General features: G+C 34.8%; 112 protein-coding genes, 1 tRNA gene and 1 other RNA gene (1 of these 114 running past the window's edge). 86 read left to right on the top strand and 28 right to left on the bottom strand.

The genetic code is table 11. The features are described from left to right. A protein-coding gene (gene lepB, locus ACMAWV_RS00570) for a signal peptidase I (protein ID WP_103218486.1) crosses the window boundary here: on the top strand, window positions 1-612 show its 3' portion. The gene continues 114 nt to the left of window position 1, outside the view; 612 of the gene's 726 nt are visible here — the last part of the coding sequence; its start codon lies beyond the left edge, outside the window; it ends in the stop codon at window positions 610-612. Here lepB and ACMAWV_RS00565 read toward each other — a convergent pair. After that, window positions 596-2,926 carry an endonuclease MutS2 gene (locus ACMAWV_RS00565; RefSeq protein ID WP_412470441.1) on the bottom strand — a complete coding sequence of 777 codons (2,331 nt, stop codon included), beginning with the start codon at window positions 2,924-2,926 and terminating at the stop codon, window positions 596-598. The two genes, lepB and ACMAWV_RS00565, sit on opposite strands and share 17 nt — an antisense overlap. Between ACMAWV_RS00565 and ACMAWV_RS00560 the strand changes: the two genes are divergently transcribed. The 15 genes from ACMAWV_RS00560 (at window position 2,925) to ACMAWV_RS00490 (ending at window position 19,766) form a co-directional block, all read left to right on the top strand. Beyond that, complete coding sequence (locus tag ACMAWV_RS00560) at window positions 2,925-4,226, top strand: hypothetical protein (protein ID WP_412470440.1); 1,302 nt, start codon at window positions 2,925-2,927, stop codon at window positions 4,224-4,226. The two genes, ACMAWV_RS00565 and ACMAWV_RS00560, sit on opposite strands and share 2 nt — an antisense overlap. 40 nt (window positions 4,227-4,266) lie before the next feature. Continuing rightward, the gene (locus tag ACMAWV_RS00555; protein WP_392993805.1) at window positions 4,267-5,046 is read left to right on the top strand and encodes a hypothetical protein; all 780 of its coding nucleotides are present in this window, start codon (window positions 4,267-4,269) and stop codon (window positions 5,044-5,046) included. Beyond that, window positions 5,047-6,219, top strand: a complete 1,173-nt coding sequence (locus tag ACMAWV_RS00550) for a class I SAM-dependent rRNA methyltransferase (protein WP_412470439.1) — start codon at window positions 5,047-5,049, stop codon at window positions 6,217-6,219. Further along, complete coding sequence (locus ACMAWV_RS00545; RefSeq protein WP_103218481.1) at window positions 6,212-7,159, top strand: AAA family ATPase; 948 nt, start codon at window positions 6,212-6,214, stop codon at window positions 7,157-7,159. The genes ACMAWV_RS00550 and ACMAWV_RS00545 overlap by 8 nt, the downstream gene beginning before the upstream one ends. A gap of 1 nt (window position 7,160) precedes the next feature. Next, window positions 7,161-8,006, top strand: coding sequence for a DUF58 domain-containing protein (locus tag ACMAWV_RS00540; RefSeq protein ID WP_103218480.1), 846 nt, complete (start codon window positions 7,161-7,163; stop codon window positions 8,004-8,006). After that, entirely contained in the window at window positions 8,006-8,788 is a 783-nt protein-coding gene (locus ACMAWV_RS00535; protein ID WP_412470438.1) for a hypothetical protein, read from the top strand. The genes ACMAWV_RS00540 and ACMAWV_RS00535 overlap by 1 nt, the downstream gene beginning before the upstream one ends. Next, window positions 8,778-9,767, top strand: coding sequence for a VWA domain-containing protein (locus ACMAWV_RS00530; RefSeq protein ID WP_412470437.1), 990 nt, complete (start codon window positions 8,778-8,780; stop codon window positions 9,765-9,767). The genes ACMAWV_RS00535 and ACMAWV_RS00530 overlap by 11 nt, the downstream gene beginning before the upstream one ends. Before the next feature lie 107 nt (window positions 9,768-9,874). Then, window positions 9,875-11,575: a vWA domain-containing protein gene (locus ACMAWV_RS00525; protein ID WP_412475812.1), complete on the top strand. Its 1,701-nt coding sequence runs from the start codon at window positions 9,875-9,877 to the stop codon at window positions 11,573-11,575. Further along, window positions 11,575-13,233, top strand: a complete 1,659-nt coding sequence (locus ACMAWV_RS00520; RefSeq protein WP_412470436.1) for a BatD family protein — start codon at window positions 11,575-11,577, stop codon at window positions 13,231-13,233. The genes ACMAWV_RS00525 and ACMAWV_RS00520 overlap by 1 nt, the downstream gene beginning before the upstream one ends. Beyond that, window positions 13,220-14,140: a bifunctional riboflavin kinase/FAD synthetase gene (locus tag ACMAWV_RS00515; RefSeq protein ID WP_412470435.1), complete on the top strand. Its 921-nt coding sequence runs from the start codon at window positions 13,220-13,222 to the stop codon at window positions 14,138-14,140. The genes ACMAWV_RS00520 and ACMAWV_RS00515 overlap by 14 nt, the downstream gene beginning before the upstream one ends. Continuing rightward, window positions 14,133-14,813 carry a hypothetical protein gene (locus tag ACMAWV_RS00510; protein WP_412470434.1) on the top strand — a complete coding sequence of 227 codons (681 nt, stop codon included), beginning with the start codon at window positions 14,133-14,135 and terminating at the stop codon, window positions 14,811-14,813. The genes ACMAWV_RS00515 and ACMAWV_RS00510 overlap by 8 nt, the downstream gene beginning before the upstream one ends. A 75-nt stretch (window positions 14,814-14,888) precedes the next feature. Next, entirely contained in the window at window positions 14,889-16,565 is a 1,677-nt protein-coding gene (locus tag ACMAWV_RS00505) for a GspE/PulE family protein (protein WP_199177555.1), read from the top strand. A gap of 21 nt (window positions 16,566-16,586) precedes the next feature. Continuing rightward, window positions 16,587-17,726 (top strand): type IV pilus twitching motility protein PilT, encoded by a 1,140-nt coding sequence (locus ACMAWV_RS00500; protein WP_392993792.1) that lies wholly within the window; start codon window positions 16,587-16,589, stop codon window positions 17,724-17,726. A gap of 8 nt (window positions 17,727-17,734) precedes the next feature. Further along, the gene (locus tag ACMAWV_RS00495) at window positions 17,735-18,949 is read left to right on the top strand and encodes a type II secretion system F family protein (protein WP_103218472.1); all 1,215 of its coding nucleotides are present in this window, start codon (window positions 17,735-17,737) and stop codon (window positions 18,947-18,949) included. 205 nt (window positions 18,950-19,154) lie between these two features. Continuing rightward, window positions 19,155-19,766 carry a type IV pilin protein gene (locus ACMAWV_RS00490; protein ID WP_412463554.1) on the top strand — a complete coding sequence of 204 codons (612 nt, stop codon included), beginning with the start codon at window positions 19,155-19,157 and terminating at the stop codon, window positions 19,764-19,766. A gap of 33 nt (window positions 19,767-19,799) precedes the next feature. Here the strand turns inward: ACMAWV_RS00490 and ACMAWV_RS00485 are convergent, their stop codons facing one another. Next, entirely contained in the window at window positions 19,800-20,462 is a 663-nt protein-coding gene (locus ACMAWV_RS00485) for a hypothetical protein (RefSeq protein ID WP_412470433.1), read from the bottom strand. A gap of 46 nt (window positions 20,463-20,508) precedes the next feature. On the opposite strand from ACMAWV_RS00485, the gene ACMAWV_RS00480 reads away from it, so the two are divergent. The 20 genes from ACMAWV_RS00480 (at window position 20,509) to lon (ACMAWV_RS00385) (ending at window position 44,928) form a co-directional block, all read left to right on the top strand. After that, window positions 20,509-21,366, top strand: coding sequence for an ABC transporter ATP-binding protein (locus tag ACMAWV_RS00480; protein WP_412470432.1), 858 nt, complete (start codon window positions 20,509-20,511; stop codon window positions 21,364-21,366). Beyond that, window positions 21,363-22,130 (top strand): ABC transporter permease, encoded by a 768-nt coding sequence (locus ACMAWV_RS00475; protein WP_412470431.1) that lies wholly within the window; start codon window positions 21,363-21,365, stop codon window positions 22,128-22,130. Before ACMAWV_RS00480 ends, ACMAWV_RS00475 begins: the two co-directional genes overlap by 4 nt. Further along, complete coding sequence (locus ACMAWV_RS00470; protein WP_412470430.1) at window positions 22,130-22,903, top strand: prepilin peptidase; 774 nt, start codon at window positions 22,130-22,132, stop codon at window positions 22,901-22,903. Before ACMAWV_RS00475 ends, ACMAWV_RS00470 begins: the two co-directional genes overlap by 1 nt. A 63-nt stretch (window positions 22,904-22,966) precedes the next feature. Continuing rightward, entirely contained in the window at window positions 22,967-24,136 is a 1,170-nt protein-coding gene (gene pilM, locus ACMAWV_RS00465) for a type IV pilus assembly protein PilM (RefSeq protein ID WP_392993784.1), read from the top strand. Continuing rightward, a complete protein-coding gene (locus tag ACMAWV_RS00460; protein WP_103218465.1) occupies window positions 24,133-24,765 on the top strand; it encodes a PilN domain-containing protein in 633 nt (210 codons plus the stop codon). The genes pilM and ACMAWV_RS00460 overlap by 4 nt, the downstream gene beginning before the upstream one ends. Further along, a complete protein-coding gene (pilO, locus tag ACMAWV_RS00455) occupies window positions 24,765-25,421 on the top strand; it encodes a type 4a pilus biogenesis protein PilO (RefSeq protein ID WP_103218464.1) in 657 nt (218 codons plus the stop codon). Before ACMAWV_RS00460 ends, pilO begins: the two co-directional genes overlap by 1 nt. Next, window positions 25,418-25,852 (top strand): hypothetical protein, encoded by a 435-nt coding sequence (locus ACMAWV_RS00450; protein ID WP_103218463.1) that lies wholly within the window; start codon window positions 25,418-25,420, stop codon window positions 25,850-25,852. The genes pilO and ACMAWV_RS00450 overlap by 4 nt, the downstream gene beginning before the upstream one ends. A gap of 72 nt (window positions 25,853-25,924) precedes the next feature. Beyond that, on the top strand, window positions 25,925-27,721 hold the full coding sequence (gene pilQ, locus ACMAWV_RS00445) for a type IV pilus secretin PilQ (RefSeq protein ID WP_103218462.1): 1,797 nt from the start codon (window positions 25,925-25,927) through the stop codon (window positions 27,719-27,721). Next, window positions 27,722-28,582, top strand: coding sequence for a tetratricopeptide repeat protein (locus tag ACMAWV_RS00440; RefSeq protein WP_412475813.1), 861 nt, complete (start codon window positions 27,722-27,724; stop codon window positions 28,580-28,582). Further along, on the top strand, window positions 28,575-29,009 hold the full coding sequence (locus ACMAWV_RS00435) for a type II 3-dehydroquinate dehydratase (RefSeq protein WP_103218460.1): 435 nt from the start codon (window positions 28,575-28,577) through the stop codon (window positions 29,007-29,009). The genes ACMAWV_RS00440 and ACMAWV_RS00435 overlap by 8 nt, the downstream gene beginning before the upstream one ends. 9 nt (window positions 29,010-29,018) lie before the next feature. Further along, window positions 29,019-29,591: an elongation factor P gene (gene efp / locus ACMAWV_RS00430; RefSeq protein WP_103218459.1), complete on the top strand. Its 573-nt coding sequence runs from the start codon at window positions 29,019-29,021 to the stop codon at window positions 29,589-29,591. Window positions 29,592-29,741: 150 nt separating this feature from the next. Continuing rightward, the gene (locus ACMAWV_RS00425) at window positions 29,742-30,629 is read left to right on the top strand and encodes a hypothetical protein (RefSeq protein ID WP_412470428.1); all 888 of its coding nucleotides are present in this window, start codon (window positions 29,742-29,744) and stop codon (window positions 30,627-30,629) included. Then, window positions 30,626-34,570: a translocation/assembly module TamB domain-containing protein gene (locus ACMAWV_RS00420; protein WP_412470427.1), complete on the top strand. Its 3,945-nt coding sequence runs from the start codon at window positions 30,626-30,628 to the stop codon at window positions 34,568-34,570. The genes ACMAWV_RS00425 and ACMAWV_RS00420 overlap by 4 nt, the downstream gene beginning before the upstream one ends. Next, window positions 34,558-37,410: an outer membrane protein assembly factor gene (locus ACMAWV_RS00415; protein ID WP_412470426.1), complete on the top strand. Its 2,853-nt coding sequence runs from the start codon at window positions 34,558-34,560 to the stop codon at window positions 37,408-37,410. The genes ACMAWV_RS00420 and ACMAWV_RS00415 overlap by 13 nt, the downstream gene beginning before the upstream one ends. Before the next feature lie 236 nt (window positions 37,411-37,646). Beyond that, the gene (rplM, locus tag ACMAWV_RS00410) at window positions 37,647-38,084 is read left to right on the top strand and encodes a 50S ribosomal protein L13 (protein ID WP_103218455.1); all 438 of its coding nucleotides are present in this window, start codon (window positions 37,647-37,649) and stop codon (window positions 38,082-38,084) included. Window positions 38,085-38,099: 15 nt separating this feature from the next. Next, on the top strand, window positions 38,100-38,501 hold the full coding sequence (gene rpsI, locus ACMAWV_RS00405; RefSeq protein WP_103218454.1) for a 30S ribosomal protein S9: 402 nt from the start codon (window positions 38,100-38,102) through the stop codon (window positions 38,499-38,501). A gap of 102 nt (window positions 38,502-38,603) precedes the next feature. Then, a complete protein-coding gene (locus ACMAWV_RS00400) occupies window positions 38,604-41,153 on the top strand; it encodes a hypothetical protein (RefSeq protein ID WP_412470425.1) in 2,550 nt (849 codons plus the stop codon). A gap of 117 nt (window positions 41,154-41,270) precedes the next feature. Beyond that, a complete protein-coding gene (locus ACMAWV_RS00395; protein WP_392993765.1) occupies window positions 41,271-41,873 on the top strand; it encodes a hypothetical protein in 603 nt (200 codons plus the stop codon). A 73-nt stretch (window positions 41,874-41,946) separates the two neighbouring features. Then, window positions 41,947-42,429 carry a hypothetical protein gene (locus ACMAWV_RS00390; protein WP_103218451.1) on the top strand — a complete coding sequence of 161 codons (483 nt, stop codon included), beginning with the start codon at window positions 41,947-41,949 and terminating at the stop codon, window positions 42,427-42,429. A 12-nt stretch (window positions 42,430-42,441) separates the two neighbouring features. Further along, window positions 42,442-44,928 carry an endopeptidase La gene (gene lon, locus ACMAWV_RS00385; RefSeq protein ID WP_412463562.1) on the top strand — a complete coding sequence of 829 codons (2,487 nt, stop codon included), beginning with the start codon at window positions 42,442-42,444 and terminating at the stop codon, window positions 44,926-44,928. A 65-nt stretch (window positions 44,929-44,993) separates the two neighbouring features. Here lon (ACMAWV_RS00385) and rpoZ read toward each other — a convergent pair whose 3' ends face one another. Then, window positions 44,994-45,206 (bottom strand): DNA-directed RNA polymerase subunit omega, encoded by a 213-nt coding sequence (gene rpoZ / locus ACMAWV_RS00380; protein ID WP_103218449.1) that lies wholly within the window; start codon window positions 45,204-45,206, stop codon window positions 44,994-44,996. A gap of 179 nt (window positions 45,207-45,385) precedes the next feature. Between rpoZ and ACMAWV_RS00375 the strand changes: the two genes are divergently transcribed. Both ACMAWV_RS00375 and ACMAWV_RS00370 read left to right on the top strand, forming a co-directional pair. Further along, on the top strand, window positions 45,386-45,625 hold the full coding sequence (locus tag ACMAWV_RS00375) for a hypothetical protein (RefSeq protein ID WP_103218448.1): 240 nt from the start codon (window positions 45,386-45,388) through the stop codon (window positions 45,623-45,625). After that, on the top strand, window positions 45,625-45,858 hold the full coding sequence (locus tag ACMAWV_RS00370; RefSeq protein ID WP_392993760.1) for a hypothetical protein: 234 nt from the start codon (window positions 45,625-45,627) through the stop codon (window positions 45,856-45,858). Before ACMAWV_RS00375 ends, ACMAWV_RS00370 begins: the two co-directional genes overlap by 1 nt. Here ACMAWV_RS00370 and ACMAWV_RS00365 read toward each other — a convergent pair. The 5 genes from ACMAWV_RS00365 to ACMAWV_RS00345 form a co-directional block, all read right to left on the bottom strand. Beyond that, the gene (locus ACMAWV_RS00365) at window positions 45,851-46,249 is read right to left on the bottom strand and encodes a hypothetical protein (protein ID WP_103218446.1); all 399 of its coding nucleotides are present in this window, start codon (window positions 46,247-46,249) and stop codon (window positions 45,851-45,853) included. The two genes, ACMAWV_RS00370 and ACMAWV_RS00365, sit on opposite strands and share 8 nt — an antisense overlap. A 138-nt stretch (window positions 46,250-46,387) precedes the next feature. Then, complete coding sequence (locus ACMAWV_RS00360; RefSeq protein WP_158246905.1) at window positions 46,388-48,112, bottom strand: ABC transporter substrate-binding protein; 1,725 nt, start codon at window positions 48,110-48,112, stop codon at window positions 46,388-46,390. Then, complete coding sequence (locus tag ACMAWV_RS00355) at window positions 48,090-48,647, bottom strand: regulatory protein RecX (RefSeq protein WP_103218444.1); 558 nt, start codon at window positions 48,645-48,647, stop codon at window positions 48,090-48,092. Before ACMAWV_RS00355 ends, ACMAWV_RS00360 begins: the two co-directional genes overlap by 23 nt. A gap of 69 nt (window positions 48,648-48,716) precedes the next feature. Continuing rightward, a complete protein-coding gene (recA, locus tag ACMAWV_RS00350) occupies window positions 48,717-49,829 on the bottom strand; it encodes a recombinase RecA (protein WP_103218443.1) in 1,113 nt (370 codons plus the stop codon). A gap of 172 nt (window positions 49,830-50,001) precedes the next feature. Next, complete coding sequence (locus ACMAWV_RS00345; protein ID WP_412470424.1) at window positions 50,002-50,520, bottom strand: phosphatidylglycerophosphatase A; 519 nt, start codon at window positions 50,518-50,520, stop codon at window positions 50,002-50,004. 43 nt (window positions 50,521-50,563) lie between these two features. Here ACMAWV_RS00345 and ACMAWV_RS00340 point away from each other — a divergent pair, with 43 nt between their 5' ends. Continuing rightward, window positions 50,564-51,793: a TIGR04552 family protein gene (locus tag ACMAWV_RS00340; protein WP_103218441.1), complete on the top strand. Its 1,230-nt coding sequence runs from the start codon at window positions 50,564-50,566 to the stop codon at window positions 51,791-51,793. Here the strand turns inward: ACMAWV_RS00340 and ACMAWV_RS00335 are convergent. From ACMAWV_RS00335 to ACMAWV_RS00310, 6 genes are read right to left on the bottom strand one after another with little or no spacing between them, the layout of a single operon-like run. Next, window positions 51,779-52,660, bottom strand: a complete 882-nt coding sequence (locus ACMAWV_RS00335) for an alpha/beta fold hydrolase (protein ID WP_158246904.1) — start codon at window positions 52,658-52,660, stop codon at window positions 51,779-51,781. The two genes, ACMAWV_RS00340 and ACMAWV_RS00335, sit on opposite strands and share 15 nt — an antisense overlap. Further along, on the bottom strand, window positions 52,641-53,078 hold the full coding sequence (locus tag ACMAWV_RS00330; protein ID WP_392993753.1) for a hypothetical protein: 438 nt from the start codon (window positions 53,076-53,078) through the stop codon (window positions 52,641-52,643). The genes ACMAWV_RS00335 and ACMAWV_RS00330 overlap by 20 nt, the downstream gene beginning before the upstream one ends. A 37-nt stretch (window positions 53,079-53,115) precedes the next feature. After that, window positions 53,116-55,194 carry an ATP-dependent DNA helicase RecG gene (locus ACMAWV_RS00325; RefSeq protein WP_412470423.1) on the bottom strand — a complete coding sequence of 693 codons (2,079 nt, stop codon included), beginning with the start codon at window positions 55,192-55,194 and terminating at the stop codon, window positions 53,116-53,118. Continuing rightward, a complete protein-coding gene (greA, locus tag ACMAWV_RS00320) occupies window positions 55,181-55,651 on the bottom strand; it encodes a transcription elongation factor GreA (protein WP_392993748.1) in 471 nt (156 codons plus the stop codon). The genes ACMAWV_RS00325 and greA overlap by 14 nt, the downstream gene beginning before the upstream one ends. An 11-nt stretch (window positions 55,652-55,662) precedes the next feature. Next, window positions 55,663-55,959, bottom strand: a complete 297-nt coding sequence (locus tag ACMAWV_RS00315) for a hypothetical protein (RefSeq protein ID WP_412463565.1) — start codon at window positions 55,957-55,959, stop codon at window positions 55,663-55,665. After that, the gene (locus ACMAWV_RS00310; RefSeq protein ID WP_103218435.1) at window positions 55,959-56,450 is read right to left on the bottom strand and encodes a hypothetical protein; all 492 of its coding nucleotides are present in this window, start codon (window positions 56,448-56,450) and stop codon (window positions 55,959-55,961) included. Before ACMAWV_RS00310 ends, ACMAWV_RS00315 begins: the two co-directional genes overlap by 1 nt. Before the next feature lie 90 nt (window positions 56,451-56,540). Here ACMAWV_RS00310 and ACMAWV_RS00305 point away from each other — a divergent pair, with 90 nt between their 5' ends. Beyond that, entirely contained in the window at window positions 56,541-58,256 is a 1,716-nt protein-coding gene (locus ACMAWV_RS00305; RefSeq protein WP_103218434.1) for an ABC1 kinase family protein, read from the top strand. Here ACMAWV_RS00305 and ACMAWV_RS00300 read toward each other — a convergent pair. Beyond that, the gene (locus tag ACMAWV_RS00300; protein ID WP_412470422.1) at window positions 58,253-59,254 is read right to left on the bottom strand and encodes a GNAT family N-acetyltransferase; all 1,002 of its coding nucleotides are present in this window, start codon (window positions 59,252-59,254) and stop codon (window positions 58,253-58,255) included. The genes ACMAWV_RS00305 and ACMAWV_RS00300 overlap by 4 nt on opposite strands. A gap of 242 nt (window positions 59,255-59,496) precedes the next feature. On the opposite strand from ACMAWV_RS00300, the gene ACMAWV_RS00295 reads away from it, so the two are divergent. The 3 genes from ACMAWV_RS00295 to ACMAWV_RS00285 all read left to right on the top strand — a co-directional run bounded on the left by ACMAWV_RS00295 (window position 59,497) and on the right by ACMAWV_RS00285 (window position 62,509). Next, window positions 59,497-60,345: a flagellin gene (locus ACMAWV_RS00295; protein ID WP_021267425.1), complete on the top strand. Its 849-nt coding sequence runs from the start codon at window positions 59,497-59,499 to the stop codon at window positions 60,343-60,345. A 257-nt stretch (window positions 60,346-60,602) separates the two neighbouring features. Further along, window positions 60,603-61,436, top strand: a complete 834-nt coding sequence (locus tag ACMAWV_RS00290) for a flagellin (protein ID WP_103218432.1) — start codon at window positions 60,603-60,605, stop codon at window positions 61,434-61,436. A 92-nt stretch (window positions 61,437-61,528) separates the two neighbouring features. Next, entirely contained in the window at window positions 61,529-62,509 is a 981-nt protein-coding gene (locus tag ACMAWV_RS00285; protein ID WP_103218431.1) for an SDR family oxidoreductase, read from the top strand. Window positions 62,510-62,515: 6 nt separating this feature from the next. Here ACMAWV_RS00285 and ACMAWV_RS00280 read toward each other — a convergent pair whose 3' ends face one another. Together ACMAWV_RS00280 and ssrS are read right to left on the bottom strand one after the other, a co-directional pair. Continuing rightward, window positions 62,516-63,046, bottom strand: a complete 531-nt coding sequence (locus ACMAWV_RS00280; RefSeq protein WP_103218430.1) for a hypothetical protein — start codon at window positions 63,044-63,046, stop codon at window positions 62,516-62,518. A gap of 70 nt (window positions 63,047-63,116) precedes the next feature. Next, window positions 63,117-63,289, bottom strand: a non-coding RNA gene (ssrS, locus tag ACMAWV_RS00275) — 6S RNA. Window positions 63,290-63,523: 234 nt separating this feature from the next. Between ssrS and ACMAWV_RS00270 the strand changes: the two genes are divergently transcribed. The 16 genes from ACMAWV_RS00270 to ACMAWV_RS00195 all read left to right on the top strand — a co-directional run bounded on the left by ACMAWV_RS00270 (window position 63,524) and on the right by ACMAWV_RS00195 (window position 77,330). Further along, the gene (locus ACMAWV_RS00270) at window positions 63,524-63,712 is read left to right on the top strand and encodes a Flp family type IVb pilin (RefSeq protein ID WP_021267549.1); all 189 of its coding nucleotides are present in this window, start codon (window positions 63,524-63,526) and stop codon (window positions 63,710-63,712) included. A 326-nt stretch (window positions 63,713-64,038) separates the two neighbouring features. Beyond that, window positions 64,039-64,545 carry a prepilin peptidase gene (locus ACMAWV_RS00265; RefSeq protein ID WP_103218429.1) on the top strand — a complete coding sequence of 169 codons (507 nt, stop codon included), beginning with the start codon at window positions 64,039-64,041 and terminating at the stop codon, window positions 64,543-64,545. Then, a complete protein-coding gene (locus tag ACMAWV_RS00260) occupies window positions 64,515-64,829 on the top strand; it encodes a hypothetical protein (protein ID WP_103218428.1) in 315 nt (104 codons plus the stop codon). The genes ACMAWV_RS00265 and ACMAWV_RS00260 overlap by 31 nt, the downstream gene beginning before the upstream one ends. Further along, entirely contained in the window at window positions 64,816-65,343 is a 528-nt protein-coding gene (locus ACMAWV_RS00255) for a hypothetical protein (protein ID WP_103218427.1), read from the top strand. The genes ACMAWV_RS00260 and ACMAWV_RS00255 overlap by 14 nt, the downstream gene beginning before the upstream one ends. A gap of 1 nt (window position 65,344) precedes the next feature. Beyond that, on the top strand, window positions 65,345-65,854 hold the full coding sequence (locus tag ACMAWV_RS00250) for a hypothetical protein (RefSeq protein WP_146037871.1): 510 nt from the start codon (window positions 65,345-65,347) through the stop codon (window positions 65,852-65,854). 83 nt (window positions 65,855-65,937) lie between these two features. Beyond that, the gene (gene cpaB, locus ACMAWV_RS00245) at window positions 65,938-66,753 is read left to right on the top strand and encodes a Flp pilus assembly protein CpaB (protein ID WP_103218425.1); all 816 of its coding nucleotides are present in this window, start codon (window positions 65,938-65,940) and stop codon (window positions 66,751-66,753) included. After that, window positions 66,753-68,276 (top strand): pilus assembly protein N-terminal domain-containing protein, encoded by a 1,524-nt coding sequence (locus ACMAWV_RS00240; protein WP_103218424.1) that lies wholly within the window; start codon window positions 66,753-66,755, stop codon window positions 68,274-68,276. Before cpaB ends, ACMAWV_RS00240 begins: the two co-directional genes overlap by 1 nt. Continuing rightward, entirely contained in the window at window positions 68,276-70,531 is a 2,256-nt protein-coding gene (locus ACMAWV_RS00235) for an ATPase, T2SS/T4P/T4SS family (protein ID WP_103218423.1), read from the top strand. Before ACMAWV_RS00240 ends, ACMAWV_RS00235 begins: the two co-directional genes overlap by 1 nt. Before the next feature lie 15 nt (window positions 70,532-70,546). Then, entirely contained in the window at window positions 70,547-71,437 is an 891-nt protein-coding gene (locus tag ACMAWV_RS00230) for a type II secretion system F family protein (RefSeq protein WP_103218422.1), read from the top strand. An 88-nt stretch (window positions 71,438-71,525) separates the two neighbouring features. After that, entirely contained in the window at window positions 71,526-73,157 is a 1,632-nt protein-coding gene (locus ACMAWV_RS00225; protein WP_103218421.1) for an RHS repeat domain-containing protein, read from the top strand. Window positions 73,158-73,169: 12 nt separating this feature from the next. Then, entirely contained in the window at window positions 73,170-73,367 is a 198-nt protein-coding gene (locus ACMAWV_RS00220; RefSeq protein WP_103218420.1) for a hypothetical protein, read from the top strand. Between the two features lie 188 nt (window positions 73,368-73,555). Continuing rightward, entirely contained in the window at window positions 73,556-73,741 is a 186-nt protein-coding gene (locus tag ACMAWV_RS00215; RefSeq protein WP_103218419.1) for a hypothetical protein, read from the top strand. A 99-nt stretch (window positions 73,742-73,840) separates the two neighbouring features. Next, complete coding sequence (locus ACMAWV_RS00210; RefSeq protein WP_412470421.1) at window positions 73,841-75,205, top strand: aldehyde dehydrogenase family protein; 1,365 nt, start codon at window positions 73,841-73,843, stop codon at window positions 75,203-75,205. Window positions 75,206-75,272: 67 nt separating this feature from the next. Next, on the top strand, window positions 75,273-75,890 hold the full coding sequence (locus ACMAWV_RS00205) for a hypothetical protein (RefSeq protein WP_146037870.1): 618 nt from the start codon (window positions 75,273-75,275) through the stop codon (window positions 75,888-75,890). A 26-nt stretch (window positions 75,891-75,916) separates the two neighbouring features. Further along, on the top strand, window positions 75,917-76,981 hold the full coding sequence (locus ACMAWV_RS00200; protein WP_412470420.1) for a PQQ-dependent sugar dehydrogenase: 1,065 nt from the start codon (window positions 75,917-75,919) through the stop codon (window positions 76,979-76,981). 136 nt (window positions 76,982-77,117) lie between these two features. Next, the gene (locus ACMAWV_RS00195; protein ID WP_103218416.1) at window positions 77,118-77,330 is read left to right on the top strand and encodes a hypothetical protein; all 213 of its coding nucleotides are present in this window, start codon (window positions 77,118-77,120) and stop codon (window positions 77,328-77,330) included. 1 nt (window position 77,331) lies between these two features. Here the strand turns inward: ACMAWV_RS00195 and ACMAWV_RS00190 are convergent, their stop codons facing one another. From ACMAWV_RS00190 to lon (ACMAWV_RS00180), 3 genes are all read right to left on the bottom strand, one after another. Further along, entirely contained in the window at window positions 77,332-77,688 is a 357-nt protein-coding gene (locus ACMAWV_RS00190) for a hypothetical protein (protein WP_103218415.1), read from the bottom strand. A gap of 4 nt (window positions 77,689-77,692) precedes the next feature. Further along, window positions 77,693-78,088 carry a response regulator gene (locus ACMAWV_RS00185; RefSeq protein WP_158246902.1) on the bottom strand — a complete coding sequence of 132 codons (396 nt, stop codon included), beginning with the start codon at window positions 78,086-78,088 and terminating at the stop codon, window positions 77,693-77,695. A gap of 62 nt (window positions 78,089-78,150) precedes the next feature. Next, a complete protein-coding gene (gene lon / locus ACMAWV_RS00180) occupies window positions 78,151-80,574 on the bottom strand; it encodes an endopeptidase La (protein WP_103218413.1) in 2,424 nt (807 codons plus the stop codon). A 206-nt stretch (window positions 80,575-80,780) separates the two neighbouring features. Between lon (ACMAWV_RS00180) and glmU the strand changes: the two genes are divergently transcribed. From glmU to ACMAWV_RS00145, 7 genes are all read left to right on the top strand, one after another. Next, the gene (gene glmU / locus ACMAWV_RS00175) at window positions 80,781-82,169 is read left to right on the top strand and encodes a bifunctional UDP-N-acetylglucosamine diphosphorylase/glucosamine-1-phosphate N-acetyltransferase GlmU (protein WP_412470419.1); all 1,389 of its coding nucleotides are present in this window, start codon (window positions 80,781-80,783) and stop codon (window positions 82,167-82,169) included. 79 nt (window positions 82,170-82,248) lie between these two features. After that, on the top strand, window positions 82,249-84,078 hold the full coding sequence (glmS, locus tag ACMAWV_RS00170) for a glutamine--fructose-6-phosphate transaminase (isomerizing) (protein ID WP_412470418.1): 1,830 nt from the start codon (window positions 82,249-82,251) through the stop codon (window positions 84,076-84,078). 26 nt (window positions 84,079-84,104) lie between these two features. Beyond that, a complete protein-coding gene (locus ACMAWV_RS00165) occupies window positions 84,105-86,336 on the top strand; it encodes an ATP-dependent helicase (protein ID WP_103218410.1) in 2,232 nt (743 codons plus the stop codon). Window positions 86,337-86,354: 18 nt separating this feature from the next. Continuing rightward, the gene (locus ACMAWV_RS00160; RefSeq protein WP_412470417.1) at window positions 86,355-88,592 is read left to right on the top strand and encodes a hypothetical protein; all 2,238 of its coding nucleotides are present in this window, start codon (window positions 86,355-86,357) and stop codon (window positions 88,590-88,592) included. After that, the gene (locus ACMAWV_RS00155) at window positions 88,585-89,493 is read left to right on the top strand and encodes a hypothetical protein (RefSeq protein WP_412463572.1); all 909 of its coding nucleotides are present in this window, start codon (window positions 88,585-88,587) and stop codon (window positions 89,491-89,493) included. Before ACMAWV_RS00160 ends, ACMAWV_RS00155 begins: the two co-directional genes overlap by 8 nt. Then, a complete protein-coding gene (locus ACMAWV_RS00150) occupies window positions 89,474-89,917 on the top strand; it encodes a cyclic nucleotide-binding domain-containing protein (RefSeq protein ID WP_158246901.1) in 444 nt (147 codons plus the stop codon). Before ACMAWV_RS00155 ends, ACMAWV_RS00150 begins: the two co-directional genes overlap by 20 nt. Then, complete coding sequence (locus ACMAWV_RS00145; protein ID WP_103218406.1) at window positions 89,910-90,287, top strand: hypothetical protein; 378 nt, start codon at window positions 89,910-89,912, stop codon at window positions 90,285-90,287. Before ACMAWV_RS00150 ends, ACMAWV_RS00145 begins: the two co-directional genes overlap by 8 nt. Here ACMAWV_RS00145 and ACMAWV_RS00140 read toward each other — a convergent pair. Both ACMAWV_RS00140 and ACMAWV_RS00135 read right to left on the bottom strand, forming a co-directional pair. Continuing rightward, window positions 90,282-90,713, bottom strand: coding sequence for a FliG C-terminal domain-containing protein (locus ACMAWV_RS00140; RefSeq protein WP_103218405.1), 432 nt, complete (start codon window positions 90,711-90,713; stop codon window positions 90,282-90,284). The two genes, ACMAWV_RS00145 and ACMAWV_RS00140, sit on opposite strands and share 6 nt — an antisense overlap. Before the next feature lie 18 nt (window positions 90,714-90,731). Then, window positions 90,732-91,157 carry a hypothetical protein gene (locus ACMAWV_RS00135; RefSeq protein ID WP_103218404.1) on the bottom strand — a complete coding sequence of 142 codons (426 nt, stop codon included), beginning with the start codon at window positions 91,155-91,157 and terminating at the stop codon, window positions 90,732-90,734. A gap of 82 nt (window positions 91,158-91,239) precedes the next feature. On the opposite strand from ACMAWV_RS00135, the gene ACMAWV_RS00130 reads away from it, so the two are divergent. Further along, on the top strand, window positions 91,240-92,421 hold the full coding sequence (locus tag ACMAWV_RS00130; protein ID WP_392993708.1) for a thiolase family protein: 1,182 nt from the start codon (window positions 91,240-91,242) through the stop codon (window positions 92,419-92,421). Next, the gene (locus ACMAWV_RS00125; RefSeq protein ID WP_412470416.1) at window positions 92,422-93,747 is read left to right on the top strand and encodes a hypothetical protein; all 1,326 of its coding nucleotides are present in this window, start codon (window positions 92,422-92,424) and stop codon (window positions 93,745-93,747) included. A 361-nt stretch (window positions 93,748-94,108) separates the two neighbouring features. Here the strand turns inward: ACMAWV_RS00125 and ACMAWV_RS00120 are convergent, their stop codons facing one another. After that, window positions 94,109-94,654 carry a hypothetical protein gene (locus ACMAWV_RS00120; protein WP_103218401.1) on the bottom strand — a complete coding sequence of 182 codons (546 nt, stop codon included), beginning with the start codon at window positions 94,652-94,654 and terminating at the stop codon, window positions 94,109-94,111. 90 nt (window positions 94,655-94,744) lie between these two features. Between ACMAWV_RS00120 and ACMAWV_RS00115 the strand changes: the two genes are divergently transcribed. The 8 genes from ACMAWV_RS00115 to ACMAWV_RS00080 all read left to right on the top strand — a co-directional run bounded on the left by ACMAWV_RS00115 (window position 94,745) and on the right by ACMAWV_RS00080 (window position 102,550). Further along, a complete protein-coding gene (locus ACMAWV_RS00115; protein ID WP_412470529.1) occupies window positions 94,745-95,614 on the top strand; it encodes a HEAT repeat domain-containing protein in 870 nt (289 codons plus the stop codon). A 111-nt stretch (window positions 95,615-95,725) separates the two neighbouring features. Further along, window positions 95,726-96,229, top strand: a complete 504-nt coding sequence (locus tag ACMAWV_RS00110; protein ID WP_021267552.1) for a ubiquinol-cytochrome c reductase iron-sulfur subunit — start codon at window positions 95,726-95,728, stop codon at window positions 96,227-96,229. A 29-nt stretch (window positions 96,230-96,258) separates the two neighbouring features. After that, window positions 96,259-97,041, top strand: a complete 783-nt coding sequence (locus tag ACMAWV_RS00105; protein WP_103218399.1) for a cytochrome b N-terminal domain-containing protein — start codon at window positions 96,259-96,261, stop codon at window positions 97,039-97,041. A gap of 31 nt (window positions 97,042-97,072) precedes the next feature. Then, on the top strand, window positions 97,073-98,149 hold the full coding sequence (locus ACMAWV_RS00100) for a hypothetical protein (RefSeq protein ID WP_199177554.1): 1,077 nt from the start codon (window positions 97,073-97,075) through the stop codon (window positions 98,147-98,149). 61 nt (window positions 98,150-98,210) lie between these two features. Continuing rightward, window positions 98,211-101,042, top strand: a complete 2,832-nt coding sequence (locus tag ACMAWV_RS00095) for a c-type cytochrome (RefSeq protein ID WP_412470528.1) — start codon at window positions 98,211-98,213, stop codon at window positions 101,040-101,042. Window positions 101,043-101,055: 13 nt separating this feature from the next. Next, window positions 101,056-101,694: a cytochrome c oxidase subunit 3 gene (locus tag ACMAWV_RS00090; RefSeq protein ID WP_199177553.1), complete on the top strand. Its 639-nt coding sequence runs from the start codon at window positions 101,056-101,058 to the stop codon at window positions 101,692-101,694. Window positions 101,695-101,799: 105 nt separating this feature from the next. Next, window positions 101,800-102,036, top strand: a complete 237-nt coding sequence (locus tag ACMAWV_RS00085) for a hypothetical protein (protein ID WP_103218397.1) — start codon at window positions 101,800-101,802, stop codon at window positions 102,034-102,036. Further along, on the top strand, window positions 102,017-102,550 hold the full coding sequence (locus ACMAWV_RS00080; RefSeq protein WP_103218396.1) for a DUF420 domain-containing protein: 534 nt from the start codon (window positions 102,017-102,019) through the stop codon (window positions 102,548-102,550). The genes ACMAWV_RS00085 and ACMAWV_RS00080 overlap by 20 nt, the downstream gene beginning before the upstream one ends. Here ACMAWV_RS00080 and ACMAWV_RS00075 read toward each other — a convergent pair. From ACMAWV_RS00075 to ACMAWV_RS00065, 3 genes are read right to left on the bottom strand one after another with little or no spacing between them, the layout of a single operon-like run. Beyond that, the gene (locus ACMAWV_RS00075; RefSeq protein ID WP_412470527.1) at window positions 102,547-103,326 is read right to left on the bottom strand and encodes an acyltransferase; all 780 of its coding nucleotides are present in this window, start codon (window positions 103,324-103,326) and stop codon (window positions 102,547-102,549) included. The two genes, ACMAWV_RS00080 and ACMAWV_RS00075, sit on opposite strands and share 4 nt — an antisense overlap. 6 nt (window positions 103,327-103,332) lie before the next feature. After that, the gene (locus tag ACMAWV_RS00070) at window positions 103,333-104,475 is read right to left on the bottom strand and encodes an aminotransferase class V-fold PLP-dependent enzyme (protein ID WP_392993694.1); all 1,143 of its coding nucleotides are present in this window, start codon (window positions 104,473-104,475) and stop codon (window positions 103,333-103,335) included. Between the two features lies 1 nt (window position 104,476). After that, entirely contained in the window at window positions 104,477-105,571 is a 1,095-nt protein-coding gene (locus tag ACMAWV_RS00065; RefSeq protein ID WP_103218393.1) for a tryptophan 2,3-dioxygenase family protein, read from the bottom strand. A 99-nt stretch (window positions 105,572-105,670) separates the two neighbouring features. On the opposite strand from ACMAWV_RS00065, the gene ACMAWV_RS00060 reads away from it, so the two are divergent. The 9 genes from ACMAWV_RS00060 to ACMAWV_RS00020 all read left to right on the top strand — a co-directional run bounded on the left by ACMAWV_RS00060 (window position 105,671) and on the right by ACMAWV_RS00020 (window position 113,720). Beyond that, on the top strand, window positions 105,671-106,633 hold the full coding sequence (locus ACMAWV_RS00060; RefSeq protein ID WP_392993688.1) for a COX15/CtaA family protein: 963 nt from the start codon (window positions 105,671-105,673) through the stop codon (window positions 106,631-106,633). Next, window positions 106,633-108,384: a heme o synthase gene (gene cyoE, locus ACMAWV_RS00055; protein WP_412470526.1), complete on the top strand. Its 1,752-nt coding sequence runs from the start codon at window positions 106,633-106,635 to the stop codon at window positions 108,382-108,384. Before ACMAWV_RS00060 ends, cyoE begins: the two co-directional genes overlap by 1 nt. A 77-nt stretch (window positions 108,385-108,461) precedes the next feature. Further along, window positions 108,462-109,268, top strand: a complete 807-nt coding sequence (locus tag ACMAWV_RS00050) for a cytochrome c oxidase subunit II (protein WP_103218390.1) — start codon at window positions 108,462-108,464, stop codon at window positions 109,266-109,268. 29 nt (window positions 109,269-109,297) lie between these two features. Continuing rightward, complete coding sequence (locus ACMAWV_RS00045) at window positions 109,298-111,037, top strand: cytochrome c oxidase subunit I (protein ID WP_103218389.1); 1,740 nt, start codon at window positions 109,298-109,300, stop codon at window positions 111,035-111,037. 5 nt (window positions 111,038-111,042) lie between these two features. Next, on the top strand, window positions 111,043-111,624 hold the full coding sequence (locus ACMAWV_RS00040) for a cytochrome c oxidase subunit 3 (protein WP_103218388.1): 582 nt from the start codon (window positions 111,043-111,045) through the stop codon (window positions 111,622-111,624). A 10-nt stretch (window positions 111,625-111,634) separates the two neighbouring features. Then, on the top strand, window positions 111,635-112,513 hold the full coding sequence (locus tag ACMAWV_RS00035; RefSeq protein WP_103218387.1) for a c-type cytochrome: 879 nt from the start codon (window positions 111,635-111,637) through the stop codon (window positions 112,511-112,513). Window positions 112,514-112,532: 19 nt separating this feature from the next. Beyond that, complete coding sequence (locus ACMAWV_RS00030; RefSeq protein WP_412470525.1) at window positions 112,533-113,219, top strand: SCO family protein; 687 nt, start codon at window positions 112,533-112,535, stop codon at window positions 113,217-113,219. A gap of 22 nt (window positions 113,220-113,241) precedes the next feature. After that, complete coding sequence (locus ACMAWV_RS00025) at window positions 113,242-113,526, top strand: cytochrome C oxidase subunit IV family protein (protein ID WP_158246900.1); 285 nt, start codon at window positions 113,242-113,244, stop codon at window positions 113,524-113,526. A 20-nt stretch (window positions 113,527-113,546) separates the two neighbouring features. Continuing rightward, on the top strand, window positions 113,547-113,720 hold the full coding sequence (locus ACMAWV_RS00020; protein ID WP_158246899.1) for a hypothetical protein: 174 nt from the start codon (window positions 113,547-113,549) through the stop codon (window positions 113,718-113,720). 176 nt (window positions 113,721-113,896) lie between these two features. Here the strand turns inward: ACMAWV_RS00020 and ACMAWV_RS00015 are convergent, their stop codons facing one another. Continuing rightward, the gene (locus ACMAWV_RS00015) at window positions 113,897-114,049 is read right to left on the bottom strand and encodes a hypothetical protein (RefSeq protein ID WP_412470524.1); all 153 of its coding nucleotides are present in this window, start codon (window positions 114,047-114,049) and stop codon (window positions 113,897-113,899) included. A 354-nt stretch (window positions 114,050-114,403) separates the two neighbouring features. Continuing rightward, window positions 114,404-114,979, bottom strand: coding sequence for a peptidylprolyl isomerase (locus ACMAWV_RS00010; protein ID WP_392993681.1), 576 nt, complete (start codon window positions 114,977-114,979; stop codon window positions 114,404-114,406). Window positions 114,980-115,157: 178 nt separating this feature from the next. Here ACMAWV_RS00010 and ACMAWV_RS00005 point away from each other — a divergent pair. Next, window positions 115,158-115,233 (top strand) — tRNA-Ala (locus ACMAWV_RS00005). Window positions 115,234-115,343 lie beyond the last annotated feature (110 nt).

The raw sequence follows: 115,343 nt of genomic DNA, 5'->3' as shown, positions 1-115,343 counted from the left end.
GAGCCATATCGAATTCCCTCTGGTTCAATGATCCCGACACTAGAAATAGGTGATTTTATTTTAGTTGAAAAATTCAGCTATGGCCTAAAGTTACCCTTTTCTGATATTGCCCTAGGTGGGGTTAATTCAAACCCTGTATATCTACTTAGAACTAATGATGTCCAACGTGGAGACATCATTGTTTTTAAATATCCAAACGATCCAAAAATTAATTATATTAAAAGAGTCGTTGGACTACCTGGTGAAACTATTGAGATTAAAAACAAGAAGATTTATATCAATGGTAAACCAATAAACGAAAAATTAATTGCAACAAGATTCAACGATAATTACGATTATCTTGAAACTAAGATGAATGAGAAAACATTTGTTGTTAAAAAAGATATGGATAATATCTATAAGCTAAACTATCCCGCAACAAAAATACCAAAAGACCATTATTTCGTAATGGGAGATAATCGCGACAACTCTTCTGATTCTAGAGCATGGGGATTCGTACCATTTGAAAATATTAGAGGACGCGCCTTCTTCGTTTGGTTCTCAATGATGCAAGATAGCTATACTGGTCAAATGAATATAAAATCAGAGCGTATTTTTAAGTCGATTGAGTAAGATCGATTCTTGTTGCACCATCATTTCCTTCATCTGGTGACCAATTTAGATCTCTCTGTCTTCTAAGCTCATTTCTCAGCCATTTCTTTAATGTACCATCGCCATGGCCATGTACAATGATTAAATAGGGAATATGTCCCATTCTTAGATCATCAATGCATGAAAAAACTTTCTGCTGGAATTCGCTTAAACGCATCCCACGACAATTAACCTCTGTAGTGTAGTTAATGGTCTTAAAGACATTAATTTCAACTTTTTTTGCTTTTTGTGGCTTCTTATTGTTGATACCTTGTTGATCAAAAAGGGAAGCCTTTGGAACAGAAATTTTCTTTCCATTAACCTCAACAACACAATTCTTACCTTTTATTTCAGAAACAATACATGTCGAATTCAGACGGTCGCAAAAATAGCGAGAACCAACTTTTATCTCAGTCGCAATTTGTCTTTCTTCTTTTGGCTTTTCATTTCTATTTGGTTTAAGTCTTTCATATTGCTTGTTTAAGGTAGAAATTTCATTACTTAAGCTTTTAGTCTTAACATCATTAAGACCTTTTATGATCTTTTTAATTTCTTTTTCATATTGATCATAAGCTCTCTGTTTCTCTAAGAAGAGAATACCTTCTTGAGATTTTTTTTGATTCTTAAGTTCATGATTAAGCTGAATATTTTCTTTAAGTGTTTTGCTGATTTTTTCTTGTTTCTTAGATAGATCTTGAAGAAGCCTTTCATAAGTAACGTATTTAGTATCAAGCATTTTTTTAGCATCATCTAAAATAAATTCAGGAATATTGTGTTTCTTACTAAGTCGCTTAAATATCTCTAGTGCCATTGATGAACCAGGTGTTCCAATGATTAGTTTGTATGTAGGAGTATTATTATCAAAATCATAACCTACATGGGCCGAGATAAATTCTTCACTTTCTTGGATTTTGGTTTTAAGTAATTGGTGGTGTGTCGAAATAAGAACATCACATCCAAGTTCTTTTGTAACATAATTAATAATTGAATAAGCAAGTGATGATGCCTCATCTGAAGATGTCGAATTAAAAATCTCATCTGCAGCAATAAGTGAATCATTTTGAATATTTTCTAGCATTGATAAGATTACCTGAACTTCTCCCGCAAATGAGCTTAGTCCCATTTCTAAATCTTGGTAATCGCTGTCAAAGTAGAATACATCACTTTTATATTGTAGCTTTGCTTTTTGCGCAGGAATGAATAACCCAAGTTTTAGGAATAAATGGGCAATAACAATACTTTTGATGGATACTGTCTTACCACCTGTATTGGGACCAGAGATAATAATACCTCTTTTCTCACTATCAACTTCGATTGTGTTTCTGACACAATTATCAATTAGTGGATGATAAAAATCGACCAAGTTTGTTGAACCATCAAAACTAACTTCTGGATAACAAAAACTTTTCGCGTGTGAATAACTAGCTAATGTATATGTATAATCTAATTCTATAAAAAATGAATACACATCATGCATTGTTGAAAGATCGTTATTCACTAGGTCACAAAAATTCTTACATATTTGTGATATGGCATAGTCAATTTTAGAGTTTATTTCGATAAGGTCATTAGACATCTTTCTCGTTGCAACTGGTTCAACAAAAAGTGTGTTACCTGTTGAAGACCTTGCAACGATACTACCTAGATCACTTCTATAAGAGTCACTTCTGATTGGAATGACAAATCTTTCATTAATAATATCAAAAGTATCCATTTGAAGACGCTTGGAAATGTCTTCATCCTTAAGAATAAAATTGATTGTTTCTCGAATTCTTTTTTCTAATCCTAATTGTTCTTGGATAAGTGGTGCGATAATAGGGTGTCTTTCAAGATGAACACTGCCGTCTGCATCGACAAACTTTCTAAATGGATTGATAAATTTCTGCTTTAGCCTTTGAGTTTTATTCACTAACTCATCTAGATAAATTCGATAGTGGCTAAAATTAAGAACTCTTTTGGTTGAAAAAAGGTTTTCAATTATATTTGCCAAAAAGTTAAGCTGATCTAATGTCGCAACGCCACCTTTAGAGATGTAATTTAGGGCATTGTGATTTTCTTCACTATCTCTCAAATTACTAAAAAAATAGTCTCCTAAACTACCTGACTCATCAATTTTCTTAATAATCTCATTTAAGTCAAAAAAATGCTCACTTAATTGTTCAGATTCGAATATCTTTGGATTATGTTCTATAATATTTTTATTAACTTGAAATCTTGCGTGGGTGATTATTTCAGAAGCTATCTTGCTCCAGTCAATATTACTCAGTGTTTGTGACAAAATTGTTGGATTATTCATGAATTTAAATTTCTCAGAGCTAGGGCGAAATGTCGATAGAATTAATGATCAATTAATTGAAAATGGCGCTTCAACAAATCCTCGAATACAAAAAATCTTCTCATCGGGAAAGCTCGTATTATTACAGCTTAGACTTAGAGGAAAGAATCTTTGCATTACAATTGGAAGAGGAGGAGAGCATTGTGGTATTTGGGACTCAATTCAATCGATTCCTTCAGAATATCGAATTACACGTGATCAGTTTCTAGAATTTCTAAGATCTAATATTCGAAATAGTCGACTTATTGAAATTGAAACTGATACCAAAGATAAGTGCTTAAATTTCAAGTTTTACGATAAGAGTAACCTTTTGCTTTTCTGGAAAGGACGACAACTATTCTTTAGTTATGTTTATATAAACGAGGGGAAGAAGTTTCACTTTTCTCCATGGCAATCGAATAAGAAGCAAGTTTTTGATTTTGAAAATTATTTCGACATCTTCAATGAATTAGGAAGAAAACAACTTGATACAAAAGATGTTAAGGAAAAAAAGCTTATTCTAGCTGAAGAAGATGTTTTTAATAAAAAAGCAGAGACAACTTATAATAAAAAATTGTTGCGTAAGAAAAATTTTATTCAAAAAGACCTTGAAAACTGTAAGGTTAGACATGAGCTTGAGAAGAAATTAATTAACGATGAATTAGATTTAAATGAACACGTTTTCAAATATAAATCACTCAAAGCTAAGTTTGATTTTGGCCTTAGTTACTATCAAAAGAAGAATATTCTTTTCACGAAGATTAAGAAGTTGCGAAAAGGTGAGGAATTTCTTGAAAAACGTCTTGCTGATGTTATTAAAGAAATTGAATCCAAGAAGGAAGTATTTGTTCGAGAAAAAGTGAATGTACCAGTTTGGAAGAAAGTAGCACCCAAAAATACTGAAGTTAATAAGTCGGATGATCATTCAATTTTTAAATGGAATGAAATATCAATTGCTGTTGGACTAAATACTAGGGGAAATGATTATATCCGAAGTAAATGGTCTAGTAAGGGTGATATTTGGTTTCATATAGATGGAGATAAGAGTGCTCACGTTATTGTTAAGAATTTAGAAGGCTTTGATTTTGAAAAATATAGTGTAGTTGCTTCAATTCTAGCTGATTACAGTGAGTTTAGTGCTGATCAAATACCTGTTATATTTACTCAGGTAGAGAATTTAAAAGGTGTTAAGGGCTCTGCAGGTAAAGTTATTTATAAGAAGGAAAAGCATTTGATTTTACCTAAAGTCAATTGGAAGGAAATAATTTCAACTAGTTGGTAAAGGTCTGTGTCCCTTTTAAAATAAGTTAAAAGGACATATTATGCTAAAATTTAACTTATCCCTAATTGTTGTTTTATTACTTTCTGTCACATCTGTATTTTCTAACAATAGTAGTATTTTTAATGATCACAAATTAAGAACCTACACTCCATTAGAAGGGGAGATTCAAGATTTATTTTTCGATATTCGAGAACCTAATCTTGAAAAGTATGTAAGAGCAAATACGGCCCTTGAGCCTGATGATGTTTACTATCGTGTTTATTGGGTATATCCAAACAATATTAGAATTAGAGTTGAAGGGTTACCTGAAAAAGGTTTTGATTTATTAAAGCAGACTTTGATTGCAAAAGTTAAACCTTACGTAGAATTAGTTTTAGCGAAAAATCTAACGACTCCTTTAGAAATGAGTGCATTTAAGAAGGATCCTAAAAATAATAGTCGATTCATACGAGTTAAGGATCAAGCAGAATTATTAGATTTGAGTATTGAATTGTATTCAAGTGGACAAATTAAAGAGATTGAATCAAGTAGTCCACAGTTGCATACAAAAACTTCTTTTTCATATTCAAAAAAATCATGGGCAAAAGGGAAAAGTGTTATTTCGCAGATATCAATTTCTGAAGGAAGAGGTGCTTCTTCAATTCTCAAAGAAATTGAAATTGAATATGAGAAATTTGGTACTTTCGGATTACCAAGTAATATCGAAGCAGTATCGTATGCCATAACTGGCGATAAAAAGGTTGAGCTAGGTAAGTTAGATTTGAAGATTCAAAATTATCAAATTAATACTGGGCAAGCCAAAAAGATTATAGGCCTATAAATGAGACAAATAGAAATTAATAAAAAAGTTAGACTTTACTTTGAAAGTAAAGTTATCCATTTATCTGAAATTGATATTGAGGATTCTCTACGCTCTTTTCGTCCGGGGGAATGGTGTAGTTTCAATCATTTGAAAAATAAGTATATTGGCTTTGTGAATCCAAACTCGACAAGAAAAAAGAATGTCGTTGTCTTGAATTCAACTTTAGGGCCATGGGATTACATCTCTAAAACAATTGAAAAGGCGATTCGTTATCGAAATGAAATTGGTTATGGTAAAAATGCTAGGTTAATTTATGGAGATGAGGATGGACTGCCTGGACTTATTCTCGATGGATATCAGAACTGTGCAATTCTACAAATCAATACAGCTGGAATGGATGGCTTTCGTAACGAGATAAAATCACATATCCAAAGCTTAGTAGATAAAGAAGTGATTCTTCTTGATAATAAGAAATATAGAGATATAGAAGAGCTTCCTGTTTTTGAAAGTGATGAATTACCAGATGTTATAAAAATTGAAGAAACAGAATTTCAATATCAAATCAAGAAAGATCTAATGCAGAAGGTTGGTTATTATTACGACCACCGAGAAAATAGAAGAAAATTTGAAGATCTAATTAAAAGAACAGGACAGAATTATAAGACTGGTTTAGACCTCTTTACCTATGTGGGATCATGGGGATTACACCTTCTCAGAGCTGGTGTTGAAAGTGTTGAGTTTGTTGACCAAGCTAATATGAGTGAAGTTGTACATAATCATCTTGAAATTAATAATTTCAGTGGCAGAGGAAACTTTACTCGTAATGATGTATTTAAATTCTTAGATGAAAAAGTGAGTGAAGGGAAAAGTTACGATGTAATTGTCTGTGACCCTCCTGCTTTTAGTAAGAGTTATAAAGACAAAAAGGCTGCTATAAGTGGCTATGAAAAATTATATACAAAAATATTCAAAATGATAAACAAGGGTGGAATTCTTGCTGCTGCATCTTGTACTCAAAATATTTCAATGAATGAACTAGATCAATGTGTAGCTCGTAGTGCGCAGAAGAATAATTTATCAATCCGCTTAATTGACACAGGAATACAAGGACTAGATCATCCAATTAGCAAGTTAGAATCAAAATCAAATTACATAAAATATTTAGCATATAAGGTGGAAAGAAATGACTGATAGTTCAAGACAGAAGGTTAATAGTGTTTTAGATAGGGCCAAACGTATTGTTTATGGTCAAGATGAAATGCTTGATAGTATCATTGCGGCTTTAGTCTGCGAAGGACATCTCTTAATTGAGGGGATGCCTGGACTGGGTAAAACTTTATCTGTTTCTACAATGAGTAAGCTATGTGACTTAACTTTCAAAAGAGTTCAGTTTACGCCTGACCTACTTCCCTCTGACTTAGTTGGAACGATGGTCTACTCTCAACAAAAGGAAGAGTTTTCTACAAAGTTTGGTCCAATCTTTACACAACTTTTACTTGCGGATGAGATCAATCGATCTCCTGCCAAGGTACAATCAGCTTTACTTGAGGCCATGGCCGAAAAACAAGTTACAATTGGTGACTCTACTCATAAGTTATCGAGCCCATTTGTTGTACTAGCAACACAAAACCCAATTGAGCAGGAAGGAACTTATCCGCTTCCAGAAGCGCAGTTAGACCGTTTTATGATGAAAGTTAGTGTAAATTATCCTGACTTCGAAGCTGAAAAATCTATTTTAGATTTAGAAAATGTAAAGCAAGACCTAGGCTCTTTTCTTTCAACCGACGATATCCTATCGATTCGCCAAGAGATCGATAAAGTATACGTCGATGATAAGATGAAAGATTTAATTATTAAAATTGTTAGAGCAACCAGACCTGGAGATAAGCATTTTTCTCCTGATTTTAAAGGACTTGTACAAGCAGGAGCTTCTCCGCGTGCAGCAATCTGGCTACAGAAACTAGGTCGTTTTAATGCCTTTATGGCCCAACGTGATTTCGTTACACCAGATGATGTAATGAAAGTCGTTGCCTCAGTGTTAGGACATAGAATTATTTTAACTTATGAAGCATCCATTGATGGAATTAATCCGAGAGACTTAGCAGTTAAGATTGCTCAGAAAATGATTTAATATGAAGACACTTGAAGTACATCAAATTGTTCAAAATATGAAAAATAGTTTGTTCAAACGATCAAACTCATTTTCTATTGGTATGCTTAAATCTCACTTCAGAGGAACGGGATTAAAGTTTAAGGAACATCAGGTGTATGTTCATGGTGATGATGTTCGTTTTATTGACTGGAAGATGGTCGCAAAAACAAATACTCCATATATTAAGACTTTTGAAGAAGAGAGAAATGTTGAGATTACAATCCTTTTAGATTGTAGTCCCGGTATGGTTATCGGACACAACGGAAAGTCTAAGCTTGCAGCAGCTTTTGAAATTATATCGTTACTTTATTTACTCTCAGAAAAAACACATGACTATATAGAAACAATTATTTGTTTGAATGATCGAGTCTTAAGAGTTCAAAAAAAGAGAGGAGAGGCAGGGCTCGTTGCGTTTGTTGACGCCTTGAGGAAAACGAATGTTATTAATCAAGCAGGAGAGATTGATGTTGAATATCTGGTTTCTCAAAAAGAAAGAAATTTCGCTAAATTTGATGCCGAACTAGTTCGTGAATTTTATAAGAAAAGAGAAGTCGTTATTCTAAGTGACTTTTATGAATTCTTATCTCCAGAAACCCTAAAGAGATTAACTGCACGTAAACATGTTCATGCTTTTCGTTTGCTCTGTCCCCTCGATACTTCTAATGAGTTTCGATTCTCTATTGTTGGACGTATCGCTGGTAAAGGTAGTGGTAAGGTTGATACGAGATTAAAAGGAAAGGCGGAAGTTTTAGATTTTGGATTTCGTTTGAAAGATATAAATGTAGGGGATCGCTATTTAGAAGACTTTGTTAAGGAGATGTTGTAGTGAAAGCACGTTTCTTTTATGCATTCTTTTCAATTTTATTAATTTGTATGTCATTTAGCTCCTTAGCTTTAGACACCAAAATTGAGATAAGTATTGATAGTGAGAATAATGTTTGGAGTGTTGGTGAAATTAAAGACTTTAAGCTAACTATTTATCCAATAAATGACATAGTAGATGAAGATATAAAGGCTCATTTATTATCACGTGATTTTGCTGATATTATTAAAATATCAAAAGTTAATAAGCAGTATTTCTTAGCTGCTAATCCAGAATATTATATTATTGAAGCCAGTGGTGTACTTATTGCTACACCAAAAGATTCGTTTCCAAAAATCTGGGATTATCGAGGAATGGCCCTAGGGGTTACATTTTCAGACATTGGTTTTCAAGATACTACAATTAAACAACAGGATTTTTTTGTATTTAACAAAAAGCTAAACGAAAATAAATCGATTTTAGATTATTCAATTTATCTTCTTATCGTTCTTATGCTTCTTGGATTGGCTATATATGGTTATCTACAATTTTCAAAAAAAAGAAGAGTGCATCAAAATTGGCAAAAAAGAGTTTTAACTTTTAAAAGTGCTGATACACGTGAAAAGCATGAACTTATATATAGTGAGAAGGATTCTTTTTTTGAATTATTTGAAAACCGTGAAGCCTTTAAAAATTATTTGAATAAAGTAAATGAAGTTCAATATAAAAGAGCTTGGACACCTGAAGATGATGTAGCAATTGTAGCTCTCCATGAAAAAGCAAAGGAGAATATCGTTGTTAAGTAACTATATCTTTCATAATAAGTACTTATTCATCTTTGGAGTTATTGGCTTTCTTTTTTGGTGCGCTGATTTTTTTGCCATTTTTAAAAAAGGTGAACTTATCTTACCTCCTAAATATAGCTTAAAGAAAAAGCCGTCATTTCTAAGAGGGTTGCTGTTTCTAATGGCCATTGGTGCTTGGGCATTAATAAGCTTTTCATTAATGGGCCCAAAAACTCCAATGGGTAAAAGCAATGTGAAGAAAGAGATTAATGACATTTATTTTGTAGTCGACGTCTCTAGATCTATGTTGGCAGAGGACTTTCCGCCAAACCGCTTGGAAGCGGCAAAAGGGCAAATAAGAAAGTTCATTGAACTATCTCCTGTTGATCGCATCGGTATTATTATGTTTGGAGATAAAGTTTTTACACTAATTCCTGTGACTACTGATTTGAAATTAGTCGAACAATCGGTAGAACAAATTAATATTGGTTTTCTAGGCTCAGGCACAAATATTGGGGATGCCTTAGGGCTTGCACTAGCACGATCTGAAACCAGTGTTGCTGAAAACAAATCTATAATTTTACTAACTGATGGTAGTGCCAATGCCGGATTAATGTCACCGATGCAGGCAGCAGAAAAAGCTAAAGAGCTTGGCATTAAAATATACACAATTGGTATTGGTGGTGATCCTGATGCTAAACTACCAGTTGGTCGTGATGCATTTGGTAGAATGAGATATCAAAATATGCCTGGTCAAAGTATGGACTTTGAAACTTTGCAAAAAATAGCTGAGATGTCTGGTGGAAAAGATTTTGTTGCCTCTGATAATGAATCTTTGAATGAGGTACTTTCTGAAATTAATAAATTGGAAAGAAAGGGCCTTGAAATTAAAGGGCGAATTATTTATCAAGAGGACTATTACAAGTTCTTACTTGCTGGCGTTTTACTTTTGATATTAATTGAAAGTACTCGTAGATTATATTTAAGGGAAGTAGCATAATGGATTTCGTTAATACAAAGCTATTGATTATATCTATTATAGTAGTCGCTATATTTATATTTTTTCTTACCTTATTAAGAAAGAAATTTTTCAAGATTGTTAAACAAGTGTGGAATTTTGATTCGCGTTTTATTTCTAAGCTATCTATGTTCTTATATGCGTTAGCATTTTTAGGTTTTGCCTTATCTTTAGGTGATTTAAGAGGGCCGGAGGAACTTGTTGAATCTAATATACCTAATCAACGTACACTTATTCTAATTGATAACTCGCAAAGTATGTTAGTTGAAGATATCAGACCTAATCGAATAGCTAAAGCTGCAATTATTGCTAAACATCTTGTGAAAAATGCATATGGGCACCAGATTGCATTAAGTGTCTTTTCTGACATACAAAGAAAAATTGTACCCTTTACTGATGATGTTGATATTTTAGAGTCACGTCTAGGAAGTATGCTGAGCGCAACACCAGAAGGTGGATCTAATGTGAGTCTTGCTCTTAAAGAAGCTTTTCAGTTTTTTAAAACGAGTGAAGGTTTTTCTAAAGGAAATATCCTCTTAATCACTGATGGTGAAGAGCATGGAAGTGTTGATGTTGAAATACCAGACGAAATCAGCCTTGCTATTATTGGCGTAGGAACTGAAGAAGGTGGAAAAATTCCAATGCGTGGAAAACGTGGAAACTTCTTCGGATATAAAAAGTTTAATGGTGTTGAAATTATATCAAAAATGAATAAGCAATTTTTTGAAGATTTAGTCGGTAAGTCAAAATATGCAAAAGTATGGTTTGTTGAATCATATAGTTTACCGACGCAAGAAATATTGGCTTTCTTTAAGGATGTACATTTAAATTCTTTTACAAAAGGAACTTTGAGGTCTAGGCCGGTTTTAGGATATTGGCTTATTGTTTCAAGTATCTTGTTGTATGTGTTTTCTGTATTACTTGGGCGCTTTAGAACTTTTAAACCAGCTGTCTTAGTTTTACTTATGTGTCTTTTTATTTTGCCTGAAGTTAATACTTTTGCTCAGGACGATGAAGAAACTCCAGTTGATCCCTTACAGCAGGAACTTGTAGATAAAATGAGGGCCGGTAATATTTCTAAAGAAGAGAAGTTGAAACTGGCCGAGCTTTTTCTTAGGCAAAAAGAGGGGCAAAAGCAAGCTGCAGAAATTTATAATGAAACATTAAAGAATTATGAAGATGAAGCACCGGCAGATCTATTTAATTATGCAACTGCACTTTTGAAAGATAATCAATTCGTAGACTCTATTAATTTGTATAAGTACATATTGGAGAAGAACTCAAACAATAAAGAATTAGAGCAAGTCATTAAGGAGCAAATTAAGTTTGCCCTACAAAAGCAAAAACAAGACAAGCAGAAGAAGAAAGAAGAAGAAAAAAAGAAGCAACAAGAAAAGAAAGATAAAGAAAATAAGGATAATCAGGAAAATAACGAGAATAAAGATAATAATGATGACCAACAGAAAAAAGAAGGTCAACAAGACAATAAAGATCAAAAAGACAAGGGTCAAAAAGGAAAGGACTCTAAAAACAATAAGGACAATAAGAAATCAGACTCTTCAGATAAAAATAAAGATAAACAACAGTCTGAAGGTGATCAAAATAAAAATGAGAAGAAGAAACAAAAAACTCAGCAGCAACAATGGAAAGAACTTGAAGATCAAGCTAAGAAAAAGAAGCGTATGAGAAAGGCAAATGGTGTCTTCAAACAAATCATGAATGATGACTCTCAGTTGCAAAAGAAACTTTTTGATTCAACCTCAGATGGTAATAATCGTAAGGATTGGTAATGTTTAAGTATATAGTTTTATTTTTGTTAACATTTTCTTCGCTAGCACAAACGATAACAGCTAAGATAAGTTCATCAGAAGTATCGTTAGAAGACTCTTTTAAGTTGATAATAAATTTTGAATATCAAGGAGAGACTGAACCATATGTTAATTTCAAATTGAATAATGCTGAAATCGTATCTGATAATACGAACGATGCAAGCCGTCTTATGATAAAGGGTTACTTTGCTGGCGGTAAGATGGTTCAAAAGAAAGTTTATAACTATGTTTATGAGCTGAGGGCCATTAAAACAGGTTCTGCAGTTATTAGAGATATTAAAGTTGATTTCGGTGCCCAAGTTGTGAAACACAGATCATTAACTGTTAGAGTTCTTAGTCAAAGAGCAAGATTGCAAGATTATTTTGTACGTGCTGAAGTTGATAAGACACAGGCATATGTAGGTGAAAAGATCGACTTGGTTTATTACATTTACTTTAAAGGGCAGATTTCAAATCCTGAATTTGTAAAATTCCCTGTTCAAAAGAACTTTTTAAAAAGATTTGAATTACCAAGATCTTCGGTTGAAAGTGTAAGTATTCAGGGAGAAATTTATAAACGAGCCGCTTTGTATAAAAGTGTACTATATCCTGAAAAAGCAGGTGACTTATCGATAGATCCAGTTGAAATACGTTTTCAACATCCCGATTATACAAGTAGACGTGGGAATGCCTTTGGTATGTCCTTTACCTTTAGTACTGGTTCCGAAAAAACTAAAGTGTTAAGGAGTGATCGAGTTAAGATTAAGGCATTGCCTATACCTGTTGAAAATATGCCTAAATCATTTACTGGTCTAGTTGGTAAACATACTTTCAACCTAAGCCTGAATAAAAGTAAGATTGTCGTAAATGACGTACTTGAGGCACGTTTAGAAATTCGTGGTGATGGCGCTTTAGAGAAGTTTGATGCTCCTCGCTTGATAACATCAGATGCGTTTGAAGTTTTCGAAACAAGAGCAGAAATGATTGAACAAACAGCTTTAGTTAAAAATAAAGTTTTTGATTATACGTTTCTAGCGAAGAGGGCAGAGTTCGTATCGGAAAGGAAAATAGAACTATCTACATTTAACCCGCTAACAGGGAATTTTGAAACGACAGAATTAACAATTGATCCATTGATTATCATAGGTTCCGGTTCTGCGGCTTCAAATATAGCTTCTGATGAGACTAAAGACGTTGTTAAGAAAGTTCAGCAGACAGCTCCTGCCGAAGTGAAGACTGTTGTTTCTGGAAATATTATGGCCCCTGTTTTTACGAATTCTAAGAAAAAGAATTTGTGGGACATTATTAATTACTCTTTAATCGGGATCGCCGCTTTTGTAATTGCACTAACAGCATTTCCTTACATTCGCTTCTTTGATAGAGACCCATTTAAGAATCTTAAAAGAGAATTTAACTATTCTAATATTTTTCACCATATCACGACATTTACACCAGATGTGCATGGTGATAGTTTAAATGATCGTATTAAGGGGATGAGAGTCTCTCCTGAGGCACGAAAGTACTTTAATGACTTGGTTGATAATGCTGGAAAAAATGAATACAAGGGAGCCAAGTTACCTCTTAAGTATAAAAAAGAATATTGGCAAGAATTAGCTAGAGCAAATAATGAAAATAATTAAAAGTTTAAAAGATATTGAATGTGATAACTTTGCTATAACCATAGGAAATTTTGATGGTGTACATCGAGGACATCAAAGAATTATTAAGCAAATTTATAGTGAGTGTAGCGAAGCTAATTTAAAGCTCGTTGTTATCACTTTCACTCCACATCCTGTAGAAATTCTTAACCCTAAAGAACACTATCTTATCAATAGTTATGAGGAAAGAAGAGAACTTCTATCTGAATTAAGTATTGATTATCTTCTTGAAATTGAATTTAATCGAGATCTTTCAATGAAAGAACCAGATGATTTTTTAAACGAATATATTTTCAATCACGTTGAACCACAAAGAATATACTTAGGACATGATTTTGCCTTTGGTGCTCAGAAAAAAGGGAACCATGAGTTTGTTAAGAAATTTTGTGCTGATAAAGTAACAGATGTTAATGTTCTATGCTCTTACGATGTAGAAGGGGATAAAGTATCAAGTACGATCGTACGAGATGCACTATCTATCGGTGATGTTGAAAGCGTTGCTAAATATTTAGGGCGCGAATACTTTATTCGCGGACGAGTAATCAAAGGAGCAGGTCGAGGTCGTCAGATTGGAATTCCAACTGCGAATTTAGCACTTGATCGCTATCGTCGCTACCCTAAAAATGGTGTTTATATAACTAAAACGAAATTTGGTGAATCAACTTGGTTTTCTGTGACAAATATTGGCCACAATCCTACATTTACTAACGGTAATAACGTTTTTGTGGAAACACATATTTTAGATTTCGATAATGATATCTATGGAAATGAATTAGAAGTTTCTTTTGTAAAGAGGCTAAGAGATGAAAAAAAATTCTCTTCAGTTAATGAGCTTATTGAACAAATAAAGCTTGATGTAGAAAAGACTCGAGAATATTTTAATGCTTAAGCTTGGTTTACTGGGAAAAGATATTCAACACTCAAAGTCACCACAAATCTATGATGAATTATATAGTGGTCAGGTAGAATATAGTCTTTTAGATGTCTCTTCTGAAGATAAGATTCCTTGCCTTAAAGATATATTTAAAACGTTACAAGGCCTTTCGATTACAGCACCATACAAGAAACACTTTTTAAATGATGTAATTCTAGAAGAGAGTGTTCGAAAAATAGGGGCGATAAATTGTATTAAATTTGATGGTACACAATTTTATGGCACAAATACGGACTTCTTAGCGGCCAAGGAGATCATATTAAATAATGCATATCATAAGAAAGATATCGTCATGCTTGGTGATGGCGCTATGACGGATATGTTTAAGGTCTTATTTGAAGAGCTAAATATTAGCTATCATCAATTTTCTAGGCGAAAAGATGGTGACCTTAATGCAGTTAAATACGAACAATATGTAGAACTAGATAATCTATTGATTATCAACTGTTGTGCTCGTCAATTTCAATTTAATTTATCGTTATCAACTAAGTCTATTTTCTGGGATATGAACTATTCCCATCCATTTCATCACTCTTTTCTGAGCAATAAACTCACTTATATAGATGGAAGTGAACTTCTTTACCTACAAGCCGTAGCAGCAAAAAAATTTTGGAACTTTACGTTATAATAGTAAATAAATAGTAAATAGTTAGTGTATCTAAGTATTCAATATTTAAAGAAACTAATCTTAGGATAACGTAAGGTGATAAGAAAAGAATTTCTAGAAGTCATTTCAAAAACGGGTATGGTACCAAGAAAAGATTTGGTGCCTTTGGCCGCAAATAAAAACCCAGGTGTTGTTTCAGAACTCGATTTGTTAAAGTTTAATTTCTTCGATGATATTAAATTTGCAAAAGCAATTGCAGAGTTAAGTGGGCTTACATATGTTGATCTCTCTGAAACTCGTGTTCCTGGCTCTACACTTCAGTTGGTAAAAAAAGGTGTCGCAACAAAATTTCGAATCGTACCTTTAAAAAGACAGTCCGGTACTTTATCTTTAGCAATCTTTGATCCCTCTCTTGTGGAAATTAGAGCAGAGATTCAAAAAGAAATTCAATCAAACGTTGAGTTTGTTCTTACTTCATTATCAGCTTGGAAAACTTTATATCAAAATATTCAAGCCTCTATTGATGAAATACTTGAGACGGTTAGAGAAGTTAGAACTGATCAAGCTACTGGTGACGATAATGTTAAAGAAGAAGATATCGGAGAAGATATTATTTCTTACGTAAATAAGGTACTCGCTGAAGCGTATATTAAAAAGGTTTCAGATATTCATGTTGAACCTTATGAAAATAATTTTAGAATTAGGTTTCGTTTAGATGGATCCTTACATGAATATGCAGCACCTCCAAAATCGATGCTTTTACCACTTGTCTCTAGAATGAAAATTCTTTCACAGTTAGATATTTCTGAAAGAAGAATCCCACAAGATGGGCGTATTAAGCTTGAAATTGATGGTAATCCAATTGACTACCGTGTTTCAACACTTCCAACATTGTTTGGAGAAAAGGTTGTAATGCGACTGCTAGATCAATCAAATCTACAGCTTGATATGACTAAGTTAGGTTTTGAAAAGAAACAGCTAGAAGTTTTCTTAGAAGGGATTAAGCAGCCATATGGAATGTGTCTTGTAACTGGACCAACAGGGTCTGGAAAAACGACGACTCTTTATTCAGCACTATCAGAACTTAATAATATAGAAAAAAATATTTCCACTGCAGAAGATCCTTGTGAATTCAACTTGGAAGGTATCAATCAGGTTAACGTTAGAAAAGATATTGGTTTAGACTTTGCAAGGGCCCTTAAGGCCTTTCTTAGACAAGACCCTGATATCATCATGGTTGGGGAGATTAGAGATCAAGAAGTTGGAGAGATTGCTATTGAGGCCGCTCTTACTGGCCACATGGTTCTTTCTACGCTTCACACCAATGATGCGCCTTCAACGGTAACTCGATTGTTAAATATGGGAATTGAACCATTTCTTGTAACTGGTGCGTTGAATGTTGTTGTTGCACAAAGGTTATGTAGAAAGATTTGTGAAAATTGTAAGACTATAGATGAAAGCGTAACTGTTGATCAGATTGTTGCATGTGGAGTTACTCCTAATTCTGCAAAGAACTTAAAAGTCTATCATGGTACAGGTTGTGAGTTTTGTGATGGGTCTGGATATAAGGGCCGTGTCGCAATCTATGAAGTTCTAGAAATGACTCCTGCTGCAAGGGACCTCGTTTTAAAGCATTGTTCTTCTGATGATTTGAAAAAACAGGCTATCGCTGACGGTATGAAAACTCTAAGAATGTCTGCATTAACCAAGGTTGCAGAGGGTGTCACAACTCTAGCGGAAGCAATTAAAAACTCAAGTGTTGATAAATTATAAAAATATAAATGGGTGATATAGATGAGTAGCGATAATACGCAAACAAAAACTAAAACCGAAACAAAAACAGGTGCTATCACGAGTGCGGAGTCTTTGAAGATTCAACAGTTATTTAAGCTGATGGTTGATAATGGTGGATCCGATTTACACTTAACTCCTGGTACAGCTCCTGCAATGAGAGTCAACGGGGATATTGTAAGAGTTAAACTACCGGCCCTTGATGCATCCTCAAGTAAGTCACTTATCTATCAAATTCTTTCTGAAGAACAGAGAAATGAGTTTGAAAAGAATTTAGAGCTAGATCTTGCATTTGGGATAAAAGGCCTTGCACGTTTTAGAGCAAATATTTTTTATTCTAAAGGTGGAGTTGCGGCAGTATTTCGTTTGATTCCAAGTGCTGTTCCTGACTTTAAAGCACTTAACTTACCAAATGTTTTAATGGAAATGACTGATGTTTCAAATGGTTTATTTCTAGTTACTGGGCCTACTGGTTCTGGTAAGTCGACGACTCTTGCAGCTCTTATAAATCGATTAAATGAAATGGAGCCTGCGCATATTGTGACACTGGAAGATCCTGTTGAATTCGTCCATCCTCACAAAACGAGTATTGTAAACCAACGTGAAATTGGACGAGATACTCATTCATTTGAAAATGCTTTAAAAGGTCTCTTAAGACAAGATCCGGATATTGTTCTTGTCGGGGAGATGAGAGACGTTGAGACAATTGAAGCCGCTCTAACGATTGCGGAAACAGGACACTTGGTTTTTGGAACACTACACACTAACTCATGTGTGCAAACAATTAACCGTCTCGTTAACGTATTCCCTTCAGATCAACAGGATCAAGTTAGAACGCTACTTTCATTTGTTTTACAAGGTGTTGTTTCACAACAGCTTTTACCTAAGACATATGAACCAGGACGTGTCGCTTGTTTAGAAATTCTAAGACCTACACCGGCAATTAGAAATCTAATTCGTGAAGATAAGATGCATCAAATTTATTCTCAGATGCAGATTGGTCAAGATAAGACTGGTATGACGACAATGAATCAGTCAATTAAAAAACATGTTGATTCAGGGGCAATTGATGCAGAGACAGCAATGTCGTATTCAACGAATCCGGAAGAACTTGGGCCGCAACTAGGTCTTAAGGAGAGATAGAGTAAGATATGCCAATTTATAAATGGGAAGGACTAGATAAAAACGGAAAGAAGACCAACGGTCAAATACAGGCCAATGATGAGAAGGACGCTAAGAAAAGACTTCGCGCCCAAGGAAATCGTGTACGTAAAATTATTCCACCTTCGATCTTAGAATTTGATATTAACACATGGTTAATTGAAAAAGGTATTGGTTCTGCTTTCGGTGCAGCCGAGCTTATGAACTTTACAAAGCAATTGTCTATTATGATCAATGCAGGTGTACCTATTATTTTGGCGCTTGAGATTATTTATAAATCAGAGAAAAATCCTTCTTTAAAGAATGCTGTTAAAAATATTGCGACTGATGTTTCAGAAGGTAATACGCTAGCCGAAAGTATGCGTAAGCAACAAGGCTTTGATAACCTTTACTGTAACCTTGTTAAGGCCGGAGAGGTTGGAGGGATTCTAGATGAGATTCTTTCTAAACTAACAGAGCACTTAGAAAAGCAAGAGAAGATTAAAAAACAAATTAAATCAGCTATGAGTTATCCATTAATTGTTTCAGGTATTGGTGCTTTAGTAGTTTGGGGACTAATTACTTATGTTGTGCCTCAGTTTACTGGAATGCTTGCGGACACTGGACAAGAGCTCCCTTGGATTACTCAATTTGTAATTGATACTTCAGAATTTTTTGGTGAATACTCTGGCAAGATGATCCTAGGTGGAATAGCTTTATTAATTTTTCTAACTTACTTCATAAAAACACCTCAAGGAAAAATTGTATTTGATAAGTTTTCAATGAGTGTACCAGGCTTTGGTATTGTTATTATTAAGGGGAGTTTAGCTCAGTTTTCAAGAACTCTTTCAACACTGCTTGGTTCAGGTGTAGCACTCATCGATGCCTTAGAAATTTGTGTTGAAACAATTGATAATAGTGTTATCTCTGGTGATATCAAAGAAGTAAGAAAGAAAGTTATTGAAGGTAAAACTCTTACTGAACCATTAACTAAGATTGACTACTTTCCAGAAATGGTTGCTCAGATGATTAAGGTTGGTGAGTCAACAGGGGCAATTGATCAAATGCTGGCAAAGATCTCTGTTGTTTTTGAAGATGAAGTTAATGATGCAATTACTGCAGCAACAAAAATGCTAGAACCTTTAGTTCTTGTCGTTCTTGGTGGAATTATTGGTGGTGTTCTTATAGCAATTTACTTACCAATGTTCATGTCAGCGGGGGCATAAATACTTAAATTGACAAAGATTAGAGGCAAAAAAGTAGTTAAAATTATTTATTGTTTTAAGATAAGGCATTGATATTATTGGGATTTAATTTTTAACTTAAATATGCCGTAAAGTAGTTATAGGGCTGGTTAAATCTTAATTTTAGCTAAGTTCTTAAAGTTATTTAAATTAATCTATCTAAATTAGATTAACGAGGAGAAAAGACATGAAATTTACGAACGAGTTGAAAAACTCAAAAGGGTTTACCCTAGTTGAGTTGATGGTCGTTGTTGCCATCATCGGGATTCTATCTGCGGTAGCAATTCCAAACTTTAAAAAGTATCAAGCGAAAACGAAAACTTCTGAAGCGAAACTTCAGCTAGCTTCAATTTACTCAGCGATGACAGCTATCCAAACTGATTATGATGCCTTCGGTACATGTTTAGGTGATGCTGGTTATGTATCTCCAAATGGTGCATGGGATTCATCTACTCCAACTAGTGGAAGTAACTATTATTCAATCGGATTTAGTGCTGCTAACTCGACACCAAACCAAATTGTTAGAGATAACGGCGGAACTTGTCAGAATATCGAATTTGGGGCACCTGCATTTAAGAAGGTTGGTGGACAGAGAACAACTGTTGCTAACATTTCTACGATCGCTGTTTCAAACATGGGGAATGGTTCACAAACTGCTCCAGGTGTTGATGCTCAAGGTGGTTACTTTGTAGCTGGAGCAATCGGCTATATTGATACAGATAACATTACAACTGCTAAAGCTAGTAAATGGGCAATTGACCAAGACAAAGTACTTAGAGAGATTAATAAAGGTTACTAATCTTTAATTTAATAATCTTGAAAATAGAAGGCCTCATTGATTTGAGGCCTTTTTTATTTCTTCTATTTTCTTAATTAAAACTTCTCGTTCTTTTATATCTTTAGTTCTATTCAATTGTAATTGAAGGAGTTGGAGGTGAGACTGTTTAGACTTACGTTTATTCTTAGCCTCTTCAATTAATCTTGGGAGAATTACAAAGTTTAGAGCATAAGGTGTCTTTTGAATCTTTTGATACATTAATAGGGAATTGTCGTAATCTTTGAGTTGAAAGTGATAGTTAAAGGCGGCATTGTACATAAGTCTGTAATCGTTAGGAAAAACCTCTAAACCTCTATTGAATATTATCTCCGCTCCCAAAATATCATCTTTAATGATTGATAAGTAGATACCACCATGAAGATAATTTTCGTAAAACTCTCTATCTAAATCAGCAATTAGTTTAAACCTATAATATAGCCATGACTTCTCTTGATTCTTTACGTGTTCAATATCTGCGTCAAGAAGCGTTTTTGTCCAATAGTAGCTTGAAATAAAACGGTAGTTTCCAAATGAAACAATTTTTATAAAATCACTATTTAAAGTAGTAAATAACTCAGGATTAACTGGTTTTTTAAATGAGAGATTATAGTTAATTCCTATTAAAAGTATGAATAGGATCAAAGGAATCAATTTATTTGTAAGTTGTGTTTTCTTCATGAGCATATCTGATTATACTAATATTAAAAAAAATAAAAAGGCTTCTATGTTAATTTGTGAAAATATATCAAAATCATTTAAGAAAGATTTTTGGAATAAAGATTTTTTAGCATTACAAGATGTAACTTTTGAACTGAATGCTGGACGAATCGTTGGTTTTCTTGGTGCTAATGGTGCAGGAAAAACAACTCTAATCAAAATTATTCTTGGATTCATTAAGCCGAACTCTGGTTCGGTTAAAATCTTGAATATTGATTGGACTGAAGATGAGGTAAGAAAGTTAATTGGTTATATGCCAGAGCGACCATACTATTATCAGAATTTAACAGGTTATGAGTTCTTAACCTATTGTGGAGAACTACAAGAAATTGAGAACGAAGAGATTGAGAAAAATATTGAAAAATGGGCGACTAAGTTAGAGATTAAATTCGCTTTAGACAGGAAGATTAAAGGCTATTCTAAAGGGATGTTACAACGACTAGGTTTTGTCTCAGTACTTTTACATAATCCAAGACTTATTATATTAGATGAGCCACTTTCAGGCTTAGATCCAATCGGACGTAAAGAATTTAAAGACGTTATTAAAGAGGTTAATGAAGAGGGTGTTGGTGTATTCTTTTCTTCACATATTGTGAATGATGTCGAAGAAGTTTGCCACGATGTTGTTGTTCTAGAGAGTGGCAAGATCATTTATAACGGGCCGATTAAAGAATTAGTATCACAAAATACAAGTAATAAATTTATCATTAAGTACAATGATGGAGATAAGGATCATGAATTAGTGGTAGATGAAGATCTGAAAGATCAAAAAATCTTAGAATTAATTGAAGCTGGATCAAATGTTTTAAAACTAAATAGAGAAAGCTCGTCGTTAGAAGAAATAGTGTATCGGTTAAACAAATGAAGAATATATTAACAATCGCAAAGTTTACATTTAAAGATATTGTTAAGAGTAGAGTGCTCTATCTTACTTTTTGGATTGCTCTTTTTATCTTAACTTTAAGTTATATAACTTCAGAATTCTCTTATGGAAACGTTTTAAGAATTTCAATAGACTTTGGTTTAGGGGGAGCTTCATTGGCAGCAAATATTCTTGCAATTTTTGTTGGTGTAAATGTTTTGTCAGATGAAATTGAATCGCGAACTATATATATAACCTTGTCTCGACCTATTTCGAGAGTTAAGTTTTTACTTGGTAAAATCTTAGGAGTCTCGTCTATTCTTGTTTTAAGCTCATTTGTAATATTTGGAACTTCGTTAATAGTTTACTTATTACGTGGTGGTGCTCTTGATGGAGTTATAATTAATTCACTATTCCTAGGAATATTAGAGTCAACTTTACTTTTCTTGATTGTGCTTTTCTTTAGTTTAATAACTTCACGTGCACTAAGTGTTATCAATACTGTCGTTATTTATTTTGTTGGACATGCAATAACTCATATTTCAAGTTTATCTTTTGTAAAGGATAGAGAAGGACTTGAACTAATACTGCGAATATATAAAGCAGTACTCCCAGATTTAAACTTATTAAATTATAAGCCATTCGTATTTAATTCAAATCTTGTGTCAAATCAAAATATCATGAATAGTTATTTATATGGGCTTGCTTATATTTTAGTGCTTTCTTTTATAAATGCATACGTATTCAAAAATAAAGAGCTTAGCTAATGATATTACTATTTAAAATATATGCGTTTATCTTTGGAGCAATGATAGGAAGTTTTCTAAATGTTCTCATTTTGAGACTACCTACTAATGAAAAGTTTTTTATCGATCGGTCACGTTGTCCAAAATGTGGCTTTCAACTTAAGTGGTTTCACAATATTCCAATTTTAAGCTTCATTGGCTTAAGAGGGAAGTGTGCTAACTGTAAGACGAATATTAGTTTTCAATATCCAGTTATCGAGTTACTTACGGCAACTATATCGTTATTTCTATTTGGAGGCGAAATAAGTCTTCATGGATTAACTTCTTATTTATTCTTTTTTACTGTTGCTTGTTGCCTCCTTGTTCATTTTGTCATTGATGTACGTCATCAAATATTACCAGATGTAATTAATGTATATTTGGGAATAATCTTTTTTATCCATGTCGTATTTTTTTATAATTGGAAGCACTGGGTTCTAGGTGGATTAATTGGATTTTTAGTACCTTACTTAATTACTTACCTATTTTATAAAATTAAAGGTGTCATCGGCCTGGGTGGAGGTGATATAAAGCTGTTTGGTGTTCTCGGAATTTATCTTGGTCCATTAGGAATTATTCATAATATGCTCTTTTCATGTATACTAGGAAGTTTGCTAATGATGCCTTTATTACTTTTCAAAGTTATTAAAAGAGACCAGGCAATAGCATTTGGGCCATTTATTATTATTGTGGCCGTTATTCAAATCTACTTTCCAAGTACCTTTAAAATGATGCTGGGCGCATTGTTGTTTTAAATAACTTCTTGAAATGACTGGACTGTGCAGAGTATAATAAAATAATACTTTGATAGGTCACGGATGAAGAAGAATATTGATATACAGGATGTTATATTTAAAATTAGGGAAGCTTTAGGTTTAGTTCCTAAAGAACTTATTGGTGTTGACATTGGTCAAAGCTCAGTAAAAGTCTCTAAAATAGTTACCAAGAATGATACTTATAAATTAGTTAAGTATGCATCTGTTCCACTTCCGGAAGCTGCAATCATAGAAGATGAAATTCAAGATGAAGAAGCTCTAAAAGAAGCTTTAAAAGAAGCTTTTAAAGAAGCGAAAGTCACAGAGCCCTATATTTGCCTTGGTCTATCTGGGCCTAATACAGTAATTAAAAAATTACAATTGGCCGGTGGAGATGATGAAGAACTTGAAGATCAAGTAATTTGGGAAGCAGAGCAATACCTCCCATTTCCGGTTGAGGACTGTAATATCGATTGGTATGTCATCGGTGAAAACATGGGTGGTGGTCTTGATGTTATTGTTTGTGCGGTAAAGAAAGATGTCCTTGAATCATTCAAAACAATAATTGAATCCTTAGGTAAGATCGTAAAAGTCGTTGATTTGTGCTCTATTGCGATTACTAATATCTACGAGCTAGCTTCTGAAGAGGATTTATCATCAGATATTGATGATGAGTCAGAAGATGAAATATTTGAAAATACTTCAAGTACAGATATAAATAAAATTCTAATTCCATCGACATTGCTAATTGATATTGGTTCTCAGGCAACTGTTTTTATCGTCCTTAAAAAAGGTATTCCAGTCTTTGTTAAAGAAATCATTATTGGTGGCGCGAGTATTACAGAAGAGATTCAGAGACAATTAGGGGTAACATTTCAAGAAGCGGAAGACTTAAAGAAGATGTCATCTGGTGAAGGTGTTCCTGATGATGTGTTAATGATTATTAATGAGATTAATGGAACTCTTGTTAACGAACTAAAAAAAGCTCATGACTTTTATATTAATGCAACTTCTGATGATTCTTTAAAGAATATTACAGTAACTGGCGGTTCAGTGCGATTACCTAATTTACTTGAGGAAATCCGATCATCTTTTGGTGTTGATGTTAATGTATTGAATCCATTTAATGAAATCGAATTTAATGAAAATGATTTCGATGATGATGAATTAAATGATATGGCCCACGAAGGTGTTGTTTCATTTGGATTGGCCCTTAGGGAGTTTCCAAAATGATAGAAATAAACTTATTAGAAAAAAAGAAACCTTTAGAGCTACCAGTAATTCTTGGTGTTGATTTTAATAAGGTAAATAAGAAATCGCTTCTTATTGGTTATGCTGTTTATTACGGACTTACATCTGTTCTAATTCCAGGTTTTAAAAATAAAAATCAAGATGTACGTGATGAGATTGTTCAGCAAAAGGCAGTCTTTAACAGACTAAAAAAAGAAGTTGATTCATTTGGTTCTTTAACTGAAGTTATGGATGCTTTTACAAAAAGAATTGAAGAGTTAAAAAGTAGAGAAGCACTTGTAGCGCAAGTTATGTCTAATAAATCTAACCCATATAAAGTACTAAGAGGACTTTCTGGATCATTGAATGATGATATTTGGTTTAACTCTCTAACAATTGACGACAAAAAAGTTATCAAGATTGATGGGGAATCAATATCTTTTTCATCGGTCGGGGACTTTATTAACAACGTTAAAGAACTTGAGTATTTCATACCAAGAAATGGCTACTCTTCTGAAACATTTGGTATGAAAGAACTTAAAGAAACTTCAGATCAGCTTTACGGTGAAAGTGTTACATTACAAAGTTTTTCAATTGAAGGGAAAATCCAATCATATGGAGATCTTGAGTAATGCTATCTCTAATTAATAAGCTATATTTAATCTTAATCGTTTGGGGCGCATTCCAGGCTTATGAAGCGTACAACGAAGTTGAAATTGAAAGAGCAAGTCTTCAAGAAGAAGTTAATATTGTAAACGGCAGAATTAGTAAGAAGAAAAAAGAATTAAAAAAACTTAAGGATTACGAAAGAGACGTTGAGCAAAAGAAAGAAGAGATTGAAATAGTTGCTCAAAAACTTGAAGAGACACAAAGACGTCTACCTAAAGATATTAGTGATAATGAAAGTATTAACTTAATCAAAAAGCTCGGAGAAAGCTTAAAGATCAAAGATGTACAAATTAATCCAAGCGGACAAGAAGAAAATGGATTCTATATTACGAAATATTATACATTTTCAGGGAAAGGGACATATCTACAATTCTTACTTTTACTAGAAAACATTTCTAAACAAGAAAGAATTTTAAATGTTAGAGATATTAATTTAAGTAAAATTACAAAAACAAATAAGTCTCGTTACGAAATAATTAATCTATACGCTACGATTGAGAGTTATATTTATAATCAAAACCATAGAGAAAAGCGTGGTATTGAAGAAATTGAGCAGAAACTTAAACAAGAACAATCTAAAAAACCTGCGAGAAAGAAAAGAACTAGGAATAAGAATTGAAAAATCAGAGCAAATTAATATTAGCATGCTTATTTTGTTTCTTAGCAATAGGACAAGCGCCTGTTGAACTAGGTTCCGGAAGAAATATTAGAGACCCGTTTAAAGTTAAATATAAGAAAAAAATGGGAAACAAAAAAGCGAGAAGAGAAAAGTTTACTGGTTTCTCTAATAAGCTTACGACAGATCATCTTCGTATTGATCGATTAAGAGTTACAGGTATCTTTTTAGGTAAAGATCCACGAGCGATTATAAAACAAGTTGAAGAAGAAGGATTATCTCAAGCTGTAATCATAAAAGAAGGTATGAAAATCGGCCCAGATCAAGTTGAGGTTAAAGCAATTCTACCTGGTGGAGTAGTATTAGTTGAGAAAATTATTAATGTATACGATGAAGAAGAGTACTTGGAAACAATACTTCCTTTATCAGAGTAGTTCATAATACTTTTATAAAATTCAATTTGTGATATCATAAAAATATAATAATTTTACTTAGGAAGAGTAAAAATGAAAAAAATAGTTATTGCAGTATCAATTCTATACTCATTTCTTGCACTATCAGCAAATTTAACAAAAATTGATTTTCAACAGAAAGACGATTTAAGTTATTTGAATTTCAATTTTGATAAGAACGATTTCAAAATTAAAAAGTTCCAAGTCGTTAAAGACAAACAAGTCATTATTGATATTGAAAATACAGTATCCACTCAAAGAGTTCTTAGAGCTTTTGATACTTCTGAATTTTCAGGTTCGGTAGTATTTGTTTCTGCTTTTAAGGCTCCAGGGAAGTCTCAAGATATTAGAGTCGTCGTACAATTAAGAGATAATGTTCGCTCTAAACTTCAAACTTCAGGAAACCTTGCAAGTATCATTTTTGAAAATCGTTACGGAGCATTTGCTAGTTCTAAAGAGGAAGAAGGTGCTTTAACAACAGCTGAAGAAAAGAAGAGTCAAAGACTTCTAAAGCCAAAATCTAAAAGCATGGAAGATATCTTAGAAAACTTAACTCTTTCAGGGCAAAAAAAGTATGTTGGTAATAAGATTTCCTTGAATGTTAAGGATATGAAGATCAATGACATTCTTGATCTTATTGCGGATGCCTCAGGTTTCAACGTTATTATGACAAATGATGTTGCTGAGTTAAAACCATTATCACTTAACTTAGTAAATGTTCCATGGGATCAGGCACTCGATACAGTTTTATCTATTAATAAGTTAGTAGCAGAAAAAAATGGTGCAATTCTAACGATTAAGACACTTGCTCAAGCAACAGAAGAGAAAAGAAAAGAAAGAGAAGCTACGCAAATTAAAGAAGTAGCAGAACCTCTCGTAACTAAAGTTCTTCCTATCTCTTATTCTAAAGCTAAAGACTTAACGACTCTTTTAAAGGACTATGTTACTCCTGCAAGAGGTTCTTTAATTGCTGATGAAAGAACTAATAATTTAATCATTAATGATACTCTTGAGACGACAGAAAAAATTGCAAAGATCGTTGATATTCTAGATCGTCAAACTCCACAGGTTCTTATTGAATCAAAAATTGTTGAAGTTAACGAAGGTTATCAAAAACAAATTGGTCTGCAGAATGGACTCAATTTTGGATATGACCCAATTGGACAAATACCAACTTCTACAGATTTAACAGGTTCGGCCAGTTCGACTAGTATTTCTGGTCCAGGGCTAAGCTTTTCAAGTGCTCCAACAACTGGTGAGAACACAAGGAACTTACTTGGTGTTACAATCTCAAGATTTGGACGCTTATTTGATTTAAATTTTCAGTTACAACTTTTAGAAAGTGAATCAAAAGGTAAGATCATTGCTTCTCCTCGAGTTGTAACTAAACATAACGTAAAAGCAGAAATTATTTCGACAGACACAACTTCTTTTGAAGAAAGAGAAGGGACTGGTGAAGATATTACAATTACATTCAAAGAGACAACTGCCGAGCTAAGTTTGGCCGTTACTCCTCAGGTTGCTAATGATGGGGCAATTGATTTAATTGTCGAACTATCTAAAGAGCAATTTGGTACTGCACCAGCAGCGGGAGCACCACCTGATAAAACTAAAAGACAGGTAAAGACAAATGTACTTGTTGAAAATGGATCAACAATTGTTCTAGGTGGACTTTATAGTTATTCTAAAATTGAATCGCATTCTGGTGTTCCTTATTTAAAGGATGTACCTATTGTCGGTTGGCTATTTAGAACTCCGTATAATCCACAGGTAAGTAAAACAGAACTTGTTATTTTCATTACACCGAGAGTTATTAATCAAGAACGTGCAGGTTTAACAAGTAGCTTGTAGATGAAAAATTATAATAATCTAATCACGAAATATAAAAGTCAATTGGAGAAAGACCCTCGATCGAAGGTCTTTGCTCCTTTGGCCGAAATATACAGAAAAGTTGGAATGAATGATGAAGCATTAGCTTTACTTAAAAGAGGACTAATTCATCATCCTAGCTTCTCTGCTGCTATTATTGTTTATGGCCAGCTATTATTAGAGAGGGAAGAGATTGAAGAAGCTTACACTGTATTAAAGCCACAACTTTCTATTAATGGCGATAATATTAAGTTTCTTAAACTTTTTGCTCATTCTTGTTTTAAACAGAATTTGATCCTTGAGGCCCTAAATACATATAAAAGAGTTCTTTTTATTTCACCTAAGGATACTGAAGCAACTGAGTTTATTGTAAAATATGATAATTTTGACAGTATTGAAAATGAAGATCTAACTCAAAAAACTTTTGATATATCGAATTTAGATGATGAAATAGAAAGTTGGAGTACCTTAAGTTTAGTTCCACAAGTTAAAGAAGAGCCAGTCGTTGAAGATAAACCTAAGAGTGAACCAGGACAAATCTTTAGCCATACTCTAGTTGACCTTTATCTAAAACAAGGCGCAAAACAAAAGGCGATAGAAGTTCTTAACAGTGCGCTAGCTGAAAATCCTGAAGATCAACGTATCCAAGATAGACTACTTGAGCTTGAGGGACAAGACGAGATCAGTGAGAGTAAGGGCCGTGAAGACTTAATGGCCGCTTTTGAATCGACAGCTAAGAAATTAGAGCAAAAACCAAAAGTAGAACTGGAAAAACTGACAATGGCCTTTGAGCTATTCGAATCATACTTAAAGAAAAGAAGCAGCGAAGTTTTAAATGGATAAATTCTTAGTCATTAATGGTCCTAATTTAAATTTATTAGGAAAAAGAGAACCATCTATCTATGGCACACTTGATCTTGATGCCATTGAAAAATACACCAATGAAAAACTCGGGCAGTTCGGGCATAAAGTTGATGTTGAATGGTTCCAATCTAATGGTGAGCAAGAGATCATTGAAAAAATACATGCTGCGTCAGAAAGTGATATTAAAGCGCTGATTATCAACCCAGCAGCTTTCTCTCATACTAGTATTGCTATTTTAGACGCCTTGCGCGTGATGAAATGCCCAGTAATTGAAGTACATCTTTCAAACACAAACCTAAGAGAGGAGTTTAGAAAGAATAAAATTACTGCAAAATCTTCAACAGCTGTGATAGAAGGTTTAAAAGAAAAAGGTTACTTCCTAGCAATATTATCGCAATTAATTTAAAGGGTTTTTATGGAAATATCGACAAACGACTTTAGGAAAGGTTTAAAACTAGAAATCGATGGCAAACCATATGTTTGTATTAAATGTGACTTCACTAACCCAGGTAAAGGTTCAGCTTTTTATAAGTTAAGAATCAAAAACCTAGAAACAGGTGCAGTTATTGAAAGAACTTTCAAGTCTGGTGTAGCAACTGGTGCTCTTAAGCCAGATCTAGAAGAAAAAGAAGTAGAGTATTTATACAATGATCCTGATGGGTTTAACTTCATGGACCAATCGTCTTTTGAAACAATTCACGTTGCAACTGAATACATTGATGATGCTGCTAACTACCTACAAGAAGGTATTAAAGTAGGACTATTATATTATAAAGGTAAACCAATTTCGATTGAACTTCCTAACTTTGTTGAGTTATCAGTAACTGAAACAGACCCAGGTCTTAAGGGTGATACAGCTCAAGGTGGATTAAAGAAGGCAATTATGGAAACAGGTCTTCAAGTTAACGTTCCACTATTTATCAAAGAAGGGGAAATCCTAAAAATTGATACAAGAACTGGTGATTACGTCGAGCGTGTAAACAAATAATTTCTTAAATATAAAGGCCCTTTTAAAGGGCCTTTTTCTTATCTCTAATCCATGTCTTTCTGTGGTAAAAAGTACGCTTAACATTAATTAAAATAATTATTTGATATAATAATTTTAGATAGTTAGTTGTATTTATATACCAGAGGAAATGTGTCAAATAACACAACCGAAATGACAAAATATGAATTTGAAAAAGTAATGAGTAATACTCAAGAGCTTATTATTTTTTTAGAATCAAATCGTATTGATAATGAAGAGCAATCTTCAATTGATGTTTTTTATCTAGACTCACTCTCAAAAATTTTATTTTTTCACTCCACTGGAAAAGTTCAAAAATTATTTTTAGAAATTAGTAACCTCACTACTTACTTGATAAAAAGAAAAAAAATTAATCGCTTAAATGAATTAACAAAAATATTCACGCACTTTGATATTACATATTCAAATGATTTATTATCGTACATTAAATTAATAAGTGGCCAAGAGTTAAAGGAAGATATCTCTAATATCATCACAACAATTACTGCTGTTAAAAACCCTGAAATATATTTTCAAATATCGGCCATTAGAAAAAGGTTAGTGAATGATATTAACTTAATAGATCCTTTGATGTTTATTGAATCCCTATTCAAGATCATTCCTCTATTTTTTGAGTCTGAAGAATTTCAAGATGTTTTATACAACTATGTTAAACGTTCAGACGATAATGATTTGATTAGAGCGATTAATCATTATTTGAAAGATTATACAGGTATAGAAGAGCATACTAAGAATACGAAAGAGCACGTATTTAACAGGGATTATGTTGAGGCGTTGTATCTACCTCCAAATAGGAAAGATGAGTTGCTATCGTTAGTAGAATTAAGAGAAAAACTAATTGATGGCTGTGAGTCTAAAACTGAATATGTAAATACTCTATTTGAAATGGCTGCAGCTTATAAGCGACTTGGAAATAATGAACGAGCTTTCTTTATGGCAGTTATTGTTAATCGTTTAAGTCCAGGCTATAGGAATGTTGAGGTAATGTTAAAGAGATGAGATTTGTAAATAAATTTCTGATTATATTTACTCTTGTCTTTGGACTTCTCACGGTAGGAGCCTGGCGTTTTATACAGTCAAAATATGTATCAACATTACTAACAGAGTATATTAATAAAAATGTAATCATTGATTCAAATATGTCTCTTTCTTTCACTAGAGTTTCGGGTGGATTTTTCCCTCCTCGAACTATTTTAGAGGATGTTAATTTCAAAGTAAGAGATGAACTTGAAGTACAGGTAAAGGATGTTTCAGCAGCATTTTCTCTTTTAAGTCTTTTCTCATCAAATATAAGATTTAACTCTGTTGAATTTAGTGATGGTTATGTTGTTCTAGAGAAATTAGAAAAGAGTGAAGATGATAATTCTCAAGTAAGTATTTTTAATACTCTTTCCAATGTTACTAACCAATTACCTTTTAAAATTAACAAGATTGAAATTAAAAACTCTGATTTTTATATTGCTGAAAATAAATTAAATATACCGATCAAGTACCTAGCACTTAGTCCATTTGAGTATAGTTATGACATCCTTCTTGATATTGAAAATGTTAAGTGGGAAGGTGCTGTAGTCGATAATCTTTATCTTGACGCTGAAATTGTTGAAAACAATATTCGTGTCAGAAATGGATATATATTCATTAAAGATTCTAAAATTAGCGGATCAGGAAAATATGAATTTAGCAGTAAGAAAGTTCATTCCGATATCGATTACAAAATAAACTTTGATAGTTTTGAGGACATAAAAAGAAAATACAATATAAATATTGATGGCGTAATAGAAGGGAAATCGACTATCACAGGTGCTGTTGATAAGAAGGATATATACGTTAGTGGTTTTACTAATGGTAGTAATATACATTCTGATTATGTAAATCTTGATTCTTTTAAAACGAAACACTCTTTTCATAATAACAAGTTAACGATTAGAAATTTCACTGGTGAAGTGAATAGTGGAAAAGTTAAAGTAGCTGATGAATTAGTGTTAAATTTTAATTCTGACAAAGTTATAGATAATGATGTCGTTGTTGAAACAACTAATCTTCATCTTAATGATATTTTATATTTTCTAGGCGAGGATTTTGTCCTTTTAAAGGGGCGAGCTAATGGAAAGGTTTTATTGAGAATGAATAATTCTGGTGAAGTCTTAGTCGATACCTTTAAGAATAGTCCTATCTCAATCACTAACTTAGCTTTAAAACCAAGTACTGATAACATTATAAATTTTTCTAACATTAGCCTAGAGAACTTAAATATAGTAGCAGGAAGTGATTTTAATATAAGTGTTAATGCTAAAACTAATAATTCATTGTTAATGGGGAAAGGTTCAGTAATAGGTAATCTTGTTGACTTTGATATTAAAGCAAAGAACTTCTCGATATCAGATCTTGGTGGTGAAATTGCTGGGGTTGCAAAAGGACATGGCGACTTTGATATTACAATAAAGGGAACTGATAATGTTGTAATTGATGTGAACTCATCAGATGTTGAGTATGTTGATGTTTTTGGTTTCTTGCTTGAGAAGAAATCCAAAGCAAATCTTAAGTATTCAATTAACGAAAATATCATTTATGTTGATAGTTTAAATAATACAACAAATGGACAGTCTAATATTTATGGTGTCGTAAATTTAGAAAAAGAAAATGTCGATTTAAATATTAAAATGAAGAGTGTTGACCTAAGTCTTCTACATAGAAATATTAAACCTATATGGGAAGATGTTAAGGTATATACCACACCACTTGAAGGTGTTTTTAATGCTGATGTAAATCTATCTGGAAATTTTTCAAATTTAGTAACTAATTTGAAAATAGATTCAGATAAAGTAAGTGCCTATAAAGAGCCTATTGATAATATATCTTTAGAACTAATTGTCTCGAATAGGGAAGTCGAAGTAAAAGATGCAATAATAAAGAAGAATCGTTCTAGTGCATCCGCTGACTTTGTTTATAATTTCAAAAATGGATTCGAAAAAATTTCATTCATTACGACTCCAATTAAATTAGGGGATTTATATCGATATCGTGATCTTGGCCTTGGGTATAATGGTTATTTCTCTGCAAGTATTGATGCAAAAAGAAATGGTGTTTTAAAAGGAAAAGGTAACGCATATTTAACGGAAACCAAGATCGGAAACCAAGAAATTGGAGCTTCTGAGTTAGAATTTGAATTCATTGATAAGATCATTAATTTTAATACTAATATTCTTAATCAAGGAATACATATTGATGGTGAGCTAGATTTTAGTAAATCACAACCTAAAGTTATTTTGAATTATGCAGTTGATATGCCTGATATTAAACCATCTCTTGCATTTATTTCTGAGCACAATTCTTTTAACAACGAGCTTAATGGTTTTGTACAAATGAGCGGTCAACTGTCTTATGACTTCAATCCTGATAAACCCGTCAGCTCTATCATGAATTTAACTCAGTTTCATATAAGTAATTATGGAAGATCCTTAACTTTAAGAAGGCCAACTTCAATAGAGATAGAACAATCTGAAATTAAACAATTAGGTCTCTCTCTCAGTGGATCCGGAGGATACTATCAATTGTCAGGAAGTGGTAATGTCGATACTAACTTTCAATTAGTTCAAGAGTTAGATATTAATCTAAGTTATCTAACATTACTTACTAGTGAGATTGAAAGGATTTTAGGATCAATCAAAGGAAAGGGGATTATTGTTGGTAATCGAAAAAAATATGACCTATCACATTCTCTTAGCACTTCTAATTTTGGATTAAAGCTTAAAAGTGTTCCGTTAGAAATATCAAATGCTAATGGAGTTGGTGCATACCGTGATCAAAAAATCCTAATAAATAATTTAAGTGGCGAAATTGGTTCAGGAGATTTTAATCTTTCTGGTTACATTAAGGCTAATTTTCCGTTTCCTGAAGTATATATAACTTCAAATTATACAAATGTAGGTTATCAAGTTGAATCTCGATCTATCGTTAATACAGATGGAAACTTAACTCTGAGTGGAAGAGGTTTTCCTTATTTAATTAAAGGAAGTGTATTTGTTAATGGTGGACTTATTGAAAACGAATTTAATGATTTTAAATCTTCCTCTGAATTCAATAAAAGTTTAAGTAAGTATATCACTCAAAATCAAAGAGGAATTCCAGATCTTATTAATCTCGATATTGATTTAAGTGTAAAGGAAACTGTCCGTTTAAGAAATCGCTTAGCTGATTTACTAATTGCGGGAGACTTACATATTGATGGCCAGTTCACAAACCCGGCTATGCAAGGTCAACTTATCATTGTTCCAGGTCTTAGTAAGTTTAAATTTAGAGGGAATGATTTTATTCTTTCTGAAGGAGTTGTGTACTTTACTAAAGAAGAGAATATGGATCCAATTACATTAAACCTTTTAGCGAATTCAACAATTGGTCAGTATGACATTGAAATGGGAATAACTGGTTCAGTAGATGATATCTCTATTAATCTAGAATCAACCCCTTCTCTTTCAAGAGATAATATCTTCTCATTATTAACTTTAGGTGTAACTTCAGACTTCTCACAGAACTTAGAAGATAGTCAAAGAACAAACTTAACAACAATTGGGATTGGAACCTTTTTAGTTGATCAACTTAATATCAACGAAGGTTTAGATGCTGCACTCGGGTTGAAATTGAGTGTATTACCTGAATTTACTGAAAGTTCGGATAGTCCTATTGAAGAAGCTACAAAATCTGAGCAATCAGTTAAAACTGCTACTAAACTACAGATAACGAAAAAAGTGAATGACAATATTAATTTAAAGTTTTCCAATACCTTTGATAGTGAAAGTAATAAGCAGTCAATTAATGTTGATTACAGCATAAGTGACAAACTTTCGATTGAAGGAATTTTTGAAAGTGAAGATGATACAAACAATAAAGAAGGGACAGATGGCTCTGTAGGAGCCGATATAAAATACAAATGGTCATTCTAAGATTGATAGCCACATTCTTTCTTCTAATCACTCCAGTTTTTGGAGCCGAATCAATTAATATCAAAAATGTTGATATTGATTGTACTGGACGTGAGGAGTGTTTATATATTATCGAAAGCTTCAAAAAGTATGAAGGCAAAGATTTAACTCGTGAGGAGTTAAATAGAGTGATTCAATTTGAACTAGCAAAGCCATACTATAAAACATTCTTTTATGAAGTTAAAAAAGGGCGACTTAATATTGTTGTAGAGACTAAGCCTCGAATTTTATCAGTATATGTTAAGGGAACAGACTCTGTTCTTAATCGTCGTATAAAAAATGATTTTAATTTGAAAGAGGGTGACTATTATGATGAGACAACTGCACAAGAGGGACTTAAGGCAATCGGTAAGGAATACTTTAAAAAAGGTTCTAAAGTAGGCACCATTACTAAAGAGTTAAATCAAGAAGGGGTGAAGCTTACTTTAAATCTTTTGAAGAATGAAATTAGAAGATTAGAAGAAATTAGGCTTAATGGTTTATTTGGCGTGAAGCTTAAAGAGTCAGAAAAGTTCTGGCATCGTATAAGAGGTACTTCTCTAGATTTTACTAATTATAAAAAAATGCTGCAGGAGTATCGTACCCAGCTTATTAGGGATGGCTTTTGGTTATCGCGTGTAAAAGAAGAACTTAAAGTTTTGAACAATGGGAATTATGAGTTAATTTTTAATATCGAACTTGGTTCTAGATTTGGTGTTAATTTTCATAATAATTACCGACTCAATCATAATGATCTACTTTCTCATGTTAAGAAGTATATACAAAATAATAAGGGAAGATTTGATGATATTTCTCTCAATCGACATATTGTAAATTTCTATCGTGAAAATGGTTACTATTATGCAAAGTCTAAACTTACGGAAGCGAAGGGATTTGATTTAAATGGAAATAATATTTTAAATCTATACTTCACGATTAATGAAGGTCGAAAGGTTACAGTTTCACAAGTAAACTTTAACGGAAATCACTATAAAGACAATAAACGACTAAGAAATATTTATTACAAAACAGACTCTGACTTACTCAAAGCAGACTATCTTCATGAAAGAGGACTAGAAAATGCTTCTGAAAAAATAAAAGAGTTATACGTTAAAGATGGATATATTTTTGTAAATATAGAAAAACCTAAAGTTGACTTTATAGATGGTGGCGATGCTGCAGTAGTATCTTTTTCAATCTCGGAAGGTGCACAGTATATTTTAAGTAAGATAAATATCGAGGGCATTGAGGATGAAGAGGCTAAATATTTTATAGAAGATGTTTTAAAAAATAAAATAGGTAAGCCATTCAACGTTGTACATATAGATGAAGATTTGAAAAATGCGCTAATCTCTCTAAAGACAAGAGGTTATTATTTTAGTTCTTATAGTGAAAAGCGACCTAAGAAAATTGTAAATGTTAACTCAGCAACTAATGAAATTGAACTTAATCTCAAGTTTGGCCTAGGTGTAAAAACTTACTTAGGGAATGTCATTGTAACAGGTAATTCAGCAACTAAGGACGTCGTAATTAGACGAGAGCTTCCTCTTGTTCGTGGTGATCTCGTTACACCAAAGGCGATGAATGATTTTATTGCACGATTAAGAGAGTTAGGCTTATTTTCGAACGTAAATATCTCTTCATTTGTTGGAGAGGAAATTTCTCCTACTGAAAAGTATTTGAACTTTGTTATCAAAGTTACTGAAAAGGATTTTGGGCTTGCTGAAATTGCCCCAGGTTTTCGTACTGATCTTGGTCTAAAGTTTTCTTCAACTATTTCGTATAACAACTTTAATGGAATGAACCGTTCTTTTATCTTCAAGGCGCAGACCAACTGGAGAACTGACTTTTCATATCTTGATGACCGTAGAAAACAGGATTCTAGAAAGCTTTTAGAAGGGCTAGTACAGTTTCAATATGTAGAGCCTTATTTATTTTACGATCTATTTAATTCGAAGGTAACTTTTAAGGCCACTGCACGATATGAAAGGAAAAGATATTCTGACTTTGACGCTGATATTATTAGTTTTTCACCTCAACTTATAAAGACATTCTCTGATGTCTTATCGATGAGTCTTACATATGAATTTGATAATATCAGGCAATTTGATGCAACGGATGCTATTGATGAAGATAAGTATATTATTGGTGCAATTAGACCTGAGCTGACTTTAGATTTTAGAGACAATAAAACACTTCCAAAAAAGGGCTCATGGTTTAACTTTTCTTGGGAATTTGCTAATCCTTATTTAGGTTCTCAAGAAAGTGAAGATTTAACGATTGATTACCATAAGGCAGTTGTTAGAAATTTTAACTATATTCCTATGGGTGATATTACTTTAGCGACTTCAATAGCACTTGGATATGAACATAACTTTTCTAGTGACATCGTTAAAGATAGTAGCGGTAATGTAATTATTGATTCAGATGGAAAACCAATGACTACAGGCTATATTCCTCCATTAAAGGTATTTCGTTTAATTGGACGTGATTATTTGCGTGGGTATAGCGATCTAGAGAGTGGAAGACTTAATGACGGTAGTTATATTAATGACACAACAGTTAGAGGTGAGGCATATTTTGTAAACTTCAGACTGGAGCCAAGATATTATATTGGTGACTATTCTGCTATTGCTGTATTTTTTGATGCAGGGCGAGTATTTGTTGATAAAATTGATAATTTTGACTTACTGAAATCTGTTGGTATGAGCTTCAAGTTTTTTACACCAATTGGCTCTCTAGATTTTGACTACGGAGTGAAATTAGATCGCATCGGGGGCGACTCTTTTGGCCGTTTTCACATCACAATTGGCCAATTCTAATAAAAAACGTATTTTCAGTGCCTTATGGCCGAAGAAAATATTACGCATGGCCAAAAAAATAACAATTTCCCATTGTTTTATTGGGACAAATTGTTTAATATCTGCCGAAACCCGTTACCCCACAAACAACGGAATTATGGGCCTTTAGGTCCTTAAGTGTTGTAAACAAATCATTTTATTCTGATGATGCGTTTACGTTTTATTGATTTTTAACATTATTAAAGTGGAAGGTTACTATGTACACTGAGAAATCATTTGTGTTGAAGCCAGCAGACGCTGACAAAAAATGGCACTTAATTGATGCTACTGATATGGTAGTTGGACGTTTAGCAACTGAAATCGCTAACGTATTAAGAGGGAAGAACTCACCAAAGTACACTCCTCATACAGATTCTGGTGATTTTGTTGTTGTTATCAACGCAGAAAAAGTTAGATTTACTGGGAATAAGTGGAACGATAAAGTTTACTACAGACACACAGGGTATGCTGGTGGACTTAAAGAAAGAACTGCTAAAGAACAATTAGAAAGAAAGCCAGAAGCGATTCTTATGAGCGCTGTTAAAGGTATGCTTCCTAAGAATTCTCTAGGTAGAAAACAATTAACAAAACTTAAGGTTTTTGCTGGATCTGAGCATGCACATGAAGCTCAAAAACCAGTAGAATACAAATTCTAGTAAGAGGTTATTATTATGGCTAAAGGAAAAACTTGGGATTCACAGGCAGTTGGTAGAAGAAAATCTTCAGTTGCTAGAGTTTATATGGCTGCAGGGACTGGTAAAGTTGTTGTTAATAATAGAGATATCAAAGAGTACTTCACAAAAGGTACAGATAGATACGTTGTTAACCAACCTCTAAACCTACTTAAGCTTGCAGACAAATATGATCTAAAAATCAACGTAACTGGTGGTGGAACTACTGGTCAAGCGGGTGCTGTTCGTCTTGGTGTTGCAAGAGCAATTCTTAAGATTGATGCTGCACTTAGAGGCGAGCTTAAATCAGCTGGATTCCTTACAAGAGATCCAAGAAAAGTTGAAAGACAAAAAGCTGGTCAGAAAGGTGCAAGAGCAAAGTACCAATTCTCGAAGCGTTAAGATTTATCTTACAATATTTTCGAATATATGCGGGGCCCACTTTTGTGGGCCTTGTTTATTCATGGGCTTACCAAAAACTTTTCTTCTATGCTATAAATCCTTATGGCAAAATCCATTCAGCTTAAAGGCGTAAGAACTAATAATTTAAAAAATATTGATGTTGAATTTCCAATAAATAAGATCACATGTGTTTCAGGTGTATCTGGTTCAGGAAAATCGTCCTTAGTTTTCAATACTCTGGCCAATGAGTCTAAGAGAAGGTTCTTAAACTCACTTCCATCTTCAATGAATTTCTTTGAAAGAGTTCCAACAAGTGCGGAAGTCGATAGTATTTCGCCAGTTCTGCCTGTTTGGAGTTTAGCGCAGAATAATCCAATTGTTGGTTCACGTTTAAATATGGCCGATCAGTTGGAGATTAGTTATGAGCTGGCCCAATTATATTTTGAGCCTTTTTCCACAAAGTGTTTAATTCACGGAGATGAATTTGTTGATGGGCTTTCACAAGTTGAAATTGAAATCAATGATTCAGTAGGAGAAGAGTGTAAAGTAATTCATATTCTTATTGGTAAGGACCATTATCTTGAGAATATTAACGGTATGCCAGCGAGAAGTTATGATTCAAAAACTTCTTCTATTCGTGAATTTGATAAAGAAGATTCTCAATGGGAAATTTTTAGAATCAAACCAAAGAGCATTAATCAGTTTCGTAAGAAATGGAACGAATTAATAAAGAATAATTCCGTAACTCAATTAAGTGTATACCTTGCTGGTCAAAACGAGCTAAGGCATTTCAATTTAAACACGAGTGCTTTTTGTCCTAAGTGTTCGCAAGAAGAATTGAGAAGTGCACGACAAATTAGTGATCTACTTCCGTATAATGGTGTTGGTGCTTGTTCTGAATGTAAGGGATATGGCTCAACATTAAGTTATGATATTAATAAGATTGTTAAATATCCAAAAAAGAAAATATCTGAAGGTGCAATTACCTTCCTCGAATATTCAAAATATAATGATCATTACAAATACTTTATAGCTGAAATAAAGAAAGCAGGAGTTTCTCCTGATAGTCGTTTCTGTGATGTTAAGGATGAAGTCGAAGATATTCTCATGAAGGGAAGTGGCCGCTTTTATGGGGTCTTAAATTTTCTTTATGGGCTTGAAGAGAAAAGATATAAGCGTTCAGCTAGAATTTTCTTAAGATCGCTTCAAAGTGAAAAATGTTGTCATGTGTGCGATGGCAGAAGAGTTTCCCCAAGTGCTCTTCTCCATCGTGGAAACTTACAGAATATAAATTCATACGGTGAATGTTTATCTCTTACACTTGAAGAGTTATATGAAAATTTATTCGTCGATAAGAATGAGACGATCGTAAAAAAAATATTGGCCAAGTTAGAAATTGCAATAGAATTAGGTCTAGGGCAATTCCCTTTGATGACAAAACTTAAATCACTAGAAACTAGTGAATATCAAAAATCACTTCTAGTACGCTATTTAAGTTTTCAAGGTAGTGGTTCATTGTTTGTACTTGATGAGCCTAGTCTTGGAATGAATTCTGAAGAGCAGAAAGTTTTATTGAAGTTTCTAAAAAAACTATCTTCAAATAATACTGTTGTAATGGTTGAACATAGTAGAGTCTTACAACAAGGAAGTGACCATAATATTGTTATTGGACCCGGAGCAGGCCATTTAGGTGGTGAAGTTGTTGCTCATAAACTTCCCAAACTAGAAACAGTTAAAAAGAAAGCTTCTAAAAAATCTCTATCTGATGAGGAGATTATCTTTAAAAATATTGAGTTTGAAGGCTTTAGATATAATGAGATCAAATTTCAAGTCGGTACAATTAATCAAGTGAAAACTCAGATGGATTCATTTGATAAGAGACTTGTTATTAATGCACTCTTTAATGAGTTAAATGAAGATATCTTTAATGAAAAATATGACTTTGAAACTTCTTATGAAATAGATGGTTTAAGTTATCCTGAGGGGATTGAAAATATCTTTATTTATGAAACAAGGATTGAAAAATCAACAAGTCGCTCTACTGTTGGAACGGCTCTCGATTTAAGTGGTCATGTCAGAAACTATTTTTCAAAGCTACCTGTCTCAAAATCACTTGGACTAGAAAAAGGTCACTTTTCTAAAAATAGTAAATTAGGACAATGTGCTGTTTGTGAAGGAAAGGGTATTCAAGAAATAGATATGCAATTTCTTGAAGATGTAACATTCGATTGTGATGAGTGTGGTGGAACAGGTTTAAAAAAATTCTACGCAACTATCACTGATGGAAAATATACAATTATTGATGCTTGTAAAACACCCATATCAACTTTGTTTGAGTCAATTCCAACGACGCCGAAAATTAAGAGAACAATTGAATATTTAAAGTTATTAAATCTCGATTACCTAACTCTTGATCGTATCATTCCGTCGCTATCTGGTGGAGAGCGCTTGCGTGTAAAACTTCTTAAGGCCATTGATAAGAAGGTAAAGAATTCTGTTATTGTTCTAACGAATATCTCTTACGGATTATCAATTAATGAACTGAATTCAATCTGTGAATTACTTGAGGGGTTAACAAGACAGGGGAATACGCTAATTTTACTCGATAACCATGAAATTTTTAGTAATTTCAGTACGATAGAGCTTGATTAAAATGCTAAAGTATTAAGAGTATTATCCGATAAGAACAGTATGTTAAAGTTCTTGTTGTGCACTATTTCTTTTCTTTTTTCTGTGAATGTTTCGGCACAAGAGTTATTCCAAATTCCGTTGAGTAAGCAACTCTCAGAATCAAATGCGATTATTATGGGAATTTATCAGGGAAGCTTCCCTAAAAAGTTAAGCAACGGCTCCGTTGTTACGAATGTCTCGTTTAAATTAGAAAAATCTGTAGGTTTAGGAAGTCGACAATTGATGAATAAGAATTCCTTCAGCTTTGTCTACGATGGTGGGACTTGGCAGGGGATTGAGTATCCTAATAAATTACGACCTCGTTTCGTTGAAGGCCGCCGTTATATCGTACTCTTGAGAAAAGGCGAATATGACTTTTATCCTCTAAATGAAAGACTTGGTGTCTATAATGTAATTGGACGAAGTGGTGAAGAAGCAGTCATCTCTCAAGCATTTCCTGATAACCCAAAGTTTGGTTCAAATTCATTCAGTACATTTAATCTGTGGATCAGCAGTATTTATGGCGAAGGATTAAAAGGGATTGGAACTGATAAGGATATTTTTCATAAGAAAAAGGGTGGAAGAAAAATAGCTTCACTCAACGACTCTTCAGAATCAAACGAATATAAAATTCACATCTATTGGTTAGCACTTCTTTTTGGATTACTTGGTGCGGCACAGTTAAGAAAATCAAAAGTCTAATTATCTAAATTTACTATTCATTTTTGACGCGCAATTTAGTAAAATTTAATTAATTATCCCATGGAAGGTAAATATGAATCTATTAAAAGTACTTTTGTTAATCACAGTTTTTTCACTGGGTCACAAGGCCTATTCACAAGATTTATTAAACGAAAGAATTCGCAAAATTCCGGATAAGAAGAGATCAATCTTTTTTAACAAAGGAATCTTTCATTCGACAAATAGTAATACCAATTCTGTCTTGAAATCAATTCGTCATGGAAATGGTAGCTCAAGAGGATTTGAAAGATTGGTATTCGACTTTGAAACAAATGAAGCTCCAAGAGTTTATGGATATAAGTCAGAAAAAGAGAATAAGATCTATGTAGATTTTTTTAAGACAAAACTTAATAAGAAAGTTGGTTCATTTGGAACTTCTAAGCTTGTGAAGAAAGTTGATTTTTATCCTGTAGGAGACGATACACTCTCTGCAGAACTTGTTATCGATGGAAAACATTCAATTGATGTTTTTACATTAAAAAATCCAGGTCGATTAGTAATCGATATTAAAAAGTAGGTGTGATTTATTATGAATGAATACGAAGAGTACAACGTGCAAATTAAAGACTCAGCAGGGGATGAAAAATTTCCTGAAGATGTTGTAATCATACCTATTATGAATAGCCCGATTTTTCCGGGAATGATTGCACCAATTATTTTAACTGAAGACAAGTTTACAGCTGAATTAGATGAGTATCTAATCAAGAGTGGTTACCTTGCACTTAACTTGGTTAAAAATGATCTTAAGAATGAAGAAGGAGAGATTGATCCTACAATTCAAGAAGATCTTGATTCAAGAGAAATAACTTCAAAAGATATCTATAAAGTAGGTGTTCTTTGTAAAGTTGTAAAAAGGCTAAAGCTGCCAGATGGGTCAGTTAACGTTTTAGTTCACGGTATTAAGAGATATCGTGCATCTAATATCTATGAACAATCACCATTACTACGTGCAAAGTATGAAGTATTTGATGATATTTTAGAGGAAGATGAAGAACTAGATGCATACACTCGTTCTATCATTAATCAGGTTAAAAAGCTTAGTGAAGTAAACGCATACTTCAACGAAGAGATGAAGCTTGCAATGATTAACTCTTCTTCTCCTGGTGCACTTGCTGACTTAGTTGCCTTTGCATTATCACTTGATATTCCAGAAGCTCAAGACTTTTTAGAAACTCTTGTTGTTAAAAAACGTTTTGGAAAACTACTTGTTTATCTAAAGCGTGAAAAAGATGTTGCAGATATTCAAAAGAAAATCTCAGACGAAGTTAACGATAAAGTAAATAAGTATCAGAGAGAATACTTCTTACGTGAACAGCTTAAGGTAATTAAATCTGAGCTTGGGCTTGAAGAAGATGATAAGGCCCGTGATATTAGCAAGCTTAAAGAGAGAGTTCTTGAAGCAAAGCTTCCTGAAGAAGTTCTTCAGTCTGTAAATGAAGAGTTAGAGAGATTAGAAGTAATTCCAGACTCTTCTCCTGAGTATAACGTAACACGTACATACCTAAATTGGATTGTAGACCTTCCTTGGTCTAAGTCTACTGATGATTATGTAGATATGGATAAGGCGCAAAAGATTCTTGAAAAAGAACACTATGGCCTTGAAAAAGCAAAAGAAAGAATCATGGAGTTCTTAGCTGTTCGTAAGCTTAAGCCACAATTTGATGGAACAATTCTATGTCTTGCAGGTCCTCCAGGTGTTGGTAAGACATCTATGGGGAAATCTATTGCTGAATCTCTAGGACGTAAGTTCTATCGTTTCTCTCTTGGTGGTATGAGAGATGAAGCAGAGATTAAAGGACATAGAAGAACTTATGTTGGAGCGATGCCAGGTCGTTTAATTCAAGCAATGAAACGTGTTGAGGTTAATAACCCAGTAATCATGCTTGATGAGATTGATAAACTTGGACAATCTTTTCAGGGTGATCCAGCTTCAGCATTATTAGAAGTTTTAGATCCAGAACAAAATCATACATTCATCGATCATTATCTAGATGTTCCTTTTGATTTATCAAAAGTACTTTTTATATCTACAGCAAACTACATTGGTGATATTCCAGAACCATTATTAGATCGTATGGAAATCATTGAACTTAGTGGTTATACGATGGAAGAGAAGCTTTCAATTGCCACTAAATGGGTAATTCCAAAGCAAATTAAAAAGCATGGTTTAGAAAAGAAAGACATTAGTCTATCAAAAGCTACTCTTAAGAAGCTTATTGAAGACTACGCTCGTGAGCCTGGTGTTCGTGTTATGGAGCAAATGATTGCCAAAATGTGTCGTCGTGCTGCACTTGAAAAAGTTAAGGCAAAGAGACATAAGGTATTCAATCCTAAACCTACGGAGCTAGAAGATATTCTAGGAACTGCTCGCTACCAAAGTGAAAAGGCCCTTAAGAAGCTTTGTCCTGGTATGACTACTGGTTTAGCTTGGACTGGTTATGGTGGAGATATTCTTTATATCGAAACTCTTTCATTGAATGGTAAAGGGTTTAAGTTAACTGGTCAGCTTGGTGATGTAATGAACGAGTCAGCTAACCTTGCTTATAGTTATGTAAAACAACTTCTTCAAAATGAAATGGATGAGTATTTCAAGATGAAACCAAAGAGAAAGGTTTCTGATGAAAATGAAGAAGATGAGATGGAAGACTTCCTTTCTGAAAGAGAAGTTCACCTTCACCTTCCAGCAGGTGCAACTCCTAAAGATGGTCCTTCAGCAGGTATTACAATGGCATTGGCCCTTTATTCTCTTGCACATAATGTGACAATTAAGAGTAATCTTGCAATGACTGGTGAGTTGTCACTTACAGGTAAGGTACTTCCAGTTGGTGGTATTAAAGAAAAAGTATTAGCAGCTAAGAGAGCTGGTATTACAAATATTATTCTACCAATAGATAATGAGAAGGATTTAAAAGAAGTTCCTGAAAGACATAGAAAGGGAATGAAGTTTTATCCGGTTGCGCATTTTGATGAAGTTCTAAAAATTGCGATTCCAAAATTTAAACCAAAGTTTAAGTAATAAAAAAGGCCCTCATGGAGGGCCTTTCTTATATGAAAAAATTTAAATTCAAATTAGAATTCGACTTAGAATTCGTCTGAGTCGTACTCACTTACTGGAGCATGCTTAACTTTACCAGCTGCAATTTCTCTAAGTGCTGTAACAACATCTTTATTTTTACTTTTAACAAGTTGGTCTGCACCATCTCTTAGTTGCTTAACTCGCTTAGCTGTTAGGTGTACTAACTCATAACGGTTTTCAACTTTTTCTAAACAGTCTTCAATCGTAATTCTTGCCATTTTGTGCACTCCGAAAAATTAAATGTGACTTAAGTTATTTTTATAGGACAAAGCGCTGTTTTTGTCTAGAGATTGGGCCTAAATATTTAAAATATTTAGAAATACAGGAATATGTCTCACGTGATTTAAGTAACTTAGGTTGCAATTGTTGAGCATTTTACTTGCAAATTACATTTTATATGAAGAAGCAATTATTTATATTTATTGAACAACAGGCCGTCTCAAAATCTGTTAAACATTATCAAAGAAAGTTCAGTGGCGTCTGTGCAGGTAATATATTAAGAAAAATTGATTTAATTTTTAAAAATGGTCCATGTGATTTGGCAATTGGTTACTATATTTTTAAGATTGATATTATAAAAATTGAATCAAAAACACTTTTTGGTGAAGTGTTAAGTTATAAATATTTTGGTGAATAATGGATAATTCTACAATAGTCGAACTGGCCTTAGAAGAAAGGAAGTTTCTGCACGAAATGTCTAATAAGCTTGCAATTGCGGATGGAATGGCCGCTAAAGTTTTAAAGCTATTAGAAGAGCAAGGCGGAGATGAAGATATAATAAGAAGACAGAAGAAGGCGACAAAGGCGATTAAAGAGCAGATAGAGCTTCTAAAAGAAAGAAGATTTCTGCTCCATGAGCGTTCTAATTAAGGTTTACGTTAACCTGGTCACCAACCATAAAGGCAGGAATATCTAGAATTGGCTGTCTATCTTTGTCATTAAAGTTCTTAGTAATCGCAATAGAAGTATCTGAGTCGTGATGAATTACTTCGAGCTGGCCAACCTTCATTTTATGACGGTAGCGCTTCTCTCGGTCATATGGATCATTTAAAATAACGACTCGGTATACATCGAGTAACGTTCCATTTTTTATACCTTGTTTTTCTCCAAGGTTCACATAGTAGTTCTTTTGAATTTCTTGTACGTCATTGGTCATAGGTAATTCATGTTCCACAGAATAGATCATGTAGCCATTCGCGATAACTTGCGTTTGAAATAGGATTCCGATGATGACGAGTATGAAATGTGCAAGAGTTTTCATTCATTACTTCCTTTGTTGCAGTAGTACACTTTGCAAGCATACTGATCTACTATTCGGAAAAATGAGGTAAAAAATGATAGGGGCGTTTTTAACGGAAATTGGGGGAAATATATTCCCCCAAAATAATTAGCTTATTAACTACTTTAGTCTTAAGTATTTAACTTTATTAACAACTAGGTCGTTATATCTGAAGTTTTTTAGTCGGTTATGGTAAACAATATAATCACGAGAGTAGTACAGAAGTACCCAAGGAAGGTCCTCTAGAACAATATCCTCTACCTGTGACATAAGTAGATATTTCTCATCGCTATCGTTCATTACTTTAATACTTTCAAATTTTTTATCAAAATCTGAATTAGAGTAATTTGATACGTTTGGTCCAGGAGCTTGGTTCTTCGTTGTTAAAAGTTGTAGAACATTTTCGCTATCTGGATAATCAAGAGTCCAACCATCTAGCCATATTTGTAATTTACCTTCTTTTGATTTCTTCAAGAACGCAGGAAAAGTATTCAATTGGATTTTCATTTTAATCCCAATTTTCTCAAGATCTTGTTTAAGAAGCTCTGCTCGTTGTCTTTGAGTTGTAGAAGATGCTCTCGTATCGTAAACAAGAGTTGGAAGTCCTTTTCCATCTGGATATCCGGCTTTCCTTAGATATTCCTTGGCCTTCTCTACGTTATAAGAATATGGAAGTTTTCTTGATGGATCATATCCAGGAATTCCTGGAGGATAAATTGAGTTAGCCTTTAATCCAATATTATTTGTAAAAGTTTTAATATACTTCTCAACATTTACAGCATGTGCAATAGCAAGCCTTAGATTCTTATTTGTTCCAACGATTGGATCCTTCATATTGAATGAGAACCACCAGTATGTGAAACTTGAAAAAATATCAAGAGTGATATTCTTATCACGAAAGTCTTCTGTAAGTTCACCGCTAGGGGATACAAGTGAGTGATAATTGTCTTTTGGAACTCTTAGGAAATCTAATTTCCCAGACATAAATTGTAGCCATCTTGTTTGGGCTTCTTTAATGATATGGAATTCAATTTTATCAATGAATGGAATTCTCTTACCTGCATCAGTAAGTAAGTTCTTACTATGAGCGAAGCGGTCACCTTTTCCTGGATAGAATGATTTATGATACTTATCAAAACGGCTCATAAAGAGTTTTGAACCGCGAAACCACTTATCTAGTTTATATGGGCCTGTACCAATGAGCTCATCAAGAAATGTTTCTTTCTTAATAACTTCTGCCGGCATAGGTGAAGTAAAACTCATTGCCAGAGCGTTTAACATTTGTGGATATGGTGCAATTAATTTGATTTGTAATGTTCTTTTATCAATTGCTTTAAGTCCGTCGACATCAGTAGATAGAAGCTTATCAAAATCACTTCCAACTTCTTTTCTAAACTTATTAAGACCGACAACTCTACCGTCGAAGAGCCACCAACCATTACTTCTATATGGAGTAAAGGCGAGGCGTTTAATTTGGTTGATAAAGTCTTGAGCTTCAACAAAACGTGGCTGACCATTGAAAGCAGGATGGTCATGATACTGCACACCTTCTTTGATTTTAATAGTATATGTAAGTCCATCATCTGAAACTTGTGGCATTTCTTCAGCAAGAAGAGGCACAAGCTTTAATGGTTTTCTTAAATAGTGATATTCGAATAATTGTTCATAACCTTGATAAATAACTGACATAGAAACAGAGTCATAGCCATTTACGGGGTCAATTGTTGAGATCGATTCTGTTAGTGGAAATCGAAGTGTATTCTTATCATCTTTATCAACTCTACAAGATACTAGAGGCAGTAACAGAATAATCAGAATAAAATTAAAAAGGGGAGTTTTGCTCATTACTTTCCTCATCATTTTGGACATTTTTAAGTTCAGTATTAATTTTGTCGTATGAATGTCCTTTTGACAAAAGAAAGCGTATCAACTTTTGCTTAAAATTAAAATCTTCGAGGGCCGAAACGCCTTTAGAACGCAATTTCTTATTAATTAGCTCTCTTAGTTGACCATCTTCAGTATATCGATACTCTTCGTATAATTCATCGATCAGCTCTGTACTAGGTTCGACTCGTTCGGCCCTTAATTTATTGAGAATATTTCTCTTACTTAAGCCTTTATACATAAATGTTTTAATACGTGTACGAATGTATTGTTCTTCTTGAAGATATTTAGATTCTTCTAGAAAATCTAGTAGCTGATCTATGAAAGGAGTGTATTTTTTCTCGTATAATTTTTGAGATAATTTATATCTTGAGTAGTCTCTCTTTGATAGAAGCCAGATGCAGTATTGATAAGCTCTTTTAAACGAGCGAATGTCTTCAGACTTCGTTTCTGAGTCGTCTAGAGGTAGTTTTTCAATGGTTTCTTTGAGAGTCATTAGAAAGGGTGCCCCTTAATATTAATATCTATCATTCGATAGGATAGAAACTTAAGGGGCTATATTTGTTTATTGTACTACTTTTTTAGACTTAGATTTTGCCTTCGTCTTCTTTTCTTCAATTACTGGCTCATCTTCGATGATTTCACCAGTTGTTTGATCAACTACAGTGTTACCTTCGATTAGTCCGTGAAGAGCTAGAATCTTATTTTTGATTTCTAATGCAATCTCTGGATTATCAGCTAAGTATTGTTTTGAGTTCTCACGCCCTTGACCAATTTTTGCATCATTATATGAGAACCATGCACCAGCTTTCCCAACGATATTATTTGCAACAGCAAGATCTAGTAGGTCACCTGTTTGTGAAATACCTTGTCCGTACATAATATCAAATTCTACAACTTTAAATGGAGGAGCTACTTTGTTCTTAACAACTTTAACTTTAGTTCTGTTACCGATTACTTCGTCACCATTTTTAATTGCACCAGTTCTTCTGATATCAAGTCTTACTGAAGAATAGAACTTAAGTGCGTTACCACCTGTTGTTGTCTCTGGGTTTCCAAACATAACACCAATCTTCATACGAAGTTGGTTAATGAAAATTACTGTACAATTTGAACGATTAATTGATCCAGTAAGTTTTCTTAGTGCCTGTGACATTAGTCTTGCTTGAAGACCCATGTGTGAATCACCCATGTCTCCTTCAAGTTCAGCTCTTGGAGTAAGTGCGGCAACAGAGTCAACGATAAGAAGATCAACAGCACCTGAACGTACAAGCATATCTGTAATTTCAAGGGCCTGCTCACCACTATCTGGTTGTGAAATAAGTGTATTTGGAATATCAACACCTAGCTTTTGAGCATAAACAGTATCAAGTGCGTGCTCAGCATCAATAAATGCTACAGTACCACCTTGCTTTTGCGCTTCTGCTGCAATGTGAAGAGTTAGTGTTGTTTTACCTGATGATTCAGGTCCGTAGATTTCAATGATACGACCTTTTGGAACACCACCTACACCAAGTGCAAGATCTAGTCCTAAACAGCTTGTTGGAATCGCTGGAATTCTTTCTGGACCATTTTCAGTATCCAGTTTCATAATTGCACCTTTTCCGAATTGTTTTTCAATTGTTGAAAGTGCTAGGTCTAATGCTTTTTGCTTGTTCTCGTTAGATGTTGTGGCCATAAGCTCTCCGTGTTTTTTTATAAGTTCTATCAAATTTATCTTCTATCAGCTAATGCAAAAAGCGGTATTTTTAACTTCCCTTTAAGTGCGGGGATTTAATGAACACAACAAAACTGAATTCCAGTTTTTTACTTTTCGCTTATTAATATTTTTAGCGTAAGTTTTGCGTAAGTCAAGAGATAAATTCTAACAATTTAAAAGTAAGGATGTAGCTGATTCCGGCCATAAGACCCGCTGCGATATCGTCAAATGTCGTTCCTAGAGCGTCTTTGCGATCGTCGAAGTATTTAACTGGTCCTATTTTCCAGATATCGAAAAGTCGAAATAGGGCAAAAATAGCTACGTAACTTACGTAACTTTGGTCTTGTAAAAAAAATGACGCAATCCAAATTCCGATTACTTCATCAATTACAATCCAAGAAGGATCGACACAATCATATTCTTTTTCAATAACACCAGTGATAAACACTGCGCCTATTGTAAGTATTAAGAGAAATGGAATGAAGAAGAAGAATGGCGCATTAAGTTTTCCGATAAAATAAAGAAGGATAATTGTAACTAAACTTCCAACAGTTCCAGGGGCCTTAGGAGCTAGTCCTGCTCCAAAAAAAGTAAGAAATAGAATTCTTAAGTCAGTTAGTGACTTTAATGTCAGTTTTTTTGTATTTTTTAGCTGATTTTCTGTCTTCATGGGCTTATGGTAGCATTACTCAACGATAGAACAAAGTAACTTTATGAATCGACCTGATTATTTAAAAAATTATATTTTTGACTGGGATGTAATTGATGTTGTTGTTGGTGGTAAATCAGCACTCGACTCAAACTTCTTTGTAGCTAAATTAGATGACATTACAGAAGTAAATAAATTCTTAAAAGGCTACGGACTTGATACTGAAGATCCAGTCTCAAGGGCGGAGTTATTTGGTAATTTTCAAGAGGCCGTCCAATTTATTAAACGTTACTTTTTAAAAGATGGAACACCGGATGGTCTTGATTTAGAGATACCTAATTCTCTTTATACTGTTACTGATATAAGTGGCCTGTTTTTAATGGCAACTGGTAATTCGGATCACACTGTAGAAGAACAATTGTGGGCAGAAATTGTTTTAAAAGTAATGCACACAATTCTGCACGCGGACAAAGACCTACGTTCTAACTACTTTAATCAAATTCAAACTCAAATATTTGATAAATTTTATCGCTACCTTCACCGCGACCAAGAAAATAATCTTTTCTTAAAGTCTGGAGAGATTTCAATTCCTTTAGTGGACTTTGAAACAAAGTCTAAGAAGTCGCGTGATAGTGTAATTATTAAGCTACTCCACAAGGCCGAAAACGTAGCGGAAGAATTATTTGATAGAGTAGGAGTACGATTAGTTACGAAGAATAAATTAGATATTTTAAAAGTGATTCAATTTTTGATTCGTAATTATATTATTACTCCTCACAATATTAAGCCATCAAGATCTCTAAATACAATCTTTGATATTAGTCATTTTAGAACTAAGTACTCAAGCTTAGTGAAGATGGCCTTAAGAAACAATCTTTCTGAAGAAAGATTTGTGTCAGCAGTCAATAGAGAGATTGATGAATGTAGCTTTGATAATTTAAAGAATGAGAATAATCTCCATTCTTCTACAAAGTATCGTTCTGTTCAATTCACTTGTCGCCAACTTATAAAATATAAGAATCCTTTTTTGGCAGAGTTCTTTAAGTTAAGAAAGTTAGCCAAAGAGGAAGATTCGGCAGTTGCAAAGGAATTACTAGGTTTAGACTTCTCTTCTCTTGCTAGAGATATTAGATTTTTCTATCCTTTTGAAGTTCAAGTTGTTGATGAAACTTCTTATAGAATTAATTCTGAAGGCGAGGCGTCTCACAGTGAATATAAGAAAGCACAACGAATCTATGCAATGAATCGTGTTTTCAAAAAACTTCTAATTCACAAAGGTTTAGTCCAAGAATAGATCGATTCGTTCATTGATGAATTCAGGAAAATCTACTTGTGGAACATGGCTTCCATTCTTGATGATATATAGTTCGGAGTTTTTAAGGCTATCATGTAAGATTTGTTGTAGATAATTTGGAATCACCTTATCTTTATCCCCACCAATAATTAGCGTAGGAATTTTAATTTCTTCAAGTTCTTTAATGATCTTTTGATCTCTCATTTGATCAAGGAGTTGGAAGAAGATATCAGGTGAAAGTTCACCAAGTTTCTTCATATAGTATTCAACAAATTCAATATTTGTTTTCTTTATATTAAATCCGCCATTCCAGACTAATGCACTTGCAAGAGGGTTGCGATAAACATTTTTCCAAATAAATTGAAATTGTGACTTCCATCTATCTTTAAGTTCTTTGATATAAGGCTCAGTCATATCAATTATATTAGAATCAAACATGACATCTTGAGGAGGAAAGATTGTTCCAGAAATTAATACAATTTTTTGTACTTCTTCAGGATATTTATGAGCATAGTCGAGTGTTACATTCACTCCCATTGAGTGGCCAATATGGATACTTGTTTTAATATTTAATGCACGAACTAATGAGTTAATATCATTAATAATATTTTTGAAGGTAATTGATTCAATTCCCTGTGTCGTCTCTGACTTGTAATGTCCTCTGTAGTCATGAAGAAGTATTTTATAGCCAAGCTTTTCGAAGTGATCAATTTGGTAAACAAAGTGTCTTACATTACAAACAAGGCCATAGTTAAAAACAATAACTTGATTATGTTCTTCATCTAAGTTTTCAATATTTGTCCAATATTGAATCTTAGTTGTCTCATCAACTTGGTGATACTTCGCTTTATTTCTCCAAGAGGTCATTGTCATATTTTCCAGTTAAAGTTACGTAATGTTCTTCTAGTGATTGAATAAAGTCGTATTTTGCAGGATCTTCTTCTTTAATACGCTCAAGATATTTATAGTAGTCCTGAAAGTCATTTTCATCACTCTTTTGAAATTCTATTATTTGTATCTGTATACCTTGGCATTCAAGAATATCATTTTTTTCTAATCTTATAATTCCTTCAACTGACTTAGAGTTTACTTTGTAAGCTGAGCTTGTTTCAAAAACTAAGTGATGGCCGATGGACTTTAAAACACCAAGCTCTTTTGATAATGTTTTGTCTTCAATAATTAGATTATTGTGAACCGAGCTTCCAATATAAACTCTTGGTAGTTGAAATTGATATTCTCCAAGAGATAGTAGATCGTTAGTTTTTAATACTTTAAGATGAATCATAGCTTTATTTTATACTCGATCTGAGTTTTTTGCTAAGTTAAATCGTAGTGAAAACTTTTTCATCATGGTTCATAAAGTTTATGATGGAATCAAAGTCATTAGGGTATTTTTTGATATCTTCAATCGCTTCATAGAGGATATCTTGGTTGAGTACAATATTGGCCAATCTTTTTTGCGTCACAACTCCGGATTGCTCTTGACCAAATAAGTCTCCCTCTCCACGTATTTTTAAATCTTCTTCCGCAATCTTAAAGCCATCAGTATATTTTTCGATTACTTGTAGTCGTTGCATACTGTCAGGAGTTATTTCTCTATCAGTAACAAGAAAGCAGAAGCCTGGTTTATTTCCTCTTCCAACACGTCCTCTCATTTGATGGAGGCTACTTAGTCCAAATCTTTCAGGGCTTAGAATCGCCATTATAGTGGAGTTGATAATATTGATACCTACTTCAATAACAGAGGTCGCAATTAGAATATCAGTTTTATGTTCTTTGAAGTCTGTTATAGCTGCTTGTTTTTCATCTGGAGACATTCTTCCGTGTAAGTAAGCAATTCTAAATTCAGGAAAGTATTGTTTATATAGCTCGTATGTATGTTCAAGGTTTCTGATATCATCATTTTCTGATTCTTCAATGGCCGGAACAACGATATAAGCTTGCTCTTTCATTTCAAGTCTTGTTTTTACAAAACTCAAATAGTTATTTAAGTTGGCATTTGTAACAATCCTTGTTTTCTGCCCCTTTCTACCTCCTGGCATTGTTTTAATTATCGAGATATCGAGATCGCCATACTTTGTTAAACTTAGAGAGCGTGGAATAGGTGTAGCGGACATAATTAAGCAATGAGGATTTTCACCTTTTTTCATTAGCTTGATTCTCTGTTCAACACCAAATTTATGTTGTTCATCAATAATCGCTAATTCAAGATTTTTAAAATTCACGCTATCTTGAAATAAAGAATGTGTGCCAATGACAATATCGCAATCTCCACTCTCTAGTGATTCGTTAATCTTTTTCTTTTCACTGGCTTTCGTGCTTCCAACTAAAAGTTCCACTTTAAATTCATTTCCAAGAATTTCTTCAATTTCACGAAAGTGTTGTAGTGCTAGTGTTTCTGTTGGGCACATGAGTGCTACTTGTCCACCAGTCTTAAGAATTAAGTATGCTGAGGCGACGGCAATTGTTGTTTTTCCGCAACCAACATCTCCTTGAATTAATCGCATCGCTGGCGTTGTTCCTGAAAAGTCAGATACAATATCATCTAAAGCCTTATCTTGATCAATAGTTAACTGATAGGGGTAGAGCGATTTTGCTTTTTGAATCTGATCTAAACTAATCTTTAGGCTTTTCCTCGATAATTCCGTTCTCTTATTTTTTCGTAATTTGATCTTTAGTTGATCATAGATAAATTCTTCATAAATAATTCGACGTTTTGCTTGATCAAACTTGTCTTGACTCCATTCATTAGATGGAACTCTTCCGTGTAGGTATTTAAAGGCCATACTGCGAGAGAGAAGGCCTTTGTCTTCTAGAATATTACTTGGGATTATTTCTGGAATTTTGTCCCAAAATCCATTTGGTAATTTATCGAAAACCTTTTGAATATGATGAGACTTAACACTTTCAATTGTAGGGTAGGTAATACGTAAACCACTTTCGGAATCTGATTTACCAATTTCAAAAAGCTCTGGATTCACAATTTGTAACGAATCATTAAATACAGAAACGACACCTAAGAATTCAAGATGCTTTAGTTGCTCTAGTTTTTTTTGAATCGATTGATAGGCATTAAACCATTTAAGAGTAATATAGTTATCACTAAGATCATCTTTAACTGTAACAGCAATATTTAAAAGAACCGCTCGTCCTTTTCCTCTTGATTTAAAATTAGGCTTGGCCTGCATGGAAACAATCGTTCCACGTCCTCTAAAAAAGTCACCAATATTTGCATATTGAAAATTTGCAATCTCAGGTAACTTAACGATTCGCCTTGGCATCAGCCAAAGCAAATCATTGATTGTATATATATTTTTTTTATTAAGCGCTTCTAAAGTTTTGGTAGGCTTTGAGTAGAGATCAGAAATTTGAGTAGATAGGATATCCTTATTTGAACTCAATGTTCTCCACCTCATATTCAATATCACCTTTTGGTGCACGAACAACAACTTCGTCGCCTTCTTCTTTACCAATTAGTGCTTTACCTAGTGGGCTATTGTAAGAGATTAAGCCTTTTTTCATATCTGATTCAGACTCACCAACAATTTTAATCGTTTGTGATTCGTCTGTTTCGATATTTAAAATAGTGACAGTTGCACCAAAAACAATTTTGTCAGATTTAATCGTACTTGGATCAATTACTTCACAATGTGCAAGGATACCTTGAAGTTGAGAGATTCGACCTTCTACAACACCTTGTTTTTCTTTTGCAGCATGGTACTCAGCATTCTCTTTCAAGTCGCCAAGTTCTCTTGCTTCTGCAATCGTTACCTTAAGCTCTTCTCTTTCTACTTTGATCAAGTGGTCAAGCTCAGTTTGAATAATATCGTAACCTTGTTTTGTTATTGGATTTGCCATTAATAATTCCTTTATTTAAATAATGCGTTTGCAGCGGCAAGAAGATCATTCTTGCTATCGTCACCATCTCCAGCTCCCTTAAGGACGAAGTAGTCACAAAAATTAGCTTTTTCTTTTTCTACAATGCGATCAGCACTTGATTCACGGCATTCATTATATGCTGTAATGTCGTAGAACTTGCACATTTTACAACAATGAACACTAGCGTAGCAATATGGACACTCCTCTTTTAATGAGATTTTTTGTCCAGGTTCAAGATCTAGTGCCTTATGACACGCATGGCAAGTGATTTCATTATTGTCCAACATTAGAAGCTCCAGCTTTTCTCTATATAAACTTCGGGCGTATTAATTTGGTCATCAGACTTCAAGTAAATTTTTGGCTCTTGTCTCTTATTGTACTCATCAATACTCTTATAGAGTAACTCTTCATTACTTGTTTGAATTGTTTTCGTTAATAAGTAATTAAGAATTAAAACGACGGTACCAGAAGCAATAAGACTTCTCCTGGTATTTGAACTTGGGTTTGTTAGAAAAGCCGATAGGATAAGGCCTGATCCAACAGTACCCATTATTGCAGGACGCCAAATATCTTCTTGTAGCGATTGATAATCATTTAGATAACTTAGGGCCACTTTATCTTTTTCAAGATGGTAGCGAAGACCTTCACCTTTTAAAGATGAGCTTGGGTCAATAAGAATTTCTTGTTGATTAATTACTGCAATGCGCGAGCAAGTCTCATCATTTGCATGAGTCACTAGAGAAAATAAAAGCGATGTAATTATAATAAATTCTTTCACTCTTTATTTTTACCATTTTTCTGGCAATAGGGCTATGCACCTTTTGATTCTATCGTGATAAAATAATAGATATTTTCTAAAGGATATTATGTGGGCCTAATAACGACTAGTTTTAAAATAACAAAAACAATTAGAAATATTTCTCGTTTAAGGGAAATCGCTACTGTTTTTGCTAAAAATGGCCTAGATGAGTTTGTTTCTCAAAACGTAATTAATATAATTCCTAATTTTGTTTTTCCTAGAAAGAGTGAAGAATCTCAAAAAGTATCTGTCCATGATAATTCATGGGGAGACGTGATGGGTTATCGCTTAAGACTTTGCTTTGAAGAACTTGGTCCTGCATTTGTAAAATTTGGACAACTTTTAAGTACGAGAGAAGATATTTTTGATGAAGACTTCATTAAGCATATGAAAAAGCTAAGAGATGAAGTTAAACCAATCCCTTTTTCTGGAATAAAGAAAAATGTTGAGTCATCACTTGGAAAAAAAATTGAAGATGTTTTTAGAAGTGTTGAAGATCAACCGATTGGAACGGCTTCTATTGGCTTAGTTTACCGAGCAGAGCTTTTAACAGGTGAGAAAGTTGTTTTAAAAGTTAAGAGGCCAGGTATTGATCGCATTATTGAAACAGACCTTTCAATACTTATCTTTTTAGCGACACAAACGGAAAAAGCAGCAGATGATTTTAAGTTCTTAGGCTTTTCTAAAGTTTTAGAGGATTTCTCATTCTCACTTCAAAGTGAATTGAATTTCAATGTAGAAGCACTTAATTGTGAAAAACTTAAGAAAATAATTGCAAAATATGATCACTCTGAAATTTTTCATTTACCTAAAATATATAAAGAGTTTACTTGCCATGATTTATTAGTCATGGAGCTTATTGAGGGAATTCCATTTAGTGATAGTGAAAAAATCAGTGAGCATATAGAAGAGCTTGATTCAAAGTTAGATGAGTGTGTGAAAATTTTTATGCGATGTTTTCTAAATGAAGGTTTTTTCCATGCAGATCTTCATGGTGGGAATTTCTTCTATCTTCCAAATGGAAAGATTGCTCTGATTGATTTTGGACTAGTTGGAAATCTTTCTAAAAATGCTCGTCAAAATTTTATTGCTATTATTTATGCAATTCTAACTCAAAACTTCGAAAACTTAGTTTATGAGTTCTTGGATGTTGCCATCTATGAAACAGTACCGGATGTCGATAAATTAATTATTGATATTAAGAATGCAATTGGTCCGCAAATTGGACTAACAGTTCAACAAACAAATTTCTCTTTAATTATTAGTTCGATCATCACAACCCTAAGAGAACATCATATTTTCTTACCTAGTGAATGGTTTGTTGTCTTTAGAGCTCTAATAACACTCGATGGAGTAGGTCAATCATTAGATCTTGATTTTGATATCTTTAGCCTTTTAGAAGGAGATATCAATGATATTATTAGAGATAGTTTCTCTACTGATAGCTTTATTGAAGATGGAATGTGGATTGCTAAGGATGTCTTAAGTGCGTCTCGAATTGTTCCAAGACATCTTAAATGGTTTCTCAAAGAATTTGCGAAGAATAACTATGCAGTAAAAATTAGACACAAAGGAATTTGGAAACCAATTGCATCTCTTGCCAGTAGCGTGAGATTACTTTCATTTTATGTTCTTGGCGGTGTTTTCTTTTTTGCTGGGAAGTCATTTGTTTCTGAACAAGATCTTTATAAGGGTGCATTACTCGATTACCCAACTCTTACTATAATTTTGTGGGTGCTTTCAATATCAGCAATTGGCTATGGGACTTTAAAGCACAGAAATTAAATACTATCTGCTCCAGTAATATAAATTTGAGGAATCAACTCTTTTAGCTCGATGGCTTGTTCTGGTCCAAAAAGTAGTGGTAAAAGTTCCTCTTTTTTAAATAAAAAAGATTCTTCGTTGATAGTAAGTGTTACCTTATCTAAATCTGGCTTAAAGTCTGAAATAGACACGGCATTTTTAGTGATGGCCTTTAAAAAATTAGAAAATTCACAAGTATTAATAATTTTACCCCAGGCTAGATGAATAAAAAAAGACTCTTCATCAAGTGGAGTAGGGTTTAATAGTTGAAGTCCTTTAAATTTCTCAAGTTCTTGCCTATTATTTGAAAAAGAACACTCGTGAATAATTCCTTTTAAGTCTTGTCCTTTTTCAAAGAATAGATAATCACCATTATCGTTTGTAAAAGTCTTCATTGAAGATATTTGTTTAATATCGTTCCATTCTTTTAGAGATCTCTGAATTGAGATGGTGTCTTTATAAGATTTATTATATTTTTTTTCTAAATTTTCTTTATCAATTTCTTGAATATTAATTGGCCAGTAACCCCTCTGTCGTATTTTCTCTTCTGTTACTGGAGTATCTCCAATTACAGCAGTTAATCCAAACTGAGTGTAGCCAAGCTTCTTATAGACACTCATATTATCACTCCAAAGAATGACGAGAGAGTAGTTATCTTTATAGATGCTCTTTATGTGATTATAGAGTTCTTTAAAATGTCCTTGTCCTTGGAACTCTTCCTTAGTAACAATTCCACCCAGTAATAATGTTTTTAACTCATGCCCTTTATAATGTAGTGTTACTGGTCTAACACCAATATGCGCGACGATATTTTCATTATCATCAAGAAGCAGATGACAATTGTGATGATTGCTCTCCTTCATTAGTTGATAAAAGTCAGTATTAAAGCTGTTTTCATCTTTATAATGAAAAGCCTTTTCAATTTCTTTATTGAGAGCATTTTTTAAATGAGAATATTGTTCTAGAGTTGTAAATATCATGTCGATTTATTTTACATTTAATTGCAAATAAAATCTTGAATAAAATTATCCAGAATTCAAAAGCCCCATAAACACTGAGGTTAATTCTTAACTAGGCAAAAAGTTTCGTATAAGAAATATACAATTTTTTTCTAAAGAGTTAAGAAATTGGAGCGATAAGGTGGTGTAACAATTGTACAGCTGTATGGATTCAGCTGACTGACAGGAAGGAATCTTGTCGGTACCCAGTCAAGGAGGATCGAATGGGACTACGAATTAACACGAACGTTGCATCTCTAAACGCACAGAGAAACCTACGTGGAACACGTCTTGGTATGCAACAATCTCTAGAAAAATTATCATCAGGTCAGAGAATTAACAGAGCGGGTGACGATGCCGCAGGTCTAGCAATCTCTGAAAACCTAAAGGCTCAAATTAGAGGTCTTGGACAAGCTGAAAGAAACGCAGAAGACGGTATTTCACTAGTTCAAATCGCTGAAGGTGCTTTAGGGGAAGTTTCAAATATCCTAATTAGACTTAGAGAACTATCAGTACAAGCAGCTTCGGATACTATTGGAGCAACTGAAAGAAAGTTCCTAAACGTAGAATTCGAACAATTAACTTCTGAAGTTGATCGTATCGCTAACTCAACAGAATTCAACAGAGTACCACTACTAAACGGTACAGGTGCAGTATTTGATATCCAAATCGGTACGCGTAATGACCCTATATCAGATCGTTTAACGTTTGATGCATCATCAGCTGACGTAAACGTAGCAGCTCTTGGTCTTAACTTAGCATCAGTTGCTGATAAGATTTCTGCACAGAACTCTCTATCATCAATTGATCAGGCGATTATCTCTGTATCTGGTATTAGAGCGGACTTTGGTGCCCTTCAAAACAGACTTCAGTCAACGGTAAATAATATTGCAACGTCGATTGAAAACTTAAGTGCGGCAAACTCTCGTGTAAGAGACACTGACGTAGCAGCAGAAACTGCAAACTTAACAAAACAAAACATTTTAATGACTGCCGGTACTTCGGTTCTTGCTCAGGCGAACACTAGTACAAACAGTGCACTAAGCTTAATCCAGGCTGCTGCTCAAGGGTAATAATCCCTGACAGCGCCGGATGGCACTAGCATTGTTTAGAAAATTTTAGAGTAAAGAACACGGAGTCAATAATATGCATACTACTGGATAAGTTATGTACGGCAATTAGAGACTGCAACCTTTGATTGCTTGGCAAATATATATAGAGGAATGATTGGTTTATCCGTAGAAGCATTATTTAATTATTAACGAATTTATTGAGCTGGATGCTCAATTATCAAACAGGAGGTTTATATGATGATTAAAGGAGACTAATCATGGGAATCAGAATTAATACAAACGTGGCATCAATCGCAGCACAAAGAGCAATGTCACTTACAAATAAAAGAGTTGGGGACAACTTAAGAAAACTATCTTCAGGTGAACGTATTACAAAGGCTGGAGATGACGCCGCTGGACTGGCAATTAGTGAAAACTTAAAAGCTCAGATCAGAGGTATGAGGCAAGCAAAGAGAAACGCAAACGATGCAATCTCACTTGTCCAGGTAGCAGAAGGTGGATTAAATGAAGTTTCAAATATCATCATTCGTCTTAGAGAGCTTGCAGTACAGACTGCCTCTGACACGATTGGGGATACTGAAAGAGCATTTTCAGACATCGAGTTCCAACAGCTTAAAGAAGAGATTGATAGAATCGCAAAATCTTCTAACTTTAACGGAACACAGCTACTCGATGGAACAGGTGGCAAGCTCGAGTTTCAAGTTGGGATTCACAATGATCCAATGCTTGATCGACTTACTTACGATGCAGCAGGATCAGATGCTACAATCACAGCACTTGGACTTGCCTCAGATAGTGTGTCCACTAAAGAAGGCTCTCAAGCAGTTCTTCAAAAACTTGACGATGCGTTGGTCGCAGTCAACGGTTATCGTGCCAGTATGGGTGCGTTACAGAATCGACTTACATCAACAGTCAATAACTTGGGGATCAGTGATGAGAACTTGAGTGCGGCAAAATCGCGAATTAGAGATGTTGATGTGGCAAAAGAAACTGCCGACATGACTAAAAACAATATCTTAATTCAGGCGGGAGCCTCTGTTCTTGGACAGGCAAACCAAGTGCCAAATGTGGCGTTAAAACTAATCGGATAAACTAATCATATAGGCGACTATGGTCCTGAATAGGACATAGTTGCCTCCTCTTTTTTTTCTCAAAAAACAAATCTTACCTATATAATAGAATCATGACTGAACAAAGAACCAAGACAATTCTAATCTTTGGTATTTCTTCATTTGTGGGCTCATCACTTGCAAGCTTTTTAAAGAAAGACTACAAAATCATTGGTACTTATCATAAGAACCCTGTTTCTATTGATGGCATAACAACTGTTCCATGTGATGTTCACAGTAAGCAAGAAGTTCAGTTAATCATGTATACATTTAAACCAGACATTACAATATATGCGGTAGGTTTATCTTCAATTGTGGATTGTGCACTAAGTGAGAGAAGGGCGGATGCTTTAAATACAAGTGGACTCTTTACTGTGGCAGATGTTTGTCAGCGATATAAATCACAAATTATTTATTTATCTTCAAGTTTCGTTTTCTCAGGTGAATCATCTGAAAATTTTGAGTTAGATATTCCTGATCCAACTACTACTTATGGCAAGACTCAGGCGGCTGCGGAATTTTATATTCAAAAATCCTCTCTAAATTACTTAGTTTTTAGAGTTTGTCGATTATATGGAAGAGGCGGTGTACACGTTCGTCGTAATCTCTTTGAGAAAATTCAAGCAAAGCTTCATGCGCGAGAAGAGATTGAACTTGATGACTATATTAAAACGGGCTTTCTCGATATTGACTACCTTGGAATGGTTATCAAAATTTGCATCGAAAGAGGTCTTAAGAATCGTTTGTTACAAATTAGTTCAAATGATTTTATGTCGACTTATTCTTTTGGAAAACTGTATTGTCAAAAATTTCAAGAACCACAAAAGTTGATTGCATCGGCCAAATGGCCATATCCAATTATGAGTTCAGCAAAGGTTGGAGATAATAGTTCAGGTGTTCTAAATTTTAATATGAATATCACTAATGCTGAGGGCTATCTGCATTTGCGTCTACCAACTGTAGAAGAGTCTTTAGAATATTCAGCTCAAAAGTTACGGGTAGGCCTTGATGCTAAGGAAGCACATGAGTCTAAGGATACAATTAACTATATCTAAATCTTCTTAGCGCGCAGAAAGCTTGATAAATTCGCTTAAGTAGTGTCTTACAAGTGCATCACAATCAACAACTTCATTTTCAAAACGCCATGTGATTTGATTAAATGGCCCGATGTGTGCGCGGATCTCGTGAAGATGTCCACCGCCATGAACTTGAGATTCATTAGTTCTAGCACTAAAGATGTCTTTCCCATTCGCTAAGAAGCCAATTGAAATAAGATCATCTGATTTTCTTGCAAAAATAAGACGAAGTGAATTGCGATAGATCATAAAGTCATTGATTGTATTAGCAATCTTAAAAATTTTGATCGTATTATTATCACCGCGGTATTCATTGAATTTATGGACATAAATCTCAAAAAGATCTCTGAGCTTATTCATGAAGTTAATTGAAGATTCTTCAAGTTGGAATGCTGGATTTAAGTGGTCGTTAAAACTTACAACACCACTCTCGTCCATATTGATCTCTTCGAGAGCAAGATTTTCGATCCATTTTGTTGATACTTCCGTGTTTCTTTCAAATTTTGTAATATCCATAACTTAAATTCTACTAGATATTGATGATTTGAAAAGAATTTTTTGGATTGCGCAATGGAAAGGGCAGTGTGAATGAGCTAGATGAGCGATGAAAGTTTCCGCCCGTCGTACGACAGGGGGATGTAGTGATAATCACTTTAGGCTTCCCACTGATTCATGGGCCTGCTCACCGTGACCAGTGACCACTTCCTTTCTAAGCTTTGTAGGGCGAAACAACTTTATTTGGTGCCCATCTAGCTCACTCATAAATTATACCCGAAAAACGTAAACGGCAACAATAATAGGCATAATTAAAAGCACTTGACGGTAGTATTTACAGATACTTATGAACAAATACACCTTTTTTTTGAACCAAATGCGCGAAGTGTTAAAATATTATTAAGAAAAGTTAAAGCTTTACTCAGTTATTGCCGAAACTTTCAAGTAGTTATTTAAGTTTCAACCCCGCTGAATGGGGGCGATTGAAAGGAGTATGAAATGAAAACCTTGCTAGCGTTTCTAAAAGACGAAGAAGGTCAAACATCAACAGAGTATATCCTACTTGTTGCTGTTGCAGCGATGCTTGTTATGAAGTTTAAGGAAAAGGCATCAGAGGGTATTACAACTCTTACTGATGGTGTTTTCGGGAACACGGATAACCTACTTCGCGAACTACAAGGAAACTAATTCTTCCGCTCTTTAGTTTGATGCGACTATCAAGCACTCTACTCTAGAGAGCGGAGGAAAAACTTTCTCACCAAAACCTTTTGCATACTTAATGTAGAATATTAAGTATGTCACGTCAGTCTCAAAGCGGTCAGGCTTTAATAGAGTATATTTTTATCTTAGCATTCTTTGCTGGTATTTCCATTGCAATGGCAAGGGGAATAGGGGCTTATACTACAGGCTTTTTTAAAAGTTTTGCATTCCATTTATCGCAGGAGCTTGCAACAGGCTCGTGTCCTAATGGCTGTTGGCATTCACCATATGTAAACCAAGATAGGTAGGTTAGAGTGCCCGTTAGTGTCTATGTTTTTATCTTTATTCAATTACTCTATGTTTCTTATATCGATATTCAATCTCGAAAGATTGCAAACGTATGGTCAATTGGAAACATCTTTTTATTTTTAGTTCTCGTATTGTTCTTCCCGAATAACTACATTATTGGAATTGAAACACTTCTTTATCCTCTAGGGATATTTCTCGCAGGTTTTTTACTTTTTATTTTAAAAATTATGGGCGGTGGTGATTCGAAATATTTAGCTAGTTTATTTCTTTTAATTCCAGTCGCTCATCAAGATCAAGCTTTGATCTCCCTTTCTGTTGTAACAGTGATTGTCGGGCTTTCAGTTTTTATTACGAATATTCTTAAAAATCTTGAGTTTATTATTCAGGCTTTTAAAGAAGGTAATATCGTTCAGATTAAAAAGATTTTTGGGAAGAAATTTGCGTTTGCCCCTGTTATACTTATTTCATGGATATTTCTAGGATGGAAAATAAAAAAGCATATATTCTTTTAAATGAAAGGGGACAATCGACAGTAGAGTATATTTTACTTTTTGTTGTTGTGACATCTTTTGCAATGCTAGTCTTCAAAAGTGAAGGTTTCCAAGGCATGATTGGAGAGGGCATGTTTGGTACATTGGCCCGCTCTATGGAATACTCAGCTCGCTATGGTGATAAAGGTAGTGTCGATTCATATGGAAAAACTTATGGAAATCCAGTTCATCCCCTCTATTATAATAATGATGAAGGAAGGTCTCACTTCTTCTCTCCTGTAGGAATTTATGATGAGCAATTATAAGAAGATAAGAAATCAAAATGGGCAATCGACAATTGAGTTCCTATCAACTTTTACTTTTGTGATCGCTTTCTTTTTTGTTTTTGCAAAGATTGCAATTAATTATACAAATACTTATCTTCTTCAATATGCAAATTTTATGGCATCACGAGCGTATCTCGTTGCAGATAATAAAATTCAAAATGACTCTCTTGCACGTCAAAATGCAACGGAAGTTTTCAACTCATATAATGTTGTTAATTGCGGCACTGATTGTCAGATAAAATTTAATTCAAAAACAACAAACCAGTGGTTCTTAAGTGGAACGTATCTAGATTATAAAACAAAATTCTCTGTCATGAAGGTATTAACAGGTGATATTGACTTAGACTTTCGAATTGAATCGTTTCTAGGAAAAGAGCCTACGATAAGAGAGTGTCTTGCTCAAGTTTGTCGAGCTTTTTCTGAGGTTGCCACTGATCTAGGAAATGGGAATTGTTCAAGTACGAACTCAACGATCTATGATAACGGATGTTAACTTGAGTGCAGATCAGAAAAGAACAATATTTAACAATGAAGAAGGACAGGCCTTATTTGAGGCGATGATTTTTATTCCAATTCTTCTTTATATGGTTGTGATGCTCATTACAGTAGGCAACTCAATCAATGCATCGATTAATCAGAATAAAGCAACTCGAACATATACATTTTATATTCTTAAAGGAAACTCTGATGGAATTGGTGGAAATGATATCAGAAGCTTAAGTGGGACGTTCACTGAGGTTGGAGGCTTTATGATTGGTTGGAATAAAACACTACAATCTAATAGTACACCGATTTCATCAAGCTTTAAAATTCCAACTCTTCCTTGGGCCGCAGCTGAAGATGAAAATTGCGAAGAAGCAGGTGATCCAGAGGATACAAATTGTATTAAGGTGTTCACTTTGTTTGGAGTCTGTGGTGAGACCTTCACTAAACCAGGTGATGTTTTATTTAGGGCCAATGATGCCACTATCCTTTCACCGGTCACTTCTTGTAGCTATAAGTAGCCAAAAATGCCTCATTGTAACTAAATGCTTGTTTTTTGTTAAAATATTAAGTGATTACTTAACGAAGTAAAACAGGATGTTTTATGAATACTAGAGCTTTTACGCTGGCCCTTATTATTGCAGGTGTTGCCATGTTTATGGTCCACACTTATATCGAAGATCAACAATCTGCTTTGATTAAAAAGTATGGAACAATGAGTTCTGTTCTTGTTGCTAAAGAAGATATTCGCGAGTTCGATCTACTGGATGAAACGAAGGTTTCAATTATTACAGTTCCACAGAAATTTTTAGCTCCTGGAAGTTTTAAAACAGTAAAAGAAATTGAAAATACAATTGCGACAGTTCCAATTCTAAAAGGCGAGCAAATTACAAAACCACGTGTAACATATCCTGGAGAGAGTACAGGTCTTTCAAGAGAAGTTACAGTGGGGATGCGTGCAATTGCTTTCCAAGTTGATGAAAGAAGTTCAGTAGGAAAGCTTATTCGTCCTGGTGATCGTGTCGATGTTCTAGCACCGATTGATTACACAGGTGGAGCGAGAAAAGATCAAGAAAAAATCGTTACAATCCTTCAAGATGTTCGTGTTCTTTCAACAGGGATGAGTGTTTCAAATAATATTCCTCTAATTGGTGTTAAAACAGAGGAAGTTGTAAGAAAAATGAAACTTAACACTTACTCTAATTATACAACAGTAACGTTAGAGCTTAGTCCATTTCAAGCTCAGAAGATTGCGCATCTTTATGTATTCCAACCAAATAAACCAATTCTGACTTTAAGAAATATTAATGATGGTGAGAAGGCAATGATCGAAGGAACTCGACTCTACGATATTCTTTCGGATACTGATAAGAATGAGGCAAGGGCCTTCTTTAACGAAAAATATAAGAAAAAGAATTAATGAGAATATTAACGTACTTAACTCTATTTATATTTGCATTAACGGCCAGCGCTCAGCAGGCCTCTTCTGGTATTGGGGTATCTGAAGAAAAAGTAGAGGTAGTTCTTGGTATTGATAAAGTTTTACCAATTGATTTCACAATAACATCTCGAAGTGTACAAATTGCAAATCAAAGAATTCTTAAAGTACAACCAGTTAATACTGCGGCGGGAACAAGTGAGCTTGTTTTAAAAGGTGAAGCACCTGGTATTACTTCTGTTACTGTTCGAGATCGCTTAGGTGCTATTAAAAAGCGTTATCTTGTAACTGTTACTGCAACAGAGAAGTCAAAGCTTATTGCAGAAATTAAAGAACAATTGGGACCAATTGAAGGTTTAGAAATAAACTTGAAGGGTGGTAAGGTCTTTGTTGAAGGAAAGATTATTGTTCCTGGAGATATTGGGCGAATTGTAAAAGTTTTAGAAGATTACCCAGATGTTAAGAACCTTGTTGAAGTTTCACCACAGACTTATTTAATTATTTCTCGAGAAATGCAAGAAGGTCTAAGAAGAAATAACTTAAAAGATGTAACAGTTAGATTCTTTAATAATTCATATTTATTAGAAGGAATTGTAAACTCAGAAGAAGAAAGTAACCTTGCTGTTAAAATCGCGGCGACATACTTACCTGATAGAATTCAAAGTTTAGCTAGAAGAACAGATTCTGTTCAGCAACTTGATAAGGGTGAGATTATTAGAAACTTTCTGGCCATCAATAGAAAGCCTCAGCCACCTCAAGCCGCAAAACTTATTAAAATAACTGCTCAATTTGTTGAGCTTTCAAAAGATTATAATCGTGTCTTTGGATTTAAATGGAATCCAAGCGTTGGAACAACAGGTGGACAGATCGTTTTTGGACGTACTGAAAATGGTGGAACAGTAACGACTTCATCTGCTGGTAGTTTTGGTGGAACAATCTCACAACTATTTCCTAAACTGAGTTCTGCTAAAGCAGCTGGTTATGCTCGAATTGTTCAATCTGGGATGGTGATCACTAAAGATGGTGAAAAGGCAAAGTTATCTAAGGGTTCTGAGAGGAACGTTGCGGTTGGTACTGGGGAGTTCCAACAAGCAAAAGTTATCGAAGCGGGATTTAACTTAGATGTAACACCTAAGATTCTACAAGAAGAAAAAATTAATCTTGATATTATTCTTGGTGTTTCTTCTTCTCAAGGAACAGATAAACAAACTAATAATCTCGATACGAAAATTATTGTTAAGTCTCGTGAATCAGCGGTTGTTGGTGGTATTTCAATTAATAAAACTGCTACCGAATATGACAAAGACCCACCTGATGGTGTTTCAACAACTGGTAGTGATGGAAGTGAAGAAGGACAAGTTTTTTCTTTGTTCTCATTTGTACGCTCAAAAGATGTTTCAAAATCTAAAGAGCAATTTGTTGTTTTTATCACTCCTGAGATTATTGAGAGTGCCTCAACTGGTACTGAAGATATTAAAAGAAAATTTAGAAAGAGGGGGCCATAGTGGCCGAAGGTCATATTATTACAGTCATTGGTGGTAAAGGCGGCGTAGGGAAATCCCAAGTTGCTACAAACCTAGCTTTTGCTTTCAGTGGTGAAAAGCGATCTAAGACATTACTTCTTGATTTCGATCAAAGAGCTAGTGGTGACTTGAATTTGTTAACTGGAATTAAAACAAATAAGAACTTAAAAGATCTTTTTAATTTTAATGGAAATATTGATCCACGAACTTTTCAGCCATTCGTAAATATGCACCCAAGTGGTGTTCATTATATTGGTTTACCAAATGATCCTGTAGCAACTGAAGGGATGAGTGTTGATGGAGCTGGTAAGGTACTTAAAGCCGTAAAAAGCATGTATCCACTCACTGTTATTGACGTTGGAACGGAAATCACTGATCTCACTGCAAAGGCTTTAGAGCATTCAACGATGATTTTAGTTGTGATAACTCCAGACCTTCTTGCTCTAAATCAGACTAAGCGCCTTGTTTCAGAATTAATAACAATGATGTTTCCTAAAGAAATGATTCATTTTGTTTTTAATCAGGCGCAAAAAGGTCATCCTGTAACTGCTGATGTGGCCGGGAAATCTGTTGGTCGCCCTGTTTTAGCTCAAATTCAAAAAGATGAACAAACTTGTGCAATGGCCATTAATCAGAAGAAACCAGTTATGCTGGCGGCTAAAAATAGTGCTTTTGCTAAAGGTGTCACAGAGTTAGTTCGTACAATCAATGGAAAGGGAATTCTTAGTCAATTGGCTAAGCTTAATAAACCTAATGATGTTGGTACAAAACAAGAGCGTCCAACTGGAGCTGCTGCAAATGGATGGCGAGATCTAAAACTTAGAATTCATAAAGGTCTTGTTGAAGAAATGGATCTATCTAAAGATGATGATAACGATCCGAAAGCGAAAATTATTCTTAAAGAAAAGACTAAGAAAGTCGTTATTGATTTACTTGGTAAAGAAGATACAAAAGGCATTTTAAACAATCGCGATGATATGAATAGCATTGTTAAAGAAATTCTAGATGAAGCCTTAGGACTAGGCCCTCTAGAGGACTTGCTTGCTGATTCGTCAATCTCTGAAATTATGGTTGTTGGACCTAATAAGATTTACTATGAAGAAGATGGAAAGGTTAAGCTTTCAAAAGTAACTTTTTCAAACGATAGACAGGTTCTTAACGTTATTGAAAGAATTGTTGCTCCAATTGGTCGTCGTATTGATGAAAAGACTCCATACGTTGATGCCCGCTTGCATGATGGTTCTAGGGTTCATGCAATTATTCCTCCTTCTGCAATTGACGGATGCTGTATTACAATTCGTAAATTCCCTGAAGAGAGACTTACTTATAAACACCTTGTTCAATTCGGTTCTTTCACTCAGAATATGGCGGACTTCTTACGTATCGCTGTTGAAGGACATAAGAATATAATTGTTTCTGGTGGTACTGGTTCCGGGAAAACAACACTGGTAAATATTTTGGGAAGTTTTATTCAGGCAAATGAACGTATTATTACTTGTGAAGACTCTGCTGAACTTAGTTTTCCTCAAGAGCACGTTGTTCGTTTAGAAACACGCCCTCCTTCACTTGAAGGCGATGGAGAAATTGATATTCGTTGTCTAGTAAAGCAATGTCTAAGAATGCGTCCTGAGCGTATTGTTGTTGGTGAGTGTCGTGGTGGTGAAACACTGGATATGCTCCAAGCTATGGGGACAGGGCACGATGGTTCTCTAACGACAGTTCACTCAAACAATCCAAGAGAGTGTATTGGACGTATTGAAACCCTTGTACAGTATGCAGGAGCTGGTCTTACTCCAAAAGCAATTCGTGAAATGATTGCCAACGCAGTTCATTTGATCATTCAAGCTTCACGTCTGGATGATGGTTCTCGTAAGATTACACATATTACTGAAATTGGTGGTATTCAGGGAGAGGTTGTTACTCTTCAAGATATTTTCCTCTTTCAACAAAAAGATATCGATAAGAATGGGAAAATTATTGGCTCCCATCAGGCGACTGGTTTTATTCCAAAGTTTATCGAAACCCTTGAAAGACAAGGTTACAATATTCCTCGTGGTTTATTTTCGAATGCTCCTGGTGCTAGTGGTGGGGCCACACCTGCTAACGCTGATAAGAAAGCACCACCACCTCCAAATAAGAGACCTCCACAGCAGGGACAACAAAGGCCACGACCGGGTCAGCCTCAAGCTAGACCAAGACCAGGCAATGGTGCACCACCTGTGAAGAAGAAGGCTTAGGATATAGAGGTATAAATGAGTTTTTTTATTGAACAAATAGGACGAAGTGGATTAATTGGACTTATTGGTTTAATCTTCTTTCTATTTTGTTATCGCTATTCAGTTGGTATTTTTGATTTAATTGAAAAACAAACATTTGGTACTCGAACATATATTTTAGAAAAGTTTGAATTACTTTTTATCGACGTCAAGCCAGATCATGTTACGTATGCACTCCTAGCATTGTCATTTGGACTTGGAACTCTAACTCTTATTACTTTTGGTTTATTTGGAAGTTGGGGTGGTGGAGCGTTTCTTGGCCTAATCGTTGGTTTTGTAGGATTTAAGGCGCCTAAACCTGTTGTTGATTACCTCGTTAATCGTCGTATTTTAGCTTATCAAAACCAGATGGTAGATGGTCTAACTCTGCTTTCAAATGGTCTTAGAGCAGGTCTATCAGTACCTCAAGCTCTTGGTATGGTTGTTGATGAGATGCCTCCTCCTATCTCTGAAGAGTTTAATATTATCCTGCAGCAGAACAGAGTTGGGGTAACTTTAGAGGAGTGCTTCGAAAACTTGGCAGAAAGAATTCCTACTCAAGACAATGATATGTTCGTTTCAAGTGTTAATATTTTACGCGAAACCGGTGGTAATCTTGCTGAAGTTTTTGACACTATTGTCACTGTTATTCGTGAACGCATTAGATTGAAGCAAAAAATCGATACCGCCACGGCCCAGGGAAAGTTTCAGGGCTTCACAATTGCGGCCATGCCCTTTGTAATTCTAGCTATTTTCTCTGCAAATGATCCAACTCTGCTACCAAAGATGTTTTCTTCGGCCATTGGGATTGTCTTATTTGTAGTCGCCTGTGTTTTAGACGGTGTTGGAACCTTCTTCATTCTTAAAATAGTGAAAATTAAAGAATAAAGTTATTATATGTTTAAGTTTTAGTTAAAGGCCTCCGATATGCCTATGGAGAGAATGAAGATTCTTTAACTAAATAAGGATACAAGTCATGAGGATCAGTTTAAAACTATTAGTACTATGTTTGTTTTCACTGGCATCGATTGCTGGTGTAAATCTGAAAAACGGAAATTTCTACATTACGTACACGGATATTATCGTACCTGGTGGTGGGAATGACCTAGTTGTTGAAAGAACGTACAACTCTAAATCTCCTGGAAAGGGGTGGTTTGGTTATGGTTGGGGTTCTGATTATGAAACTTTCTTAGTTGTTTCAGCAGATGGTTCTGTAACAGTTCACGAGAATGGTTCAGGTGCTAAGACTCGTTTCACTCCAAGACAGGCTGTAGATCCTAAAGCAGCGGCAGAGAAAATCGTTGATGTGATGAGAAAGAAAACTTCTCTTTCGACGACAGTTGCAAAGACTCTTGTTACGAAGCTTACAAATGATGCTGAACTTAGACAAGCATATGCTAAGAAGTTCAATGTATCTTCAAACCTTGCAGTGGGAACTGAACTATACTCAAATGTTCGCGGGCTGCAAAAAGTCGTAAAGACAGCCAAAGGTTATATTAGAAAGTATAATGATGGAAAAGAGAACCACTTTGATAAAGAAGGTAAGCTTATTCAAGTAAAAGATAAGAACGGATATGTTGTTAATCTTGATTACACGAAAGAAGGTTCACTAAAGTCAATCAAGGACTCAATGGCCAAGCAAATCTTTTTTAAGTGGTATCCAAATGGTCTTGTGAAATCAGTAGAATCTGGTGCTGGTAAAAAGACGACTTATACTTATGACACAAATTATAACTTAGTAGATGCAAAAGATATTTCAGGGAATCATTTCAAGTATGATTACGATGCTAATCATAATATGACTCTTATTACTTATAAAGATGGATCAACTCAAAAGATTGCTTATGAAAAGAAAACTCAATTTGTAAAAGAACTTACAAAGAGAAGTGGTGAAGTAATTAAGTACTCATATGAGAGTAATCCTAAAAACCCTGATTTCCACTACTGGACTTTAGTAGCAAAGAAATCACCAACTAAGAAAGAAGTTGTAAATCGTTATGAGTACGAGATCAAGAAGAAACCAGACGGATCTCACTATACTTACAGAATCCTTACTGTAATTAATGGGCTTAAAACAGAGACGATTTATACAGAGTGTTGTTCTCTTCCAAAGCAGATTAAGAGAGGAAATCACGTAACTAATTTTGAATATAATAAAGATGGACTACTTGTTAAAAAGGCTTCTTCAAGAGGTGACTTTGTAGAGCTTGAGTATCACAAGCAATTTAAGAAGATTACTAAAGTAGTTAACCCACGTGGTTGGACAGAGTTTGACTATGATAAGAAGGGTAACCTTAAGAAAGCTAATAACTCTAAAGGTATGTCTGTTGTTTTACTTTACGATTCTAAAGGTCGTATTTCAAAAATGATGGACTTAAATAAAAAGACTAAGCAGAAAAGAGCTCTTGAGTTTCAATACAATGCTCAAGGTAAGCCAGTTGAGATTACTATGAATAAAGTAGGAAAGATCAACGTTAAATACGATAACTACGGTGAGATTCTAAAAGTAGAATCGAAAGCAGGACATAAGATGGCCTTACAAGTTACTCAGGCCTTCCAATCACTCTTAGCAATTGTTAAGCCTGCTGGTGTAAACCTAAATATGTAATTGGAGGGATATATGAAGAAACTACTAACGCTTTTATTGGTTCTTGGATCATTTAGTATTTTTGCTGCAGAAAGTGCGGCTACTGGTGAAAAAGATGGTGAGTGTCCAAAAGTTAACTTAGATAACAGAGATACATCACCTACAACTGCTATACCATCTTCATCTGAAGTGCCGGCAACACCAGGTGGAACTACATCTGATCAACAATAAGATTATTTTAAATTTATTATCTTATACTAAAGGGCCCGTTATGAAACGGGCCTTTTTTGTTAAAAATCTAAACACTGTACAAAATATTACACCCTCTATTGCTCTAACTACTTAAAAAGACATCCGAAAAGTTGGCATTTTCCTTGCTTTATAAATAGCAAAGAAACAAAACCATAATGGGGGAAATTATGAAAAAGTTAGCATTAGTATTTTTATTTCTATTAAGTGTAACAAACGTATTTGCATTAGATGAGTCAGGAACTAGCTGTGATGATATGTATGCAAGCTCTGATAGTGTAGCAAGTGTAGAAGCGGAAGCTCCAGCAGCAGCACCAACATCATCAAGTTCATCAACTCAATCGATTGGACAATAAAATTTAACTCAAACAATTATATTCAACTCCTTAAAAAGCCTGGCCACGTAGTCAGGCTTTTTTTTGCCTGAACTCCTCAAATACAGCTATAATACATTTATGGACAATAATATAACGACTGCATATTGTGCTCAGAAAGGGCGTGAAAATTTAAACTACTATGACCGTATCAGTGCCCTTGAAGCTTTAGAAGCTGAAATAAAGGCCCGTGAGAGGGATATTTTAGCTGCACTAAAAGCTGACTTAAGCAAGAGTGCATTTGAGTCTTATCTTTCTGAAATTGATTTTTGTTTACATGAAATTAAGCTCATAAAGAAAAAGTTGAAAAAGTGGATGAAGCCTAAGAAGGTTTTCTCTCCGCTTCCTTTCATGCCTGCTCGAAGTGCTATACATAGTGAACCGTATGGACAAGTTTTAGTCATTGCTCCTTGGAATTACCCATTTCAATTGGCCATGGTTCCTCTAATTGGAGCAATTGCGGCAGGCAATAAAGTTATTGTTAAACCTTCAGAGTTAGCGCCGGCCACTTCTAAAATAATTAATACAATTATAACTAACGCTTTAGATAGTGAGGTAGCTGCAGTTATTGAAGGTGGTGTCGCGGAGACCACAGAGCTATTGAGTTTAAAATTTGATTATATCTTCTATACTGGAAATGGTCATGTCGGTCGAATTGTGATGGCGGCAGCGGCCAAGTTTCTAACACCCTTAACTCTCGAATTAGGTGGTAAATCACCAGCGATAGTTGGAACGAAGAATATCGATTTAGCTGCTAAGAGAATTGTATGGGGGAAATTTTTTAATGCCGGTCAAACTTGCGTTGCTCCAGATTATATTCTTATAAAAAAATCAGATGAAGAAGCTTTTCTCAAAGCGACCCAAAAATATTTAAGAAAATTCTATAGTGATGAAATTAAACAAAGTGGTGACTATGGTAGAATTATTAATGAGAGGCATTTTGATAGACTCTCATCTCTGATCAATCAAGACGACATTGTTATTGGTGGAGATGTTGATAAGGGACAATTATATATTTCTCCAACTTATGTAAGGGCCAACAAAGATAGTGCAATTATGAAGGATGAAATATTTGGCCCTATTATGCCTATTATCAACTCTGAAAGTTTAGATGAGTCAATTGAGTTTGTTAAAAGCTATGATAAGCCGCTTGCTTGTTATGCTTTTCTTGATTCTAATAGCGATAAGAAAAAGGTTATTGAAAGCATTAGCAGTGGTGGAATGGTCATTAATGATACGATTGTACACTTATCAAATGAAAAGCTGCCATTTGGTGGCGTAGGTGAGTCAGGAATGGGGGCATATCACGGTGAGTTCTCATTTAAGCTTTTCTCTCATGAAAAAGCCGTTATGAAGAGAAGCTTTTGTTTAGAAAATGATCTACGTTACCCTCCTTATGAAAAGAAGGTTTCATTTGTCCGTAAAATTATGAATCTACTGTCTTAATAATTTACGGTCATTGAAAGCTTTTCAATACTCAAAAACTTATATTAATTATTAGTATAATAGGGTCATGAAAATGGCCCATTTTTATATTCTTTTATTAAGCTCACTTATATTTGCTAATTCTTCTTTAGCACTAACTATTTTAGATCGTGCTGATATCCCTGAGGTTTTTCAAAGAGAATATATCTATACATCTTCGCAGAGGCATTCATTTGTACAGACATATGGAGTTACAACTTGTGTTGCTGTCGTTATGAGTAATGCAGATGGAAAATCGATATTGGCCCATCTTGATAGTGGGACTAAGTTGAATGGCGCGATTTCAGATTTTGTGAAGATCTTGGGTGATGTTAATTCTATTCGTTTATATGGAGGACAGCCTCCTTATCGTTTAGAAGAAAATATTATTTCTGAATTATCAAAACATAGTTTATACCCAGAGCTCATTATACGAAATGAAAATAATGAATCACTAAATCTTATTCTAGACCTTAGGACTGGAGATGTTGTTGAATATGACGAAATGCATTCATCCACAGACTATAGAGTTGCTAACGAAAAAGTTAAAAGATTGAAGTTCTCTTCCCGTATAAGTCGCCATGAAGAATCCATAGGTGGAGGAGATATAATCGAAGTTGATCAGTCTAGTAATCAATTTGACTTTAATATGTTTTTACTTCCGTAATCTTTCTAACATGCTAGACTTTTTCTATGAAAAGTCTCAAAACAATTATTTTAATCTTAAGCTGTTTTTTATCAATTACTACTCTAGCTAAAGTAGCTGCAAAAGAAGTCTTTAAAACAAATGACATTATTTGGGGACTTACCTTTATCAATGAAAATGAAATTCTTTTCACTGAAAGAGGTGGAAAGATCAAGTATCATAACTTTGAAACTAAACAAACAAAAGACTTACTTGCTCCTAGTGTGAAGGCCCGTGGCCAAGGTGGAATGCTAGATATTGTCTATAAAAAAATAGGTGATAAGTCCTATGCATATTTCACATATTCTTCTGAAGTTAAAGGGGTCGTTGTTACAACTTTAGCTCGTGCGCAATACTCTAAGGCTCAACTGAAAAAGTCTGAAGTTCTTTTAGAAACCAAGATTATAAGTGATACGACTCGCCACTTCGGTTCACGTTTATTATTTAAAGGTAACTTTTTATTTATGACTGTAGGAGATCGAGGAGAAAGAAAATATGCTCAAGATCTCTCTTATCATAATGGTAAAATTCTTCGTTTAAATTTTGATGGTAGTGCTGCAAAAGGAAACCCATTTGAGAATAAAAGTGGTGCCCTAAAAGAAATTTGGAGTTATGGACATCGCAATCCACAGGGCATTGGGATGAACCAGAAAGGAGATGTCTTTAGCTGTGAGTTTGGGCCGCGTGGTGGCGATGAACTCAATCTAGTAAAACCTGGGCTTAATTATGGATGGCCAGTAATCACATATGGAAAAGAATATTGGGGCCCAAGCATTGGTGAAGAGAAGAAGAAGGGAATGGAGCAGCCCCTTGTGCACTGGACACCAAGTATCTCGCCATCTGGTATGGTTGTATATGAAGGAAATAAATATAAGGACTGGCAAGGAGATATCTTTTTAGCGGCCTTGGGAAGTGAGCATCTCAGAAGGCTTAAAATGGATGGTAATAAGGTTATTGCACAAGAAAGCTATCTTGAGGAGCTTGAAGAAAGGATGCGCCAGATAGCTATTTCACCGGCCGGAGAGCTCTATTTAACGACTGATTCGGGTAAGATACTAAAGGTTGTAAGGTAAGTGTTAAAAATCTAGACAGCAACGAAAAATCGTATACATCTTAAACATTTACTAGTGTTTAAGTTGTTGAAAACACAAGTCCTTTTGTTGGCATACATCATGCATTGAATATAGTGACTACAAAAGGAGAAGTATTATGAAAAAGTTATTTTTATTATCTGTACTAACACTACTATCAGCTCAGGTGTTTGCCGGAGTAAAAGAAGCATCGACTAATACATCTGATGATTCTATTTGTGAAACGAGGGGACTAAACCTCAAACAAAAAATGCAAGAAATTGATGAGTTAATTGCGAGTTCTGGTGGGACAGTTGAAAGAGAGACTGAGTCAAAGTCGATCAATCAATAATCTATTCACTTTCTCGTAATACTTTTAAAAGGGCCTCACGTTCTTCAACAGTGTACTCACCATGTTGATAGTCATCGAGAGCGTCGAGGTCCTGAGCTTTCTTTGCGACAGGCTTCGCAAACCCAGAAGATTCTCGTTTAACATAATCCACTTTTTTTGCAGTATTATTGAATAGCTTTACAGTTATTTCTTTACCTTCACTAAGGCTAGTACTTAGGTAAAAAGCTATCGTTGAGTAAACTTTTTGAGTATAAGGCTTCAAAGGTTTATTTACACTATCAAATACTGTTGAACTTTTAGAAACTGGAAAAGCTAAAATAAGAAAACTAATTGTGAAATAAATTAAAAACCTAAACATTAAATTAACTCGCTTTTTCTGATGCTATGTCGTGAGTCAACTTGTCAACTGCTCTAAGTAGATCTTCACGCTTAAATGGCTTTACTAAGAAGTCTTGCGCTCCAGATGAAATCGCTTCAATACAAACAGATTCAATATCAAGTGAAGACATCATCATAATTTTTGCATTAGGGAAGTTATTTGCTACTGATTCAGCTAGTTCTAGGCCACTAATTTCAGGCATAATAACATCAATGATAAATAGAGTTGGCGAAACGTCAAAAGATAGTTTTAGCGCTTCCTGTGCATTTCCAACACAGCCAACGACCTCATATCCTTCTTGCTCTAAAATATCTTTAACAGAAGTTCTAGAGATCTCAGAGTCATCAACAATCATTACTTTCATTTCTTCTTTTCCCATATACATTCCATTTTAAGTTAATGTTGGATAAAAAAAAAGAGGGCCTTGTTGGCCCTCATTATTTAAGCGGCAACGCCTGCTTTTCTTTTTTCTTGATGTTTTTCGTCCACTTTTTTCATTTGAACTTCTTTCTTGTAACCTGCCCAATCTACTAGAGCGATATCAAGAACTTCATCAATTGTTTTAACAGGAACAAAATTAATCTGTTCTCTTAGGTTTTCAGGGATATCAACAAGATCTTTCTTGTTGCCCCATGGGATAACAACTGTTGAGATACCCATTCTAAGAGCAGCTAATGCTTTTTCTTTTAGTCCACCAATTGGAAGAACTTTACCTGTTAAAGTAATCTCACCAGTCATTGCAACATCACGGCTTACTGGAACGCCTGTACAATTTGATACTAGGGCAGTTGCTAGCGTGATACCTGCAGAAGGTCCATCTTTTGGAGTGGCACCAGCTGGTAAGTGTACGTGAAACTCGTGGTTTTCAAAAATATCTTCATCAATTCCCATGTAAAGTGCACGTGATCTGATGTAGTTAATTGCTGTTTTTGCAGACTCTTTCATTACGTCACCAAGTTGACCTGTAAGAGTTAGTCCTTGTCCTTTCATCTTTGTAGTTTCGATGTATAGAACTTCACCACCATGAGATGTCCAAGCTAGACCAGTTGACACTCCAACTTCATCCTCATCTTTGTGATCTTCTTTTACGAAGATTGGTGGACCAAGGTATTTAACAACAGTATCTTTCACGATGTGTGTTTTTCCCATATCGCCTTTTGCAATTTTCATTGCAACTTTACGACATAGTGTACCGATTCTTCTTTCTAGATTACGAAGGCCCGCTTCAGATGTGTAGTGCTCGATAACACTCTCAACACCTTCATCAGTAAATACTACGTGCTCATCATTGATACCATTTTCATCCATTTGCTTTGGAATGATATATCTCTTAGAGATTTCAACTTTTTCTTCTCTTGTGTAACCAGATAGATTGATTACTTCCATACGATCTCTTAATGGACCTGGAATATTTTCAAGCATATTTGAAGTCGCAATAAACATACAGTTTGAAAGATCAAATGGTACGTTTAGGTAGTGATCTCTAAACTCTACATTTTGTTCAGGATCAAGTACTTCAAGTAGAGCTGCAGATGGATCACCTTTGTAGTCACCAGATAGCTTGTCGATTTCGTCAAGTAGAACAACTGGGTTGTTTGTTTTTGCTTGCTTCATCGCTTGGATAAAACGACCTGGCATTGCTCCAACATATGTTCTTCTATGACCTCTAATCTCTGCTTCATCTTTAACACCACCAAGAGAAATTCTTACAAACTCTCTTCCCGTAGCACGAGCAATTGACTTCCCAAGTGAAGTTTTACCAACACCAGGAGGACCTTGGAAACATAGGATTGGTCCTTTCATATCATCACCCTTAAGTTGTCTAACTGCTAGGTGCTCAAGAATTCTTTCTTTGATTTGAGTAAGTTCAAAGTGATCTTCATCAAGAATCTCAAGAGCTGAGTCAAGATCAATATGCTCTTCAGATTTTTTACTCCATGGAAGGTCACACATCCACTCAATATAATTTCTCATGATGCTTGCTTCAGATGAATCTGGGTGCATCTTCTCTAGACGTGCAAGTTGCTTTGTCGTTTCTTTAAGAACTTCTTCTGGCATACCTGCTTCTTCAACTCTTTTCTTGAATTCTGCGAATTCATCTTGCTCTGAAGAACCATCACCAAGTTCTGATTTAATTGCCTTGATCTGTTCCTTAAGGAATACATCTCTTTGATTTGCACTTTCAGTTGAAGAGTTTGTCTTCATCTTCTGTTGCATCATTAGGATTTCTAATTCACGATTTAGAATATCATTGATTGCGTGTAGGCGATCAACTGGATCTAATGTTTCAAGAATTGTTTGTGCTTCAGAAACGTGTAGATTTAAGTTTGATGCAATTAAATCCGCTAGTCTTGAGGCATCTGTAATATCTTCTAGAACCATTAAGATATCTGGAGAAAGAACTTTTCCGAGTTGAATAACTTTTTCAAGTTGTTCTTTAATAGTTCTCATTAGTGCAGTCGTTGCAATATTAGAGCTATCAGTCGTAATATCTTCAACCTTTTCAACTTTAGTAATATAGAAAGGTGATTGTTGTTCAAATGAAGTAATTCTAGCTTTTGATAAACCTTGAACTAGAATTTTGATTCTTCCATCAGGAAGTTTTCTCATTCTCATGATCATGGCAACAGTACCAAGTTCATAAATCTCTTCTGGTGCAGGATGTTCCGCAACAATATCTTTCTGACTCGAAAGTAGAATCAGACGATCTGAATGATTAATAGCGTGGTCAATAGCTTTGATTGATGCTTCTCTACCAACAAATAGAGGTAAAATCATAAATGGATAAATAACTAAGTCTCGGATTGGTAAGAGGGCCAATTCTTCCTTAAACTCAATGTTCTCACCCTCGTAATTTGTAACCATAAATCTTTCCTCCAACAGGTCGGCGCAATATAGGCAATTTGTTCTTAATTAACATCGGGCAATAAAAAAAACTCTTTAATAAAAAGAGCGAAAATGCGTGATTTTTTTGAGTTTTTTAACTGATTTTTTTGCTATGATTTAGTTAATGTGTTGTAATCGCATAGAGTGAAAAGAGACCGATATAGTCGGTTATTAGGAGTTTTTATATGTCACAGAAGACAACGAAGAAAGTTGCGGTAGTTGTATTAGCTGCAGGTAAGGGAACAAGACTTAAAATGGATATTCCAAAACCTCTTGCACCTTTACACCAAAATACTTTAGTCGATTATGTCATCGAAACATTTAAAGATTTTGGAGATATCACTTTAGTTACTGGTCATCAACGTGAACTTGTTGAAGAACATGTTAATGAACGCTTTACAGGTATAAATTACGTTTATCAAAAAGAGCAATTAGGGACAGGGCATGCCGTTCAGACTTATTTGAAGGATTTTGAAAACTCTCGTGGCTATGATTATACAATTGTGACATGTGCAGATACACCATTAATTACAAAAGAAACAATTAACGCTCTCATTGAAGAGATTGAGAAAGGTTCAAATGCAGTTTGTGCAACTTTTTCAGCAAGTAATCCTACAGGTTACGGAAGAATTATTCGTAAGGGGACAGGCTTTCAGATTGTTGAAGAAAAAGATGCAACTGAAGAGCAAAGACTTGTGACAGAAGTTAACTCGGGTCTTTATATTTTTAAAACACTTTATTTAATGGATCATGTATTCAATCTTTCTGATAATAATAAGTCAGGTGAGTTTTACCTTACAGATACCTTTAACCCTGAAGCAAATGTAACACCACTTCTTTTTGAAGACGCTCGTGAGTTTTTAGGCGTTAATAATCTTATTCAATTGGCCGATGCAGATATCTATCTAAGACGTGCGATTGCAGGTTACCTAATGTTAGAAGCTGGAGTTCGCTTTACAGATCCATCACATACTTATTGCTATTCAAAGAATATTGGTCAAGGAACACACCTTTATCAAAATGCATTCATCGATGACAAAACAGTGATTGGAAAAAATGTTGTGATTGAGCAAGGTGTAACAATTAAGAATTCAATTATTGAAGATGGTGCCATTATTAAGGCCAATTCATATATTACAGATTCAAAAGTTTCTAAAGGTGCTTCAATTGGACCGATGGCGCAGCTTCGTCCAGGAAGTGATATTGGTGAAGGTGCAAAAATTGGAAACTTTGTCGAAATAAAAAAATCTAAGATTGGTAAAAAGTCAGCTGTTTCACACTTAAGCTATGCAGGAGATGCTGAAATTGGCGACAATGTAAATATTGGTTGTGGCTTCATTACTTGTAATTACGACGGGGCCAATAAGCACAAAACAATTATTGGTGATGGATCTTTTATTGGATCTGATTCACAAATGATTGCACCTATTAAGATTGGTAAAGAATGCTATGTAGCATCAGGTTCAACAATTAGCAAAAGTATGCCAGATGGATCATTTGCAATTGCCAGAGGGCGTCAAGAGACGAAAGAAGGCATGGCAAGGCGTTTCATTAGGAAAAAAAGCGACAAATAAGCCTGCAAAAATTTTATTTTCGCCCGCATAATGGTATCTTTCTTTAATTAGTATTTTTTAAACATATAAGGAAGTGACTATGTGCGGAATTGTTGGGCATCTTGGGCCATCAAATTCAGTTGACGTTGTTCTAGAAGGACTTAGAAGATTAGAGTACCGTGGGTACGATTCAGCTGGAGTTAGTTTCATCAGCAAAAATGATGAGCTTCTCGTTTATAAAAAAGAAGGAAAAATTGGAAACCTTGAAGCTGAGCTTGAAGGTAAAGATATTCATGCAAGATCTTGTATTGGGCACACTCGTTGGGCCACTCACGGTGGTGTAACAGATTACAATGCGCACCCACACGTTTCGACTAAAGATGGAATTGCAATGGTTCACAATGGAATCATTGAAAATGCCAATGAAATTAGAAATGAGTTAAAAGGGCATGGAATTTACTTTGAATCAGAAACTGACTCGGAAACATTTCTTGGGCTTTTAATTTTTCATAAGCGCCAAGGTACTCCAATCAAAGAAGCCGTAATTAAATCATTTGAAAGAATTGAAGGATTTTCTGCATTTGTTGTATTAAATCGTGAAACAGATGAAATCTTTGCAATTAAAAAAGGTGCTCCATTAGTATGTGGAAGTAATGAAGTAAATTCTGAAGTATTTGTTTCAAGTGATCCATATGCTCTTGCTGGTATGGCCACTCGAATTTACTTCCCTGAAGATAATGTTCTTTGTCACCTAAGTGTAAAAAATAATCAGCTATTAAATTTTTATGAGCTTGATGGATCTAAGACTCATCGTTATATGTCAAAAGAGCAAACGATCGATCACGATCCTGCATCTAAAGGTGATTTTGAGCACTATATGCTTAAAGAAATTCACGAACAGCCTGAGTTAATTCGTTCTCTAACTCAATATTACTTTCAAGGTGAAGGAAAAGAGAGTTTAGAGTCAGCAATTAAACTACCAATGGATGCAATTAGTATTACAGCTTGTGGTACTGCTTACTATGCTGGTCTTGTAATTAAAGATTACTTCGAATCAAATAATCGCATTAGATGTTTTACAGAAGTTGCAAGTGAGTTCCGCTACCGCAATCCAATTCTTAGTCAAAATGAACTAGCAATGTTCATCTCTCAGTCTGGTGAAACAGCAGATACTTTAGCTGCGCAAACGATGTGTAAAGAGAAAGGAATGAAATCACTTTCAATTGTAAACACTGAAGGATCTACTCTTTATCGTGACTGTGATGTGAATCTTATGATTCGCGCAGGTGTTGAGATTGGTGTTGCTTCAACAAAGGCATTTACTCAACAAGTATTAACTGGAAAGACTCTTTCAGAAGTTATTTCTAATGGTGGTATGTCTGATGATTTAAGAAACTCTCTTTCTTCACGCTATAGTCTTCTTGCTGAAAGAGTTGAGCAACTTTTAGATAATACAAAACCAATTAAAGATGTTGCTGATGCAATTTATAAGTATAAAGGTTTCTTCTATACTGGTCGTGGAGCATATTTTCCAATTGCCCTAGAAGGAGCACTAAAGCTCAAAGAAATCGCTTACGTTCACGCCGAAGGTTATGCTTCAGGTGAGTTAAAGCATGGTCCAATTGCTCTTATTGATGAAGAGAAAGTTAACGTTGCCCTAGTCGGTGAAGATTTATTTGAAAAAACAGTTTCGAATATTCAAGAAATTAAGGCACGTAAAGGTCTTATTGTTTCAATTGGTCCAAAAGGTAAGGAAGATTTAAGAGAGATCTCTGATCACTATATTGAATTAGACTTTGACGGGCTTGGAGACTTGGCACCACTTTACGTAAACGTAGTAAACCAACTTCTTGCTTATTATATTGCGAAGAATTTAGGGACAGATATTGATAAGCCAAGAAACCTGGCAAAGTCAGTTACTGTTGAATAAAAAGAAAAGAGTAAATAGGAATTTTAATGAAGTTAGACCACCTCAATATTCAACAACGTCAAGCCGTTAAAGAGATTGATGGACCAATGATGATCCTTGCTGGTGCAGGATCTGGAAAAACGAGAACTCTTGTTACAAAGATTGCGTATCTTTTAGAAGAGAAGAATATTTCTCCATTTCAACTATTGGCACTTACTTTCTCAAATAAAGCCGCTAAAGAAATGCGAGATCGTGTCGGACGTGATGTAAGTTGTGATGTTGGTGCTCTTCAAGTTACTACTTTCCACTCTTTTTGTGCAAAGATGCTAAGGTCTGAGGCAAATTACTTAGGCCTTAGTAGAAATTTTACGATTTATGATACTAGTGAGCAAAAAAGTGTTGTTAAAGCGATCTTAAATCGACGTGGAATTTCACAAAAAGAAACTTCTCCATTTGAAGTTTTATATTTTATTGAAGACCTAAAAAATCACGGTCATTATCCTGATCGTGATATTTCAGATAAAGATTATGAAGTAGAAAGTGATGATATTTTCTACGATATGTATCTCGAGTACGAAAAAGAGCTGCACAAAGCTAACGCCACTGACTTCGGTGGCCTTATTTCTGGTGTTATTCAATTATTTGAAAAATTTCCAGAAGTACTCGAAAGATATCAAGAGCGTTTTCGTTATATTCTTGTCGACGAGTATCAGGATACGAACCGTGCCCAATTCGACCTAGTCACAAAACTAGCAAAGAAAAGAAGAAATATTTGTGTTGTTGGGGATGAAGATCAATCGATCTATTCTTGGCGTGGAGCGGATATTCGAAATATCTTAGACTTTGAAGAAGTTTATAGTGATGCTCAAATTTTAAAGTTGGAGCAAAATTACCGTTCTTCTAAAAATATTATTGAAGCAGCAGGAGCTGTAATTGCACGAAATACTCAGCGTAAAGGCAAGAGTATGTGGACTGATAATCCAGAAGGTGAATCAATTGAGATCGTTGAGTGCTCTAGTGATAGAGAAGAATCTGACTTTGTCGCAGAACAATTAATCCATCATCATAGTGAAGATGGTGTCAATTACGATGAAATGGCCGTCTTCTATCGAACGAATTCTCAGTCGAGACAAATTGAAGATGCACTTAGAAAATCAAATATCCCATATCGAGTTGTTGGTGGGATTAAGTTTTACGAAAGAAAAGAAATTAAAGATCTAATTGCTTATATTAGACTTCTTGTTAATGACAAGGACTCGCTAGCATTAAGTCGAATTATCAATGTACCAACTCGTGGAATTGGTGCCACAACTTTAAGAAAGATTGAAGAGGAGGCGATTAAGTCAGATAGTTCTCTTTGGGAAGTTGTGAATAGAGTTGTGGATAACCCAGAAGATTTTAAACATATAAGACTTTCGTCTCGAGTTAAGTCTTCACTGTCTCAATTTGTACATCTCATTACTGAAGCTAAAGTAGCTCATGATGAGGGGGAAGCATTAGAGACCGTTTACGAAAAGCTCCTTTATGAATCTGGCTATTGGGAAATGCTTCGAGCTGCAAAGGACTATGAGTCTCAAGCTCGAATGGAAAACCTTGAAGAGCTTGGAAGTGCATTTACACAATTTGAAGATCAGAACCCTAACGGACGTTTCGGAGCATTTCTAGAAACGATAACTCTTGATAACTCAGCAATTGGACAAGAAGAAGAGAATCAAGGCGAAGTTTCTTTAATGACGATTCACGGAGCAAAAGGGCTTGAGTTTGAATATGTCTTTGTGACAGGAGTTGAAGAGACTGTTTTTCCAAGTTATCAATCGATTGAAAATGGAGAAACAGCAATAGAGGAGGAGCGTCGACTTTTCTACGTTGCGATGACAAGAGCGATGAAGAGACTTTATATTACATTTGCCCAAGGTCGAATGTTATTTGGTCAGCTACGCTTTAATGGCTTTAGTCGATTTATCCAAGAAATACCGAATAAATTTTATATATGGAAAAAGCTAGGTGGTGGACGCCAACAATCAATGGATGATGATTGGGACGATCTATGCGATCCAGTTTACGATGATGAACCAGTTTACCGAGTTGAAAAATCGCCAAGTATAAGTGCAAAAAAAGTAACTTATCCTAAGGGTTCAAGGATTGTTCACTCTCTTTATGGAGAAGGAACGGTTTTAGAATGTATCGGACCTTCAGGAGATGAAAAGGTAACGATTAAATTTAATGACGGTGCACAAAAGAAATTTATGGCAAAGTTTGCGCCACTGACTTTAATCTAAAATACCATTGGAGGGTATGTGAAAACTAAGTCACCATTAAAAATAATTTTTTTATTTTTAGCGTTTCTAATTGTTTTTTCTGCAATTATTTTAATTGTTGCTAAACGAAACTTAAAACCAGATGCAATTAGACAAGCCTTTACAACACAGCTGCAAAAAACATTACCTAATGCGGAAGTTTTAACGCAGTCTCTAGACTATTCCCTAGGCCTTAACTCTAAAGTGAATATTAGAGGAGTTGATATTCTCTATCCTCATGGTGGAAGAAAACTACCTCTATGCTCATTTGAAAATCTTCAAATAGAGATTCCATTTTGGACGATGTTAATGGGTTACGGAACAATTTCTGTTAATATTGATAATCCTAAAGTTAGCTATATAGAATTTAAGAAGGGATCAAATTGGGAAAACTCTTTTGCCTCAAAAGCAGTTGTAAGCTTTGAGCAGGAAGATAAAAAATCAATCAAGAAAAAAGAAGAAAGTGAAGATAATGGCCCTGGTCTGGCCGTCTTAAGTTTTTTCTCTGACGCCTCACTAAACTTTAACGTAACAAATATTAATGCAAATTATGCATTAAGAGATAGTGGTTTTGGTGAAGTAAAAATTGAAAAACTTGCTTTAAGAGATATTGGTTTTAATACAACTTCTGTTTTTGAACTTAAGTCTCACTTCATTCTTTCTAAAGGAAAAACAAATGAAACATCATTTGACCTTCTCATTATTGGAGAGACGGTACTAGATAGATGGTTAGAAGAGAAAAAACTGAACTTTAATGCCGAAGTTGATATTAATAATATAAAGTCGAATTTAATTGTTAAGCCATTAAAAAAATTCTCTGTAAAAATGGACGGTGATATTGAAAAGAAATTGATGTCTTCAAAGGTTGTGGTTGCTCTGGAAGAACATCAGTTCATGAAGTCGAAATTAGACTACGACTTAGAAAAGGGAATATTAAAGTTACATAATATAAATTTAGAAAGTAATCTTGAAAATATTGTTTCTTATTTTGTAAACGTTGCAGATTATGGCGTTAAAATTAAAGATGGAAATCTGAGAGTTGAGGGAAGTATCACTTCGAAAAATGAGAAGCTATTCCCAAGTCTTACAACAACAGTTGATAGTAATCTCGTTGCACTTGGAATTCCTGTAAATGTTAATGTGAAAAATAATCTCAATAGCAAGCAAATCAGATCTGCAATTGAATTGAAGTTATTGGAAGGTATTGTAAAAGTAGGTCAGTCTACACCTTTTGTTTTAGGAGTTGACCGTTTCGATTATTTAAAAACTTCTACAGTGAATTTACATTTACAAGATATTCAAATTCCGACAGAAATTAAAGAAAAGATGCCGGAACATAAAACGGTTCGAGATGTCGAAGTAAAAGATGAGAATACTGATATTGATATTTCTAGTACAAGTGGTGAGGTATTTTCAAACTATCCTGTAAAATCAAAGATTAAATTCTCGAATGTTATTTTAGGTGAATCACCGATTAATGGTCAGTTAGGTATAAGTGTAAATAGAAAGAAATTAAGTATTTCTACAAATAGGCTTAAACTTGGAACTGCTCCTTTGAATCTGAACCTTGAATCTGAGATTCATAAAAAGGGAAAAACGACTGAGCTAAAAGCTTCATTCACTGACGTTGATATTGTAAGCGCTGCTCTTTTTATTCCAAAAGGTATTGTTAAATCAGTTGAAGGTAAAGCGTCGGGTAATTTAGATGGTAAAATGATTGGTAAAGAGTATGACTTCAATGTCGCTTTAAATATCAAAGAAGCTAAGCTGCATAAAATAAACTTAGGTAAGGTCGTTGGAAACTTATTTCAGAAGCTTGATAAGTTAGCGAGTAAAGATATTACAATTAACGGTGACATTAATGAGGTATCTTTCAATGGACGCCTAGACGATCGCTATCATCAATTTAAAAGTTATAAGGTTATTTTAGATGAAGGAAAATATGCTTTAGAAGGCAATGGGAAAATTGATTTCAAGGCCCCAGGTGAATTACTTGGAGCGGTTGTTGTTAATGAAGAAGAATTAAAGCATGATCTGAATAGAGACTATGGAACAGCTAAAATTCCTTTCCGATTAGAAGGTATTGGGTATGCGCTAAATACTGACTATAAATATACTCTCGAAGAGTTAGCAAAGAGTGCCGCAAAAAATTTATTAAAGAAAGAATCAGATAAAGTCCTTCAAAAAAATAAAGGCAAAATTAAAAAATTATTTAAGGGTATTTTTAAAAATGACTAAAAACTTAATTGCTTCGGTCGATATCGGATCGAACTCTACACTTTTGCTCGTTATTGATCGCGATACAAAGGAAATTGTTCAAGAGTTTTCTACAATTACAGGACTTGGACGAGGTTTAGATAAAGAAGGTGTTTTTCAAGAAAAATCAATGGAAGATACTTTTAAAGCTTTAAAAGAGTATAAAGAGGAATGTCTAAGATTAGGTTGCAAAAATATTATTATTACTGCAACAGAAGCTTCTCGTGTTGCTAAGAATGCACCTGAATTTTTCTCTAGAATTAAGTCTGAACTTGATTTGGATATTGAAATTATATCTGGAGAAGGAGAGGCTTTCTATACTGCTTTTGGTATTAATGAAATGATGAAGAAGAAATCCAAAAAACAACTTATTTTAGATGTTGGTGGAGCTTCTAGTGAATTAATTTTAATAAAGACAAAGCCGTTTGAAATAATTGAAACGGTTTCTTTACCAATTGGTTCAGTTCGAGTTGATGACTGGATTAGAGATGGCCAACTAAGAAATAAAATAGATGAAATTTTTGAAAGCTTTAACCTAGAATCTTATCTTGGACAGGATGTTATTGGTGTTGCTGGAACTCTTACTAGTTTAGCATTAATGTTTTCTGGTGAAGATTCTTATAATGCGGAAGCTATTAATGAATATTCAATTTCATTAGCTGATTTTAATGAAAGTACTGATCGAATACAATTAGTAGATTCGAAAGCTCTTGGAAAACAATTTGCTTTTCTTGGAAAAAGATCAAAAACAATACAGTCTGGAGCGATTTGTGCACAGACTATTCTAAATAAGATTGAAGCGAAGAATATCCATTTTTCAACTTATGGACTTCGTTATGGTACGGCACTTAGAGGAGAGATCGATGACGTTTACCGCGTATGAAACGAGTAAGGTTGAGATTGAAAGCCTACTTTTTAAAGAAAGTGCAAGTGCTGAATTTGTCTTCCTTGTGAAGTCAGGAACGCTTTTAACTGTAAAAGAACAAAGTGGAAGACTTGTACCAACTGGTACTCATAAGAAAGGTGATTTCTTAGGTGTTTCGGGGGGAATCAATCGTAAGGTTTATGATGAGTCTTGTTTTACAATTGAGGATGTTGAAGTCGTCCCAATTCCAATTACAGAAATTTCAAAAATTATCGACTCAAATGAACTGTGGCTTAAAAAAATTGTTAACACAACAATTGATCGTCTTGATAGTGCTATTAATATTTTAGCAGAACATAAAATATTCGATACAACTAAAAGTAGCGACTTTGTTTTTACTGATGAAGTAGAAGCTAAATTTAGGAAGTTAATCAATGAATAGACTATCGTTATTCTTTCTTTGTGCGTTCTTAATAGGATGTAGTGGCAATAATAATGATTGGCATGGTGGAGCTGATGCTAACTCAAATGGAGTTCGCGATGATATTGATAGCTGGATAGAGAAGAAGGCCAATGGAAATGAGAGACTAAAAAATGCTCTTGTTAATCTTGCTAAGATAAACCCTGCCAAGTGTGAATATTCTATTAAGGCAAAATGTCTTGATCAGTTGAGTGAGGATGGAATACTTCTTCAGATAGAGCTATTAGATCTTCAGTTAAATACAAAAGAGTTGAGGGCAGAATTTGAGGGCAATATTAAGAACTGCCCCCAAATCGATGATCGTAAAATTAATTATAAATGTGATTTATAGACTTAGTCGTCCTCTGTTGTTGAGGGCGACAATAGTATCTGTGACACGCTTTCTTGCTCTTTGAATATCGCGTGCTTCATTTGCACCAAGATTTTTAACTAGGTAAGAGTAGGCTTCTTCTGCCGCTTCTCTAGGTAAAATTGTAAGAACTTTCTTTTGAAAAGATTTCTCACATTCTTTAAGTGCAACACCAATCACTGGTGCCTTAATAAATTTAACTACTTGATTTAAGTCGATCTCATCTAGTGCATAGATCGTATCGAAAGTAATACTTTCAGCATAAAGTTCTTTAGCAAGTGTAGGATTTCTCATTTGAATATTTTTCAAAAGAGTCGCCCTTTCATCCGCATTCATAAACTTCAGCATCTCAATAATTTGAGCCTTTCCATTTATAAATACACCACCATTTTGCTTATTAGCTTCCATTTACTTTCCTTTGGGAGATTAAGCCTCTTCCCATTTCATTTTTTCTTTCATGTATTTCTCTCGTGCTTGCTCAAGCGTGTCCTTGTGGGACTCATTCATTTGCGAGATCTGATTATCATGAGTTTCTTTAAGTTCTGCAACTCTGGCCTGATGAGACTTTTTCATATTTTCAAGCTCAAGCTCCATGCGACCATGTTCTTCTTTAACAAGTTCAGTTTGCTTGTCTCTAATTTGCTTTAACTTAAGTTCTGTACTGTTTTCAACACTTTTAATTTCTGTTTCATAGTGTTTGTTGAGTCTTTTTAGGTCTGCAAGATGCTTTTTCTCAGTCTTCTGATACTCCTGAGAGTTCTCAAGCTTTGCCTTCTTTAGTTGATAGGAGTGTCGCTTGTACTCTTGCTGTTTGAATCTCTCTAGCTGTTGGCGATTGATTTCTGTTGACATAAATTACTCTTCTTTGACTAGGACATAAAAGCGTCCTAATATATTTTAGTAAGTATTTAACTGTAAGTGAATGGAGGCAAATATGTCCTTAAATAAAGGCCGTCGCGTATTTTTAGTAGGTGGAAAACGAACACCATTTGGTAAATTTGGTGGTTCTTTAATGGATATTAAGCCAGTTGACTTAGCTGTTGCTGCCACAAATTCACTACTTAGTGAAACAGGTGTTAAGGCCGAGCTAATTGATCAGGTTATCCTGGGCAATGTTGTTCCTTCATCAACAGATACTATGTATGGGGGAAGGCATCTCGCTTTAAAAGCCGGTTGCGCTGAAAATACTCCTGGAATTACTATTAATCGACTATGTGGATCGGGTATTCAGGCAATTCTCGATGCTGTTCGTCTAATTAAATTAGAAGAAGCAAGTTGTGTACTTGCTGGTGGAACTGAGAATATGTCGATGGTTCCTCATTTAACTTATGGTTCACGTTTTGGTACGAAATACGGATCATTGAAGAATGTTGATATGCTCCTTGATGCTCTAACTGATCAACATGCAGGTTGCCCTATGGGGATAACTGCAGAAAATCTTGGTTCAAAATATGAGGTGTCTCGTTCGGACTGCGATGAATTCGCACTTTTATCACACCAACGTGCAACTGCAGCTTATGAGGATGGAAAACTTCAAAAAGAAATATGTGAAGTAGAAATTAGAAAAGGTTCAGTTAATAAAGACGAACATTTAAGAGAGGGTGCTTCTCTTGAAGATATGAATAAACTTCGCTCATCTTTTGTAAAAGATGGACTTGTTACTGCAGGTTCTGCTTCTGGTATTGTTGATGGTGCGGCCGTTGCACTTGTGGCAAGTGAAGACTTTGTTAAAGAGCATGGGTTAAAGCCTATTGCTGAAATTATTGATGGTGCAGTCGTTGGTGTTGACCCTACGATAATGGGAATTGGTCCGGTGCCGGCAATTCGTAAACTTTTAGCAGATAATAAGATGGAACTTGATCAAATTGATCTTGTGGAAATAAATGAAGCATTTGCAGCTCAAGCACTTGCTTGTATGAAAGAGCTTGCCCTAGATATAAATAAGGTTAATATTTGGGGGGGAGCGATTGCATTAGGGCATCCTCTTGCGGCATCTGGAACTCGTATTACGACTACTTTGGCAAATCAACTTGCAAGTGAAGGTAAGGAGTATGGAATTGCGAGTGCTTGTATCGGTGGTGGCCAAGGAATTGGTATTTTAATTAAAAGAGTTTAAATGAAAAATATTAACGATGAATTAAAGTTTTTTCATCATGATTATGCATCTTTTCGCGATTGGCTTTGCCTGGATATCCAAAATGTTACTTGGCAAGGAAAGTACCGTGAAGATTTTGAACGTTTTTGGGATGTATTCTTTGATGAAGACTTAACTCTTTTTGAAATTTCAAAAAGATTTTATTATATCATCGACAATATTCACGTAGGTCCACTTGAGTCTTGGTTTACTTGGCTTAGGGATAAATTTATTTGTTTTGTTTTTATTTCTCGAGATATTTCAATTGAAGAGCTTGCTAAAAATTTACACCAAAGTGAGCGTGATACTTCAATTTTACTGCGTAGTTTTTTTGTCGAGGTTTTTCCTCAACATGAAGATTATATAAATGAGCATTTCACAATTAACGATATTCTTTCTAGGAATCGTGATTTTAGCGCCAATAAGTTCGTTACCGAACTAGGTGTTGATCTGACATTTTCAGGAAGCCATAATCACGAAATCTTAACTTCGATGGAAGTTACTCTCTATCAAGAGTGGATTTATTTTGTAAAAAAAATGGAGAAGGATTTTCGTGGAACAACTTTTAATATCTCAAGGTTAAAACTTAGAGATAATTTAAGTGCGAAAATGCAGAGCCTTGCTCAAGTCTTTGCCTTCATTGGGATCGCAATTTTTCTTGTGTGGGCCATTGAGTTTGCAAATAGAACTTATGAAAAATACTTATCAGATAAGATCAGTGTTTACGAGCCTCAGTTTCGTTGGGAAAATGAAGGTTTAAAGTTCACTGATGAAACAATTGCTGATCAAGAGCAAATTGCACAATTTGAATTAGATATTAAAGATATTGAAAATGTTGATGATACTGAAAACTTCCTAGGGGAAACTTTAGAAGATGAAGAACGTGATGAAGTAGAATCGGAAGTTGTACTAACTTCTATTGATACACTTCCGCGTGATATTTCGTCAGCAGATAGAGAGCAGTCTTCATTTGAAGAAGATATTAAAGGTGGTGGGTATCGTGATAGTCGTTACGGTAACACAAAAGTTTATCGTGTTATGATGAACTCCGCTGATACTGATGATACGAGAAAACGTCTTGGTAAACTTCTCGACCTCTATCAAGTAACTCAAGTTGATAATGTAAAGCCTGGGCTAGCGGTACCTGGTGGTTTCTATTACAACCTTTATGTTCCAAGATCTTACTTGAAAGAATTTATGGCCCAAGTTAAAGGGGATGACTCCGTAATTATTTACGAATCAAGAACACGAACACGTCGTAACCCACCTGGAAAAAATAAGGTGTTTATTTGGCTTAAGGCAATTTAGCCCTTCGCGATAGCTACATCTGCCCATCTGGAATACTAAAGCATCCGCAAAATTGATTGGCTAAGGCCAATCTATTGTTTGCGGTGCTAGCCCCCTAATCTTTAGCTTTAAAATTATTCGAGAGGAGTGTATTTATACACGACGGTTCGCCTCAAGGGCCGACGATTCGGAAAACAGTCGGAAGGATCTACATCTGCCCATCTGGAATACTAAAGCATCCGCAAAATTGATTGGCTAAGGCCAATCTATTGTTTGCGGTGCTAGCCCACTAATCTTTAGCTTTAAAATTATTCGAGAGGAGTGTATTTATACACGACGGTTCGCCTCAAGGGCCGACGATTCGGAAAACAGTCGGAAGGATCTACATCTGCCCATCTGGAATACTAAATAGCGTCTTTACTTCACGAAGTAATTGGTGAGTCTGACCAAGGAACCACCATTGTCTAACAAATCCAATCAGCATTGAAGCGATGAACCCATATGCAACACCAGAGTGAGTTGTCTTTTCAACCATATTCGTATCGTGAGCACCACCAAGAAAGAATGCAATCATTCCTAGAATGATCATTAGCATTGTCCAAGGAATAGTTTGTCTCTTTGCAAGGTCAGCTTTGTGAACATATCTTTTAACTTTTTCTCTATAAGGAGTTAAATCACCTGGTGCTTCATCAAAAAGCTCATTTAAATTTTGTTCGCTAGTCACTATTAAATTGATGTTATTAACTAGGCGTGAAACACCGATGAAATAAAACATCACAAATGCTTGTGCGAAGATTGTATAAAGATAGGCTGGAATGGCCAATTTAATGTGGCTAATTCCCACATCAATAAATCCTAGTGCTACGCAAGTTGTTAATCCAATTGCAGCAACCATGATAACGATCAGTCCTCTAAGTAGATAGGCCATAATTTCACCTTTTATAATTGTCAACTATACTCTAATTTGCTAATTCTTATCCCATATTTAATAAAACATTTACTATAAGGCAATTTCTTCGTGAGCGAGAAAAATCAGAACACTAAGTTAGATAAAAAACTACTCGAAAGTAATCCGGTAATGGGCTCTTTAATGGTTCCTATTGCTATCGTACTAGTAGGAGCACTGATCATTTTTGGTGTGACTAAGATGCTTTCTAACGATCACTCTTATAAAGACCTTGTCCACGAGATGAAGTCTAAAACCTTTGGTAATAAGTGGATTGCAGCATTAGAGCTTTCTAAAGTTATCTCTGCTGGAGCAGTAAAAGAAGAAGATATCCCTTGGTTAGTAACAAACCTAAGAGATATTTATAAGACGACAGTAGACCCAAGAACACGTGACTTCATTGTCGTGGCCATTGGTGCCCTTGGACATGAAGGGGGACTTCCAGTTCTTGAGCATGCACTACAAACAAATAATCCAGAAATTAATTTTCATGCGATGGTTGCACTATCAAAAATGCCTAAAGGTATTTCGTTTGATTGGAGCATCGTAAAAAGCTTTATTGAGAAGAATGACGCGGCCATGGTTCAGGTAACAATTCTGACTCTAGCTACTCATAATGTTGATGGTACAGAAGATTTATTTATTAAGAGGCTAAATAGCGACCTTGGTTTCTCTGTGAGATATGCCGCAGCAACAGCGTTAATCGCATATAAGAGTGATCAAGCGATCCCTACTGTAAATGAAATTCTTACTCTAAATGATGAGTCTTTAGGTAAGAAGTTAACGGTTCAGGAGATCAGTGGTCTAAAATTTAATGTACTCACTGCATTAAAGAGAGCGAATTGGAAAAAGATGGCGCCAAGCGTCGAGAAAATGATTAATATTGAGAAAGATATAAAAGTAGTTAGTCTTGCAAAGGAAGTTTTAAATTCGTTGAAATAGTGATAACATCCTTCAAAGTATAAAATGAATTTGCAATAACTTATGAATCATAAATTGGGTCATCGTGACTTAAATTTGTGTATTTATGATTAGAAATAGAGGTTTTTTAAAATGTCTGATGATGTAAAAAAACAGTTAAACCGAAGAGAGTTCTTTAGTTTTGTTACTGTTGGTTGGGTAGCCTTCACTTCTGCGGTAGCAGGATTCTTAACTTTAATTTTCCGTTACACGTATCCAAACGTTAACTTTGAACCAGAAATGGATTTCGTCGCTGGTCGTCCTAACGATTATGAAGAAGGTGTAGATGAGCGCTGGAAGAATGGTTACGGTGTTTGGATTGTAAAAATGGAAGGACGTCTTTTCGCTCTTTCAAATATCTGTACACACTTAGGTTGTGTTCCTAACTGGCTTCCTGCCGAGTTAAAATTTAAATGTCCATGTCACGGTTCTGGTTACTACCAAAATGGTATCAACTTCGAAGGTCCAGCTCCAAGACCGTTAGAGAGATATAAAATCTCACTAAATGCTGAAGGAAAAATCATTGTCGATAAAACAAAAATTTATCGTTATGAGAAAGGTCAGTGGGACAATCCACAAAGTTACTTAAAAGTTTAATTTAGATTAATAAATAGGAAGGAATAACAATGGCTAAAAGAGGTGTTGTTGATTACATTAGAGAAACTCAGGTCTGGAAATCGATCTTCAGACACGGGCCTCCAACGAACGCAAGAAACAGAGCAGCTGTCGTAGCTGGTAACGTGTTTTTACACTTACATCCAATCAAACTAAAAAAATCAGGGGTTCAGCTTGGTTATACATGGTGTATGGGTGGACTTACATTTTTCATTTTCTTAGCGCTAACTGTTACTGGTGTACTTTTAATGTTCTATTACAGACCAACTGCAGAGTACGCATATAACGATATTATCGCACTTAAAGAGCACGTGCCTTTAGGGATTATGCGTGAAATTCACCGTTGGGGTGCTCACGCCATGGTTATTACTGTGTGGCTTCACATGTTCCGTGTATTTATGACTGGTTCATATAAACCACCTAGAGAATTTAACTGGGGTGTTGGTGTTATCCTTTTAGTATTAACTCTTCTACTATCATTTACTGGTTACCTACTTCCTTGGGATCAGCTAGCGATTTGGGCGATTGCCGTTGGTTCGAACATGGCAAAAGCAACACCTTTCCTAGGTCATGGTGGTCCAGGTGCAGCTTTAGCTCAAATTGGTGACTTCGTGATGGTTTCTGATAAAAACGACGTTCGTTTCCAGCTTCTTGCAGGACGTTTCGTTGGGGAACCAGCACTACTAAGATTTTATATTCTTCACTGTGTATTCATTCCACTTGTTGTTGGTGTTCTAATTGCAGTTCACTTCTGGCGTGTAAGAAAAGACGGTGGGATTTCAGCTCCACTTTAGAAAATATATTTTGAGAGAAAGGGATATATAAATGAAAGAACTTATAAACTGGCTGGCCGATCCGATTAGATCATTCCCGATTACGACGGTCCTATTCTTCTTCATGATGAAGTACTATCGTGTAGTAGGAAGCAAGAAATTTGCTAAATGGGCACTTATTGCTGCTGCACCTATTACAGTTTGGTTTTGTATGGATGCAAACTTTAGAGCAATTATCCTATGGCCAGATAATATTCCAATTAACATTATTATCGTTCTTATCGCTTGGCTTACTTGGTATGCACTTTATAGAGCAGCAGAGAATGACAAGAGAATTGAAAATGGTGAGTGCCCAATCGAAGCACTTCCAGAAAATAGAGAAAAAGTATGGGTATGGCCTAACTTAGTATTTACTGAGTTAATGTGTATGATCGGTACGACAATCTTCTTAGTAGTATGGGCGATTATCTTTAAAGCTCCTCTAGAAGAACCTGCAAACACTACTTGGGCACCTAACCCGGCGAAAGCTCCTTGGTACTTCCTTGGTCTACAAGAAATGCTTGTATACTTTGACCCTTGGATGGCAGGGGTTGTACTTCCTGGTCTAATTCTTGTTGGTCTTATTGCGATTCCATATATTGACACAAACCCAAAAGGGAATGGTTATTTCACAATTAAAGAAAGACCAATCGCTATGTGGGGATTCTTATATGGTTGGATCGTACTTTGGATGTACCTAATTATCGTTGGTACTTTCTTACGTGGTCCAAACTGGACATTCTATGGACCATTTGAGTTCTGGGACTTTCACAAGGTTGTTTCTGAGTACAACGTAAACCTTTCAGAATTTGTATGGCTTAAGTGGCTAAATACTCCAATGCCTTCAAATATCGTTGTTAGAGAGATTGTGGGTATTATCTTAACTCTTGTTTACTGTTGTGTACTTCCTGTTGCAATTGCTAAGTCAAAGTACGGGAAGAAGATTATCGAAAACACTGGTCAGATTAGATACTATATTTTCATCATTCTTGTACTTGGTATGACTTCATTACCAATTAAGATGGTTCTTAGATGGCTATTTAGCTTAAAGTATATTATCGCTCTACCAGAGTGGGAACTTAACCTATAAGCGAATCTGGATATAGATATATAAAGATACTTAAAGAAGAAGTAATAAAGGGTATATAAAAATGTCAAAGAAACATGAGCCAGGCATGGCCTATGATATGAAAAAACTGAATAAGATCTTCGCGATCTTTTCACTGGTTCTTTTGGTCACGGTAATATGGGTTTTCCTAGATGATTACATGAGACCTTGGAAAGCAATTCAAATCGAAGCAATGAAAATTGAAAAAGAAAAAATTGCTAAAGATATTGCTGAAGAAGAAGCAAAGATCAGTGCTGAAAAAGTTAAAGTTCTTAATGACGAATTAGCGGCAGCTAAGAAATCAGTTGAAGCTAAGAGCAAAGATATTGCTGCTATCGAGAAAGAGCTTAACCAAGTAATTAAAGATATTAAAAAAGAGCAGATCGTTAATGGTCGTCTAAACTCAGACGTTGCTGCACTTGCTTTTAATTACGGTGTTGCTCACGCAGAACATGCATCGAATGCAGGCTCTTTATTTAAAAAACTTCAAGAGAAGAAAGATCTTTTTGCAAAATCGACTGATAAGAAGAAAGCTCTTCAAGATAAAGAAAAGAACCTTAAGAAACAGCTAGCTGACTTTAATACTGATATTGATGCTATTAATAAGCAAGTGAACGGTATTGTTGGTCGTCTAGAGCTACTTAAGGGTGCTGAAAAGAGAAAAGAAGTTACTCCGGTATTTGCACTGAGAAACTTACCATTTATCGATTTCATGGACCCAACTGTTAAGGTTCAACAAGTAGTATTAGAAAATATTACTGACGATAGATTCTTTCAACACGTACCAAAAGTTGATCGTTGTATGACTTGTCACACATTTATTGATAAGCCAGGTTACGAAAATCAACCAAACCCACATAAGACTCACCCTAACTTAGACCTTATGGTTGGAGCTAATGGTAAGCACCCAATGAAGAACTTTGGTTGTACTTCATGTCACGGTGGTGAAGGGCATAGAGTTAATGACTTCAATGCAGCTGCTCACATGCCTGCAACAGAAGAACAAAAACAAGATTGGATTGCTAAGTACAACTGGCACGAGCCACACAAAGTACCTATCGTACAATTAAGACGTGGTGATTACGAAGCTGGATGTGTTAAATGTCACAGTGGTGTTCAGTATATTCCACAAGCGACTACTTTAAATGAAGGTCGTCGTGCTCTTGAAAAATTTGGTTGTTATGCCTGTCACAAGATTGAAGGTTGGGAGCATAAGAGAAAACCAGGTCCTAGTTTAGAGAAAATAGCTGCTAAGCTTGATAAAGATTTCTTTAAGAATTGGGTTTGGGAACCAAAAGCATTTAATAAGCATGCAAAAATGCCTCAGTTCTTTAATAACGATAATAATAACTCACCAGAGTTTGTTAAAAAGAATATCGCTGAAGTAAACGCAATCGCTGAAGTTATTTACGCTCAGTCTGAAAGCTATAAGCCTTTCATGAAATACACTGGTGGTAATAAAGAAAAAGGTAAGCAACTGGTTGGTGAAATCGGATGTCTTGCTTGTCACGGTGTTAAAGACTTTGCACTTGAGTCTCAAAAAGTTGATGCTCATAAAGGTCCTTACCTAGATGGTATTGGTTCTAAAGTTAAAGATGCTAATTGGATGGCTTCATGGCTTAAAAACCCAAGTCACTTCCAAGAAGATACAATTATGCCTTCTTTCAGACTATCTGATAGAGAAGTTAACGATATTACTGCATACCTAATGAGCCTTAAAAATAATCAATTTGAAAAGCTTAAGTTTGCAGATATGGATAAAGGTGCAAGAGATGAGATTCTTGTAACTTACTTCTCTGCTTTTGATACTGTTGAAGTTGCAAAAGCTAAGCTTGCGACAATGAGCGATCACGAAAGAACAATGGAATTAGGACGTCGTTCAATCGGTAAATATGGTTGTTACTCATGTCACAATATTAAAGGTTTTGAAGATCGTGCACCAATTGGTCCAGAACTTTCAAAAATTGGTTCTAAGCCTCTAACTCAATTTGGTTTCTCTCATGAGAAAGTTGAGCACTCAAGAGAAGCTTGGATTAAAGCGCACCTACTTAACCCAAGAAGATGGGACAATGGTGTTGATAAACCATTTAAAGATCTACTAAGAATGCCTCAGTTCCATATGAGCGAGAAAGATGCTGCTCTAATTACAACAGCTCTTATCGGTCAAGTTGATCAGAAGATTCCTCTTAAAGGTGTTAAGAGATATGATGCTGCTGAAACTGTTGCAAATGAAGGTATGAAGGTTGCTGTTAAGTTTAACTGTATTGGATGTCACCAGATCGATGGTGAGTTCGGTGATATGCTGAAAATTTACGATGATGTAAACGAAGCGCCTCCTCGTTTAGTTGAAGAAGGACACCGTGTACAAGCTGACTGGTTCCATTACTTCCTTGGTGATGTATATGAAATCCGTCCATGGCTTAAGTTAAGAATGCCTTCTTTCAACATGAGCAAAGAAGAAAAAGAAAAACTTGTTGATATGTTCCGTGTAAAAGCTGATCAACCAATCTTTGACGAAAATGAAAAAGTTGTTTGGGAAAGTAATGAAGAAAGACGTGCAGCTGTTAAATTATTTAACGACCTAGCATGTGCTTCATGTCACACGACAGGATTCAACAGTGATCCTGCACTTGCTCCAGATCTTCACTTTGCTAAGAGAAGATTAAGAAAGAGTTGGATTAAGAAGTGGCTTGAAGGTCCAGATAAGATTATGCCTGGTACAACAATGCCTTCTTTCTGGCCAGAAGGAGAGGCTGCGGATCCAGAACTTCTTGACGGTGATGCTAAGAGACAAATCGAAGCAGTTACTAAGTATGTACTTGAGTTAGGAAGTGATTTTTACTCACCAAAAGCTAAGAAAGCTGGAAAGAGATAACGGGAGTTTATAAATGGCAGGACATGCTAATACAAAAGATTTAGTTCATGACGGTGTAATTAGTTATCCAAATGACCCTCAATTTGGACACGCGAGTCCAAATAAAATTGGGATGTGGTTATTTCTTGGAACTGATGCCATGTCATTTTCAGGCTTATTAATTGCTTATGCTGTACTTCGTGCAACTAAGCATTGGCCAAACCCTGTAGAAGCTCTTGGTGGAGTACACCTTTCAGGGATTATGACTTTCATTCTAATTTGTTCTTCTGTTTCAATGGTTATGGCGATTGATGCTGTAAAGATGAGACAACCGAAAGCAATTAGAGGTTGGTTACTTGCAACGATTATCGGTGGAGTTATCTTCCTTGGTATTCAAGCATATGAGTATATGCACCTTATGTCAGATATGGGGATGACATTCTCAACATATGAGCATGGTAATAACTTATTTTCTTCGACATTTTTTGCAATTACAGGTTTTCACGGGCTTCACGTACTTTCAGGTGTAATATTCCTTATTTATATGTACGTACTTGCTCTTAAGGGACGTTTTGACAAAGGTGACTATGGACTTCTAGAAGTGTGTGGTCTTTTCTGGCACTTCGTTGACCTTGTTTGGATTCTAGTATTTACATTTATTTACTTAATTTAATTAGTGAACAATATGTTGTAAGAAAGGCCCTACCTATGTAGGGCCTTTTTTGTTTTGACCTAAAATAATGGACTAAGCCTTCCGAAAGGTATATAAGGCAATTATATGAAAAGTTTCTTATTACCAATTGGCATATTAATTCTAGTACTATTTTCAGACTACGTTTTTGCGTGTCCTGGTTGTGCTGGATCTATGGATAATCCAAAGGATGCTAGGTTAGTTTGGATTCTTGTGACTTTCATTGGTCTAATCTATATTCCGTTTTTTATTCTTTATAAAACAATTCACAAATATAGAAAAAACTCAGTAGCTTCTAAGATTCATGAAGAAGAACAACAGTAATTTCATCTATACATTACTTTTTATTTTAAGTGGTCTAATTGCACTTTTTCTCGTTTGGTTTATTTACTTCAAACCAGAAGCTGCAGTTAAGTTATGGTGGGTAGATTATCTTCCAATGGTAAACGCTGCTTTAAATACAATTTCTGCGACATTATTATTTGTAGGTTGGAGATTTATTAAAAATAAGAATGTTTCTGCACATATTAAATGTATGTCAGGGGCGACTGCCACTTCCGCTCTCTTTCTTGTTTCATATCTTCTGTATCATCACTTCCATGGGGATACGAAATTTATAGCGCAAGGTTTTGTAAGGCCTGTGTATTTTTCAATACTAATTTCACACGTTTTATTAAGCATTGTTATGTTGCCAATGATTTTAATTACTCTTTGGAATGCTTTGACTGGTAGTTTTAAGAGCCATAAGAAATGGGCAAAGTGGACTTTACCCATTTGGCTTTATGTTTCAGTAACTGGTGTAATGATTTTTTTCTTTTTAAAATATCTTAATTACTAGATTCTTTTTTTTGCTTTCTTTCTATCTTCTGCATTTAGTCTTGATTTTGGAAGTACCGCTTCATGTGGTGAAACAACAACTTTTTCGCCAATAATAACATCTCCCATAATCGAGGCTTTTAATCCAACTGTTGCACCTCTCTTAATAACTGTTGGCGCAATAACTAGAAAACCAGCTTGAGCATAATGAGCAAAAATTGTGGCAGAGCCGCCAATTGTCACATAGTCTTCAAGTGTAATCAGACATGGATCAGAAATATTTGTCGTATTGATTACACAATTCTTTCCAATCTTCATTCCCATCATTTTATAAAAAAGAGTGATTATCGGTGTTGCTTGAAAAAAATCTAAAACTGTATAGCGTACTAGTTGTGTTAAAGCATTGTGATAATACCAAGGAAGAGTTTCTAGAGAAATCCAACTCCCTTTAAATGGTTTCATCTTCAGAGGATAAATCCAATTAAAGAATGGTACGATAAAAATTAGAGTTAAAGCGTAGGCTGCATAAGACATAACAAATGCAAATGACATCGCTAGGGCCTGAATAATGAAGTGTTGTCCTGCTACATTTTCATATGCCGTAGTTAAAAAAATGTATCCAGGAGTCAATCCTAGAGTAATACAAATAATATAAACTATAATTGGAGGTATCATCGCTGCCATATATCCAATGGCCTGATATTTTCTAAAAATATTTTCTAAAACCTTAGCAAGACCCTTCTTATTAGACGCTCCTGATTGAAGTTCTTCCTGTGATTGCTTTTTCTTCTCTTCCATTTTTCCCTAACCAATATCTTTAATAATTTTAATAAGCTTAATTATATCATCACTATCTTGATAAATGCTAAAGCCAAAACGCAAAATATTTCGGCGGTAATCGACATTAACTCTCTTTGTTTTAAGACTTTTGGCATACTCTTCACACTCTAAAGCTGTGGTGAAAATAAAAGCGATAAAGTGTCCTCTATTGGCCGTTGTTACAATTTTATTTTCTAAAGTTGTCCCTTTTATTCCTGACAGAAAGTCAGCTTGGTTTTTTTCAACGTGTAAGTGAATATCATGGACAGTTACCTTTTCATTCTTCCATAGATTTAAAACAGCATTCATACGATAGATTGCCGTGAAATCCATGGTTGATCCAGCAAATCTAAAACCATCATTACTAAATGGAACCTTATCTTCACTAAAATTTGTCAGGTCTCCCATCTGTGCAAACCAACCAGTATTTTTTGGCGTAAGTTTTGTATTTTTTGGTGATATCAGAAAGCAAGATCCTTCTCCTGATCCGCAGTATTTATAACCCCCGGCCATGTAGAAAATTCGATCTTCTATTTCTTTTAGATCTGTTGGGAGGGCCATAAATGCATGGTAGGCATCAATTACAATTTCAGCTTTAGAATTGATTGCTTTTACAAATGAGATGAGATCCTTAATAGCAAAAGAAGAATTAAAAAATACTTGGCTAATAAAGATTAGATCATATTTGTCAGTATTTGCTTCTTGAATAAATCTATCGATAAAGTTTTTATCATTACTATTTTCAATCTTAGTTACATCAAAAATATTTTCTTCTGAAAGACGATTGATTTGACGATCAAAAGAGTAGAACTCACTATCAGTTGTTAAGACTTTTGCTCCATTAGGAAGAGCTGAAAGTATACGATAAGCAAGCTCATGTGTATTCGGTGCAAATGTAATTTGCTCTGGTTTAGAAATATTTAAAACGTTTGCAATATTCTTTTGTAATTCGACAAACTCATTGGAAAAAAATAATCCCCATTTTTCATCAACATATTTAGCGCTATCATCCCAGTACTTGATCTGTGCATCTCTAGTGACATCTGGCCAGTAGTGGTGTGAGTGAGCAGCAAAGTGAAGTTTGCCCTCGTTTGCGTTTAGAAATCTTTTAAAATATTTCTTATACATTCTAATCTCTGTAATTAAAGTTCATAGCTGTTTTTAACTTTTCAGGTAAAATTGGTCTCTGCGATCTTGGAATAATAAAAGTTGATAGATTAAAAAGATCGATGAATGAACGATTGTTATCTGCTGCATCTTTTAAGTATTGATGACCTGAAGATCCACCTGTTCCAATTTTAGTCCCTAACATTCTATGTGCCATAAGTGCATGCTTATAACGCCAAGTCGTAAAGTTCTCATCGATATCCATAAGGTGTGCAAGAACAGTATATGGAAGTGTTAGGATAGGCTCATCTCGATAAAGAAGAACAAAGAGGGCATTTAGAGTCGCTTTTTGAGAAAGCCTTCTTTTTCCTTCTTTTACTAATTTATTATATTCTACAGAATTAAAAAGTGTTTCAAATGTATCGCGTGTACTTTTAAGGTTTGCCTTTTGTATCTCTAGCGCCTTAGGTGGAAGTGTTGCCATATTATCAAGGACAGTAAGTTCGTCACCACATAACATATCTTCAACACATGCCTGATACTCACTCCAGAAATCAAATTCCTCGTTAAAGGTAAATGGCATTCTTTCTAGCCATTTCTCAAGAGCAGAAAATAATGTTGACTCAGCTTCAATTTTTAAAAGCCTTTCTTTATCTTGATCATTCAGTCTTCCAAGGAAATATTCACGATCAACTTCTTTCCTTTGATTTGTCGAAAGTCCAAGCAGAATTTCAATTTCTCTAAATTGAACACTTTGGAATCCTGAAGCAGGGACAAGTAAATCTCTAAATTCAAGAAAATCCATCGGGGTCATTGTTTCCATCACTTCTAATTGGCCAAGAAGTAGAGTTTGAACTTTTTTAATGCGCTCAAGTCTTGAACAAACAGTTGAAAGCAATGATTCTTCAACTTTATCTACTGAGAAAATGTTTTTTATCGAGTGTAGTTCGTGAAGTATTTGTTTGAACCATAATTCATATACTTGATGCACGACTATAAAAAGTGTTTCATCGTGTGCTTCATCTCCATATTTTTTAGAGAGAGGATTTTGTGTATCGAGTAATTTATTCAGTTCTAAATAGTCACCATAATAGACAGGACCGTGATTTTTGTGCATATTGACTCCTATATAGAAATACTATCCCAACACTTTGAAATTGAAAATTATTCATATTTCTAGTTGGGTTAAGAAAGTTGAAATCAAGCTGAAGTTGAAATGGAAAATTCTAAAAAATTACGATTCAAAAAGTTTTTGCCTGTAGTCATAATCACTGTTTTTGCACTTATTCTCATTGGAGGGATGGTAAGAAGCACCGGAGCTGGAATGGGATGTCCTGATTGGCCAACTTGTTTCGGTAAAATTGTTCCTCCTACAAGTGTTGATCAACTTCCAGCTGATTATCAAACTCGTTTTGCAAAGCCTGGTCGCATTGTTGCTATTTTCAATCCTGTACATACATGGACGGAGTACTTCAACAGAATGGCCGGTGTATGGACTGGTATTGCTTCGATCATTTTAGTAGTACTATCATTTGCTTATAAGAAGGATAATAAGAAGGTTGTATGGCTTTCTGGATTGGCCTTGTTTCTAGTCGTTTTAAATGGTGGTGTAGGAGCAATGGTCGTTAGTTCACATCTACATCCAGCTGTTATTACAATTCATATGTTACTCGCGATATTTCTTGCATTTGCGCTTGCCCATTTAAAATATGAGGTAACGGAACTCAAATTTCATCGCAAACACTGCGTTGATCGCTACAAAGACTTCTTGTGGGTTCTTGTGGGACTAGTTGTGATTCAAATCGTTTTAGGAACTCAAGTTAGAGAGCAAATTGACTTGATAACTAATACAGAGCCGAATTTAGCTAGGACAAATTGGGTTGAACGACTTGATATGATTTTTTATATTCACCGTTCTTTCTCAATCTTAGTACTTCTTGGATTTTCGTATACTCTTAGAAAAATCATGGAAGAGTTCAAAGACAATTCATTTGTACAAAAGAAGTGTATCTCAATAATGTTAGTGTTAATTGGTGTCATTACAGCAGGAGTAGTCTTAGCTTATTTAGCATTTCCAGCCTTTGCTCAGCCAGTTCACTTATTATTTGCTATTTTACTTTCTTACTTTATTTATGAGTTATTAATCATTCTTAAAAAATCACAAGAGGTGGAACTGTAATGTATCGTACACTTGCCTTCATCAATATATTATTAACTTTAGGTTTAATTGTCATTGGTGGGTTAGTGAGTGCGGACTTCACTGGCCTAGAGTGTACTTCTTGGCCAATCTGTTATGCAGCTACTGTTGATAAGTCATCAATATATCCAATTCTACATAGAGTTTTTGCTGGAATTATCATTGTTTTAAATACATTTCTTTTTATTAAGCATCCAAAAGAAAAGTCTGTTCGTTTAGGACTATTTCTTTTAATTCTTCAGTCGCTACTGGGTGGAATTAACTTCATTTATAAGCTTCCAACTCTTGTCAGTGTTTTCCACTTAATTTTAAGTTTTGCTTATATCGCAATCTTTTCTCAGCAATTTTATCCTGTTATCAAAAAACAAGAACTGAATTTAAAAGGGTATTCACCTTCGTCGAAAGATCTTGTCTTTATTATGTTACTAATTGCATTTGGACAGTTCTTCTTTGGTGGTATTGTTCATCAAACTGCAACAAAAGATGTGTGTGGAGTAGGGGATAATATTAATATCCTATGCCAAACAGCAGAGGGCCTTCGCTTTTGGCCTACTACTGTAGCAGCACAAATACACTCTCTTCATAAGTATTTAGGAGTCCTGTTTCTAGTAGTACTACTAGCGTTTCTCTTTAGTATAAGAAAAACAATTACTTTATTACATGGAAGAGCATTTAAACAATTCTCTCTTTTATCTGGAAGTTTAGTTGGACTATTTTTAGTTCACTTATTTAATGCAAAGAGATTGTTCTTACTAACTGATACTACTTACTTCCAAGTACTTCATCTTTTATTAGCAATTATCATTACGCTAAATTTACTTTTCTTATTTCAGTGGTTCAAGCGTTTTGAGGAAGTGTTTTTTGGTGGTTATAAGCATACTGTAGCAAGTGACTTGTTAAGCTTAACTAAGCCAAGACTTGGTCTACTCGTTGTTTCGACTATTATTTCAGGAATTTTACTTACTGGACAATATGTTGATTTCTTCTATCTGATTAATGCACTTATTTTTTCAATTTTAATTGTCATGTCTGCAACGACAATTAATTGCTATATGGAAATTGAAGTTGATTCCAATATGGTTCGTACTAAAGATCGCGCCTTACCAGCAGGACGAATAAAACCAATTTATGCTGTTGTTCAAGGATGGCTGCTTTTTATTCTCGGATTTAGTCTAACTTATATTTATGTAAATAAAGTTACTGCGTTACTCGGTGCGTTGGCATTTTTTTCTTATCTTTATGTCTATACTCCGATGAAGAGAACTAGTCCTGCTGCGTTATTTGTTGGTGCACTTCCTGGGGCAATTCCTCCTGTAATGGGGCGCACAATTGTGACAGGTGAAATTGATGGTCTAGCAATTTTATTGTTTGGTATTTTGTTTATTTGGCAAATTCCTCACTTCATGGCCATCTCGATTTACCATAAACAAGATTACGCGGAAGGTGATATTAAGGTTTATCCTCATTACTACTCAATTGCCAAAATGAAGATCTGTATTGCTCTTTGGACATTATTCTTATTTTTATTTAGTAGTGCCGGATATTTCTTTGGTCTCAATTCTTGGAACTTTTTTATCGCTTCATTAGTAGTTAATGGGCTATTTTTTGCGCAGAGTTTGCAAAGTTTTTTTATTCATGATGAGCCGAGTTACGTAGCTTGGGCCCGACAATATTTTTGGGGTTCTATAATCTATTTACCACTCTTGCTATCATTGATGATTTTCCTTAGCTAAATCGTGGAAAATGTTATAAAAAAGGGTTAAAATTTATCAATTCAAATTAATAAAGTATTTCAATAGAAGGAAGGTCTATGGGATTTTTGACACCTGTTTTAGCTACAGTTGTTAGTACAACTTCTAAGCAGATGAGTCTTTGGGAAAGAATGAAACCACCTGAAGATATCTCTGTGCACGGTCACTTGATCGATTGGTTATTTGGCTACACTACTTACATGAACCTCTTTTTCTTTGCATTAGTATGTGCAGGATTATTTGGTTTCTCTTACTTTTATTCAGCTAAGAGACACCCAAAGCCTTATTATACTTATGGGAACAAGAAGATTCATATCATCATTGCGACTGTAATTGGTCTATCGGTATTCCTTGGAATCGATATGAACATTACAAGAATGTCGAATGAGGATTATGTAAATGTTTTTGCTAAGTGGCCAAAAGAGGACGAGAATCCACTTCGTATTCAAGCGCTTGGTCAGCAATGGGCATGGCACTTTAGATATGCTGGTGCAGACAATATCTTCAACACAGAAGATGATGTTGTTCAGTTAAATGACTTAAGACTACCTGTTGGTCGTAAAGTTGTTATTCAAGTACTTTCAAAAGATGTAATTCACTCACTATATTTTCCAAATGCTCGTCGTAAGGTTGATGCAATTCCTGGTCGTTTAACTCGTCTATGGTTTGAACCAACTAAAGCTGGTACTTGGGATATTGCTTGTGCAGAAATGTGTGGAACATATCACTACAGAATGAAAGCTTCTCTAACTACTTATTCAGCTGAGGACTACGCAACTTGGATTGCGGAAGCTCAAGAGAAAGCTATTCATGAGAATGACCCTGAAAACCCTGAATTATTCTGGGGTTGGAAGTGGCAGTACTAATTTTAAGATAACTTTTAGGAGAATATAAAATGGCATTTTTCGAGCAACATATTCACTCAGAGCCAAAGACTTTCATCTCAAAGTATATTTTTTCTTATGATCACAAAGTGATCGGAAAACAATTTCTTTGGTACGGAATCATTGGTCTAGGTTTAGGTGGGATGATGGCCCTTATGATTCGCTGGACACTAGCGTTTCCTGGAGAGGCATTCCCAATTCTAGGTAACTTACTTTTCCCTTCAACAGGAGGAGTTGTTCCACCAGATACGTACGCGATGCTTTTCACTATGCACGGTACGATCATGATTTTCTACGCAATTACACCAATTCTAATTGGGGCGTTCGGAAACTATCTTATCCCATTACAAATTGGGGCAAGAGATATGGTCTTCCCATTACTTAATATGCTTTCTTTTTGGATTGCAGCTGCATCAGCGTTAATCCTTGTTGCTTCTCTGTGTTTACCACTAGGTGCTGCAGCAGGTGGTTGGACTTCGTACCCAACTTTATCAACGCTAATTGGTTCACCAGGGGCCGGGCAAACTCTTTGGACTCTTGCTCTTTTCCTTCTTGGTGTATCTTCAACGATGGGTGCGGTTAACTATATTACAACTGTTATCGTTCTTAGAGCTCCAGGTATGGGATACTTTGATATGCCACTATCTGTTTGGGGTCTATGGCTAACAGCTATTTTAAACGCAATTTTCCTTCCAGTACTTGGTGCAGGTCTTTTACTTCTATTATTTGACCGTGTATTTGGAACAACTTTCTTCCTTGCTGGTGCTGCTGCAACAACAGGAACAGGTGATCCTATCCTTTACCAACACGTATTCTGGATCTTTGGTCACCCTGAAGTTTATATCCTTATTCTTCCTGCGTGGGGGATTGTATCTGACTTACTTTCTTTCTTCGCTAGAAAACCAGCATTTGGTGCGAAAGCAACTGCGCTTTCTATGACTTCGATTACAATTCTTTCAACAATTGTATATGGTCACCACATGTATACGACTCAAATGAGTCCACTTTTAACTCAAACTTTCATGACTCTTACAATGACGATCTCAATTCCATCTGCAATTTTCTTTGCAAACTGGTTAGGGACAATTTGGAAAGGATCAATCAAGTTTGATACGCCAATGATTTTCTCTCTTGGTGTTGTATTCGTTTTTGGTCTTGGTGGTCTAACAGGTCTATATCTAGCAACTGTTACAACTGACCTTTACCTACACGATACATACTTTGTAGTAGGTCACTTCCACTATACGATGGCAGCTTCTGTACTTCTTGGTGGATACGCAGCAATTTATTTCTGGATGCCAAAAATGTTTGGTAAATTCCTGAATGAATTCTGGGGTAAAGTGCACTTCTGGATCACAATGATTGGTCTAAATGGTGTATTCATGGGAATGATGATTGTTGGATACGCAGGTATGCACAGACGTCTTTATAACCCATTTGTTTACGAATTTATGGAAAGACTAATCCCAATTAATGCATTTGTTACTTACTCTGCATTACTAATGGGTCTTGGACAAATTCCATTCGTAATCAACTTTGTTTACACAATTTTCTTTAAGAAAGAAAAAGAGCCAGTATCTGACAACCCTTGGAATGTTGGTACTCTTGAGTGGACAATTCCATCACCAGCACCAGTGTATAACTTTAAAGAGATCCCTGTTGTTAAGTGTGGACCACACGAACTAGGAAACCCAAATCTTCCAGAAGGTAAGGATTTCCAATATCAAACTGAAGAAATAGTTGAGGCATAATTAGAATGAACCAAGTAATGACAAACAAAGATTTTGAAGCAAAACAGCTCACATCATCAATCGCGATGATTGTGCTTCTTGTTTCATTTACAATGCTCTTTGCTACGATGTTACTTGGTTTTTCTGTTTACCGTTTAACTGTTGATGTATGGCCACCAATGGGAATGCCGAGAATTCCTCTAACACTCCCTATGGTCAGTACAATAATAATTGCGTTAAGTTCTGTTGCTTTAGTGCTGTTTGAATCTGCATTCAATAAGCACAATACTAAGGCCATGAGAGTTTATTTCGCATTAACTTATTTATTAGGTCTTGGTTTCATGTTTGTTCAATGGCAACTTTGGAACTCAATGGCAGCGATGGGACTTCAAGCTTCTGGCGGAGTATTCCCATCTTTATTTTATGCACTTACTTGGACTCATGCTGCGCATATTGTTCTAGGTTTAATTGCACTTTTATTTCTTCTTCCTGTTTCAATGAAAGGTTACAGTATGGAGAAAGTAACTTGGGTACAGAATGTATCTAAGTTTTGGCACTTTTTAGGTGTCGTTTGGTTAGTAATGTTTATCGTTATGTTTGTATTTTAAGAGGATAGCTATGAAGAAAATGGCATTAACTTTAACAGCAATGTTTACAATTTTATCTTTGGTTTCTTGCCAGGAAAACCACTTCAAAGAAGATAAAGTATTCGCAGGTGGCCTCTATGTTAAGAAAGATGTTCTTAATAGAGGGAAGCAAATTTACACTGAATACTGTATGCCTTGTCACGGTGTTGACGGTGATGGAAAAGGTGTTGCAGCTAAGGCAATGAAAGTTCCACCACGTGACTTTACTAAAGGTGTCTTCAAGTTTGGAGAAGTTGAAGCGGGAACTCTTCCACACGATAAGCACTTCTACAAAATCTTAGAGAAGGGTCTTCATGGTACGGCAATGCTTCCATGGGATCTAACTGAAGATCAAATGTTTGAAGTTGTTCAATACATTAAAACTTTTGCTCCATCAGTATGGGAAGGTAAAGATAAGGAACTTGGAAAACAAGTTACTCTTGGTAAAAACCCTTACGGTGTAGCTCACGTTAAGTCTGCTATTGAAGAAGGTAAGAAAGTTTATCACGCAGATGCAATGTGCTGGTCATGTCACAGAGCTTACGTTCCTAAGGATGAGCTTGCGAAGCTTACTGGTATGAGCGCGAGTGATTTCTCTGATAGTGATTATCAATCAAAGCTTCAAGAAACTGAGTGGGGATTCAAATCACTTCCACCTGATTTCACTTGGAATACGATTCGTTCGGCAGATACAGTTGAAGAAATTGCTCTTCGTTTAGCTGCAGGTGTTGGTGGAACAGCAATGGCTGCTTGGAAAGGAACACTTACAGATGATCAAATCTGGGCAGTTGCTCACTACGTAGAGTATCTTAAGAACTTAAAAGACACAGAAGCTCGTAAAGAGTTACTTGATCGTATTAAGAATCAATAAGAATCAACAGAGTTAAATAATGACTAGTTTAGGTATAAAAAGATCAAATTCACTAATCGAAACGCTTGTCTCAAAGAAAGCGTTTTGGTTAGTATTTGTTTTATATTTCTTCTCAGTACCTTTTTTCAAATCAGTATTTAGAGAATTACCTCCTGAACTTCCAGTCATGAAACAATTACCAGCTTTCTCACTTACTAATAGTTTTGGAAAAACATTTGGATCAAAAGAATTAGAAGGGCGTGTTTATATAGCAAACTTCATTTTCACTAATTGTCCGTCTAGCTGTCTTAGGTTAACGGAAGAAATGCAAAAGATTCAAAAGAGAGTAAGAGGACTTGGGCAAAAGGTTGCACTTGTATCTTTTACTGTTGATCCTGAAACGGATAATCCTAAAACACTATTTAAGTATGCAAGAAAACATCAAGCAAATCCTTATATTTGGACTTTCTTAACTGGAAAGACTGAAGATATGCAATCTACAATAGTAGATGGCTTCGGTACTCAGATGGGAAAATTACGAGAAGTTGAGGCCAATGTTAACGGTGAAAAGGTAACAATGCTTGATATTGCACACTCTGAAAAACTTGTTCTAGTTGATGGACATGGTAAAATCAGAGGGTATTACGATTCAACAAGTAAAGATATTAATAAGCTAATGATTGATCTTGGTTTATTAGTTAACAAAGAACAGTATTTAAAAAATTAATTAATTATAAATGGAGAATAAAATGGCTGAAGGCGCACATCATTCACACAAGAAATTATATATTTTCATTTTCTTCGTACTGACGTTTTTAACAGCTGTGGAACTAATCATTCCAGGTATGACAAATATTGCAAAGTTTTATCGCGATAGTGCTCTAGTACTTTTAGCTCTTGGAAAAGCTTTCTTAGTTGCTTACTACTTTATGCACTTAAATGAAGAAACTAAATGGACACGTTTTATTGCTGCAATTCCAATTTCAGCAGGTGTTTATGCTACTGTGCTTATTTTAGAATCAATGTTTAGATAATTAGACACAAAGGAGTTTGTATGTCTGAAAACACGAATACGACTACACAACAAGTACCAACTAAAGAGCCATTACCAGTAAAAGATGGACAATTTACTGCGAAAACAAGTTGGATCATTGGATTTTTAATTGTTGGGCTCCTGATTTTAAAAACATTCATTTATACAAAAGATAAAAAAAGACATGGAAAATAAAAAAAAGCCTGCAGAATATGCAGGCTTTTTTTTTAGCTTTTTAAATAAATTGAACAAGAAATCTTTTGCCCTTATTCCTTCTTTCCCAAAAACGAAACAGTTGTTTACAAATACACCGACGCCATAACCCAGACGATTTTCAATCGTAAGAAAATTTAAAAAGCAACTTGAGTGTTTTAATTCTTTATCAGAAAAAAAATCAAAAAATATGTACTGAAATCTTTTGCTAGCTCTTCTTGAGTTGCAATTGATAAAGTTAATTTTATATACAAAAAGCTTTCTTCTTCTTCTTCTTCTTCTTCTTCTTCTTCTTCTTCTTTCGAATGCATTCCTTTATCTCCATGCCTAAACAGTGGTGGAGAAGTTATTCAGTTCTAACTTTATAAATTATTTAATTTATGAACATTTTTAGAAAGTGTGTTTGTTAGTTTTAAATTTTTTCTCTTTCAATAAAGAAGAAATAAAAAATGTAATGATTGTTTTTGTTAAACTATTTTTTGTAAAAGTGCTTTCGCTTACACATTATCTTATATTACTTGTAATAGCTTTAAACCCGGTTTTGTCTGCATTATGTAAATGATAAGAGCAATTTAATTTTTCTAAAATTTAGCTATAATTTCTAAGCAAATAAGTAAAAAAAAACCTGCAAACTGCAGGTCTTTTAAAATTAAAAAAAGTTTTTCTTATTCTAGGTATTCAATACTGATAATTTTATCACCAGCTTTAATCTTTTTTAAGATGTCTAATCCATCTACTACTTGCCCGAAGACAGTATACTTACCATCTAAGTGAGGAAGTGCTGTTAGTGCTATATAGAATTGAGAATCAGCACTATTTTCATCTGTTAAAGTACGGGCCATGGCCATTGTTCCAGCAACATGACTTATATTATTAAATTCTGCCTGGATTTTTTTGCCTGAACCACCATTACCAGTGCCTGTAGGATCCCCTGTTTGTACTACAAAGTTAGGAATTACTCGATGAAAGCCCAATCCATCATAAAAACCACTTTGAATTAACTGAATTAGGCGTGCAACCGTATTAGGAGCCTTTTTAGGATAGAATTTAAAGGTAATATTACCGTGTGAAGTCTTAATAATTCCTTCAGATTCAGATAATCCAGTACGATCTACATTTATTTTAAAGACATCAACCTTTTTGTCCGATACTTCTTCCTGTGTTTTTATATCGCTATTCTTGCTACAACTTAAAAAGATGCATAGAAATAGTGAGATTCTTACAAGCTTTACAATAGTCATTATTGAAATTCTCCTTTGCATAATGAAATTATGATAGGAAATTAAAAAAAATGCAAAAAAAGTAAAAAAAAAGAAAAAACAGTGTTGACATATGAAACGAGGTCACATAAATTACGTTTCACCTTGAGAGATGAACGAAACAAATCAACTGCTTAAAACAGATGATGAGTTATCTTGTGGGCGTGTAGCTCAGTTGGGAGAGCACCTGCTTTGCACGCAGGGGGTCGCAGGTTCGACTCCTGTCATGTCCACCATTTATTTCAAGAGGCTCTTTAACATTCAAATAAAGTAATAAAGATTTGCTACTTAGGTGGCAAACAAGATGAGAAGAAATCCAAAATAAGTTTTAAACGGTTTTTGAAAG

Source organism: Halobacteriovorax sp. RT-1-1 (assembly GCF_047085455.1).
Lineage (GTDB): Bacteria > Bdellovibrionota > Bacteriovoracia > Bacteriovoracales > Bacteriovoracaceae > Halobacteriovorax_A.
This window is presented reverse-complemented; position numbering and strand designations above follow the sequence as displayed.

Bases quoted from the DNA above. Each gene is read 5' to 3' on its own strand.
- ACMAWV_RS00315 (WP_412463565.1), bottom strand. From the start codon at position 55,959: ATGTTGGACAATAATGAAATCACTTGCCATGCGTGTCATAAGGCACTA.
- ACMAWV_RS00050 (WP_103218390.1), top strand. From the start codon at position 108,462: ATGGGATTTTTGACACCTGTTTTAGCTACAGTTGTTAGTACAACTTCT.
- ACMAWV_RS00035 (WP_103218387.1), top strand. From the start codon at position 111,635: ATGAAGAAAATGGCATTAACTTTAACAGCAATGTTTACAATTTTATCT.
- ACMAWV_RS00335 (WP_158246904.1), bottom strand. From the start codon at position 52,660: ATGACCTCTTGGAGAAATAAAGCGAAGTATCACCAAGTTGATGAGACA.
- ACMAWV_RS00150 (WP_158246901.1), top strand. From the start codon at position 89,474: ATGACGTTTACCGCGTATGAAACGAGTAAGGTTGAGATTGAAAGCCTA.
- ACMAWV_RS00120 (WP_103218401.1), bottom strand. From the start codon at position 94,654: ATGGCCTATCTACTTAGAGGACTGATCGTTATCATGGTTGCTGCAATT.
- lon (WP_412463562.1), top strand. From the start codon at position 42,442: ATGAATGAATACGAAGAGTACAACGTGCAAATTAAAGACTCAGCAGGG.
- ACMAWV_RS00420 (WP_412470427.1), top strand. From the start codon at position 30,626: ATGAGATTTGTAAATAAATTTCTGATTATATTTACTCTTGTCTTTGGA.
- ACMAWV_RS00400 (WP_412470425.1), top strand. From the start codon at position 38,604: ATGGCAAAATCCATTCAGCTTAAAGGCGTAAGAACTAATAATTTAAAA.
- ACMAWV_RS00030 (WP_412470525.1), top strand. From the start codon at position 112,533: ATGACTAGTTTAGGTATAAAAAGATCAAATTCACTAATCGAAACGCTT.
- ACMAWV_RS00010 (WP_392993681.1), bottom strand. From the start codon at position 114,979: ATGACTATTGTAAAGCTTGTAAGAATCTCACTATTTCTATGCATCTTT.
- ACMAWV_RS00470 (WP_412470430.1), top strand. From the start codon at position 22,130: ATGATATTACTATTTAAAATATATGCGTTTATCTTTGGAGCAATGATA.
- ACMAWV_RS00095 (WP_412470528.1), top strand. From the start codon at position 98,211: ATGTCAAAGAAACATGAGCCAGGCATGGCCTATGATATGAAAAAACTG.
- ACMAWV_RS00390 (WP_103218451.1), top strand. From the start codon at position 41,947: ATGAATCTATTAAAAGTACTTTTGTTAATCACAGTTTTTTCACTGGGT.
- rplM (WP_103218455.1), top strand. From the start codon at position 37,647: ATGTACACTGAGAAATCATTTGTGTTGAAGCCAGCAGACGCTGACAAA.
- ACMAWV_RS00040 (WP_103218388.1), top strand. From the start codon at position 111,043: ATGAACCAAGTAATGACAAACAAAGATTTTGAAGCAAAACAGCTCACA.
- rpoZ (WP_103218449.1), bottom strand. From the start codon at position 45,206: ATGGCAAGAATTACGATTGAAGACTGTTTAGAAAAAGTTGAAAACCGT.
- ACMAWV_RS00195 (WP_103218416.1), top strand. From the start codon at position 77,118: ATGAAAAAGTTATTTTTATTATCTGTACTAACACTACTATCAGCTCAG.
- ACMAWV_RS00460 (WP_103218465.1), top strand. From the start codon at position 24,133: ATGATAGAAATAAACTTATTAGAAAAAAAGAAACCTTTAGAGCTACCA.
- ACMAWV_RS00145 (WP_103218406.1), top strand. From the start codon at position 89,910: ATGAATAGACTATCGTTATTCTTTCTTTGTGCGTTCTTAATAGGATGT.
- ACMAWV_RS00060 (WP_392993688.1), top strand. From the start codon at position 105,671: ATGGAAAATTCTAAAAAATTACGATTCAAAAAGTTTTTGCCTGTAGTC.
- ACMAWV_RS00285 (WP_103218431.1), top strand. From the start codon at position 61,529: ATGACTGAACAAAGAACCAAGACAATTCTAATCTTTGGTATTTCTTCA.
- ACMAWV_RS00070 (WP_392993694.1), bottom strand. From the start codon at position 104,475: ATGTATAAGAAATATTTTAAAAGATTTCTAAACGCAAACGAGGGCAAA.
- ACMAWV_RS00240 (WP_103218424.1), top strand. From the start codon at position 66,753: ATGAGAATATTAACGTACTTAACTCTATTTATATTTGCATTAACGGCC.
- cyoE (WP_412470526.1), top strand. From the start codon at position 106,633: ATGTATCGTACACTTGCCTTCATCAATATATTATTAACTTTAGGTTTA.
- ACMAWV_RS00435 (WP_103218460.1), top strand. From the start codon at position 28,575: ATGGATAAATTCTTAGTCATTAATGGTCCTAATTTAAATTTATTAGGA.
- ACMAWV_RS00340 (WP_103218441.1), top strand. From the start codon at position 50,564: ATGAATCGACCTGATTATTTAAAAAATTATATTTTTGACTGGGATGTA.
- efp (WP_103218459.1), top strand. From the start codon at position 29,019: ATGGAAATATCGACAAACGACTTTAGGAAAGGTTTAAAACTAGAAATC.
- ACMAWV_RS00020 (WP_158246899.1), top strand. From the start codon at position 113,547: ATGTCTGAAAACACGAATACGACTACACAACAAGTACCAACTAAAGAG.
- ACMAWV_RS00500 (WP_392993792.1), top strand. From the start codon at position 16,587: ATGAGTAGCGATAATACGCAAACAAAAACTAAAACCGAAACAAAAACA.
- ACMAWV_RS00225 (WP_103218421.1), top strand. From the start codon at position 71,526: ATGAGGATCAGTTTAAAACTATTAGTACTATGTTTGTTTTCACTGGCA.
- ACMAWV_RS00540 (WP_103218480.1), top strand. From the start codon at position 7,161: ATGAAGACACTTGAAGTACATCAAATTGTTCAAAATATGAAAAATAGT.
- pilO (WP_103218464.1), top strand. From the start codon at position 24,765: ATGCTATCTCTAATTAATAAGCTATATTTAATCTTAATCGTTTGGGGC.
- ACMAWV_RS00090 (WP_199177553.1), top strand. From the start codon at position 101,056: ATGGCAGGACATGCTAATACAAAAGATTTAGTTCATGACGGTGTAATT.
- ACMAWV_RS00220 (WP_103218420.1), top strand. From the start codon at position 73,170: ATGAAGAAACTACTAACGCTTTTATTGGTTCTTGGATCATTTAGTATT.
- ACMAWV_RS00290 (WP_103218432.1), top strand. From the start codon at position 60,603: ATGGGAATCAGAATTAATACAAACGTGGCATCAATCGCAGCACAAAGA.
- ACMAWV_RS00485 (WP_412470433.1), bottom strand. From the start codon at position 20,462: ATGAAGAAAACACAACTTACAAATAAATTGATTCCTTTGATCCTATTC.
- ACMAWV_RS00510 (WP_412470434.1), top strand. From the start codon at position 14,133: ATGCTTAAGCTTGGTTTACTGGGAAAAGATATTCAACACTCAAAGTCA.
- pilM (WP_392993784.1), top strand. From the start codon at position 22,967: ATGAAGAAGAATATTGATATACAGGATGTTATATTTAAAATTAGGGAA.
- ACMAWV_RS00490 (WP_412463554.1), top strand. From the start codon at position 19,155: ATGAAATTTACGAACGAGTTGAAAAACTCAAAAGGGTTTACCCTAGTT.
- ACMAWV_RS00345 (WP_412470424.1), bottom strand. From the start codon at position 50,520: ATGAAGACAGAAAATCAGCTAAAAAATACAAAAAAACTGACATTAAAG.
- ACMAWV_RS00200 (WP_412470420.1), top strand. From the start codon at position 75,917: ATGAAAAGTCTCAAAACAATTATTTTAATCTTAAGCTGTTTTTTATCA.
- ACMAWV_RS00550 (WP_412470439.1), top strand. From the start codon at position 5,047: ATGAGACAAATAGAAATTAATAAAAAAGTTAGACTTTACTTTGAAAGT.
- ACMAWV_RS00365 (WP_103218446.1), bottom strand. From the start codon at position 46,249: ATGAAAACTCTTGCACATTTCATACTCGTCATCATCGGAATCCTATTT.
- ACMAWV_RS00495 (WP_103218472.1), top strand. From the start codon at position 17,735: ATGCCAATTTATAAATGGGAAGGACTAGATAAAAACGGAAAGAAGACC.
- ACMAWV_RS00330 (WP_392993753.1), bottom strand. From the start codon at position 53,078: ATGATTCATCTTAAAGTATTAAAAACTAACGATCTACTATCTCTTGGA.
- ACMAWV_RS00515 (WP_412470435.1), top strand. From the start codon at position 13,220: ATGAAAATAATTAAAAGTTTAAAAGATATTGAATGTGATAACTTTGCT.
- ACMAWV_RS00300 (WP_412470422.1), bottom strand. From the start codon at position 59,254: ATGATATTTACAACTCTAGAACAATATTCTCATTTAAAAAATGCTCTC.
- ACMAWV_RS00065 (WP_103218393.1), bottom strand. From the start codon at position 105,571: ATGCACAAAAATCACGGTCCTGTCTATTATGGTGACTATTTAGAACTG.
- ACMAWV_RS00075 (WP_412470527.1), bottom strand. From the start codon at position 103,326: ATGGAAGAGAAGAAAAAGCAATCACAGGAAGAACTTCAATCAGGAGCG.
- ACMAWV_RS00085 (WP_103218397.1), top strand. From the start codon at position 101,800: ATGAAAAGTTTCTTATTACCAATTGGCATATTAATTCTAGTACTATTT.
- ACMAWV_RS00440 (WP_412475813.1), top strand. From the start codon at position 27,722: ATGAAAAATTATAATAATCTAATCACGAAATATAAAAGTCAATTGGAG.
- ACMAWV_RS00360 (WP_158246905.1), bottom strand. From the start codon at position 48,112: ATGAGCAAAACTCCCCTTTTTAATTTTATTCTGATTATTCTGTTACTG.
- ACMAWV_RS00230 (WP_103218422.1), top strand. From the start codon at position 70,547: ATGAGTTTTTTTATTGAACAAATAGGACGAAGTGGATTAATTGGACTT.
- ACMAWV_RS00480 (WP_412470432.1), top strand. From the start codon at position 20,509: ATGTTAATTTGTGAAAATATATCAAAATCATTTAAGAAAGATTTTTGG.
- ACMAWV_RS00140 (WP_103218405.1), bottom strand. From the start codon at position 90,713: ATGGAAGCTAATAAGCAAAATGGTGGTGTATTTATAAATGGAAAGGCT.
- ACMAWV_RS00415 (WP_412470426.1), top strand. From the start codon at position 34,558: ATGGTCATTCTAAGATTGATAGCCACATTCTTTCTTCTAATCACTCCA.
- lon (WP_103218413.1), bottom strand. From the start codon at position 80,574: ATGGTTACAAATTACGAGGGTGAGAACATTGAGTTTAAGGAAGAATTG.
- ACMAWV_RS00025 (WP_158246900.1), top strand. From the start codon at position 113,242: ATGGCTGAAGGCGCACATCATTCACACAAGAAATTATATATTTTCATT.
- ACMAWV_RS00260 (WP_103218428.1), top strand. From the start codon at position 64,515: ATGGAAAATAAAAAAGCATATATTCTTTTAAATGAAAGGGGACAATCG.
- ACMAWV_RS00135 (WP_103218404.1), bottom strand. From the start codon at position 91,157: ATGTCAACAGAAATCAATCGCCAACAGCTAGAGAGATTCAAACAGCAA.
- ACMAWV_RS00045 (WP_103218389.1), top strand. From the start codon at position 109,298: ATGGCATTTTTCGAGCAACATATTCACTCAGAGCCAAAGACTTTCATC.
- ACMAWV_RS00130 (WP_392993708.1), top strand. From the start codon at position 91,240: ATGTCCTTAAATAAAGGCCGTCGCGTATTTTTAGTAGGTGGAAAACGA.
- ACMAWV_RS00370 (WP_392993760.1), top strand. From the start codon at position 45,625: ATGGATAATTCTACAATAGTCGAACTGGCCTTAGAAGAAAGGAAGTTT.
- cpaB (WP_103218425.1), top strand. From the start codon at position 65,938: ATGAATACTAGAGCTTTTACGCTGGCCCTTATTATTGCAGGTGTTGCC.
- ACMAWV_RS00270 (WP_021267549.1), top strand. From the start codon at position 63,524: ATGAAAACCTTGCTAGCGTTTCTAAAAGACGAAGAAGGTCAAACATCA.
- ACMAWV_RS00355 (WP_103218444.1), bottom strand. From the start codon at position 48,647: ATGACTCTCAAAGAAACCATTGAAAAACTACCTCTAGACGACTCAGAA.
- rpsI (WP_103218454.1), top strand. From the start codon at position 38,100: ATGGCTAAAGGAAAAACTTGGGATTCACAGGCAGTTGGTAGAAGAAAA.
- glmS (WP_412470418.1), top strand. From the start codon at position 82,249: ATGTGCGGAATTGTTGGGCATCTTGGGCCATCAAATTCAGTTGACGTT.
- ACMAWV_RS00295 (WP_021267425.1), top strand. From the start codon at position 59,497: ATGGGACTACGAATTAACACGAACGTTGCATCTCTAAACGCACAGAGA.
- ACMAWV_RS00560 (WP_412470440.1), top strand. From the start codon at position 2,925: ATGAATTTAAATTTCTCAGAGCTAGGGCGAAATGTCGATAGAATTAAT.
- ACMAWV_RS00110 (WP_021267552.1), top strand. From the start codon at position 95,726: ATGTCTGATGATGTAAAAAAACAGTTAAACCGAAGAGAGTTCTTTAGT.
- ACMAWV_RS00520 (WP_412470436.1), top strand. From the start codon at position 11,575: ATGTTTAAGTATATAGTTTTATTTTTGTTAACATTTTCTTCGCTAGCA.
- ACMAWV_RS00155 (WP_412463572.1), top strand. From the start codon at position 88,585: ATGACTAAAAACTTAATTGCTTCGGTCGATATCGGATCGAACTCTACA.
- ACMAWV_RS00545 (WP_103218481.1), top strand. From the start codon at position 6,212: ATGACTGATAGTTCAAGACAGAAGGTTAATAGTGTTTTAGATAGGGCC.
- ACMAWV_RS00015 (WP_412470524.1), bottom strand. From the start codon at position 114,049: ATGCATTCGAAAGAAGAAGAAGAAGAAGAAGAAGAAGAAGAAGAAGAA.
- ACMAWV_RS00190 (WP_103218415.1), bottom strand. From the start codon at position 77,688: ATGTTTAGGTTTTTAATTTATTTCACAATTAGTTTTCTTATTTTAGCT.
- ACMAWV_RS00210 (WP_412470421.1), top strand. From the start codon at position 73,841: ATGGACAATAATATAACGACTGCATATTGTGCTCAGAAAGGGCGTGAA.
- ACMAWV_RS00565 (WP_412470441.1), bottom strand. From the start codon at position 2,926: ATGAATAATCCAACAATTTTGTCACAAACACTGAGTAATATTGACTGG.
- ACMAWV_RS00255 (WP_103218427.1), top strand. From the start codon at position 64,816: ATGAGCAATTATAAGAAGATAAGAAATCAAAATGGGCAATCGACAATT.
- ACMAWV_RS00205 (WP_146037870.1), top strand. From the start codon at position 75,273: ATGAAAATGGCCCATTTTTATATTCTTTTATTAAGCTCACTTATATTT.
- ACMAWV_RS00125 (WP_412470416.1), top strand. From the start codon at position 92,422: ATGAAAAATATTAACGATGAATTAAAGTTTTTTCATCATGATTATGCA.
- ACMAWV_RS00215 (WP_103218419.1), top strand. From the start codon at position 73,556: ATGAAAAAGTTAGCATTAGTATTTTTATTTCTATTAAGTGTAACAAAC.
- glmU (WP_412470419.1), top strand. From the start codon at position 80,781: ATGTCACAGAAGACAACGAAGAAAGTTGCGGTAGTTGTATTAGCTGCA.
- ACMAWV_RS00555 (WP_392993805.1), top strand. From the start codon at position 4,267: ATGCTAAAATTTAACTTATCCCTAATTGTTGTTTTATTACTTTCTGTC.
- ACMAWV_RS00105 (WP_103218399.1), top strand. From the start codon at position 96,259: ATGGCTAAAAGAGGTGTTGTTGATTACATTAGAGAAACTCAGGTCTGG.
- greA (WP_392993748.1), bottom strand. From the start codon at position 55,651: ATGGCAAATCCAATAACAAAACAAGGTTACGATATTATTCAAACTGAG.
- ACMAWV_RS00100 (WP_199177554.1), top strand. From the start codon at position 97,073: ATGAAAGAACTTATAAACTGGCTGGCCGATCCGATTAGATCATTCCCG.
- ACMAWV_RS00280 (WP_103218430.1), bottom strand. From the start codon at position 63,046: ATGGATATTACAAAATTTGAAAGAAACACGGAAGTATCAACAAAATGG.
- ACMAWV_RS00185 (WP_158246902.1), bottom strand. From the start codon at position 78,088: ATGGGAAAAGAAGAAATGAAAGTAATGATTGTTGATGACTCTGAGATC.
- ACMAWV_RS00375 (WP_103218448.1), top strand. From the start codon at position 45,386: ATGAAGAAGCAATTATTTATATTTATTGAACAACAGGCCGTCTCAAAA.
- recA (WP_103218443.1), bottom strand. From the start codon at position 49,829: ATGGCCACAACATCTAACGAGAACAAGCAAAAAGCATTAGACCTAGCA.
- ACMAWV_RS00475 (WP_412470431.1), top strand. From the start codon at position 21,363: ATGAAGAATATATTAACAATCGCAAAGTTTACATTTAAAGATATTGTT.
- ACMAWV_RS00080 (WP_103218396.1), top strand. From the start codon at position 102,017: ATGAAGAAGAACAACAGTAATTTCATCTATACATTACTTTTTATTTTA.
- pilQ (WP_103218462.1), top strand. From the start codon at position 25,925: ATGAAAAAAATAGTTATTGCAGTATCAATTCTATACTCATTTCTTGCA.
- ACMAWV_RS00165 (WP_103218410.1), top strand. From the start codon at position 84,105: ATGAAGTTAGACCACCTCAATATTCAACAACGTCAAGCCGTTAAAGAG.